Source organism: Vibrio sp. THAF190c, assembly GCF_009363355.1.
Lineage (GTDB): Bacteria > Pseudomonadota > Gammaproteobacteria > Enterobacterales > Vibrionaceae > Vibrio > Vibrio fortis_A.
On the sequence record NZ_CP045338.1, the window covers coordinates 3,225,794 to 3,313,709 of the forward strand.

Annotated in this window: 76 protein-coding genes, 6 tRNA genes, 3 rRNA genes, 2 pseudogenes and 1 riboswitch; of the genes and pseudogenes, 29 read left to right on the forward strand and 58 right to left on the reverse strand. The window is 45.9% G+C overall.

The window, feature by feature from the left end:
• Positions 1–49 precede the first annotated feature (49 nt).
• Together FIV04_RS14645 and FIV04_RS14650 are read right to left on the reverse strand one after the other, a co-directional pair.
• Entirely contained in the window at positions 50–331 is a 282-nt protein-coding gene (locus tag FIV04_RS14645) for a hypothetical protein (protein ID WP_032552254.1), read from the reverse strand.
• Between the two features lie 104 nt (positions 332–435).
• Positions 436–1,581, reverse strand: coding sequence for a multidrug effflux MFS transporter (locus tag FIV04_RS14650; RefSeq protein ID WP_253895418.1), 1,146 nt, complete (start codon positions 1,579–1,581; stop codon positions 436–438).
• A gap of 151 nt (positions 1,582–1,732) precedes the next feature.
• Between FIV04_RS14650 and FIV04_RS14655 the strand changes: the two genes are divergently transcribed.
• Both FIV04_RS14655 and FIV04_RS14660 read left to right on the forward strand, forming a co-directional pair.
• Positions 1,733–2,674: a LysR substrate-binding domain-containing protein gene (locus tag FIV04_RS14655; protein ID WP_032552252.1), complete on the forward strand. Its 942-nt coding sequence runs from the start codon at positions 1,733–1,735 to the stop codon at positions 2,672–2,674.
• A gap of 204 nt (positions 2,675–2,878) precedes the next feature.
• Entirely contained in the window at positions 2,879–4,669 is a 1,791-nt protein-coding gene (locus FIV04_RS14660) for an aminopeptidase P family protein (RefSeq protein WP_152469465.1), read from the forward strand.
• 125 nt (positions 4,670–4,794) lie between these two features.
• Here FIV04_RS14660 and thiH read toward each other — a convergent pair whose 3' ends face one another.
• The 18 genes from thiH to FIV04_RS14750 all read right to left on the reverse strand — a co-directional run bounded on the left by thiH (position 4,795) and on the right by FIV04_RS14750 (position 21,413).
• A complete protein-coding gene (gene thiH / locus FIV04_RS14665) occupies positions 4,795–5,907 on the reverse strand; it encodes a 2-iminoacetate synthase ThiH (protein WP_152469466.1) in 1,113 nt (370 codons plus the stop codon).
• A 20-nt stretch (positions 5,908–5,927) separates the two neighbouring features.
• Positions 5,928–6,695 (reverse strand): thiazole synthase, encoded by a 768-nt coding sequence (locus FIV04_RS14670; RefSeq protein ID WP_152469467.1) that lies wholly within the window; start codon positions 6,693–6,695, stop codon positions 5,928–5,930.
• Between the two features lie 4 nt (positions 6,696–6,699).
• Positions 6,700–6,954, reverse strand: coding sequence for a sulfur carrier protein ThiS (thiS, locus tag FIV04_RS14675; RefSeq protein WP_152469468.1), 255 nt, complete (start codon positions 6,952–6,954; stop codon positions 6,700–6,702).
• A 35-nt stretch (positions 6,955–6,989) separates the two neighbouring features.
• The gene (gene thiF / locus FIV04_RS14680) at positions 6,990–7,745 is read right to left on the reverse strand and encodes a thiazole biosynthesis adenylyltransferase ThiF (RefSeq protein WP_152469469.1); all 756 of its coding nucleotides are present in this window, start codon (positions 7,743–7,745) and stop codon (positions 6,990–6,992) included.
• Positions 7,732–9,117 carry a thiamine phosphate synthase gene (locus FIV04_RS14685; RefSeq protein ID WP_152469470.1) on the reverse strand — a complete coding sequence of 462 codons (1,386 nt, stop codon included), beginning with the start codon at positions 9,115–9,117 and terminating at the stop codon, positions 7,732–7,734. Before FIV04_RS14685 ends, thiF begins: the two co-directional genes overlap by 14 nt.
• A complete protein-coding gene (gene thiC, locus FIV04_RS14690) occupies positions 9,117–11,057 on the reverse strand; it encodes a phosphomethylpyrimidine synthase ThiC (RefSeq protein ID WP_152469471.1) in 1,941 nt (646 codons plus the stop codon). Before thiC ends, FIV04_RS14685 begins: the two co-directional genes overlap by 1 nt.
• 158 nt (positions 11,058–11,215) lie before the next feature.
• A riboswitch (TPP riboswitch) is annotated at positions 11,216–11,314 on the reverse strand.
• A gap of 66 nt (positions 11,315–11,380) precedes the next feature.
• Complete coding sequence (gene crcB / locus FIV04_RS14695; protein WP_032552243.1) at positions 11,381–11,764, reverse strand: fluoride efflux transporter CrcB; 384 nt, start codon at positions 11,762–11,764, stop codon at positions 11,381–11,383.
• A gap of 110 nt (positions 11,765–11,874) precedes the next feature.
• Complete coding sequence (locus tag FIV04_RS14700; protein WP_152469472.1) at positions 11,875–13,257, reverse strand: multicopper oxidase family protein; 1,383 nt, start codon at positions 13,255–13,257, stop codon at positions 11,875–11,877.
• A 174-nt stretch (positions 13,258–13,431) separates the two neighbouring features.
• A complete protein-coding gene (locus tag FIV04_RS14705) occupies positions 13,432–15,345 on the reverse strand; it encodes a methyl-accepting chemotaxis protein (protein ID WP_150870668.1) in 1,914 nt (637 codons plus the stop codon).
• Between the two features lie 403 nt (positions 15,346–15,748).
• Positions 15,749–15,825: transfer RNA gene (locus tag FIV04_RS14710), tRNA-Trp, on the reverse strand.
• 58 nt (positions 15,826–15,883) lie between these two features.
• Positions 15,884–15,960, reverse strand: a tRNA-Asp gene (locus FIV04_RS14715).
• Positions 15,961–16,001: 41 nt separating this feature from the next.
• Positions 16,002–16,117 (reverse strand): 5S ribosomal RNA (gene rrf, locus FIV04_RS14720).
• Between the two features lie 94 nt (positions 16,118–16,211).
• Positions 16,212–19,103: ribosomal RNA gene (locus FIV04_RS14725) — 23S ribosomal RNA — on the reverse strand.
• Positions 19,104–19,396: 293 nt separating this feature from the next.
• Positions 19,397–19,472: transfer RNA gene (locus tag FIV04_RS14730), tRNA-Val, on the reverse strand.
• Between the two features lie 41 nt (positions 19,473–19,513).
• Positions 19,514–19,589 (reverse strand) — tRNA-Ala (locus tag FIV04_RS14735).
• A 29-nt stretch (positions 19,590–19,618) separates the two neighbouring features.
• A tRNA-Lys gene (locus FIV04_RS14740) sits at positions 19,619–19,694 on the reverse strand.
• 2 nt (positions 19,695–19,696) lie between these two features.
• A tRNA-Glu gene (locus FIV04_RS14745) sits at positions 19,697–19,772 on the reverse strand.
• An 88-nt stretch (positions 19,773–19,860) separates the two neighbouring features.
• Positions 19,861–21,413, reverse strand: a 16S ribosomal RNA gene (locus tag FIV04_RS14750).
• The 16S, 23S and 5S rRNA genes sit together here with 6 tRNA genes alongside, the layout of an rRNA operon.
• A 504-nt stretch (positions 21,414–21,917) precedes the next feature.
• On the opposite strand from FIV04_RS14750, the gene FIV04_RS14755 reads away from it, so the two are divergent.
• Positions 21,918–22,463: a gamma carbonic anhydrase family protein gene (locus FIV04_RS14755; protein WP_152469473.1), complete on the forward strand. Its 546-nt coding sequence runs from the start codon at positions 21,918–21,920 to the stop codon at positions 22,461–22,463.
• On the opposite strand, the gene FIV04_RS14760 is transcribed toward FIV04_RS14755, so the two are convergent.
• From FIV04_RS14760 to FIV04_RS14775, 4 genes are all read right to left on the reverse strand, one after another.
• On the reverse strand, positions 22,460–22,726 hold the full coding sequence (locus FIV04_RS14760; RefSeq protein ID WP_152469474.1) for a DUF1488 domain-containing protein: 267 nt from the start codon (positions 22,724–22,726) through the stop codon (positions 22,460–22,462). The genes FIV04_RS14755 and FIV04_RS14760 overlap by 4 nt on opposite strands.
• A 2-nt stretch (positions 22,727–22,728) precedes the next feature.
• Entirely contained in the window at positions 22,729–23,559 is an 831-nt protein-coding gene (gene aroE, locus FIV04_RS14765) for a shikimate dehydrogenase (RefSeq protein WP_152469475.1), read from the reverse strand.
• A gap of 76 nt (positions 23,560–23,635) precedes the next feature.
• A complete protein-coding gene (gene hemF / locus FIV04_RS14770; protein ID WP_152469476.1) occupies positions 23,636–24,553 on the reverse strand; it encodes an oxygen-dependent coproporphyrinogen oxidase in 918 nt (305 codons plus the stop codon).
• A 21-nt stretch (positions 24,554–24,574) separates the two neighbouring features.
• Positions 24,575–25,132, reverse strand: coding sequence for an L-threonylcarbamoyladenylate synthase (locus tag FIV04_RS14775; RefSeq protein WP_152469477.1), 558 nt, complete (start codon positions 25,130–25,132; stop codon positions 24,575–24,577).
• 197 nt (positions 25,133–25,329) lie between these two features.
• Here FIV04_RS14775 and purE point away from each other — a divergent pair, with 197 nt between their 5' ends.
• The gene (gene purE / locus FIV04_RS14780) at positions 25,330–25,815 is read left to right on the forward strand and encodes a 5-(carboxyamino)imidazole ribonucleotide mutase (protein ID WP_032548673.1); all 486 of its coding nucleotides are present in this window, start codon (positions 25,330–25,332) and stop codon (positions 25,813–25,815) included.
• 5 nt (positions 25,816–25,820) lie between these two features.
• A complete protein-coding gene (locus FIV04_RS14785; protein WP_152469478.1) occupies positions 25,821–26,951 on the forward strand; it encodes a 5-(carboxyamino)imidazole ribonucleotide synthase in 1,131 nt (376 codons plus the stop codon).
• A 42-nt stretch (positions 26,952–26,993) separates the two neighbouring features.
• On the opposite strand, the gene FIV04_RS14790 is transcribed toward FIV04_RS14785, so the two are convergent.
• Genes FIV04_RS14790 through FIV04_RS14805 form a run of 4 tightly spaced genes read right to left on the reverse strand, consistent with a single transcriptional unit; the run spans position 26,994 to position 30,274 of the window.
• Entirely contained in the window at positions 26,994–27,566 is a 573-nt protein-coding gene (locus tag FIV04_RS14790) for a type I DNA topoisomerase (RefSeq protein WP_152469479.1), read from the reverse strand.
• Between the two features lie 12 nt (positions 27,567–27,578).
• Positions 27,579–28,055: a DUF494 family protein gene (locus tag FIV04_RS14795; protein ID WP_032548670.1), complete on the reverse strand. Its 477-nt coding sequence runs from the start codon at positions 28,053–28,055 to the stop codon at positions 27,579–27,581.
• A 2-nt stretch (positions 28,056–28,057) separates the two neighbouring features.
• Positions 28,058–29,170: a DNA-processing protein DprA gene (gene dprA, locus FIV04_RS14800; protein WP_152469480.1), complete on the reverse strand. Its 1,113-nt coding sequence runs from the start codon at positions 29,168–29,170 to the stop codon at positions 28,058–28,060.
• 9 nt (positions 29,171–29,179) lie between these two features.
• Positions 29,180–30,274 carry a LysM peptidoglycan-binding domain-containing protein gene (locus tag FIV04_RS14805; RefSeq protein ID WP_152469481.1) on the reverse strand — a complete coding sequence of 365 codons (1,095 nt, stop codon included), beginning with the start codon at positions 30,272–30,274 and terminating at the stop codon, positions 29,180–29,182.
• A 140-nt stretch (positions 30,275–30,414) separates the two neighbouring features.
• Between FIV04_RS14805 and def the strand changes: the two genes are divergently transcribed.
• From def to FIV04_RS14835, 6 genes are all read left to right on the forward strand, one after another.
• A complete protein-coding gene (def, locus tag FIV04_RS14810) occupies positions 30,415–30,930 on the forward strand; it encodes a peptide deformylase (RefSeq protein ID WP_032548665.1) in 516 nt (171 codons plus the stop codon).
• A 34-nt stretch (positions 30,931–30,964) separates the two neighbouring features.
• Positions 30,965–31,912 (forward strand): methionyl-tRNA formyltransferase, encoded by a 948-nt coding sequence (fmt, locus tag FIV04_RS14815; protein ID WP_150870647.1) that lies wholly within the window; start codon positions 30,965–30,967, stop codon positions 31,910–31,912.
• Positions 31,913–32,000: 88 nt separating this feature from the next.
• Entirely contained in the window at positions 32,001–33,281 is a 1,281-nt protein-coding gene (gene rsmB, locus FIV04_RS14820; RefSeq protein WP_152469482.1) for a 16S rRNA (cytosine(967)-C(5))-methyltransferase RsmB, read from the forward strand.
• A gap of 92 nt (positions 33,282–33,373) precedes the next feature.
• Positions 33,374–34,750 carry a Trk system potassium transporter TrkA gene (trkA, locus tag FIV04_RS14825; RefSeq protein WP_032548662.1) on the forward strand — a complete coding sequence of 459 codons (1,377 nt, stop codon included), beginning with the start codon at positions 33,374–33,376 and terminating at the stop codon, positions 34,748–34,750.
• 20 nt (positions 34,751–34,770) lie between these two features.
• Positions 34,771–36,216, forward strand: a complete 1,446-nt coding sequence (locus FIV04_RS14830) for a TrkH family potassium uptake protein (protein ID WP_152469483.1) — start codon at positions 34,771–34,773, stop codon at positions 36,214–36,216.
• A gap of 24 nt (positions 36,217–36,240) precedes the next feature.
• Positions 36,241–36,804, forward strand: coding sequence for a DUF3157 family protein (locus tag FIV04_RS14835; protein ID WP_152469484.1), 564 nt, complete (start codon positions 36,241–36,243; stop codon positions 36,802–36,804).
• Here the strand turns inward: FIV04_RS14835 and FIV04_RS14840 are convergent.
• Together FIV04_RS14840 and FIV04_RS14845 are read right to left on the reverse strand one after the other, a co-directional pair.
• Complete coding sequence (locus FIV04_RS14840) at positions 36,801–37,454, reverse strand: hemolysin III family protein (protein WP_152469485.1); 654 nt, start codon at positions 37,452–37,454, stop codon at positions 36,801–36,803. The two genes, FIV04_RS14835 and FIV04_RS14840, sit on opposite strands and share 4 nt — an antisense overlap.
• A 104-nt stretch (positions 37,455–37,558) precedes the next feature.
• Positions 37,559–38,350: a sporulation protein gene (locus FIV04_RS14845; RefSeq protein ID WP_152469486.1), complete on the reverse strand. Its 792-nt coding sequence runs from the start codon at positions 38,348–38,350 to the stop codon at positions 37,559–37,561.
• A gap of 282 nt (positions 38,351–38,632) precedes the next feature.
• Between FIV04_RS14845 and FIV04_RS26950 the strand changes: the two genes are divergently transcribed.
• The 6 genes from FIV04_RS26950 (at position 38,633) to FIV04_RS14870 (ending at position 43,715) form a co-directional block, all read left to right on the forward strand.
• On the forward strand, positions 38,633–38,800 hold the full coding sequence (locus FIV04_RS26950; RefSeq protein WP_167332336.1) for a hypothetical protein: 168 nt from the start codon (positions 38,633–38,635) through the stop codon (positions 38,798–38,800).
• Positions 38,801–38,908: 108 nt separating this feature from the next.
• A complete protein-coding gene (locus tag FIV04_RS14850) occupies positions 38,909–39,172 on the forward strand; it encodes a YihD family protein (RefSeq protein ID WP_032548658.1) in 264 nt (87 codons plus the stop codon).
• Between the two features lie 309 nt (positions 39,173–39,481).
• Entirely contained in the window at positions 39,482–40,900 is a 1,419-nt protein-coding gene (gene ccoG / locus FIV04_RS14855; RefSeq protein WP_032548657.1) for a cytochrome c oxidase accessory protein CcoG, read from the forward strand.
• Between the two features lie 73 nt (positions 40,901–40,973).
• Positions 40,974–41,960, forward strand: coding sequence for a serine/threonine protein kinase (locus tag FIV04_RS14860; protein ID WP_152469487.1), 987 nt, complete (start codon positions 40,974–40,976; stop codon positions 41,958–41,960).
• A gap of 50 nt (positions 41,961–42,010) precedes the next feature.
• Positions 42,011–42,610: a thiol:disulfide interchange protein DsbA/DsbL gene (locus tag FIV04_RS14865; protein ID WP_032548655.1), complete on the forward strand. Its 600-nt coding sequence runs from the start codon at positions 42,011–42,013 to the stop codon at positions 42,608–42,610.
• Between the two features lie 148 nt (positions 42,611–42,758).
• A complete protein-coding gene (locus FIV04_RS14870) occupies positions 42,759–43,715 on the forward strand; it encodes a DUF2860 domain-containing protein (RefSeq protein ID WP_152469488.1) in 957 nt (318 codons plus the stop codon).
• A 31-nt stretch (positions 43,716–43,746) separates the two neighbouring features.
• Here the strand turns inward: FIV04_RS14870 and FIV04_RS14875 are convergent.
• Positions 43,747–44,427: pseudogene (locus FIV04_RS14875) on the reverse strand (ATP-binding protein); the annotation flags it as partial.
• A gap of 62 nt (positions 44,428–44,489) precedes the next feature.
• Here FIV04_RS14875 and FIV04_RS14880 point away from each other — a divergent pair.
• The 6 genes from FIV04_RS14880 to FIV04_RS14905 all read left to right on the forward strand — a co-directional run bounded on the left by FIV04_RS14880 (position 44,490) and on the right by FIV04_RS14905 (position 53,746).
• Positions 44,490–45,143: a TnsA endonuclease N-terminal domain-containing protein gene (locus FIV04_RS14880; RefSeq protein WP_216651664.1), complete on the forward strand. Its 654-nt coding sequence runs from the start codon at positions 44,490–44,492 to the stop codon at positions 45,141–45,143.
• Positions 45,140–47,014, forward strand: a complete 1,875-nt coding sequence (locus FIV04_RS14885) for a Mu transposase C-terminal domain-containing protein (protein ID WP_152469489.1) — start codon at positions 45,140–45,142, stop codon at positions 47,012–47,014. The genes FIV04_RS14880 and FIV04_RS14885 overlap by 4 nt, the downstream gene beginning before the upstream one ends.
• Before the next feature lie 9 nt (positions 47,015–47,023).
• Complete coding sequence (locus tag FIV04_RS14890) at positions 47,024–47,920, forward strand: TniB family NTP-binding protein (RefSeq protein ID WP_152469490.1); 897 nt, start codon at positions 47,024–47,026, stop codon at positions 47,918–47,920.
• Between the two features lie 4 nt (positions 47,921–47,924).
• Positions 47,925–49,079 carry a TniQ family protein gene (locus FIV04_RS14895; RefSeq protein WP_172974255.1) on the forward strand — a complete coding sequence of 385 codons (1,155 nt, stop codon included), beginning with the start codon at positions 47,925–47,927 and terminating at the stop codon, positions 49,077–49,079.
• 180 nt (positions 49,080–49,259) lie between these two features.
• On the forward strand, positions 49,260–51,083 hold the full coding sequence (locus FIV04_RS14900; protein ID WP_152469492.1) for a hypothetical protein: 1,824 nt from the start codon (positions 49,260–49,262) through the stop codon (positions 51,081–51,083).
• A 35-nt stretch (positions 51,084–51,118) separates the two neighbouring features.
• On the forward strand, positions 51,119–53,746 hold the full coding sequence (locus tag FIV04_RS14905; protein ID WP_152469493.1) for a hypothetical protein: 2,628 nt from the start codon (positions 51,119–51,121) through the stop codon (positions 53,744–53,746).
• A gap of 62 nt (positions 53,747–53,808) precedes the next feature.
• On the opposite strand, the gene FIV04_RS14910 is transcribed toward FIV04_RS14905, so the two are convergent.
• Together FIV04_RS14910 and FIV04_RS14915 are read right to left on the reverse strand one after the other, a co-directional pair.
• Positions 53,809–55,269 carry an alpha/beta hydrolase gene (locus tag FIV04_RS14910; protein WP_253895353.1) on the reverse strand — a complete coding sequence of 487 codons (1,461 nt, stop codon included), beginning with the start codon at positions 55,267–55,269 and terminating at the stop codon, positions 53,809–53,811.
• Between the two features lie 250 nt (positions 55,270–55,519).
• Positions 55,520–56,365, reverse strand: a pseudogene (locus FIV04_RS14915) (YifB family Mg chelatase-like AAA ATPase); the annotation flags it as partial.
• A 471-nt stretch (positions 56,366–56,836) separates the two neighbouring features.
• Here FIV04_RS14915 and ilvG point away from each other — a divergent pair.
• The 5 genes from ilvG to ilvA are packed head-to-tail and all read left to right on the forward strand — an operon-like array spanning position 56,837 to position 63,155.
• Positions 56,837–58,483, forward strand: a complete 1,647-nt coding sequence (gene ilvG / locus FIV04_RS14920; RefSeq protein ID WP_032548652.1) for an acetolactate synthase 2 catalytic subunit — start codon at positions 56,837–56,839, stop codon at positions 58,481–58,483.
• A 1-nt stretch (position 58,484) separates the two neighbouring features.
• On the forward strand, positions 58,485–58,769 hold the full coding sequence (ilvM, locus tag FIV04_RS14925) for an acetolactate synthase 2 small subunit (RefSeq protein ID WP_032548651.1): 285 nt from the start codon (positions 58,485–58,487) through the stop codon (positions 58,767–58,769).
• A 12-nt stretch (positions 58,770–58,781) separates the two neighbouring features.
• Positions 58,782–59,732: a branched-chain amino acid transaminase gene (locus FIV04_RS14930; RefSeq protein WP_152469495.1), complete on the forward strand. Its 951-nt coding sequence runs from the start codon at positions 58,782–58,784 to the stop codon at positions 59,730–59,732.
• Positions 59,733–59,750: 18 nt separating this feature from the next.
• Positions 59,751–61,607, forward strand: a complete 1,857-nt coding sequence (ilvD, locus tag FIV04_RS14935; protein WP_152469496.1) for a dihydroxy-acid dehydratase — start codon at positions 59,751–59,753, stop codon at positions 61,605–61,607.
• Between the two features lie 3 nt (positions 61,608–61,610).
• Complete coding sequence (ilvA, locus tag FIV04_RS14940) at positions 61,611–63,155, forward strand: threonine ammonia-lyase, biosynthetic (RefSeq protein ID WP_150870628.1); 1,545 nt, start codon at positions 61,611–61,613, stop codon at positions 63,153–63,155.
• A 71-nt stretch (positions 63,156–63,226) separates the two neighbouring features.
• Here the strand turns inward: ilvA and punR are convergent, their stop codons facing one another.
• Entirely contained in the window at positions 63,227–64,141 is a 915-nt protein-coding gene (gene punR / locus FIV04_RS14945) for a DNA-binding transcriptional activator PunR (RefSeq protein WP_032548647.1), read from the reverse strand.
• Positions 64,142–64,303: 162 nt separating this feature from the next.
• On the opposite strand from punR, the gene punC reads away from it, so the two are divergent.
• On the forward strand, positions 64,304–65,515 hold the full coding sequence (gene punC, locus FIV04_RS14950) for a purine nucleoside transporter PunC (protein WP_152469497.1): 1,212 nt from the start codon (positions 64,304–64,306) through the stop codon (positions 65,513–65,515).
• Positions 65,516–65,585: 70 nt separating this feature from the next.
• On the opposite strand, the gene FIV04_RS14955 is transcribed toward punC, so the two are convergent.
• The 24 genes from FIV04_RS14955 to FIV04_RS15070 form a co-directional block, all read right to left on the reverse strand.
• The gene (locus FIV04_RS14955; protein WP_152469575.1) at positions 65,586–67,196 is read right to left on the reverse strand and encodes a diguanylate cyclase; all 1,611 of its coding nucleotides are present in this window, start codon (positions 67,194–67,196) and stop codon (positions 65,586–65,588) included.
• A 224-nt stretch (positions 67,197–67,420) separates the two neighbouring features.
• Entirely contained in the window at positions 67,421–68,782 is a 1,362-nt protein-coding gene (gene glmU, locus FIV04_RS14960; protein WP_152469498.1) for a bifunctional UDP-N-acetylglucosamine diphosphorylase/glucosamine-1-phosphate N-acetyltransferase GlmU, read from the reverse strand.
• 161 nt (positions 68,783–68,943) lie between these two features.
• Positions 68,944–69,366: a F0F1 ATP synthase subunit epsilon gene (locus FIV04_RS14965; protein WP_032548643.1), complete on the reverse strand. Its 423-nt coding sequence runs from the start codon at positions 69,364–69,366 to the stop codon at positions 68,944–68,946.
• 18 nt (positions 69,367–69,384) lie between these two features.
• Complete coding sequence (gene atpD, locus FIV04_RS14970; protein ID WP_150870625.1) at positions 69,385–70,788, reverse strand: F0F1 ATP synthase subunit beta; 1,404 nt, start codon at positions 70,786–70,788, stop codon at positions 69,385–69,387.
• 51 nt (positions 70,789–70,839) lie between these two features.
• Positions 70,840–71,706: a F0F1 ATP synthase subunit gamma gene (atpG, locus tag FIV04_RS14975; protein ID WP_032548641.1), complete on the reverse strand. Its 867-nt coding sequence runs from the start codon at positions 71,704–71,706 to the stop codon at positions 70,840–70,842.
• A 48-nt stretch (positions 71,707–71,754) separates the two neighbouring features.
• Positions 71,755–73,296, reverse strand: a complete 1,542-nt coding sequence (atpA, locus tag FIV04_RS14980) for a F0F1 ATP synthase subunit alpha (protein ID WP_150896022.1) — start codon at positions 73,294–73,296, stop codon at positions 71,755–71,757.
• Between the two features lie 13 nt (positions 73,297–73,309).
• Positions 73,310–73,843, reverse strand: a complete 534-nt coding sequence (atpH, locus tag FIV04_RS14985; RefSeq protein WP_032548639.1) for a F0F1 ATP synthase subunit delta — start codon at positions 73,841–73,843, stop codon at positions 73,310–73,312.
• 15 nt (positions 73,844–73,858) lie between these two features.
• A complete protein-coding gene (atpF, locus tag FIV04_RS14990; RefSeq protein WP_032548638.1) occupies positions 73,859–74,329 on the reverse strand; it encodes a F0F1 ATP synthase subunit B in 471 nt (156 codons plus the stop codon).
• A gap of 71 nt (positions 74,330–74,400) precedes the next feature.
• Positions 74,401–74,655 carry a F0F1 ATP synthase subunit C gene (gene atpE, locus FIV04_RS14995; protein WP_010319963.1) on the reverse strand — a complete coding sequence of 85 codons (255 nt, stop codon included), beginning with the start codon at positions 74,653–74,655 and terminating at the stop codon, positions 74,401–74,403.
• A gap of 51 nt (positions 74,656–74,706) precedes the next feature.
• Positions 74,707–75,504, reverse strand: coding sequence for a F0F1 ATP synthase subunit A (gene atpB / locus FIV04_RS15000; RefSeq protein ID WP_032548636.1), 798 nt, complete (start codon positions 75,502–75,504; stop codon positions 74,707–74,709).
• A gap of 8 nt (positions 75,505–75,512) precedes the next feature.
• On the reverse strand, positions 75,513–75,902 hold the full coding sequence (locus FIV04_RS15005; protein ID WP_032548635.1) for a F0F1 ATP synthase subunit I: 390 nt from the start codon (positions 75,900–75,902) through the stop codon (positions 75,513–75,515).
• A gap of 190 nt (positions 75,903–76,092) precedes the next feature.
• Positions 76,093–76,974, reverse strand: coding sequence for a ParB/RepB/Spo0J family partition protein (locus tag FIV04_RS15010; protein ID WP_032548634.1), 882 nt, complete (start codon positions 76,972–76,974; stop codon positions 76,093–76,095).
• Positions 76,975–76,997: 23 nt separating this feature from the next.
• Positions 76,998–77,771 (reverse strand): ParA family protein, encoded by a 774-nt coding sequence (locus FIV04_RS15015; RefSeq protein ID WP_032548633.1) that lies wholly within the window; start codon positions 77,769–77,771, stop codon positions 76,998–77,000.
• Between the two features lie 14 nt (positions 77,772–77,785).
• A complete protein-coding gene (rsmG, locus tag FIV04_RS15020; RefSeq protein ID WP_150870618.1) occupies positions 77,786–78,418 on the reverse strand; it encodes a 16S rRNA (guanine(527)-N(7))-methyltransferase RsmG in 633 nt (210 codons plus the stop codon).
• On the reverse strand, positions 78,418–80,313 hold the full coding sequence (mnmG, locus tag FIV04_RS15025) for a tRNA uridine-5-carboxymethylaminomethyl(34) synthesis enzyme MnmG (protein WP_152469499.1): 1,896 nt from the start codon (positions 80,311–80,313) through the stop codon (positions 78,418–78,420). Before mnmG ends, rsmG begins: the two co-directional genes overlap by 1 nt.
• 483 nt (positions 80,314–80,796) lie before the next feature.
• Complete coding sequence (gene mioC, locus FIV04_RS15030; RefSeq protein ID WP_152469500.1) at positions 80,797–81,231, reverse strand: FMN-binding protein MioC; 435 nt, start codon at positions 81,229–81,231, stop codon at positions 80,797–80,799.
• A gap of 45 nt (positions 81,232–81,276) precedes the next feature.
• Positions 81,277–82,638, reverse strand: a complete 1,362-nt coding sequence (gene mnmE / locus FIV04_RS15035) for a tRNA uridine-5-carboxymethylaminomethyl(34) synthesis GTPase MnmE (RefSeq protein ID WP_152469501.1) — start codon at positions 82,636–82,638, stop codon at positions 81,277–81,279.
• Positions 82,639–82,776: 138 nt separating this feature from the next.
• A complete protein-coding gene (gene yidC, locus FIV04_RS15040; RefSeq protein WP_032548628.1) occupies positions 82,777–84,396 on the reverse strand; it encodes a membrane protein insertase YidC in 1,620 nt (539 codons plus the stop codon).
• A 2-nt stretch (positions 84,397–84,398) separates the two neighbouring features.
• Positions 84,399–84,656: a membrane protein insertion efficiency factor YidD gene (yidD, locus tag FIV04_RS15045; protein ID WP_084181753.1), complete on the reverse strand. Its 258-nt coding sequence runs from the start codon at positions 84,654–84,656 to the stop codon at positions 84,399–84,401.
• Complete coding sequence (rnpA, locus tag FIV04_RS15050; RefSeq protein WP_032548627.1) at positions 84,623–84,946, reverse strand: ribonuclease P protein component; 324 nt, start codon at positions 84,944–84,946, stop codon at positions 84,623–84,625. Before rnpA ends, yidD begins: the two co-directional genes overlap by 34 nt.
• A gap of 45 nt (positions 84,947–84,991) precedes the next feature.
• Positions 84,992–85,126: a 50S ribosomal protein L34 gene (gene rpmH, locus FIV04_RS15055; protein WP_004735800.1), complete on the reverse strand. Its 135-nt coding sequence runs from the start codon at positions 85,124–85,126 to the stop codon at positions 84,992–84,994.
• A 206-nt stretch (positions 85,127–85,332) separates the two neighbouring features.
• Complete coding sequence (locus FIV04_RS15060; RefSeq protein WP_032548626.1) at positions 85,333–86,070, reverse strand: amino acid ABC transporter ATP-binding protein; 738 nt, start codon at positions 86,068–86,070, stop codon at positions 85,333–85,335.
• The gene (locus FIV04_RS15065; protein WP_032548625.1) at positions 86,067–86,738 is read right to left on the reverse strand and encodes an amino acid ABC transporter permease; all 672 of its coding nucleotides are present in this window, start codon (positions 86,736–86,738) and stop codon (positions 86,067–86,069) included. The genes FIV04_RS15060 and FIV04_RS15065 overlap by 4 nt, the downstream gene beginning before the upstream one ends.
• Before the next feature lie 118 nt (positions 86,739–86,856).
• Entirely contained in the window at positions 86,857–87,606 is a 750-nt protein-coding gene (locus tag FIV04_RS15070) for an amino acid ABC transporter substrate-binding protein (protein WP_032548624.1), read from the reverse strand.
• Positions 87,607–87,916: the final 310 nt, after the last annotated feature.

The window sequence follows — 87,916 nt, forward strand, 5'->3', positions numbered from 1 at the left end:
AAAACCACTCATTCGAGTGGTTTTTTATTTACCAAGTAACATCACATCATTACTTGTTCAGAAATGCCTGTAGATCTTCTGCAGAAATGCCTTGCTCTACCATCTCTTTTGCTAACAGTTGAACTTGTTCACCTTTACGGTCTTCAATCACACTCTGAAATTGGAACACAATATCGCGTAGTGTGTTAATTGGAACCTGCTTTGCAGCGCTGCGAATACGCTCACCACTTTGGTTACCAAGCTCGTTCAGCAATTTTCCAAACATGACCTTTTCAGGAGCGTCTTCCATTTGTTCTAAGACGCGTGCCATTTCGTAGGTTGTTAATGACATTACAGTATTATCCGTTGTGATACTCACATTTTAATGAGCGATAAATATACCATGTTTTAACGATGGAAAAACTGTCCATCTGTATAATTTGTCATCCAATTGACTTACGCCTGCTTAAGGACGCCATGCCACGATTTTCCAGCCTTACCAAACAGTACAAATAGTGCTGGAACAATCAGGAACATCTGCAATGCAATCATCACTTGTGGTTCCAATTGCAGTCGCTGCATAGTACCCACCAACAACCCGGAACCACTCATCTGGAACAGGCCTAATAGCGCAGCAGCCGTACCCGCTCGGTCACCAAATGGCTCTAGTGCTTTACCAGCAGATGCGCCAAGAATCCATGCAAAACCAACTGAAGATAAGAAAATTGGGAACATAAACGCTAATGCTGTTGCCTGGTTCGCCAGTACCAACATCAGTGCGCCTGCTAAGCCCAACAGAAGAACACCAACTACCAATGTCTTGTAGGTACCAAAGCGATCCATGAACTTAGGAGCTGTGAATGCCGCAATGATATTGAATACTGCATTAATACCAAACCAGAAAGTAAACTCGTTCATGCTCAAGCCTAGGTTTTCCATCAACACCACTGGCGCAGATGTTACGTAAGCTAAGATTACAGCCATTGCCATCAAGCACAACGAAGCATGGAAGATAAACGATGGCGTCTTAAGTACTGACCAGTAACGCTCAAACTTAAATACCGCAACCTTCTCTGTCGCTGGATTGGTCTCTTTCATCTGGAAGAACAGAATAGCGCCGACAATCACAGCAAAGCCAGCCATAAAGCTGAAATTGGATCGCCAGCCAAACTCTTGAGTTAGCCAGCTACCTAAAATAGGCGCTAACGCTGGAATAAAACAGATAGCACCGTTTAGGTAGCTGATCATCTTGCCACTTTTTTCAGGACCAAATAGATCGCGAACTGTTGCGAACGCAGCAACGGATGTTGCACACGCTCCTAATCCTTGAAGCAGTCGAGCCATCAACATCATATCAATAGATTGAGCGGCCCACGCCAAGCAAGCGCTCACTGCATAGATGCTGATACCACCAAGGGCAACAGTTCGGCGACCTAATTTGTCCGCAAGGGGGCCGGCAAACAACTGGCCAACACCCATCGCGAATAGGAACCAGGTAATGGTGTCTTGAGCTAATGCATGTTCCACGTGGAACGTCTCTGAGATTTGAGGTAAAGCTGGTAAGTAGATATCGATAGCCAACGGGCTAAATAGAACAAGCATTGCCAATAATGCTACTTGCAACTTACTCGGGGATGAATGCACAGACACGCGATTTTCCTGGTTGATAAATGATGATGGGAATCATAACCAACTAAAGATATGAACAAAAATGGCTTATACTCATTACCATTATTCCCATATGGAAAATCTCATGAATCTTGAAAAATTGTCTCGAATTGACCTCAATTTGCTAGTTTGTTTGCAGGTTCTCCTTGAAGAGCTCAGTGTCACCCGCACCGCTCATCGGCTGTGTTTAAGCCAATCAGCCGTCAGTAAATCACTGGCAAAGTTAAGAGAGCAATTCGACGATCCGCTCTTTACACGTAGTGCTCATGGTTTGCGTCCAACGCCCAAAGCAGTGTTCTTAAAGCCGCGCTTGGAAAACCTTATTAACCAACTTGAAGTGCTGACACAACCGGAAACTTTCACGCCTTACAATAGCGATCACAGCTTCCATATTGCCGCCGTTGAGAGTGTCTACCCGCTTATCCTGCCGCACTTTCTGCCAGCGATTTTCCAGCAAGCGCCACACGTCAACATCAATACTCACGCCTGGTCAGAGCAAACCTTTAAAAAGCTTCAGCTTGGTGAACTCGATATCGGCTTAACCGGTAAAGACATCGATATTAATGACGCGCGGCTCACCATGCTGCCACCCGATGATATCTGTGAGCAAGAGATCTACCGAGATGCTCAGATGTGTGTTTTAAGGCGCAACCACCCAGCCCTTGAACACAATTGGGACTTGGAGACCTACTTGGCCCAAAGACACGTTCAAGTAAGGTGTGATGGTAACGACCGCTGGTTGCTTGACTATAAACTTGCGGACATTGGTCGACAGCGCGATATCGCTATCTCAGTTCCCGATTTCAACAGTGCAGCTAGCTTGTGTACTTACACCGATTTTGTATTCACTGCTCCAAGCCATTTTACTTATCTTGTTGCAAAACAGATGGATCTCGTCGTGGTCCCCCTGCCCCTAGAGTTTCCCCCGATGGCATACACTCTGTTCTGGCATAGAGACAGAGAGAATGACCCAGCACTAACTTGGTTGCGAGATATCATCAAAGAAAAAACCCTACACCTTAGATAAAAATGACGTACGCCGTTTGCTCTCTTGCGATAAAATGAGTAGCTTAACTGTCGATAGTCCTTTTTGGCTCATCTATGGCCAGTTGTATTCCAGCTCAATTGAAATATCGACCTTGTTCAGTTGACCCATGTCTTACTGTAAGCAGATGGATACAGCGTCCACACCTGAGCATCAAGGAGCGGTAATTTGAAGGAATAAACACAGATGCATAACGATACTCAAAGCCGCGTGAATGCAATTCGCGAATGGCTAGCACAACACAATATTGATGCCCTACTTGTCCCACACGAAGACGAGTACTTGGGTGAATACGTACCGGCTCACAATGAGCGCCTACATTGGCTAACAGGCTTTACTGGTTCAGCGGGCGCTGCTGTTATCACCAAAGACAAAGCTGCAATGTTTGTCGATGGTCGCTACACGGTACAAGTGACAAAACAGGTACCTGCCGAACTTTTCGAATATCGTCACCTGATTGAAGAGCCTGCTCTTGACTGGATCAAAGAACAGCTTGCTCAAGGTGCATCTGTTGCTATCGACCCTCGAATGCACAACTCAGCATGGCTAGATGTTGCACAAGCTAAACTAGCTGGTGACATCGAACTTAAGATCTTAGAAAGCAACCCTATCGATGAATTGTGGAGCGACCGCCCTGCACCTGTTGTTTCTGACATACGCTTAATGCCAACAGACGCTGTTGGTCAATCAAGTGAAAGCAAGCGTAAAGAGATCGCAGAGCTTATGAAAAAAGGGGGAGCTGATAGCGCAGTTATTACAGCTCTAGATTCTATCTGTTGGTTGCTCAATGTTCGTGGCTTAGATGTATCACGCTTGCCTGTTCTGCTTTCTCACGCAATTCTGCATGCTGATTCTAGCGTTGAGTTCTTCTTAGACCCAGCACGCATCCCAGCTGAATTCGCTGCGCATGTTGGAGCGGATGTTACTGTTCACCACCCAGAAGCACTTCAATCTCGTTTAGAAGTTCTAACAGGCAAAAACGTTCTTGTGGACCCAGCAACCAGCAATGCTTGGTTTAAGCTAGTGTTACAAAACTCAGGCGCGAATGTAGTCAGCAAAGCTGATCCATGTCTAATGCCAAAAGCAGCAAAAAATGCTGTAGAAATCGCGGGTATGAAAGCATGTCATGTTCGCGACGGTGTTGCTATGACTCAGTTCTTATGTTGGTTGGATGCAGAAGTTGCTGCAGGTAACCTACACGATGAAGCAACGCTATCTGACAAGTTAGAGGCTTTCCGTCAGCAAGATCCAACACTGATGGACCTAAGCTTTGATACTATTTCTGCAGCCGGTGGTAACGCAGCAATGTGTCACTACAACCATGAGAATCAACCAGAGCCAGGTAAGCTTGAGCTTAATACCCTTTACCTTGTCGATTCGGGCGGTCAGTACCTAGATGGTACAACAGATATCACTCGTACCATTGCGATCGGCCAACCATCACAAGAGATGATCAAGCAGTTCACCTTGGCACTGAAGGGTCATATTGGTGTTGCTCGTGCTCGTTTCCCGAAAGGCACTCGTGGTTATCAGATCGATACCCTAGCTCGTCAGCACCTTTGGGCTGAAGGCTACGACTACGATCACGGCACAGGTCACGGCGTAGGTCACTTCCTAAGTGTTCATGAAGGCCCAGCGAGCATTTCTAAGAAGCAAATTGATGTACCGCTAACCGAAGGTATGGTGCTATCTAATGAGCCTGGTTACTACCGAGCGGATGCCTTTGGTATCCGTATCGAGAACCTAGAGCTTGTGGTTGAAACACCAACTCAAGGTGACTTCCCTGTTCTGTCATTTGAATCACTAACACGTTGTCCAATCGACAAGCGCAACATCAATGTCGATATGCTAACGCGTCCGGAACTAGCATGGCTAAACGACTACCATCAGAAAGTGTGGGATGACATCAGTCCGTTAGTTGATGGTGATGTGAAAGAGTGGCTACGTGCAGCGACTCTGCCAGTAGCACACTCATAAACAGCTAACACCACTGTTGCTAAATATATAAAAAGGCTCTCCATCCGAGAGCCTTTTGTTTTGGGTAACCTAGCAAATTTTGTTTGTTCTGATTTATGTTTCACGTGAAACACTATCTGCATTGATTAACCAGAATAAGCTGAATGCCAATCTCGCCACACAGGGTCAAAACCCTTCGCACGGATCATATCCTCTACCGATGCCGCACTGCGCTCATCACTGATCTCAAACTGTTCCAGCTCAACATCGTCCATCGCGTAGCCCCCAGGTTGAGTTTTCGATGCGGCAGACATTGAAGTAATACCAAGAGGCAATACGTTATCTCTAAACACTGGCGACTCTCGTGTCGATAACGATAGTTCAACTTCCGGGTTCAACAAACGATAAGCGCAAATCAACTGAACTAGCTGCTTATCCGTCATCACTGACTTAGGCTGTAAGGCCCCTTCACAAGGACGCAAGCGCGGGAATGAGATCGAATAACGCGTTTGCCAATACGTTCGCTCAAGGTAATCCAAATGTGCCGCAACATAAAAACAGTCAGTGCGCCACTCCTCCAACCCTATCAAAGCTCCGATGCCAATTTTATCGATACCCGCTTTGGCCAGACGATCAGGTGTATCAAGGCGATATTCAAAGTCGGTTTTGTTACCACGCAAATGGTGTTCGCCATAGGTAGATGGATGATAGGTTTCTTGGTAAACCATCACAGCATCGAGACCTAGAGTTTTAAGCTCTGCATATTGGTCTTGGTCGAGAGGCTGCACTTCCATCGCAAGGTAGTTAAACTGCTCCTTAATCATCGGAACCATTTCACGGAAGTATTTCATCCCTACTTTGGTTTCATGCTCTCCGGTTACCAATAACACACTATCAAACTTCATCGCCTTGATAGCATCGATTTCAGCAGACACCTCATCACGGTCTAGTGTCTTGCGCTTTATGCGGTTCTCCATCGAAAAGCCACAATAAGTGCATGCATTCGCACATAAGTTCGACAGGTACAATGGTATGTACAAAGACATGGTATTACCAAAGCGCTTGCGCGTAAGTGAATACGACAGCTGAGCCATCTGCTCGAGATAAGGCTCCGCAGCAGGAGAAATCAAAGACTTAAAATCCTCTAAGTCACGCTTGGGTTTATTCAAAGCACGTTCAACATCACTCGCTGTTTTGGAATAAATCGACATCGAAATATCATCCCAGTTAAGCTTGTTAAACTGGTCCACGAAACTCATGGTTAATCCTCGTCAATTTGTTAAAGCTCATCTAAGAATGAAGTTAGCGGACTCGAAGCCACTGCGTGCGATACCTTGCCAGCCAAACCGGCCTCATACGCCATTCGACCAGATTCAACAGCTAGCTTAAATGCTTTTGCCATAGCAACCGGATTTCTCGATGCTGCGATAGCCGTATTGACGAGTACCGCATCTGCGCCCATCTCCATCGCGCGAGCAGCATGCGAAGGAGCTCCGATACCAGCATCAACAACAACCGGTACCTTTGCTTGGTCGATTATAATCTCCAAGAAGTCATGAGATACAATCCCCTTGTTTGAGCCGATTGGCGCTCCTAGTGGCATCACCGCTGCACAACCCACCTCTTCGAGTCGCTTACACAACACAGGATCGGCATGACAGTAAGGCAGAACAATAAACCCTTCGCGAACCAATTGCTCAGCAGCAGCGAGTGTTTCGATAGGATCTGGCATTAAGTATTTTGGGTCAGGGTGAATCTCTAGCTTCAACCAATTGGTTCCCAATGCCTCTCGCGCAAGCTGCGCAGCAAACACCGCGTCTTTGGCATTTTTGGCACCTGAAGTGTTTGGCAGTAAACTAACTCCAGCTTCAACCAAGGGTTTTAAGATGTCGTCTTGCTGGTCGTTTACATCTACACGCTTAAGGGCCATAGTCGCGAGTTGAGAACCTGACGCTTGTATCGCTTCAGCCATTAAGTGACTATTGGAGAACTTTCCAGTTCCGGTAAATAGTCTTGATTCAAACTTCTTATCTCCGATATGCAGCATCTCATTACCCCCCTGCTATTGCTTGAAACAGAGAGATACTATCTCCCTCACTAAGTAACGTGCTACCCCATTCACCACGAGGTATCACCGTATTATTGATAGCGAAAACACACCCCATTTCGGGTAACTCAAATTGATGAATGATTTTCTGTAGATCGCTCTGATTAATTATTTGCTGAGGCTGTTCGTTAATGACGATTGTTATCATCTCACTGCTTTCACTTTCGCCTTCAAGGTTTGCTCGTTCTAATATTGTCATTGCTCTTAATTCTCTTTATAACCTGTAACCCAGTGCTAACTGCAAACCTGACAGCTGCTATCTTTTGTTATTGCTAGCTTCTGCCATTGCATTTTCAAACCATCAAATAGGTGCAGTTCGTTTGCTTTGACGTGAAATTTGCCTGTCGCAAGTTTTTGAATAGCGGCCAGTGCTTGGTAGTTACCCATAGTCCCAACCACCGGACCTACAACACCAGATTCGCTGCACTTCTGTGTCTGTTTGAGTTCATCAAATGGATACAAGCATCGATAACAAGCGGCTGATTGTTGTGACTCTTGGTGGTCAAATACAGCGAACTGTCCCTGCCATCCAATAGCAGCAGCAGAAACAAGCGGGGTGCTTTGCTCAAAGCAGGTTTGGTTTATCAATTGCCTTGTCGGCATGTTGTCACTACAGTCCAAGACCACATCAGCCAACATAACCTCAAGTGAAAGCTGACTGGGTTCTAAACGCTTATTGATAGTACGTACTTGCACCATAGGATTGAGTTCCGCTAATTGCTTTGCTGTTGCACTGGTCTTAGGCGTGCCTAGGTCTTGTTCACGATATATGACTTGCCTTTGTAAGTTACTGCTCTCAACAATGTCATCATCCACAATCACGAGTTTTCCGACACCTGCGGCAGCCAAATACAAACAAACGGCACTGCCTAGCCCTCCACAACCAATTACCAAAACATGAGATTGGCCTAGCTGTGCCTGCCCATTCTCACCCACTTCAGGTAATGACACCTGACGCTGATAACGCAGGAACTGTTTATCGTTCAGCACAGGCTATCCTCGGTTCACTCTGATTGTGTTTGGAAATCACTTCTTGCTGCGCGCCCATTAGGCTGGCAAAGAAGTTAATCACCGACTGTGGGTCGCTCGCTAAGGTAATTGCACGAACGACAGCAAGGCTCGATACCCCACACGCCCAAACTTGGTCAGCATTGCTTTGGTCAATACCGCCGATTGCAACGGTTGGAAAGCCTAATTGTTGCTTGGTGCTCTCTCCAGTGATGCCATATGGAATGGTATCGATAAGCTTCTGATACAGAGCTAAGCGAACTAACCCTTGTGGCTTAGAAGGCATCTCTTTGGTGGTCGTTGGGAAGATATGGCCTAAGGCGATGTAGCTTGGATGAATCTGCACGATTCGTAGCAATTCATAATAACCATGCGTAGACAAACCAAGGCGTACTCCAGCTTTACTTAACTGCGCTAGGTTTGATTCCTCGATATCTTCTTGGCCAAGGTGAACACCATAAGCACCATGCTTAATTGCCAGTTTCCAGTAATCATTAATGAAGACTTGCGCATCGTATTGACGCCCCAATTCGATCGCTTTCTTCACTTGTTGCTCGAGGTCTGCTTGTTGTGGGTTCTTAATCCGAAGCTGAATTGTATTGATACCCATAGGTAAGAGACGTTGAATCCACGATACATCATCAACAACCGGATACAGACCTAGGCTAGGTTTGGTCAGTGTGGCAAAACTAACGCTTTCACCTTGAGCAGACCAGCCAACTTGAATACCTAAACGCTCATCTTCAAGAACAGGGGTTGGAAAAGCACTAAACTCAAATGCCCATGCCTTAGCAACATGATTTGAAGATATTGTACGAGTATTAAAAGCCGATGTTTCACGTGAAACATCCCCTGCCGGAGACATCATCGCGCGTGCTAGAGTTAACGCATCCTCGATCGGAAAATCGAGTATCGATAGAGTCACGAACCAAGCCAAATGCAATTCTGGATACAAATGCTTGGCTAGGTGTGGATCAACCGAAAGTGCTCTAACTTCATTATTTATAGGGTGACGCCAGATATCTAATTGACTGGAATTCTGAGCATCTCTCGAGTCTCTATCTGGAATACCAATGAATATGTCGGTTGACTCCTGATGACGACACTCTCCAACACTCAGCCTAGAATGATAGTAGAGCGTGTAATCTAAGGCGCTAGAAGCCTCAACATCAGAGACAATGTCAGTTGAAAAGCTAGTAGTGTGTTGGTCATGAATGAGCTGTATCGATTGAGTTGGGCTCACACCCAACTCAACGTTTTCGATAGTAAAACCCTGCTCTTTCGCCAACAACAAACATTGCTGAACTAAGCCAGTTAGCTCAATCAATGATGACGGAATAAGGATTTTGTTCATTAATCGGCAACCTCTGCACTAGCGGCTGGATGATAGAGCTCAGACCCTGTTTCACGGAACTCTTGCGATTTTTGACGCATCCCCTCTAATGGGTCATCCAGCATCTTGATCGATATCGCTTGGTCAGCAGCAACCTGCTCTGTATCTTTGGCATATTCGCGTACCTCTTGCGAGATCTTCATCGAACAGAATTTAGGTCCACACATAGAGCAGAAATGGGCAACCTTACCTGACTCTTGTGGCAAGGTCTCATCATGGAAAGCTCGCGCCGTTTCAGGATCGAGAGAAAGGTTGAATTGGTCTTCCCAACGGAACTCAAAGCGCGCTTTTGACAAAGCGTTATCACGTACTTGTGCACCTGGGTGGCCTTTAGCGAGATCACCAGCATGAGCAGCAAGCTTATAGGTAATCAGACCGGTTTTAACGTCTTCTTTATTTGGTAAACCAAGATGCTCTTTTGGTGTCACATAACAGAGCATGGCACAGCCGTACCAACCAATCATGGCGGCACCAATACCCGAGGTAATATGGTCATATCCTGGTGCAATATCTGTCGTCAATGGACCTAGAGTATAAAACGGCGCTTCATGGCAGTGCTCTAACTGCTCGTCCATGTTCTCTTTGATCATATGCATTGGTACATGGCCCGGCCCTTCAATGATTACCTGAACATCATATTCCCAAGCGATCTTGGTCAGCTCACCCAACGTGCGAAGTTCAGCAAATTGAGCTTCATCATTAGCATCAGCAACTGAACCCGGACGCAAGCCATCACCTAGCGATAGAGCAACATCGTACTTAGCACAGATCTCACAGATCTCTCTGAAGTTGGTGTATAGGAAGCTTTCTTTATGATGAGCCAAGCACCATTTAGCGATGATTGAACCGCCTCGCGAGACGATACCCGTTACGCGCTTGGCAGTCATAGGTACGTAACGAAGTAATAAACCAGCATGAATCGTAAAGTAGTCAACACCCTGCTCAGCTTGTTCAATCAGAGTATCTCGCATCACTTCCCAGTTTAGATTCTCAGCAACACCATTAACCTTCTCTAGTGCTTGATACATAGGAACCGTACCGATCGGCACTGGGCTATTACGCAGTATCCATTCGCGCGTCTCATGAATATTTCGTCCAGTAGAGAGATCCATTACGGTATCGCCACCCCAGCGAGTTGCCCATACTAGCTTCTCAACCTCTTCCTCAATAGAAGATGACACGGAAGAGTTACCGATGTTTGCATTGACCTTTATCAGGAAGTTTCGACCAATAATCATTGGCTCAGATTCTGGGTGATTAATATTGGAAGGGATAATTGCGCGGCCTTCAGCGACCTCTTTACGAACGAATTCAGGAGTGATGTCTTTAGGCAGATTAGCCCCAAAGCTCTGTCCTGGATGTTGCTGAGTTAATACTTCATCACGGTACTGAGCTCTGCCCATGTTCTCACGCAGAGCAATGTATTCCATTTCTGGAGTAATGATGCCCTGACGAGCATAATGCATTTGAGTTACACACTGACCATCTTTAGCACGTCGAATACGTGGTAGATTGCCGTAGCGAAGCTCATCTAAGGTCTCATCTTCTAGGCGTTCTTTGGTGTAAACCGAACTCACATCATCAAGTAGTTCAGTATCAGCTCGTTCTTCAATCCAACCCTCTCGGAGCTTCGGTAAGCCATTGTAAAGATCGATTTCGTGTTCTGGGTCAGTGTACACACCCGAAGTGTCATAAACGCGAATAGGCTCATTAGGCTCAAAGATTGGCGCCTCTTTGGTGCCACCTATTAGGCTATCGGCTAAAGAGATCTCGCGCATAGGGACACGAATATCGGCACGAGAGCCTTCTACGTAAACCTTGGTTGAATTTGGGTACGGCTGTACCGAGAGAGTTTCTATAAACTGTTTTGCTTCCAGTCTCGCTTGCTTGCGATTCGACATAGCATTTTTCCTTGCTTCGTTATTCTAGATAATAAATTCGGATAAAAATGCTTGGCGGAAAGATGCGACAAGAGGAGCTGAGCATAGACATACCTAAGGCAGGTAAAAACGGTCTATTGCTTAGCTTATTGATAGGTCTGCTAGAGAGAATTCCAGCAAGGATATCTTCTCTTGTTCCCTTCGCAGGTATTAACCTGATCAGGTTCAACGGATCCCGAATGAACGGTCTCAGCCTTATGGCACTCCGACAAGTGAATTCAGTATATAAAATCGGCTTGGTTAAACCAAGCCGACCTGTGTGATTTAAATACGAATCTGGAAAACTAACTCTTAATTAGCAACTGAAAGCCAATCCAAGCTGCCGAAATACTCAATACCACATTCAAAAGAACATTGAGTCCCATCTTAAAAAAAGCGCCCTGCTGCATCAATAACACGTTATCCATAGAGAAAGTGGAGAACGTTGTTAATGCACCTAGAAAGCCTAACCCAATGATCTGACGCCACGGTTCAGTTGCTAGCATCTCATTTTCGAATGCAGCGATCAGCAGACCCATAATAAATGAACCGACGACATTTACCGTCAGGGTGCCGTATGGAAAACCACGCCCTAGTAGCACGACACACAACTCAGATATTAGGTAACGAGAACACGCACCAAATGCACCGCCAATGGCAATAAACCCCAAAATTGAAAACTGACCCATAATTCCCCCACATAAGACTTAAGGATATTCTAGCCTCACTCGATTTTTTTTCGAGATAATTTAGTGAATAAATTACTTGGATAAACTTTAAGATTAAAAAGTTACAGGAGTCACTTTACCTCAATGTAACCCATTAAACCTGTCTTCATATGTTCAATGACATGGCAGTGATACATCCAACGGCCTGGGTTATCAGCAACAAACGCTGCCTTAGCGCTGCCATTCTTACCAAGCAGAACAGTATCTGTATGGAATGGCTCTTCGACTTTTTTCCCATCCAATTCAAGTACGGTAAAGGTATGACCATGAATATGGATCGGGTGGTGATACTGAGTCACGTTCTTGAGATCGAAAATGTATGTCTTTCCTAACTCTAACGTCGCAAGTGGCTCAGGAATATTATCCTTACTCATCCCTTCCCATGCGCGCTTGTTCGTCAGCCAGAATTTAGGCATCGACTTGCCATCTTTTCCTGTCGGACTGATCGCTCCTTCCCACTCAAACAGAAAATCGATTTCAGTGGCATTCTCGAGGTCTAGATTAGGAACCGGGTTGAGTGGTAAAGAAGGTAATGTCTGCTCAGATGGTAAGTTCGAGTCCACGACTTCTAATGAACATAATGAAAATGGAAAACGTCCTTTCATCTGCAAGACATTTATAGTGGTACCTTTAGTCGGAGCCACAAATCCAATATCCACTCGCATTCCCGGACCAATCTTATGTTGTGTCAATCGATAAGGCGTTTTGACAGGGTTGCCATCGATAGCAATAACCCAAGCCTCCACACCCTCTACCGCAATAGGATAGGTAATCGTATTGTCGACATTAGCGATTCGCAGGCGTGTTGTGGCATGTTGCTTAATTTGGTAGTTCGGCTCATGAACACCATTCACACTACTCCACTCCCCAGGGGTGCCCATACGAGCACTCATTCGTGGGATCATCAGGTCCTTCCACTGCCCTTGCTTATCAAGATGCCAATGTTTAAGCATCAGTGGTAACTCTTCATCAAAAGCAACGGGCTGAGACTCTTCAACAATGATCAGCCCTACTAACCCCATTCCTAACTGTTTAACGCTATTCATATGTGGGTGATACCAGAAGGTGCCCGCATCTGGTGGAATAAACTCATAAACAAAGGTCTCTCCAGGCATGATTGGAGGCTGACTTAGGAACGGCACGCCATCCATTTCGATCGGGATTCGTAAGCCGTGCCAGTGGATTGTGGTTGGCTCTGCGAGCTTATTGGTAAAACGGATAACAACCTTCTCACCTTGACGGCAGCGAATGGTAGGTGCTGGTATTTGCCCATCAAAGCCGAGTACTTTAGTCGTATACCCTGGAACGAGCTCAGCTGTTGCAGGCTCTGCCGTCAGGTCGTATACGTATCGTCCTTTTTCATCGACAGATTGAGTAACACTACAAGCAGGCAAGATTGATAGCGCTGATATAGCAATAGAAGACTTAATAAACTGACGACGAGAAATATCCATACTGTTTTACTCTTAAATTAACCTGCGCAAAATGTAACAGATTATTAATAACAATTCTCATTACGACGCTAATTTTGAGTCTTAGGTAGCCTTGTCTGTTTGTTTCTTCACTGAATGGTACAAATAAAAAAGGAGACGTCTCCGTCTCCTTATAAGTAGCATTTTCAGTCCAATCTATTGAAGCTTAAAGCGATCAACAATCGCCAACAACTGCTTATTGCTATTGGTCAGTTGAACTGTGCCTGCGGTGGCTTGAGCGCCGTTGTCAGTCAGTTCATTCACCATCCCCTGAATCGTTGTCATGTTACGACTAACCTCATCAGTTACAGCACTTTGTTGGCTCGCTGCCGTAGCGATCTCAAGGCCGAGATCATTAATACGCACGATCGAGTTAACCATCACGTCTAAGCTCTGATTAACATTCTCTGTAGTATGCGCGGTCTCTTCACAGCGTACTTTGGTGTCGTCCATAGCTTTGACAACCGTCTTGGTGCCTTCATTTAAGTTCGCCAGCATGCTGTTGATCTCTGAAGTACTTTGTTGAGTTCTCGCAGCAAGTGCACGAACTTCATCCGCAACCACGGCAAAGCCTCGCCCTTGTTCTCCAGCTCGTGCTGCTTCGATCGCAGCATTGAGTGCAAGCAAGTTCGTTTGATCGGCAATCTCACCAATAACAGTTAAGACAGAGCCGATCTTTTGAGAGTCTTCGTTCATCGATTGAATGCTTTGAGCCATAGCTTCAACTTCACCAACTAATTCAGCCACACTGCGAACAGCACTTGCGACAACCTCTTTGGATTGACTAGCCTCATCATTCGTCATCTTAGTAAATTCAGCTGTCTTAGAGGCGCTCTCAGCAACACTATCAGCCGTTGAACTCATCTCTGTCATAGCAGTGACTACCTGTGTAGTCTCCATTGCATGAGAGGTCAGCACAGCCTCATTATTATGGGTTTGCTCTTCCAGTAAATGAATGTTTTGCGAAATTTGGTTCGAAGCACTGGTCACCTCAAGCATCATTGCTTGTAGGTTACTAATAAACGTATTCACGGCCTGTGCTATCTGACCAAGGTCGTCCTGAGAATGGACTTCTAGTCGACGAGTTAAGTCACCATGACCTTGCGATAAGTCTAATATCGTACTCTTCAGCGCCAAGATTGGTCGGTATGCATAATTAAGGATGACTAGGAAAATTGCACACGAGATCGAAAGTAAGATAATGGCAGAATAGAGAGCAGCTTCTAATGCGTCGTCCATCTCAGCGTAAGCGATCGATTTATCTACACCCACGAGTAAATGCCAAGTCACTGCATCATCAATTCGGATAGTTTGGAAGAAAGCCACCTTGTCGACTCCACCTAGACTGTAGTCTTGCATACCAGATGGAAGAGAAAGGAGAGAGTCGGTCAGTGGCTTGAGATCTCCAAAGTCATAGAGCTTGGTTTCACCAGGAACATCAACTTCTCCATTAGAGGCAATCGTCAGGCTGGTTTGGTCATACAGACCCATCATAGCCCCAGGGAAAGGCGCTTTTCTTACCAGCTCATCAAGCAACGTAAGCTCGATATCCGCAAGTAATACACCTTGTAGCTGACCTTGTGCATAAAACGGCTCAGCAATGCTAACCATTAAACTCTTAGTCAAGGCATCACTGTAGATATCGGTAACGATCGTTCCACGCTTAGCAACGGCCTGTTTATACCAATCTCGAGTTCTTGGGTCATACTGTGATAAGTCACGTTTACCACTATTGTTTCCGTAAGAGCGCCCATCTTCATAGCCAACCAAAATATCAGAAGCCGGAGAGGTGTTGGCGATCTGCCTGATCATCAATAAAATTTGCTGGTCATTATCAACAGAAACGAAGTCAGGAGCGTTCGATACTAAGCCCGACTTAATGGTATCTAACCAAGTTGTAATGGTGTCGCTCGTGGTCTCAATCTTCAGCATCGAATATTCATTAATCCGTTCTTCAATTGACGCTGAAAGTTGTTTATAGGATAGGTAACTAGATACCGTTAATGACATTGTAATTAAGAGAATGACAACGGTAACCACTCTTCCCTTAAAGCTACTTAATACATTCATTTTTAAGCTCTATTTTATAAATTTGAACAAATGTATCATTATTGAGACTTAACTTAATTACATTGCAATAAAGTTAATATGTTGATCACACTTTTATTGCACAAAATACATTCACCCAGTAAATATAATCAGTGTTAAGCCTATGATTAAGTTAATTAAATAGCGGAAAGAGTTTAGTAGCGTACATGAGAGTAGTAAGTATCAGTTAATCAATGATTGAGGTTTCAGAGAACAATAGAGCTGGCAATCAAGTTCGCAATACGTATGGGCTTATTTAGAGTGAAATAAGCTACAGGACAGCAGCATTGCAGTATAGAGCAAAGAATCACGTCGAAGGGTATCAGTAAAAAGGGATGCGGTAGAAAGCAAAAAGGCTCTAGTCTTTCGACTAGAGCCTTAGATATGGCAGGGGTGGAGAGATTCGAACTCCCAACACGCGGATTTGGAATCCGCTGCTCTGCCAATTGGAGCTACACCCCTAAAATTTCAATACTGTAGATTCGAAAAAACCTCGCACTAGGCGAGGCTCTCGAATAAGTGGCGGAGTGGACGGGACTCGAACCCGCGACCCCCGGCGTGACAGGCCGGTATTCTAACCAACTGAACTACCACTCCGCAGTGGTAAACACGTCTTTAGACGTGGTTCCAAAATTAAAGCCTGGCGATGTCCTACTCTCACATGGGGAAGCCCCACACTACCATCGGCGCTATTGCGTTTCACTTCTGAGTTCGGCATGGAATCAGGTGGGTCCACAACGCTATGGTCGCCAAGCAAATTCTTAAAATCTGGAAAGCTGTTTCTTGTTCTCTTCAAACTCATTCAAGCGTTTGTATCTTTGAGTCCATCAAAACCCCTTGGGTGTTGTATGGTTAAGCCTCACGGGCAATTAGTACAGGTTAGCTCAACGCCTCACAGCGCTTACACACCCTGCCTATCAACGTTCTAGTCTTGAACAACCCTTTAGGACGCTTAAAGCGCCAGGGAAGACTCATCTCAGGGCTCGCTTCCCGCTTAGATGCTTTCAGCGGTTATCGATTCCGAACTTAGCTACCGGGCAATGCCATTGGCATGACAACCCGAACACCAGAGGTTCGTCCACTCCGGTCCTCTCGTACTAGGAGCAGCCCCCTTCAATCTTCCAACGCCCACGGCAGATAGGGACCGAACTGTCTCACGACGTTCTAAACCCAGCTCGCGTACCACTTTAAATGGCGAACAGCCATACCCTTGGGACCGACTTCAGCCCCAGGATGTGATGAGCCGACATCGAGGTGCCAAACACCGCCGTCGATATGAACTCTTGGGCGGTATCAGCCTGTTATCCCCGGAGTACCTTTTATCCGTTGAGCGATGGCCCTTCCATTCAGAACCACCGGATCACTATGACCTGCTTTCGCACCTGCTCGAATTGTCATTCTCGCAGTCAAGCGGGCTTATGCCATTGCACTAACCTCACGATGTCCAACCGTGATTAGCCCACCTTCGTGCTCCTCCGTTACTCTTTGGGAGGAGACCGCCCCAGTCAAACTACCCACCAGGCACTGTCCGTAATCCCGATTCAGGGACCAACGTTAGAACATCAACACTACAAGGGTGGTATTTCAAGGACGACTCCACCACATCTAGCGACGCGGTTTCAAAGTCTCCCACCTATCCTACACATGTAGGGTCAATGTTCAGTGCCAAGCTGTAGTAAAGGTTCACGGGGTCTTTCCGTCTAGCCGCGGGTACACTGCATCTTCACAGCGATTTCAATTTCACTGAGTCTCGGGTGGAGACAGCGTGGCCATCATTACGCCATTCGTGCAGGTCGGAACTTACCCGACAAGGAATTTCGCTACCTTAGGACCGTTATAGTTACGGCCGCCGTTTACCGGGGCTTCGATCAAGAGCTTCGACCGAAGTCTAACCCCATCAATTAACCTTCCGGCACCGGGCAGGCGTCACACCGTATACGTCATCTTACGATTTTGCACAGTGCTGTGTTTTTAATAAACAGTTGCAGCCACCTGGTATCTGCGACTCTCGTCAGCTCCATCCGCGAGGGACTTCACCGATAAGAGCGTACCTTCTCCCGAAGTTACGGTACCATTTTGCCTAGTTCCTTCACCCGAGTTCTCTCAAGCGCCTTGGTATTCTCTACCCGACCACCTGTGTCGGTTTGGGGTACGATTCCTTACAATCTGAAGCTTAGAGGCTTTTCCTGGAAGCATGGCATCAATGACTTCACCACCGTAGTGGCTCGACATCGTATCTCAGCGTTAATGAAGAGCCGGATTTACCTAACTCTTCCGCCTACGTACTTGAACCTGGACAACCGTCGCCAGGCCCACCTAGCCTTCTCCGTCCCCCCATCGCAATTGTAAGAAGTACGGGAATATTAACCCGTTTCCCATCGACTACGCCTTTCGGCCTCGCCTTAGGGGTCGACTTACCCTGCCCCGATTAACGTTGGACAGGAACCCTTGGTCTTCCGGCGAGGGAGTTTTTCACTCCCTTTATCGTTACTCATGTCAGCATTCGCACTTCTGATACCTCCAGCAGCCCTTACAGACCACCTTCAACGGCTTACAGAACGCTCCCCTACCCCGCATACTAAAGTATGCAGCCGCAGCTTCGGTGTATAGCTTAGCCCCGTTACATCTTCCGCGCAGGCCGACTCGACCAGTGAGCTATTACGCTTTCTTTAAATGATGGCTGCTTCTAAGCCAACATCCTGGCTGTCTGAGCCTTCCCACATCGTTTCCCACTTAGCTATACTTTGGGACCTTAGCTGGCGGTCTGGGTTGTTTCCCTCTCCACGACGGACGTTAGCACCCGCCGTGTGTCTCCCGGATAGTACTTACTGGTATTCGGAGTTTGCAAAGGGTTGGTAAGTCGGGATGACCCCCTAGCCTTAACAGTGCTCTACCCCCAGTAGTATTCGTCCGAGGCGCTACCTAAATAGCTTTCGGGGAGAACCAGCTATCTCCAGGTTTGATTGGCCTTTCACCCCTAGCCACAAGTCATCCGCTAATTTTTCAACATTAGTCGGTTCGGTCCTCCAGTTGATGTTACTCAACCTTCAACCTGCCCATGGCTAGATCACCTGGTTTCGGGTCTATATCCAGAGACTGAACGCCCAGTTAAGACTCGGTTTCCCTACGGCTCCCCTAAACGGTTAACCTTGCCACTGAATATAAGTCGCTGACCCATTATACAAAAGGTACGCAGTCACACCACGAAGGTGCTCCTACTGCTTGTACGTACACGGTTTCAGGTTCTATTTCACTCCCCTCACAGGGGTTCTTTTCGCCTTTCCCTCACGGTACTGGTTCACTATCGGTCAGTCAGTAGTATTTAGCCTTGGAGGATGGTCCCCCCATATTCAGACAGGATATCACGTGTCCCGCCCTACTCGATTTCACTGATTATGATGTGTCGGTTACGGGGCTATCACCCTTTATTGCGAGACTTTCCAGACTCTTCACCTGCATCATTAAAAGCTTAAGGGCTAATCCAATTTCGCTCGCCGCTACTTTCGGAATCTCGGTTGATTTCTCTTCCTCGGGGTACTTAGATGTTTCAGTTCCCCCGGTTTGCCTCTTGTTGCTATGTATTCACAACAAGATACTTACTTATGTAAGTGGGTTTCCCCATTCGGAAATCCCAGACTCAAAAGGTTTTTACTACCTAATCTGGGCTTATCGCAAGTTAATACGTCCTTCATCGCCTCTGACTGCCAAGGCATCCACCGTGTACGCTTAGTCACTTAACCATACAACCCGAAGAAGTTTCGAGTTGATGATAAATCACCAAGGTTTTTGGTTGTAACAAGAAGGGTTAGTTCTTATTACGTGTTTGCCGGACTCAATTTTGAATACAAGACACTTGAATGTGTTTGTGTTGTGTTTATCTAAAAGATAAACATTGAGAACTTTTAATTTGATTTAAATAACTGTGTTATTTAAATCAGTCAGCTTTCCAAATTGTTAAAGAGCAAGTTTCTTTCGCTAATGACTAGCTAATGAAAACCATTTTTAAAAGCACTATCGCTAATGCACTTAAAGATGGTGGGCGATACCGGGCTCGAACCAGTGACCCCCTGCTTGTAAGGCAGGTGCTCTCCCAACTGAGCTAATCGCCCACATTAGTTTTAATTCCTCGTGGAGAAGAATTCCTCAAGAATGGTGGAGCTAAGCAGGATCGAACTGCTGACCTCCTGCGTGCAAGGCAGGCGCTCTCCCAGCTGAGCTATAGCCCCATCTTGAGAGTCATTTCTAAAAGAAGAAATGGTGGGTCGTGCAGGATTCGAACCTGCGACCAATTGATTAAAAGTCAACTGCTCTACCAACTGAGCTAACGACCCAATGGTATCCCGTAGGGGAGTCGAACCCCTGTTACCGCCGTGAAAGGGCGGTGTCCTAGGCCTCTAGACGAACGGGACACTGCGTGAAGATATTGGGATATCTTCGTCTCTTTTACTTTCTAAACCGTATCAATCTGTGTGGACACTTATCGTGAACATCTTCGTATAAGGAGGTGATCCAGCCCCAGGTTCCCCTAGGGCTACCTTGTTACGACTTCACCCCAGTCATGAACCACAAAGTGGTGAGCGTCCTCCCGAAGGTTAAACTACCCACTTCTTTTGCAGCCCACTCCCATGGTGTGACGGGCGGTGTGTACAAGGCCCGGGAACGTATTCACCGTAGCATTCTGATCTACGATTACTAGCGATTCCGACTTCATGGAGTCGAGTTGCAGACTCCAATCCGGACTACGACGCACTTTTTGGGATTCGCTCACTCTCGCGAGTTGGCTGCCCTCTGTATGCGCCATTGTAGCACGTGTGTAGCCCTACTCGTAAGGGCCATGATGACTTGACGTCGTCCCCACCTTCCTCCGGTTTATCACCGGCAGTCTCCCTGGAGTTCCCGACATTACTCGCTGGCAAACAAGGATAAGGGTTGCGCTCGTTGCGGGACTTAACCCAACATTTCACAACACGAGCTGACGACAGCCATGCAGCACCTGTCTCAGAGTTCCCGAAGGCACCAATCCATCTCTGGAAAGTTCTCTGGATGTCAAGAGTAGGTAAGGTTCTTCGCGTTGCATCGAATTAAACCACATGCTCCACCGCTTGTGCGGGCCCCCGTCAATTCATTTGAGTTTTAATCTTGCGACCGTACTCCCCAGGCGGTCTACTTAACGCGTTAGCTCCGAAAGCCACGGCTCAAGGCCACAACCTCCAAGTAGACATCGTTTACGGCGTGGACTACCAGGGTATCTAATCCTGTTTGCTCCCCACGCTTTCGCATCTGAGTGTCAGTATCTGTCCAGGGGGCCGCCTTCGCCACTGGTATTCCTTCAGATCTCTACGCATTTCACCGCTACACCTGAAATTCTACCCCCCTCTACAGTACTCTAGTTTGCCAGTTTCAAATGCAGTTCCGAGGTTGAGCCCCGGGCTTTCACATCTGACTTAACAAACCACCTGCATGCGCTTTACGCCCAGTAATTCCGATTAACGCTCGCACCCTCCGTATTACCGCGGCTGCTGGCACGGAGTTAGCCGGTGCTTCTTCTGCAGCTAACGTCAAGAGATGCCGCTATTAACGACACCCCCTTCCTCACTGCTGAAAGTACTTTACAACCCGAAGGCCTTCTTCATACACGCGGCATGGCTGCATCAGGCTTGCGCCCATTGTGCAATATTCCCCACTGCTGCCTCCCGTAGGAGTCTGGACCGTGTCTCAGTTCCAGTGTGGCTGATCATCCTCTCAGACCAGCTAGGGATCGTCGCCTTGGTGAGCCATTACCTCACCAACTAGCTAATCCCACCTAGGCATATCTTGACGCGAGAGGCCCGAAGGTCCCCCTCTTTGGCCCGTAGGCATCATGCGGTATTAGCCATCGTTTCCAATGGTTATCCCCCACATCAAGGCAATTTCCTAGGCATTACTCACCCGTCCGCCGCTCGACGCCGTTATCGTTCCCCGAAGGTTCAGATAACTCGTTTCCGCTCGACTTGCATGTGTTAGGCCTGCCGCCAGCGTTCAATCTGAGCCATGATCAAACTCTTCAATTTAATATTTTGTGACTCAATGAATACTGATTACATTCCCTATTCTTACGAATAGTGACTGTGAATTGACTGTGCCGAATCTTACGATTCGAATTGGTCACTCAGTTCATTGAAATCAAATTGAAACCGAAGTTTCTATTTTGATATTCATCAACGAGTGCCCACACAGATTGATAGGTTTAAATTGTTAAAGAGCTTTTCCTTTTTGAGCTTCGCTCAAATCGGACGGCCATTTTAGCGATTTAAGTTTTAGTGTCAACCACTTTTTTCAAAACTTTTTTCAAGCGCTTAGCTTGGCTAATTTGGCTTGCTGATTCGTTGTGGTTTCTTTCGAAGCCATCCCGTGTCAGCGAGGTGGCATTATAGAGATTGCGATCACATTGGCAAGCCCTTTTTTACGTTTTTTTTAGTTTTTTGATTGTTCGGATAAAAAACACTCAAAAACGGCCATTTATCCTAGTCAGAGACCCAATAATGCTCTTAAGCTAGCTATATAAAGGAGGATTTATGAGTTCTATACGCAGTTATAAAGGTATCGCACCGAAAATAGGCCAAGATGTCTATATAGATGAAACCGCAGTATTAGTTGGTGACATCAAGATTGGTGACGACTCTAGTGTTTGGCCTTTGGTTGCAGCAAGAGGCGATGTTAATCATATCCATATTGGTCAACGTACAAATATCCAAGATGGTTCAGTTCTTCATGTCACCCATAAAAACAAGGAGAATCCTGACGGCTACCCTTTGATTATCGGTAATGATGTCACAATTGGCCATAAGGTGATGTTGCATGGTTGCACCATTCAAGATCGGGTATTGGTAGGAATGGGAGCGATCATTTTAGACAATGTTGTCGTAGAGCAAGAAGTAATGATTGGTGCTGGCAGTTTAGTTCCGCCAAACAAAGTTTTAGAGAGCGGTTATTTATATGTGGGAAGCCCAGTAAAACAAGCACGTCCTTTAATAGATAAAGAACGTGCTTTTCTCCAGAAGTCTGCCGACAACTATGTTCAGAACAAAAATGACTATCGAGATTCAGTTCGCCCTGTTTAAGACGCTTGAATCTCGATTTGACCAGAGGAGTTAAACTCCTCTTCTTCTATTAATTCTTCTGCTAGTTCTTCTAAGTCAAAACGCAACTCACTGAACACCTCAATGGCTTGCTCATTTGTTACTTCACGTCCTGCCAATTTTCCTAGCTCTTCTAGGGTAATAGTACACTCAATAAGTGCGCCACTTTGTTGAGCAGGGAAAACGACGCGTTGATTCTCTGCATCCCAGGTTTGGATATCAGGAAACAAAATTGACTGATTCATTATTAAGCCTCTAGGTTCTTTCTTAATTCTCTGAGGATTTGCTTTGTACCCGGTCTTAGACCGCGCCACAACATAAAGCTTTCAGCCGCCTGGCCCACTAGCATACCTAGGCCATCATAAGCAGCGTGGACACCATTATCCAATGCCCAGCGATTAAAGACCGTATGTCCCGAACCATAGACCATGTCATAAACGGTACTTGTTGGTGTAAATATCTCGGCGGACACTTGTGGCAGTTCACCGCTCAACCCAGAAGAAGTAGAGTTAATGATCACATCAAAGCCTTCATTCACCTCATCAAGTCCAACGCCTGAGACATTGCCAAAGGAAGTAAACATTTCTGCGAGTAGTTGTGCTTTAGAAGCAGTGCGGTTGGCAATCACTAATTGACGAGGACTGTGGTCAAGCAATGGCTTAATCACCCCCCTTGCTGCACCTCCAGCTCCAAGCAACAGAATACGAGCGTCTTTTAATACTACTTGATGTTGCAATAAATCTTGGACTAGCCCTTCACCATCGGTGTTGTCACCAATGATCTCGCCATCATCAAGCTTTTTAAGGGTATTCACGGCACCAGCTAGTTGAGCTCGCTCAGTTAAGCGATCCGCAAATTGGTATGCGTCTTCTTTAAATGGTGCTGTAACGTTACAGCCTTTACCACCATTACCAAAGAAATCTTTCGCTGCAATGAGAAAATCACCGGGCTCAGGCTGTTGAGATGTATAGGTAAGTTGCTGGTTCGTTTGGCGAGCAAATAGCGTATGAATAAATGGTGATTTACTTTGACTAATTGGGTTTCCAAAAACGGCATAGCGATCTATGTACTGTGTCATATCCTTACCTAACAGAGCTTATGAAAAAGGGTCATCGAATGATGACCCTATCACTATACCTATAAGGAAGGAAGTCTTACCAAACTCTAGGTTTTAAATAGTCTGTGTACAGTAGCGCCTCTGGTGAACCCTCTTGAGGTTCGTATCGATACTCCCATCGTGCCAATGGTGGCATCGACATCAGAATCGACTCGGTACGCCCACCACTTTGTAGACCAAATAAGGTGCCACGGTCATAAACTAGATTAAATTCAACATAGCGGCCACGACGATAGAGTTGGAAATCGCGTTCACGTTCGCCGTAAGGCGTCTCTTTTCTTCGTTCAACAATTGGCAGATAAGCTTGAGTATAACCCTCGCCAACCGCTTGCATGTAAGCAAAGCTCTTCTCAAAGCCCCACTCATTCAAATCATCAAAGAACAAGCCGCCTACACCACGCGTCTCATCACGATGAGGCAAGTAGAAATACTTATCACACCACTCTTTATGCTGCTGATACACATCATCGCCAAATGGCGCACATAGATCTTTCGCTGTTTGGTGCCAAGATTGGCAATCTTCAGCAAATGGGTAGAACGGGGTCAGGTCGAAACCACCGCCAAACCACCAGATAGGCGCTTCACCCTCTTTTTCTGCAATGAAAAATCGTACATTGGCATGAGAGGTTGGGATATATGGGTTCCTAGGATGGATCACCAACGAAACACCCATTGCCTCAAACTTTCGGCCAGCAAGCTCTGGTCGATGTGCGGTCGCTGATGCTGGCATCTCTTTACCCGCGACGTGAGAGAAGTTCACACCACCCTGCTCAAATACGGCACCATTAGTCATAACGCGCGTACGACCACCACCGCCAAGACGCTCACCAGGTTCACGTTGCCATGCGTCTTCTTCAAACGCCGCAACACCATCGGCTTGTTCTAGTTGTTGGCAAATCGAATCTTGTAAGTTGAGCAAGAACTGCTTTACCGCATCTTTATCAATTGCTGACATGTTTCTTCCTTTATGCAGGGTTTAGCCCTGTCTTAATATTTGAGAAGTCTTTGCATCACGGATTTCACTCGGCTTATCACGGCCTCCCGTTTCACCCTCAAGAATGGCCACCAGCTTATGACCAAGCTGCTGCTTCACTTCTTCAGTGGTCATACACGGCGGCTCACCCGATAGGTTTGCGCTGGTAGAGGTTAACGGCTTTCCAAGCGCATTACACATCTTCTGTACCAAAGGGTGATCGGTTACACGTACTGCAATTGAATCGAATTGACCACTTACCCAACCCGTCACTTGTGCACTGGCTGGCATGATCCACGTAACAGGGCCTGGCCATGTCGATTTTACCGTTGCCAATTGCTCAGGGGTCAGCTGACTTTCATCGATATAGGGAAGCAACTGTTCATAACTAGCAGCAATTAGGATGAGGCCCTTTTCCATCGGACGCTGTTTGAGTTCAAGTAATTTCTGGATGGCTTGCGGGTTATCAGGGTCGCAACCAACACCAAATACACCTTCAGTTGGATAGGCGATCACCTCACCTTGTTGTAATGCCTGTAAAGTATGCTGAAAGTTGTCCACGATTTGCCTCATCTATATCTGCTATTAAACTCGTTAAGTGTACAAATAATCACTAAATGTTACTAAAGCTATTTGTTTATAAAATGTATCAATTAGCAACTTTGACTGACGCAAACGTTTTCCTTGAGCAATTTTCCCCGTATAATGCGCGCAAATTATCTAATCACTTAATCAAATCGTACCTGAAGGAGTTTGAGATGACTGTCGGTATTATCATGGGTTCTAAATCTGATTGGCCAACAATGAAGCTAGCAGCGGACATGTTGGATCAATTTGGCGTAGCGTACGAAACAAAAGTGGTTTCTGCTCACCGTACTCCTCAACTACTGGCGGATTACGCAACGAGTGCAAAAGAGCGTGGAATTAAGGTGATCATTGCAGGTGCAGGCGGTGCAGCTCACCTACCAGGCATGGCTGCAGCGTTTACTAGCGTTCCTGTTCTTGGTGTACCTGTACAGTCTAAAGCTCTTAAAGGCATGGACTCACTTCTTTCTATCGTTCAAATGCCTAAAGGTATTGCTGTAGGTACATTGGCAATCGGTGAAGCAGGTGCAGCTAACGCAGGTATTCTAGCAGCACAAATCATTGGTACGCACAATGAAGATGTGATGGCAAAAGTAGAAGCGTTCCGCTCTGAGCAAACAGAAACGGTACTAGCTAATCCAAACCCTGCAGAGGACTAATTCCCATGCATGTTCTTGTGTTAGGCGCGGGCCAACTTGCTCGCATGATGTCCCTAGCTGGGGCACCGCTGAATATTGAAATTTCTGCTTTTGATGTTGGCAGCAAAAACATTGTTCACCCATTAACGCAAGCGATTCTAGGCAATGGCTTAGAGAATGCGATTGAGCGTGCGGATGTGATTACGGCTGAATTCGAACACATCCCTCATGATGTGCTCGAAGTGTGTGAGCGCAGTGGTAAGTTCCTACCGACTACCGAAGCAATCAAAGCTGGCGGCGACCGTCGTCTTGAGAAAGCTCTGCTCGACCAAGCGGGCGTGAAGAACGCCAAATACGCAGTGATCAACTCTCGCGAAGACTTTGACCACGCTATCTCGCATGTTGGCCTACCAATGGTGCTTAAGAGCACACTAGGTGGCTATGATGGCAAGGGCCAATGGCGCCTTAAGTCTTTAGACGCAGTAGAAACCGTTTGGACTGAGATGGCAGAATGCATCGCGGCGACCGACAACCAAGCGATTGTTGCTGAAGAGTTTGTTCCATTTGATCGTGAGGTATCTTTAATTGGTGCTCGTGGTAAAAATGGTGAGATTCAGGTGTACCCTCTGGCTGAAAACGTTCATACCGACGGTGTGCTGAGCCTATCAACAGCGATTGATGATGTTGAGTTACAGGAACAAGCTAAGACTATGTTCACTGCGGTTGCTGAGCGCTTGGATTACGTAGGTGTACTTGCTCTTGAGTTCTTTGATGTTCAAGGTGCACTGCTCGTTAATGAGATTGCCCCACGCGTTCATAACTCTGGCCACTGGACACAGCAAGGTGCTGAAACTTGTCAGTTTGAAAATCATCTTCGCGCCGTATGTGGCATGCCTCTAGGAAGCACAAAGCTGATTCGCCCGACTGCGATGATCAATATCCTGGGTGAGGACACTCTGCCTAACGCGATCTTGGCGCAGGCCGGTTGTCATGTTCACTGGTATGGCAAAGAAAAACGTGCAGGTCGTAAGATGGGGCACATTAATGTTAGTGCTGACTACAATGCCGAACTGCAACGCACGCTTTGCGGTCTAGCTAAGATCTTAGATAAAAGGGCTTACCCAGCGATACACGATTTTGCTGAGCAAATGCAGTAAATGGAAATCCAATAAAAAACGGCGCTCATTGAGCGCCGTTTTTTATGCTTGTTCTTGAATGTGGTGACATTTTCGGTCAGCACACTGCTTTTTGGTGCCTTTGGCGGTTTTCTTCTCCACCAGCAGTGGATACTGACACACTTCACAGCGACCAATAATCGGCGGCTGATTGACAGCAAACTTACACTTAGGGTAGTTATCACACGCAAAGAATTGTTTGCCATAGCGAGACTTGCGCTCAACAAGATGACCTTTGCCACACTCAGGGCAGGCGACTTGCGGTGCTGATTGCTGCTCTTGTTTCGGTTGGTCAAGCGACTCAATGTGATGACACTCAGGGTAGCTACTACAACCAATAAACATGCCATAGCGCCCTTGCCTTAATACCAATTCATTTTGGCACTTTGGACAAGGCACACCGAGTTCTTTCACGATATGCCCATCATTCTGATGCAACGGCTTAATATAGTCGCATTCAGGATAATGGGTACACCCCATAAACGGGCCGTGTTTACCGTGGCGCAGCTGCAACTCTCCGTCACACTGCGGGCACGCTTCATGTTCTAACGCGTGCTCGTGAGCCGAGAAAAGTTGATGATCAATCTTACTACTCATGACAAGCCTGTATTAATGCAAGATACCTTGCTCTTTGGTGTACAACAGCTCTTCCATTTGCGTGTAAGCACTCTCATTACCCGGTACGTTAAACAGCACCATTAAGATAATCCATTTGAGATCATCCAACTCAAACTCATTGGTCTCAAGGCCCATCACTCGATCAATGACCATCTCACGAATTTCAGTGGTCAGCACATTGATCTGCTCAAGGAATAGAAGAAAACCACGACACTCGAGGTTAATACGCGCCATCTCTCGCTTAGTATAAATACGCATAGAGGTATTCGAAGAGACCGAGATCGCCGCTTGGCTATCGGTTTCTTGCAGTGCTGCGAGATCTTCTAACCAGTGAAGAGCCTTATAAATATCGTCTTGGTGAAACCCTGCTCGAAGCAACTCTTCTTCAAGCTCATCTTGATCCACCTGCAATTCAGAATCGCTATGGATGTAGGTTTCAAAAAGGTACATCAGAATGTCCATCATCATAGCTAGCCTCTCCCCTTTCGAATATAGCCACCAGAAACTGCAACAACATGCCCTAAAAGTTCTAACTCTAAGAGCTGCATCATGACTTCATGCACAGGTATATGGGTTCTCTGTGCCAAAATATCAACGGGTGTCGCCTCTAACCCTACGTTAGCTAACAGATGTGGAAATGGCAATTGTTCATTTTCATTGTCGGTTGTCGGCGCTTCAAACAGACTGGGTTGTACATCAATAGACCAATCTAGCAGGCTTTTTATTTCAACAAGCACATCTTGAGCGCTCTGAACTAAGCAAGCACCCGACTTAATTAAACTGTTCCCTCCACGGCTAGTTGGGCTGTGTATTGAGCCTGGCAAGGCAAAAACTTCTCGTCCTTGTTCCAATGCGTAGCGCGCCGTAATCAATGAACCACTCTTTTCTGCCGCCTCTACCACCAATGTACCTAGCGACAAGCCACTGATAATACGATTGCGACGCGGGAAGTTTTCAGGACGAGGTTTAGCTGAGGGACGAAATTCAGAGATTAGCGCGCCTTGCTCTTCAATCCGTTGTGCCAGTTTACGATGGCGGGCTGGATAGATAGCATCTAGCCCAGAACCAAGCACGGCGAAAGTTTCACCACCTCCTTCTAGAGCACCATCATGAGCATATCCATCAATACCCAACGCTAAACCACTAGTGACAATCAAACCGCTTTGCGCGAACTCTCGAGCAAATGCTTTGGCTGTTTGTAATCCTTGTAGACTGGCATTGCGACTGCCAACCATCGCGATTTGAGGATCACTGAGTGTAGTGATATTACCGCGCACAAACAATGTACTAGGTGCGCTAGCTATCTGGCGCAGGCTTGGTGGATACGCGGCACACTGGTGAGTAACAAGATGATGGTTGGCACTTTTCGCCTGCCACGATAAACACTCTTCAACCAGTGGCTCTGTTTTGAGTTTAAGGTAAGTTATTTGAGAATCGGAGAAACCAAGCGACTGCAGCTGTTCATGTGAGTAGTTAACAATATTAAGTGGAGAGTCGATAGCCAGTAAGCGCTTAAGGCGCTTCATTCCTAGCTTAGGGATAAAGCTCAACCTCAACCACGCCACCAACTCTTGCTCAGTCATCTGGTAATCCTATGGTTCGATATCGTGTGCAGAATGATTTAAGACCATAGATAGCGGCGACACCGCCAAGGTATCACTACTGATCGGTTGGCTGCTTTGGGTCACCAGCGCCAAACTAAAATGTTGATAAGGTCTTATCACCATTAGGTTGCCGATCTCGGTATTCGGCAACTGGACTTTATTGCCCATAGCATTACTGTCATAGCTATACTCGCCCTGCTGACCATAGACCACTGCACCTAACTCTCGAAGCGAGAACATAGATCCCTGACGCAGGTCATCATCAGTCCCCCTGTCTATCACCACAACCTGATTTTTGGCACTAAATTTGGCTCCCTCTAAAGAACCAACAATATTGGCAGATTGCCCCACCTTCGTAGGAGAAGGATAGAATGTAGTAGTTAACGTACTCTTATCTATGGCTAATTCAGGGAGAACAACATCATTAATCAGGATTTCTTGCAGCTGCGACTCAACCTTTAAGCTGCTGAACGACTCATCAACCGCGCTAAGCTTCGCGGTTGCGACTAAGCGCAAAGACACAATTGAGGTGGCAGGCTGGGTTCGTTGATAAGTTGCTACCGCACGATAGATTCCCCACTTTGGATGCTGTTGTTGACCAGAGATAAACAAGCGGTCTTGAGCCGTGAGAAACTTACGCCCATCACTTGTCCCCAACACACGTTGCGCTGACTCTATATCCGCTTGGGTCACCAATCGATCAGACTGAAGATAAGGCAATACCAGCCCTTCATTAACCGTAGGTACCGCTTTTTTATTCCTAACTCGAATCTTAGGGCTTAGCTTTACTATCGGTTTCACACTCAATACAGGCTGACCGTTACGCCATACCAATGAGAGCTTGTCTCCCGGATAGATAAGGTGAGGATTATCTATATCCGGATTCACTTGCCATAAACGCGGCCACAGCCAAGGGCTATCGAGGTACATACCTGAGATATCCCATAAGGTGTCGCCTTTCTCAACAATGTAGCTTTTGGGAGCATCCTGCTTAATGTTGAGTTGTGTTAGAGATTCTTGAGCCAAAGCGGCACCTGACAGTGACAAGAAAACTAGCGATAACCTCGTTAAAAAATGGCGCATGACCTCGGTTCCTTGGTCTGGGTATATGACATCTAATCGTAGAATTACCTTCAGGATGCTGTCATTTGGCCTATAAAATGTCTAGAATTGAGCCAACAAGGTTTAAGCTGTTTCGGCACAGTTCAATATTTCGAGTGTATATGTCTGTATTACAAGTATTAACATTACCAGATGATCGTCTACGTACCGTGGCGAAACCGGTAAAAGAAGTTACCCCAGAGATCCAAAAGTTCGTTGATGACATGATTGAAACCATGTACGACGAAGAGGGCATCGGCCTTGCGGCAACGCAGGTTGATTTCCACCAACGTATTGTTGTTATCGATATTTCAGAGACACGTGATGAGCCGATGGTGCTGATCAACCCTGAAATCATCGAGAAACGCGGTGAAGATGGCATTGAAGAAGGCTGTCTATCTGTACCTGGTGCTCGTGCACTAGTGCCTCGTGCTGCAGAAGTTACCGTGAAAGCGCTAGACCGCGATGGTAAAGAGTACACCTTCGACGCTGATGATCTATTAGCTATCTGTGTTCAACATGAGCTTGACCACCTAGAAGGCAAACTATTCGTTGATTACCTATCGCCACTAAAGCGTAAACGTATTCAAGATAAACTAGCGAAGATTAAGCGTTTCAACGAGAAACAAGCAAAATAAGCGCTAGCAAAACCTAATAAGAAGGAAGCCTACCTTGAGTCAGTCTTTAAGAATTGTCTTCGCAGGTACTCCGGATTTCGCCGCCCGTCACTTGGCGGCGTTGTTGTCTTCGGAGCATGAAGTTATCGCGGTATACACGCAACCAGATCGCCCTGCAGGTCGCGGTAAAAAACTCACTGCGAGTCCAGTAAAAAACATTGCCCTTGAAAATGATATCCCTGTTTACCAGCCGGAAAACTTCAAGTCGGATGAAGCTAAACAAGAGTTAGCTGACCTCAATGCCGATATCATGGTAGTAGTCGCTTATGGTTTATTGCTACCTCAAGCAGTCCTCGATACCCCTCGTTTAGGTTGTATCAACGTCCATGGCTCTATCTTGCCACGCTGGCGTGGCGCAGCTCCAATTCAACGCTCTATCTGGGCGGGTGATGCAGAGACAGGCGTGACCATCATGCAGATGGATATTGGTCTAGATACTGGCGACATGCTTAAAATCGCGACTCTGCCAATCGAAGCAACAGACACCAGCGCATCTATGTATGAGAAGCTAGCTGGTCTAGGTCCAGATGCGTTAGTTGACTGCCTAGCGGATATCGCAGCCGGAACGGCTGTCGCTGAAAAACAAGACGACGAACTAGCAAACTACGCGAAGAAGCTAAGTAAAGAAGAAGCGCGTATCAACTGGAGCGACGATGCGGCTCATATTGAGCGTTGTGTACGTGCCTTCAACCCATGGCCAATGAGCCACTTTGAAGCGGCAGAAAACAGCATCAAAGTATGGCAAAGCCGAGTGGCTGAACAAACTTCAGACAAGCCAGCAGGTACGATTCTACAAGCTGACAAAACCGGTATTTACGTAGCGACTGGACAAGGTGTACTTGTTCTCGAACAGCTACAAGTACCGGGCAAGAAAGCAATGTCAGTTCAAGATATCTTGAACTCAAGAGCAAGCTGGTTTGAAGTGGGCACACAGCTCGTCTAACCCTTGCACGACTGTAAGTAACACAGTCTACAACCTTTACGAGGGCAGAGATGCCCTCATGTATTCAATAAAATAGTCGGTATTCCCTATGAATGTTCGCGCTGCTGCTGCCAATGTCCTATTCCAAGTTGTCGATAAAGGCCACTCTCTTTCACACGCTCTACCTGCGGCTCAAAAAACGATCCGCCCACGAGACCATGCTCTGCTGCAAGAGATCTGTTACGGCGCTCTACGCTACCTACCTCGCCTAGAGTCTATCGCCAACCAATTGATGGATAATCCATTAAAGGGCAAGAAACGTGTTTTTCACCACCTTATTCTGGTTGGTATTTACCAGCTGAGCTTCATGCGTATTCCTTCGCACGCGGCGGTAGGTGAAACAGTTGAAGCAACCAAAACACTGCGTGGACAAAACCTTAGCGGCCTAATCAATGCGGTATTGCGTAACTACTTACGCGACCAAGAAGCACTGGATGAGGCGGCGACGAGCCACAATGCTGGCAAATACGGACACCCAAGCTGGATCCTAAAAATGTTGCAAGAGAGCTACCCAGGTCAGTGGGAGCAACTTGTAGAAGCGAACAACAGCAAGGCTCCAATGTGGCTACGTGTAAACCGTCAGCACCACACTCGTGATGAGTACGCCGAGCTACTTAAAAACGAAAACATTGAATACACCCTGCACTCACAAGCAGCAGATGCCATAAAATTATCTGCACCTTGCGATGTCACTCTGCTACCAGGCTTTGATAAGGGTTGGGTATCGGTACAAGATGCCGCTGCGCAATTGTCGGTTGATTACCTAACGCCAAAAGACGGTGAGCTAATCCTCGACTGCTGTGCTGCACCAGGTGGTAAAACCGCGCACATCCTTGAGCACACTAACGATACTGAAGTGGTTGCGATCGATGCTGATGCTAAACGCCTAGACCGCGTTTACGACAACCTAGAGCGCCTTCAATTGCGTGCTGACGTAATCTGTGGTGATGCACGCTACCCACAAGAGTGGTGGAGTGGTGCTCAGTTTGACCGTATCCTACTTGATGCACCATGTTCAGCTACTGGCGTTATTCGTCGCCACCCTGATATCAAGTGGCTGCGCCGAGCTTCTGACATTGAGGCTCTAGCGGAACTGCAAAGTGAAATTATGGACGCGATGTGGGGACAACTGAAGCCAGGCGGCACTATGGTGTATGCGACTTGCTCAATCACACCACAAGAAAACGTGCTGCAAGTGAAAGCGTTCCTTGAACGCACGACCGACGCAACTCTTGTCGGCTCCGATATTGAACAACCAGGTCGTCAAATTTTACCTGGTGAAGAAGATATGGATGGTTTCTACTACGCAGTGTTAGTAAAACAAGCGTAATTATGCAGCGGCTAAGAAGAGGTTCTTAGCCGCTGTTTCGTTGTGGTGTATAACCACCAAGGCGTTAGATAACAAATAATAAGAGAAAGGCTATGAAGATCATTATCCTAGGTGCAGGACAAGTAGGCGGCACCCTTGCTGAGAACTTAGTAGGTGAGAACAATGACATAACGATTGTCGACCGCGATGGTGACCGACTGCGTGAACTTCAAGACAAGTACGACCTTAGGGTAGTCAATGGCTACGCCAGCCACCCTAACACCCTGCGCGAAGCGGGTGCTCAAGATGCAGACATGTTGGTTGCAGTAACCAATATGGATGAGACCAACATGGCCGCGTGTCAGGTCGCCTTTTCTCTATTTAATACACCTAACCGAATTGCGCGAATTCGCTCTCCTGAATATCTGGAAGAGAAAGAAGCCCTATTTAAATCTGGTGCGATTCCGGTTGATCACCTGATCGCGCCAGAAGAGCTGGTAACGAGCTATATTGAACGTTTAATTCAGTATCCAGGTGCACTTCAAGTAGTCAGCTTTGCCGAGCAAAAGGTAAGCCTAGTGGCGGTAAAAGCCTACTACGGTGGTCCTCTTGTGGGCAATGCGCTATCGGCTCTACGTGAGCACATGCCTCACATCGATACTCGTGTAGCCGCTATTTTCCGTCAAGGGCGTCCAATTCGACCTCAGGGTACCACCATTATCGAAGCCGATGATGAAGTGTTCTTCGTCGCGGCAAGTAACCACATCCGCTCGGTCATGAGTGAACTGCAGCGCCTTGAGAAGCCTTACCGTCGCGTGATGATTGTCGGTGGTGGTAACATAGGAGCCAGCTTAGCTAAACGCCTTGAGCAGAGCTACAGCATCAAACTGATTGAGCGCAGCTACACTCGTGCTGAGAAACTCTCTGAAGAGCTTGAGAACACCATCGTATTCTGTGGTGACGCTGCTGACCAAGAGCTGCTGACCGAAGAGAACATCGACCAAGTAGACGTGTTCATCGCACTGACCAATGAAGATGAAACCAACATCATGTCAGCGATGCTGGCCAAGCGCATGGGTGCTAAGAAGGTAATGGTGCTGATTCAGCGTGGTGCCTATGTCGACCTCGTACAAGGCGGTGTGATTGATATTGCGATATCGCCACAACAAGCGACCATTTCTGCGCTGCTTACTCACGTTCGTCGTGCTGATATTGTTAACGTATCCTCTCTACGTCGCGGGGCTGCAGAGGCTATCGAAGCCATTGCTCACGGTGACGAAACCACCTCTAAGGTTGTTGGCCGAGCAATTGGTGACATCAAGCTACCACCGGGCACCACCATTGGTGCGATTGTTCGTGGTGAAGAAGTACTGATTGCCCATGATAGAACTGTGATTGAGCAGGATGACCACGTGGTGATGTTCTTGGTTGATAAAAAATACGTTCCAGACGTCGAATCGCTATTCCAACCGAGTCCGTTCTTCTTGTAAGCGCGCACCTGTAAAACATCATGGTTAATTTACGCCCCATTCTGTTGGTTATTGGGCTAGTGCTGTCAAAGCTTGCCCTGTTTATGTATGTACCGACTCTGGTTGCTTTTTTTACAGGAACAGGTGGTTTTCTAGAGTTTGGCCAATCGGTCGTGATCACCCACGTGATCGCCTTTATCTGCCTGAGTCTTGGTCGCACTGCTCACTTCAGACTTGGCGTGCGGGACATGTTCCTCATCACCTCATTGGTGTGGACAATCGCCAGTGCATTTGCCGCGCTGCCGTTTGTGTTCATCAACCATATTAGCTTTACCGATGCCTACTTTGAGACCATGTCGGGGATTACCACTACCGGCTCAACGGTACTGAGTGGGCTGGATAATATGGCACCAAGTATCTTGCTGTGGCGATCTATATTGCAATGGCTTGGTGGAGTAGGCTTCATCGTAATGGCAGTAGCAGTACTACCAATGCTCAACGTCGGTGGTATGCGTCTGTTCCAGACTGAATCTTCAGATTGGTCAGATAAGAGTAGCCCACGAGCGAAAACCGTGGCCAAGAACATTGTGGCGGTCTATTTGGTTCTTACAGGACTGTGCTTTATCAGCTACCTCTTCGCTGGCATGGGCATGTTTGACGCCATTAACCACGCATTTACCACACTCTCGACTGGTGGTTACTCGACCTCTGACGGCTCGATGAACCACTTCTCAAACAGTGCGCACTGGGTTGGTACCCTATTCATGTTCCTAGGCGGCTTGCCTTTCCTGCTGTTTGTCAGCGCTCTACGCGGACGCAAGCTAGCTCCACTCTACAAAGATGCTCAGGTTCGAGGTTTTACTTACCTGTTTCTTGCTTCGAGTGTTGTGATTTCAATGTGGTTAGTTATTCGTGATGGATACACCATGATGGATGCACTACGCGTGTCGATGTTCAATATCGTCTCAGTGGTTACGACTACAGGTTTTGGTTTGGAAGACTTCACAGCTTGGGGCGCTCTACCAACGACTCTGTTTGCCTTCTTGATGATGGCTGGGGCTTGTTCCGGGTCGACCTCTGGCGGCATCAAAATCTTCCGCTTCCAGATCGCGATGACACTACTACACAAGCAGATGATGAAGCTGATCCACCCTTCAGGTGTGTTTGTTCAACGTTACAACCAACGCCCAGTTAACGACGATATCGTACGTTCTCTAGTCGCTTTTGGTTTGATGTTCTTTATTACTATTATCTTAATTGCCGGCGGATTGAGTGCGATGGGGCTCGATCCCATCACCAGCATTTCTGGCGCGATAACTGCAGTTGCCAACGTTGGCCCAGGCATGGGTAGCGTGATTGGTCCAACTGGAAACTTTGCACCTCTGCCTGATGCCGCTAAGTGGCTGCTAAGCTTTGGCATGCTGATGGGAAGATTGGAAATTCTAACCCTGTTGGTACTGTTCTTCCCAGCTTTCTGGCGTCGTTAATTAAGCATTAAAAAGGAAAACACTATGCGATCTTACCTATTAATGGCTAGCGCACTACTCAGCGGCACTGCATTTGCCGATCAACTGATCACCCTACCCGATGGTAAACAGGTAAATATTAAAGATGACTTTACATGGGAGTATGTGACGACCAAAGTTGAATCTAAAGTCACGACTTCGGGTAAACCTGCGAAGCCAAGCATCGCGGCGATTCCTGTTGCGACCGCCGTTACTGGTACTACGATTAAGCTCAACGATACTAAGCCAAGCCTGCAACTGTCTAAATCTGGGGTCGATATCCTATTGGGCACAGCAAGCTATCAAGGTGGTGAACTCGTCATTCCAACAGCGATCACTAACCAAGGTACCCAGCCAATCATATTTGTTTCACTGAAGGTGAAAGTGTTCTCGACAGAGGGAGAACTGTTGGCAGAGCAACAAGTAGATACTTGGAAGTCGATCAAGCGTATGGCTGAAACTTACCTTCGTCCACAAAGCAGTGCCGAAGGCAAATCGATTAAGCTAGCAGTAGATAAACTGGACCAATACCAACTCCAAGCAGAAGTGATTGAGGTTCTGGCTCGCTAAACTGGCGTAACGTATAGATAGATCGCAAAGAAATGACAGGCGCATCCTGCCAGTACAAATAGATGCCAAATGGCATGGTTGTATGGGATGCGTTTAGCGACATAGAAAATCACCCCTAAAGAGTAGATGATTCCGCCAACAGCCAGCAGGATCAAACCTCCCAACTCCACACTCTTTGCTAGTTGATAAATCACTATCAGCGACAACCATCCCATTGCCAGGTACGTGACTAACGACAAGCGCTTAAAGCGATACACAAAGGCAATCTTCATCACGATTCCGACTAAGGCTATCGCCCATATTACGCCCATTAAGCCAAAGGCCAGCGGAGTTCTTAAACTGACCAGTAAGAAGGGAGTATAGCTGCCTGCTATCAGCAAATAGATCGCGCAGTGATCGAGGGTTTTTAGCAAGCGCTTAGTTTTCGCGGTGGTGATTGAATGATATAGGGTTGAAGCAAGAAACAGTAAGATAATACTACTGCCGTAGGCTGCCATGCTCGCTACGGTTAGTGAGTCAGCGTCGAACTGATTGGCTTTAATGAGCAATAAAATTAAACCAACAATACCCAACACCACCCCAAGGCCGTGTGTTATCGCATTGGCTCTCTCTTCTATTTCACTGTATTCACTAACTTTGGCTTCAGACATGGGAACCCTACTAGAGTAATCGAACATTTACTCTAGTATTGCACATTAAGCTTACACGTGTAAGCTTAAATTTTTATCGACCGTATTATCGTCGGATTGAGAGACTAAGAGACGCTCTCCAAATACTCAATCACCATCTCACCCGCCTGTTGTGGCGAGGTATCAAGTGGGATGCTTAGCTGGCGTTTGAGCTTACCGACACCAAGCAGGCTCGCTAACATGCCTTTAGCACCATCGCGATTGCGGTCGATCTCAAACCACATTTTCAACTCTTGTTCATCGCGGTGAGCGACCACTTCCAGCTCACGCCAACGGCCATGGTAAGGCCCTGTCGTTGGCACAAACTCGAACTCTTGAACAAACGGTAACTCAAAGCCATCCACCGCCTCACACTCGACTTGTCGAATGCGTAACCCCTGTGCCTCAAGCTCGTTAAAGATGCCATCAAGCAACTCGTCAGGGCGTACCGTGAGTACATCTTTATCAGATGGGTCGATAGCCATCGCGATGTCTAAGCCGGTTTCCAGCCATACTTTCGCATCACCAATTGTCACCGGCGTGTTGAGTGGTACATCAAACTCACATTCAAAGTCGCGAGTTTCACCTGGCTCAATAGTGAAGGCATAAGGCAGGCTCCACTTCGCCAATGAATACGTTTGATGGACGCGACGCGTCTGACCTCGATCTTGTTTATCGGGGTTAATTGGAACTTCCTTGATGTAACGGCAGCACAGATTGAGGTCGATATTATCGATCTCTTGAGGTTGGGAGCCACCGTAAACGTGCACAATAATGTTGGCTTTACGGCCAGGGTAAAGCACTTCTTGTTGGAGTACCGAATCTACCTTCGCCGATCCAATACCAAAACTTGCTAGCGTTTTCTTTAAGAACGACATATGCACCTCCTTTAAAGCACCATCTTAAGCCTGAAAGAGGTTCAAACTCAAATATACTGCTCACACAATTTTAGCCGTTATTGGCGGCAATTTTTCCAACAAGCATCGATCGTTCAACCAGATGATGATAATCTGTTATTGATATGCACGCATATCATTATCCTGATTCATGATTGGATTGGCGAAAGCCAGACGAGCCTAACTTTAAGCAATTAAAGCGCAGCTCATTTTGGGTCAGGCCATTAAATTGGCAATGGATATGCCTGACCGTTAGGTAACTCAATGCGACCAACAGCTGTCAGGTTTTCGCACACCAACCGTAGTGCGATGCGTCGTCGTAGTGGCTTTGTTGCTGCTCCAACGGCAAAGAACGTGGCTCCAACAATGACTCTTGTCGAGAAGACTGCTCTGCTTACGTCTAGCTCTGCAAAAGTAATTAAAGCCGCATAACAAAAAGCGCAGTTTTTACTGCGCTTTTTTCTTGCCTGTTGGATTGGTATTCCGTATCCGATTTGATACCTTTACTGCAAATCATTATAAAATTTGTGGAGAATAGAAATGAAATGCCATCGCATTGAAGAGCTGATCGAGCTAATGGAGCCTGAGTGGCAAAAAGACCAAGAGCTAAACCTGCTTGAATTCATCATTAAGCTATCTAAAGAGGCAGGCTACGAAGGTAAATTGGAAGATCTGACCGATGACGTCCTGATCTACCACCTGAAGATGCGTAACAGTCAGAAAGACGAGATGATCCCAGGTCTAAAAAAAGACCAAGAAGACGATTTCAAGACCGCTATTCTAAAAGCACGTGGCATCATCTAATCCAACTCAGTTTCAGCTCAACTATTTTAAAGGCGACCATTCGGTCGCTTTTTTGTTTCTGTTCGCTATTTTTTCGTCACAACTGTTATGAGTTTTGTTGCTAAAGGTTGATAGCGTTAAAGAAATGAGAACAGTATTGTCGCTATAATCGCCTCCCATAAGAATCTTCTAAAATAAGAGTAGCGTGTATAGGGTCCAGTGATATACCAAAGCTACGGTATGCAAGATTCTCCCGCAGAGTTACTTAAAAGCAATGTCATAAAGTGCCCACACCAAGAAAGGGTACCTATACCATCAAAAGGATAGTCCATGAGTCAGGATAAAATCGATATCAAAGATGTGACTCCTAAAACCTTTAATCCCAAGACACATAAAGGTAATGGAGATCGATTTAACCCCAATAACCGCATCTACGTGCGTGAAAGCAAGGGTAAGTTCCAACAGCTGCGCCGCTACGGTGGCTGGTTCCTACTGCTGCTGTTCGCGTTAATCCCGTGGATACCGTTTGGAGAGCGACAAGCAATATTGCTCGATATTGGTAATCAGCAGTTTAATTTCTTTGGCACCACGCTTTACCCTCAGGATCTGACCCTGTTGGCGATCTTGTTCATGATCGCAGCCTTTGGCCTGTTCTTTATTACCACCTTTTTAGGCCGTGTTTGGTGTGGTTACCTATGTCCACAAACCGTTTGGACCTTTATGTACATCTGGTTTGAAGAGAAACTAGAAGGTTCAGCCAACAAGCGTAAAAAGCAAGATTCGGGCAAACTGACACCGAACCTGATGCTACGTAAAACCATTAAGCACATTGCATGGTGGGCAATCGCCTTAGCAACAGGTCTCACCTTCGTTGGCTACTTTATTCCAGTAAAAGAGCTGGTGGTTGGTTTCTTTACCTTCGACGCCTCGTTCTGGCCGGTATTTTGGGTTCTGTTCTTCGCTGGCTGTACCTACGCTAATGCGGGTTGGATGCGTTCAATCGTGTGTCTACACATGTGTCCATATGCGCGTTTCCAATCTGCGATGTTTGATAAAGACACCTTTATTGTTGGCTACGACACAGAGCGTGGTGAAAGCCGTGGCCCTCGTTCGCGCAAAGCCGATCCTAAAGCTCTGGGCTTGGGTGACTGTATCGACTGTAATTTATGTGTGCAGGTATGTCCGACAGGTATCGATATCCGTGATGGCCTGCAATATGAGTGTATTAACTGTGGCGCTTGTATCGATGCCTGTGACCAAACCATGGATCGCATGGGCTACGAGAAAGGCCTGATCAACTACACCACTGAACACCGTCTAGAAGGTCACAACACTAAGGTCATGCGACCTAAGCTACTGGGGTATGGTGGCGTGCTACTACTGATGATTGGCTTGTTCTTTGTGCAGGTGGCGAGTGTCGACCCAGCAGGTTTAACCGTGCTTCGAGACCGAAACCAACTGTTCAGAATCAACACTCAAGGCTTTGTTGAGAACACCTACACACTCAAAATCATCAACAAAACCCAGCAGGTTCAAGAGTATGATTTAAGCGTTAGCGGACTACCAGAAGCGATCTGGTACGGTAAGCAGACCGTTGCTGTAGATCCAGGTGAAGTACTTAACCTGCCGATCAGCTTGGGGGCAGATCCAGAAAAACTCAGCTCACCAGTTTCGACAATTCAGTTTATACTCTCGGATAATGAAGAGTTTACGATGGAAGTTGAAAGCCGCTTTATCAAAAAGCTCTAATACCGAGTGGATTACCACTCGGTATTTCAACCAATCAATGGAAAAAGGCTCAGTAATGAGCCTTTTTTATTTTATGACCGAACAAGCTTTTAACTTTGACAACCTGACGCCCGATTTCATGTGGTACGCCCTAGAAAGCATTGGGGTTCGTGCCGAGTCAGGCCTATTGGCGCTCAATAGCTACGAGAACCGCGTCTATCAATTTAGTGATGAAGACCGCAAGCGCTACGTTGTGAAGTTCTATCGCCCACAACGCTGGACTAAAGAGCAGATCCAAGAAGAGCATGATTTCGCGCTCGACTTGATTGAGCAAGAGATCCCGGTTGCACCACCGATAAAAATCAACGGTCAAACCCTGCATGAGTATCAAGGCTATCTATTTGCGCTATTTGATAGTGTTGGGGGGCGTCAGTACGAAGTGGATAACCTCGATCAACTGGAAGGCGTCGGTCGTTTTCTCGGACGCATTCATAAAGCAAGCTCGGAAAAGCTATTTCAGCACCGTCCGACTATTAGTCTCGACGAGTACCTGCATCAACCACGCAAAATCCTTGAGAATTCACGATTTATCCCTGCACATATCGAATCAGCATTCTTCAATGATCTTGATATGTTGATCACAGCACTAGAAGAGCAGTGGTCTGACTCAAGTAAAATTATTCGCCTGCATGGCGATTGCCACCCTGGTAATATTTTGTGGCGTGACGGGCCGATGTTTGTCGACCTTGATGATGCGCGTAATGGTCCTGCCATCCAAGACCTGTGGATGCTACTCAATGGCGAACGCCAAGATAAACTGATGCAGCTCGATATTTTATTGGAGGCTTATCAAGAGTTTTGTGACTTTAACAGCGCAGAATTGAAACTAATTGAGCCACTGCGCGGTCTACGTATGGTGCATTACATGGCATGGTTAGCAAAGCGATGGCAAGACCCAGCTTTCCCAATTGCATTTCCATGGTTTAATGACCCGAAATACTGGGAGCAACAAGTACTTGCTTGTAAAGAGCAGATTGCTACCCTACAGGAGCCACCACTTTCGTTAATGCCTCAGTGGTAAGGCAACACTGATAGCAAACAAAAAATTCAAACATAATGGAGATTGAATAAATGAAAAAGCTATTCGCATTTTTCTCATTGGTTATGCTGAGCTTATCGGCTCACGCAGCGCAATTTAACGAAGGTGAGCACTACAAGGTTCTAGACCTAGAGCCTTCTAAAAAGCCAGTTGTTACTGAGTTTTTCTCATTCTACTGCCCACACTGTAATAGCTTTGAACCAATCATTCAGCAGCTAAAAAAACAGCTTCCTGAAGGCGTTAAACTGCAGAAGAACCATGTATCTTTCATGGGTGGTGCTATGGGTAAGCCTATGAGCAAAGCTTACGCGACCATGATCGCGCTAAAAGTAGAAGATAAGATGGTGCCTGTAATGTTTAACCGCATTCACAACATGAACAAAGCGCCTCGCGACGAAGAAGAGCTACGTCAAATCTTCCTAGACGAAGGTGTTGATGCGAAGAAGTTCGATGCTGCATACAAAGGCTTCGCGGTTGACTCTATGGTTCGTCGCTTCGATAAAGCATTCAAAGACAGCGGCCTTTCAGGCGTTCCAGCGGTTGTGGTTAATAACCGTTACCTAGTCGATGCACAAGGTATCAACTCTCTTGATGAATATTTTGCACTGGTTAATTTCTTATTGAAGAAATAACTCATTGAAAAAAGGGAGCTTCGGCTTCCTTTTTCTTTGCTATGCTCAAAAAGCATCATTGATAAAAAATTAATCAGGAACCTTTTAGTATTTGGACTATCTATAGTTTTTCACTAATCACTAACAGGTTGGGCAAGGAGCCCCGCGAATGAAATTAAAAATCACGTTTTTAGCTTTGAGCATTGCAGCTACACCTGCCTTTGCCAAGCTTGCCGATGAGCAAGGCATCAGCGGTGAAATCTCCCTAAATGCAGGGGTCACCTCGTCTACTTCAAACTTCAATACCGACGGCGATAGCACCATCACGTCGACTGACCAAAAAGCGTCTTCAGAAAGTTCTTTCTTAGTCGCTCCACTGGGCAGCATTGCTTACACCTTTGGTGAGCGCTTAAATCACCAGGTTTATACAGGTACCGCTCGTGACGATATCGCAACAGGTACTGTAGTACTTGAAGTTGGCTACAAGTATCAGCTGCAATCAGGAATGGTGATTGATGCTTCAATCTTACCAACCATCATGTCCGGCGAAACTTGGGCTAACCCATACGATGTTAATACCTCTCGCTCTAAAACTGACGAGAAGGGTAACGCCTTTCGTTTAAAACTGAGCAGTATCGCAGGTTCACCATTCTCACTGGATATGGCCTACGCCACCAAAGATGTTGAACAAGATAATGTGCCTGACGAGCTAAAGCGTGATGCGGATACTTTCTACTTGAAAGGCCAATATCGACAACCTCTGAGCCGCAGCATGATGCTGGTACCATCGATAATCTATCAATCTCGCGATGCTGATGGCAGTGCTGAGTCTTATGACCAAATCGGTGCTGAGGTTAGTTTGTTTGGTGCTGCGGGCCGTCACCAATACGCACTAACCGCAGGTTATAGTCAGCGAGATTACGATGCTGGCAACTCTTTGTTCAACAACACGGTTCGCAGTGATGACAACATCAACCTGTTTGCCGCGTATGAATATGAAAAGTTCATGAACTGGGATAACTGGTCATTCATTTCATTGGCAGGCTACGGCACTAGCGATTCCAACATCACCTTCTACGATGAGTCTCAATACATCGTTTCAGTCGGTATGAACTACAAGTTCTAATCCAAACACATCGGTATAGCCGCTTTGTTGGCTATACCGCTTGTGCCGTCAACTGCTTCAACAACCTATCCATAGCTCGATACCCCAACGCCTCCGAAAGATGCTTCTTGTGAATCTGTTCGCTACCCTCAAGATCAGCAATGGTGCGCGCAACCTTGATGATGCGATGATAAGCACGAATTGATAAGCCAAGCCGATGCAAAGCCGTCTCTAAGAATTGGGCATCTTGCTTATCGAGCGGGCAGTGCTTTTCAATTTCACGGCTGGTTAGCAGCGCATTGGGCTTTCCCCCTCTTTCGACCATCGTCAACCTTGCATCGATCACACGCTGCTTAACGACCTGTGTCCCCTCACCCCGATCGCCACCCTCAGCGAGCATACCTTTGGGAAGTAACGGGATCTCCAATGACATATCGAAGCGATCTAACAGCGGTCCAGACAGCCGATTTAAATAACGCAAAATAATCTGTGGATTCGCACGCGCTTGATTGCCCTCATAGTAGCCCGTTGGGCTTGGGTTTAGCGCACCGACCAATTGGAAACGAGCAGGAAAACGGGTTTTGCCCGCAGCCCGTGAGATGATGATCTCTCCAGATTCCAGCGGTTCTCGCAATGAATCGAGCACTTTCCTTTCAAACTCAGGCATTTCATCAAGAAACAACAGTCCATTGTGCGCCAATGATATTTCTCCTGGCCTTGGCACAGAGCCTCCCTGTAATGTCCATAACTAAATGATAGGGTACTATGGATTTACACCAATAATTGGAGGGGTAAATGAATTTTTTTTCATCAAAAGTTAGAAGTATTGGAGTAACTACACGCAGTGTCTCTGGAGTGGTCCCAAGCATTGGTTCTTATGAATCAACTTTAGAAAGAGACTTCATGGAACTGGTTCGATTTGATGATACATACAAGGAGCTAGTCCCACAGCCTATAACCATTGGATATATCAATTCGCAAGGTAAGCCAGCGAAATATACACCAGATGGATTACTGACATTTAATGACGAACTCGAAATTGCTCCAATTCTGTATGAAATCAAATATCGAGAAGATTTCAGAGGAAGCTGGAGAACTCTCTTACCAAAGTTCAGGGCTGCGAAGCAGTACGCTTTTAATCGAGGGTGGGTATTCAAAGTTTACACAGAGCGAGAAATACGAACTCAGCAATTAATGAACATTAAGTTCCTATGGCCATTCAAACATCGTCAGTTTGAAGAGCCAATGCTCAACTACATATTAAACATAATGAGTGATTTGCAAGAAGCTGACCCAGCACTCTTAGCCTCTGCTTTATTTAGCTCGCAAAAGCAACAAGCTCAAGCTATACCTGCCATTTGGTATTTGATTGCTATGTCAAGAATCGGCTGTAACCTAGATAAACCATTAACAATGCATAGTCGCATTTGGACGAAGGAGGACATATGAGTTCGATTACCCCAGGAAAACTAGTTTATTGGGACAACAAAGCTGCAATCGTTCTAGAGCTCAAAGGTTTCTCAGAAGCAATAATCAGGATTATTGAAACGGGTATCACTGAAGTTGTAAGAGCATCCAACCTTTCACTTCGTATAAGCACTCCTCGTTCAGAACAAGGTAAGCATTTATTAGCAAAAGATAAAGAGTGGGAAGTAGCTCTAAGTCGCTTTGAAACAATCAAACCACTACTAGAAAAAAGCACGCGGACTGAGAGTGATGTTGAGCGAGTAGCTTTCGAATGTGGCAAAGGAGTCACGACCATTTATCGATGGCTCAAACGGTTTGAAGAAACTGGTCTTGTATCTTCTTTACTTCGACAACAACGAACAGACAAAGGTCATCACAAGCTCAATGCAGAAGTTGAAGAATTAATCGCAACACAAATTACAAAAATCTATTTACAAAAAGAAAGACCATCCGTACTAAAGCTATACCGAATTATCAAAAGCGAGTGCATTGATGCTGATCTTCCAGTGCCCCACAAGAACACAATCTATGCACGAGTTAGAACAATCGAGGATAGAGAACTAGTAAAAAAGCGGGTAAGTCCAAAAGCTTCCAAACAGAATTATGAGCCAGTTACCGGAAAGTTCCCAGGAGCGGACTACCCTAATTCTGTAGTTCAAATAGACCACACCAAAGTCGACTTAATCATTGTCGATGAAGAGCATAGGTTACCAATAGGGCGCCCATACTTAACGATAGCAATTGATGTCGCAACAAAAATGATTTCAGGGTTTAAAGTGACACTTGACCCACCAAGCAGCTCTTCTGTTGGTCTATGTATTGCTCACGCCATAACGCCAAAAGAAAACTGGTTAGCAAAACGTGATATCGATGTAGAGTGGCCGATTTACGGCAAGATGGAAAAGATCCATGTAGATAATGGAAAAGACTTCAGAAGCAATATGCTAAAAAGAGCATGTCAGCAACACAACATCATTCTGGAGTTCAGACCAAAAGGTCAACCTAATTATGGACCACATGTAGAAAGAGCATTCAGGACATTCATGCAGGAAGTTCAAGGCATACCTGGAACTACATTTTCGTCAGTCAAAGACCGATTGGACTATGACTCTGAAGGAAATGCATGCATGACGCTCTCCGAGCTAGAGTTATGGTTTACTACCTTTATTGTCTATTGTTATCACCATCGCCCACACAAAGGAATAAACAAAGTTCCTCCGATACAAGTCTACACCGAAGCTATCCTCGGTAATAAAGACAAACCCGGAATTGGCTTACCTCAGCCAGTGGAAGACGAGGAGTCATTGCGTTTAGACTTCACTCCTTATGTTGAAAGAACCGTCCAAAGAACGGGAGTTGTAATAGACAATATCCACTACTATTCCGATGTTCTTCGCAAGTGGATTGGTGCTGTTGATGAGAGTGATCGAAACAAGAAAAGGAAATTTATATTTGCTAGAGATCCTCGGGATATTAGCTCCGTTTACTTTTTAGACCCTGATACTCAAAGATACATTTCAGTCCCTTACCTAAACAGTCAACGGCCAACTATCAGTTTATGGGAACTCAATGCTGTTTCAAGTTCACTAAGCGAAGAAAAAAGTCCAGTTGATGAAGATGCGATTTTTAGAGGCATCAGAAAAATGCGCCAGATCGAGTCTGATGCCATTGAAAAAACACGCCTTGCTAAACAGCACCGTGCAAATGAAAAGAGAAAGCGTCGTATGGCAGAAAGAAGAAACCACTGGCAATCATCTACTCAAAAAATCGCTACAGTTGATGATACTCATACAGAGATCTTAGAAGAGTTTGACGATGATATCCAACCATTTACCGACGTAGAAATAAGCTAAGGCAAAAATATGAAAGAGTTTTCTCACCTACAAAATAGTTGCACACACAAGCTACAGTGGAGCGTAGAGGAACGAGTCACAGATATCTTAAGACCACGCTGGATTGGGTATGACTCAGCCCAAACAATACTCAGAAGATTTGACGATATCTATAGACACCCTCGTGTATCTCGCATGCCTAACGTCATGCTTATAGGCAGAACAAACAATGGAAAAACGGAGCTTATTAAAAAATTTTGCCGCAAATATCAATCTGACCCGGACGATCTCCCAGCAGAGGGGTTCTCTATACCCATTATGTATATGCAAGCCCCACCAACCCCAAACGAAGGCGACTTGTATTCCGAGATTTTGTCCAGCCTCTATGAAAGAGTCCCATCATCTTCAGTCGCAGCAAAAAGAAAAAGAGTCGTTGATGTACTTAGGATGATCGACCTCAAAGTGATTTGTATTGATGAGCTTCACAATTCACTTGCAGGCTCATCGATAAAGCGACAATCACTATTGAACGCTCTTAAGTACCTAGGCAATGAACTACAAATTTCATTCATTGCATCAGGTACAGAGGACCTACTGAGAACTGTAAGTATTGACAATCAAATTCAAAACCGCTTCGAGCCAATTTTGCTACCTAAATGGAAAATGGGGAAAGAGTTCCGTCAATTGTTAAAAACCTTTGAATCGATTATTCCTCTTCGAGAGCCCTCAAATTTACATACACAGGCACTTAGCCAAAAAATTCTCTCTTTATCAGAAGGTGCGATTGGAGAAGTGTCGACACTTCTAAACAAGGCTGCGATCTATTCTCTTAGACATGGTGAAGAAATTATTAGTAGCTCCACTTTATCTAAATGTGGCTACATTCCTCCATCTGATCGTATCCGCGATACAGCCTCTGGAATCTAAGGAGGTGTTATTACCTATACGCCCAAGACTTCAGGAAGGAGAGCTCCTCTCATCGTGGGTTACAAGATTAGCATTAGGAAATCGTGTATATACACACACATTATTTTCTGAATTACTTGATTTCAAAGGGGATGCGTATTATAGAGATATTGATCGCTTAAGTTCTTTGGAGCTTTTAGAACTACTCACTAAGGCTACAGGCTTTAGCACCGCAAGCCTACGTAAAGCACAGCTTCACACCTATGAAGGGGAACTATTTGAGGCTATTAATCCCACTGGTAACACCAAGTGGATATTACCGCTCGGCATCTATCACAGAACAAAGTTAAGATTTGGAGTTGTATATTGCCCCAAGTGCTTAGCAGAAGACCAAGTTAAGTTCTTCCGTAAAATTTGGAGGCTTTCCTTCATCACTATTTGCCCAAAGCATAAGTGCCTCTTGCGAGATAGCTGTAGTAATTGTGGAGCAAATATTGACTTCCAACGCCTCTCTATTGGGTACAATCATTATGAACTCCCTCCAGCTAATATCGCTTTGTGTCACAACTGCTTTAAACCTCTTTGGTTAAATAAAACGGAACAATTACCCCCTAACTTGAAACTCATCTCTAATGAGTATATTTCCTTTGTCGAAAGATTTGCTCACAGAACAGGAGTTCTCCCAGAGCTTCATCAACCGCTAGAATTGCAACTATTCAATGGGGTTTGGGCACTTTCCGGTAGGATGCTATCAAAGAGGGCAAATGAAGTTCGAGAGCGTATATTCGAAGAGCTAGGTGTTGATATTAGAAGTAGTGCCAATAGCCAAACGGATTCAGTAGGCTTTAATTTTCTAGGTATTGAGCAAAGAAGAAAAGTACTAACTTCATTGTTCTACTATTTTCCCGAATGGCCATATCGTTGGCTAAACTTAACTAAGAACACTAAATTTAGCTTATCCGCATTCTCAGATGTGAATGATGAATTGCCTTACTGGTTAAGTTCCACCGCTTACTTCAATATGAATGCAAAACAATATGTTGTTACTGACAAAGAAATAGTTAGTGCAATCAACTACCTATCTAAAAGATCACCCAAAGTCACTAAGCGAGCTATTGCATCGCTTCTGAATATCAATGTAAGCACGCTAAACCACCGACTAAAAAAAATGACACTTTGATCTTTCGGTTCAATAATGAAAGAAATTACACGCCTCATCAAAACCCAACCTCCATTCCAATTTTTTAGTTAAATTAACAATATAAATATCAACACCTTAAAAGATAACCTATGCCAATTGACTAAATTATACCCACAGTTGTACATTGATATTTGATAGTGTTCATTTAGGAGTATTTCTTTGGCTAAAATTGACCCAGTAAAAGAACTAACAAAACACCCAGGTCTGTGGCGAGTCAATGGCTACAGTCATTTAGAGCTCTCACACAAAGTACCTAAAATCCACGTGTGGCTTTCTCAAATAAATGAGCAGTATTTACATTCACCACTTGATCCCAGAGCAACAATAGGTATTCCATTTGGTATTACCGTAAATCTTAATAAAACGTCAGACTTACTTGTTGGCTCTTGTTGGAGAGGTGGTATAAAAGGTGGTGGAAGGAGAGTATCAACCTTACCTTTAATAGAAAAGCACTTCACTGTTGATACTACAAAAATACAATTTTTTAAGCTTGGTAACGAAGTTAGTTTGTCTGGTGAAGAGTTTAGTACCATTCTGCCTACAACCGTAATCGACTTTGAGCAGCTATATGATAGCAAAAATCAAATAGGTCACTCTTTATACGCAGTAGTACCTGTTCTCAATGATCCTAGAGCACAGTACTTAGTCATTTCTTGCAATGAACTTTATCGGGCGTACCTAGGCGTCAGTAGCCGGTTTATGAATGCAATCATCATTGGTGATATAGGGCGCTATTTTGAATGGCGTCCCCCTTTTCTAAAAGTTAATCAGAAGCTCTCGAAAGTAGAACAGTTTGTCATTCATAGAGGGTATACTTCTAAAGAGGTGTGCAAATCACTTTACCTTCCATCAAACTATATAAAATCCACCACTCGTTACAACGCCAATAATACCGAAGCTCTTAAACTCCCCTACGTAGTCAAATCTGGCTTTCCTTTTGACGGTAGAACAAACCTAACGGTATCTGGAAAACTATTTACTAATGTAAGTAGAGGCGCAAAACGAGTGCCATTTGTCTTTGCCGCAAATTTATTACGTTGTACTAAAGAGTATGACCAAAAGGTACAAATTCTCTCCGATACTTACTCAAAATCTCAAGCGCCTTGGAAGAGAGATGTTGGTAGTGACTTCCAATCAAGTGATGTATTGCTTGATGAACATTCTGAAGAAGTTGATACTCCGCCGACAGCGAGTGGAAGAAAAATATCTATGCTTAGACCTACTAACACTTTCGATGCCATGAATCATCTAGATATAGAACATACACATACAGGTGATTCAATAAATCCTGTTTATGAAAATGATATCGGTAGTGAAATAGGTAGTTACTCATATCAAGACATTACCCCTGATCCTGAAAACGACGAGCACGTATTACAAGGTGGTCAATTTGATTCACACGTCTATGAGGTCGATAGAACTCTAGCAAACTTTATTTCGATGATTATTGCTCTGAGAGCATTAGTATTGGCCCGTAAATGGGAAGTCACCACTCGGAGTTGTTCTGGTGCACTAATTGTAGAACAAGACGAAATCATTACTGCTTTTTCTAAAGACAAAAATGCTAGACGTACGTGGCACATCATCGAAAATGAAGGTCGTGAGCGAATGCGCCAAATCGTTTGGGTCGAAATAGCACTCAATGAGGAACAATTTATTTACTTAGCAGAAATGGAACTAAAAGGTTCAGAAAAAAGCCGAAGCACTCTGCTCATGATCAAGCAAGAATTTGCCTATATGGAAGAGGGTGACTTTTCCACTTTCCTAGAACTCACAAAAATCCGAAATGGCTGGCCAAGAGTTAGTCAAGACTGGAAATCTAAGGGGATAAAAGAAGCTGCGAGGGATTATTTTGACAGCTTCGAGCATGCTGGCATATCGCATACTGGAGTAAATAAAAAGCAGCCTGAAGCTTGGGCAAAAGAGATCGAAATAAAGATTTCAGAACTGCTTGGATTACCTCCGCTAGAAGAGGTAAATTAGTTAAACATGAACTATTACGTAGTTAGGAAATTACATTGAAGAGAGATGGCGATTTTACCAATAAAACAAAGCGAATTCTTTCTGAAAGAGTAAATGGGCTCTGTTCCAACTGCTTTAGACCAACGACAGGGCCTCATGACAGTCCATCTAAATCAACAATCAGTGGTCAAGCTGCGCACATCCATTCAGCAAGCCAAAATGGACCTCGGTTCGATAAAAAGCTCTCACTAGACGAAGTCCGATCACCGGAAAATGGCATATGGCTCTGTGGTTCATGCCATACAATCATTGACCGTAATGAAAGTAGCCACACAGCCGAGGAACTGCGCATCCTCAAAGCTCAAGCCGAAACTAAAGCCGCACAAGCTCAATTACTAAGAGGAAACCCTAACAAGGTAAGTACTCGAACAATTAAGGAGCGCTGGGTTCACGAAACAACTGATGATTCTCGCTATGTACGTCGCGAAGGTCACTTATCTACTCTAAACTCCTGGATGGCTGACATTGATACAAAAATTATCGCAATTACAGGCATTGGAGGGCAAGGAAAGACATCTTTGGTCGGTAACTGGTTAAAATATAAGGACTGTTTACAGAAGAGAGAAATCGAGGGGCTATTCTACTGGAGCTTTTACAACGAGATTGATGTAAATGTCTTCTTTCAAGAATTACTTGCATTTTGTAAAGATAGTTTTATAACTCTGCCGCCAACGTTATTCGAAAACCAAAGTGACGTCCAAGAGTCAATTCGTCAAGTGCTTTCAATAGTTCCGATCTGTGTCATTTTAGATGGGTTAGAAGTAATTCAATCAGATAAATCAGAGTATGATAAAGGGCAATTCCTATCAGCCGACCTAAGGCATTTTCTATTAGACTTTAGCCTTTCACCAACAAACTCTATTGCCGTTCTGACTTCGCGATTCGACATTGTTGATCTAAGACCTCGAGATGAAGTGGTGAAATACTTACGTTTAACGAAGTTGAATGAATTCGAAGCTTGCTCACTACTGAAAAGTTTGTATGTAGGTGGGGCAAGAGTTGACTTGCAACGTATTTCGACTGCCCTAGAGGGGCACCCTTTGGCCCTAAAGGTTTTCGCCGCTGGATTACCTAATGCTCAGCAGATGAGTCCTATCAGTCATCTCAATAGAATCCTATCGGTCGAATCACAAATTCAGATCTCCTTAGATGACAAAATAGTCCGCTTACTAAGCTACTACGAGAAAACACTTACCAATGAACAAGTCTCCATCCTAAGTAGTGTATCAACGCTCAGTTCAACCATTGATGAGAAAACATTAATAAGCCTCAGTGAAACGATGAGCAATAATGTACTATCATCAAAAGAGCTTCAGGTCGCTCTTTCATCATTAATTAACACCGGCCTCATAATTCAAGATATTGTAAAAAGAAAGGTAAAATATTCATGCCACCCAATAATTAGAGACTACTTTAGACATAAAATCACCTCCGATAGCAGCCGTGGAAACTTAGTCGGTTCATTTCTAGCCAACAAGCCCGGTAGAGGGGATGTCGTTAGTAGCGAAATGTTGGAATATATTGTTTCAGCAATTGAAATATTGGCATCCAGTGGCTCATGGTTCGAGGCTAGTGACTTATACGATTCAAAGCTCAAAGGGGGAATGACAATTAGAAAGTTGTCTAGCCCAGAAGCTGGATGGCGATGTTGTAGAGCCCTTACTAAATCAGCCCCAAATAACCCAGCCTTATATTCCAGCATCTGGAATGACCATGATAAGTTCAACACATTAGTGGTATACCACAACTCATCAGGTCAATTTAGTAAGGATATGGGAGACATCGCTAATGCCATCTCTTGCTACAAAGAGGCAATTGATATCCTTTCGAAAAAAAGCCAAAAAAGAAACGAAGTAACAACTTTAATGGGTTTAGCGCAGGTTTATATTGAGTGTGGGAATATATCCAAATCAACTCACTACCTATCTCTATCAATGAACGCAGCAAATGAACGAGTGATATCCGAAGAGTTAAAATTCGAACTTTACACCACAAGAGCAAAAATTCATCTTTTGTGTGGCGAATATAGAAAAGCAGAGCATCGACTAGCTTATGTTATGAATAGAACCAAGCCACACCCACGATCAAAACATAAGACAGTTAGTAACCCAGACGCCAGAGCGCTCGCGTTTATGGGTTTGGTCGAAAGTGCACTTTTGCAGGGGGATATTGTCACAGCTGAGGGATTACAGAAAAGCTCAATCCCTTATGTACGACAATCTGAGCGACTAGATATCATGCTCATGAGCATGTACTGGCAAGGGTATGTCTCATTCCAAAGTGGCGACTTTGAGCTAGCAGAGTCAACATTATTACTCGCAGAGCGATTAGCTAGGAAAGCAAATATGGAATACTGGCTAATACAAACCAATATCCTACAGTCTGAACTTTATTACTGCCAAAATGAGAAACCGAAGGCGTTACTCACAATAGATAACTGCATAAATGTAACAAGCTCAAGGCAGTTTGATTCGCTGTATGTCGATGCTTTAATAACTAAAGCGCGCATAATCGGCCAATCTGATGCTAATGAAGCTTCTCAGCTATTAACAAAAGCAGAGCAAATGGCAATAACTATTCAATATCAGCGCGCAATTTCAATGCTGAGTATTACTGGCGAGTGATTTACATTCGAGACAACTGAATAGAGTATCTCTCCACCAAACATGACCCAAAACAAATATAACTAGGCGTGAAGAGTCCAGTACTTTTTCAACAATTTGTTAGTCAATGACTTTAATCGCCGCTCTCCTACTTTATGACCGCACACTAAGTAATGAAATAGGTCATCTAATGCCCTATTATTCTCAGATACATACGAGTGACCCAAAGTGAAAAAACCTTCATCAAGATTAGTCATATCTATAGAATCCATGTTGTCTATGACTAAGACATCATTTTTTGCAAAACCAACCCTATCTGAGTCATTTGCCAAGCTGGATGCTAACAAAGCAACGTCACTATCTGACATATAAAGCGTCGTAGAACTAAAAACATCCTTAATTCTGTCTGCATATTGGTTGATGAACGCCTGTTTATCTATATCTGCCGCCGCAAGAGCGAGTCTTTGGAACGCTGTTTCTTCACGAACTTGGGACAAGGCTTCTGCCAAGCAGAATGTCCCCATACTATGTGCTACGACAATAACTTCTTCAACATTCAATGTTGAAATAATATCAAGTAGCTTAGCTAGATTTTTAGATGAGTAAAGAGCGTTTTCTTTATCCGAAGAATAATATCTTTTTTTATTTTTAGATGGCCAACTAAAAAGTAATATTGGCCATTCATAGGATAAATCATATTTCATTTGTGCAGACTTAAATATTGCATCCTTGAATCCAACATTATAACCATGAACAAAAATCATAATACTTTTTCTTTCTGAATCATTAATTAGAGATTGTTCAAATTCATCTTGCGTAAAAGATTGTCCGGACTCAATTGTAAAGTGCTTACTTTTGTTCTCCTTTAGTTTTATTTTTACTATGGGTAAGGTAATAGGCCTCTCGATATTACCTGACATATGAGCATTCTTAGGTATTGATACTCGAGCTACACCGTAGTTGAGGTCTTTCTGCCTGTCTCCTGAAAAAAGGCTTCCATCATGTACAATTTTTCTGTTAGTTGCATAATGAACATCAACAATAACATTTTCGGGTTCGCCAACGTCTCGAGCTAAATGGGAAACATACTCACCATCTTGAACAAGACGGGTAATACGCTCATCGCCTACCAATGCTCTAGAAGAAGATTTAAAGACTTTGTCTTCCTTGATATCAACTTTCTCTAAAGGAGATATGGGGTTAGAGATAGTGCTTTTTCTTGTGTAGTACGGATTCTTGGGTTCTCTGTAACCTTCAGTATCTAGCTTCAACTTATCAAATAGGAACTCTACAATAGGCAACAAGTAGCAAACATGCTTATACTCATTTCTGTAGTCAGCCGATATAAAACTTTTTCTTGAGAGTACGCTAACCACCAAACCTAAAAAATCATCAACGTCTACATAAAAAACTCTTCGGTATGTTTTTATTTCTATATAATTATCGTCAGCCGTTACGCTATATAAACTGAGGCTTGATTGTGTAAGGAACTCTTTTGGAGGTTTATTGCTAATTGTTTCTAATATTAAGTTATAGGTTATCATTACCAAAGCCTACTGAAATTTATTGATACTATGACACTACATCATTATAAATCAAAAATAGACATGCTTTTTCTATTAAGTGATCTAAATCAAGCCCACTAGTATTTTAAAACAATGTTAACATTTAACTAAATTAAAATTACATACAAAACACTAGAACAACGAAGCACAGCCATAGACTCACTTCTCGTTTATCCGTGTTCATTATCATTTATCAATGTTCACCTCCAATTAGTCATGGAACTTACACTCCCCCCACCAATGCCGCCATCGAGCTTGAATGATGCGGGGAACGAAATGGACGCTGCTTCCAGTTGTATTGATTGATCTCTTGCTGGGTGAGTGACGCGACGGAAGCCGTCTCCATCGCTTCGTCATCACTCATCTCAGGCAGTAAATCACAAAGGCGTGAGGCAAGCATGGTCTTGCCCGTACCGGGTGGACCTAAAAACAGTAAGTTATGATTGCCAGCCGCCGCGATCTCTAACGCTCGTTTGCCTTGTTGCTGACCAATAATATCTTGCAGGTCTCGAGTCATGTGCTCTTGAGAGAGAGGCTCAGAGACATCGTTTAAGTTCAGCGTACTTTGACCACAAAGGTAGCCGCACACCTCGAGCAGTGTTTGGGCGGACTTATGCTCCCCTTGTCCAACCAAAGCAGCTTGCTCACCGTTATCATGCGGGACCACCAGAGCGCGATTCGCCTTATCACACGCCAAGGTTGCGGGTAATACGCCTTTGACTGTACGCAATTCACCAGACAGAGCGAGCTCACCAATGAACTCATGACTCAAGACTTTACTTTCAGGCAACTGCTCAGAGGCGACCAAAATCCCCAGAGCGATCGGCAGATCGAAGCGCCCTCCCTCTTTCGGAAGGTCGGCAGGAGCGAGATTGACTGTTATGCGCTTGGCTGGAAATTCAAATCGTGAATTGATGATTGCACTGCGCACGCGATCTTTAGACTCTTTGACCGTTGTCTCTGGTAACCCGACTAAAGAGAACCCTGGCATTCCGTTGCTGATATGCACCTCGACGGTGACCGCAGGTGCTTCCACACCGACGCTGGCGCGACTATGAATAATTGCGAGTCCCATAGCTTTCCTTTGTTATTGATTTAAAAGTATTCAGCCTGGGTATTCGTTCCTCACCAAAGCCATAAGATTGTTATATAGCTTGGTGGAATTAGTTTTTAATGTGAAAAAAGAATGACATTTTGCTTGTCAGGAAACAGTTTTCTGTGATAACACTAGAGATAGATGGTTTTACATACGACAATCGACGAGAAAGCTCGGATTTTATGACACTAAACACACGCCTATACGCACTGATTAACCTGATTATCGTGGTCATTATTATGACGACGCGGGGGCGTGTGGATAAAAAATAGCCACAAATTTTTAAAACCCCCGCACTGACAAGTCCGGGGGTTTTTTCTAATTTATAGATTCGATTTTTATACTTTGAAGCATTTTCGGCTACGCCGATAGACAGGAAGAATGGGAGCACACGATGTGCAGCAACAAAAAAAATAGTTACCAAAATACCGGTAACCAGGGGGATTTACGATGAAAGGTGCAGAATTAGTCGTATCCGCTTTGAAGCAGCAGGGTATAGACACCGTATTTGGTTATCCAGGTGGTGCCATAATGCCAATCTACGATGCGTTATACGACGGTGGTGTGGAACACATACTATGTCGTCACGAGCAAGGTGCTGCAATGGCCGCCATAGGAATGGCGAGAGCCACTCAGGATGTTGCAGTATGTATGGCGACCTCTGGTCCAGGCGCCACTAACCTAGTCACCGGCCTTGCCGATGCATTTATGGACTCAATCCCCCTCGTCGCCATTACTGGCCAAGTCGCTAGCTCCCACATTGGTACTGATGCCTTCCAAGAAATGGATGTGATCGGTATGTCCCTCTCTTGTACTAAGCATAGTTACCTTGTTACTGACATTGAAGACCTTGCACCAACCTTAGCAGAGGCCTTTGAAGTAGCTAAAACGGGTCGTCCAGGCCCTGTTATCGTTGATATCGCCAAAGATGTGCAACTTGCAGAAGCTCCAGTAGAAGTTCTTCCTTCTTTCACGCCACCAGCAATACCTGTGGCACCACAAGAAGCGATCGAGACGGCACAACAAGTCCTCTCTCAAGCTACCCGCCCTGTTCTCTACGTTGGTGGTGGTGTTCAACTGGCAAAGGCAACCGACTCTGTTCGTGAGTTCCTACGTCTTAATCCAATGCCAGCGGTTAGCACATTAAAAGGCTTAGGTACCATCGAGCGCGATGACCCACATTACCTAGGTATGCTAGGTATGCACGGCACTAAAGCGGCTAACTTAGTCGTTCAAGAATCCGACCTACTGATCGTAGTCGGCGCGCGCTTTGATGACCGAGTAACGGGCAAGCTAGATACCTTTGCGCCACACGCAAAAGTCATTCACATCGATATTGATGCGGCAGAGATCCACAAGCTTCGTCATGCACACGCTCCACTGCGTGGTGACATCAACACCATTCTTCCTCAGTTAGAGCTGACTCAAGACATCAGCCCTTGGGTTCATCATTCTGAGAGCTTACGCAGCACGTTCAAGTGGCGCTATGACCACCCTGGTGACCCAATCTTCGCACCACTGCTGCTTAAGCAACTTTCTGACATGATGCCGGATAGCTCAATTGTCTCAACCGACGTTGGTCAACACCAGATGTGGGCAGCACAGCACATTCAGCCTCGTCAGCCGCAGAACTTCATCACCTCAGCTGGCTTAGGCACCATGGGCTTTGGTTTGCCTGCAGCGATGGGAGCAGCCGTTGCTCGCCCAGATGATCAATCAATCCTTATCTCAGGTGATGGTTCATTCATGATGAATGTTCAAGAGCTTGGGACACTTAAACGTCGCCAGATCCCAGTGAAAATGGTGCTACTTAACAACTCGCGCCTTGGTATGGTTCGTCAATGGCAATCGCTGTTCTTCGATGGTCGCCACAGTGAAACCATCCTAGATGACAACCCTGATTTCGTAATGCTCGCGAAAGCCTTCGATATTCCGGGCAAAACCATCACCAAGAAGGAAGAGGTTGAGCCAGCTATCAAAGAGATGCTTGAGAGCAAAACAGCTTACCTTCTGCATGTACTAATCGACGAAGAAGAGAACGTATGGCCACTTGTACCACCTGGTGCATCAAACAGTGATATGTTGGAGAACACGTAACATGGAAAGATATTTACTAGACATTAAAGCCGATGATAAGCCGGTACTGTTAGAGCGTGTTCTTCGTGTTATTCGTCACCGTGGTTTCATCGTTAAGCAGGTTGCCGGTACGCAGAACCATGAGAGCAAAATCGCGAGTGTTGAGATCATCGTTGATAGCGACCGCCCTATCTCTTTCTTGGTTAATCAGATTGAAAAGCTATGGGATGTACGCACTGTCGATGTGATTTCCATTAGCCGTAACGAACTACCAAACAATAACTTACAACAAAAGATTGGTGCATAAGGAAGCGCAAACATGACAGCAAAAACAGCAGACTACATTTGGTTTAATGGTGAGATGGTTCCTTGGGCTGAGGCGAACGTTCACGTCTTAACTCACGCTATGCACTACGGTACTTCAGTATTTGAAGGGGTTCGTTGCTACAACACTCCAAATGGCCCAATAATTTTCCGTCATCCAGAGCACGCGAAGCGCCTAAAAGACTCAGCCAAGATCTACCGCTTCCCTATTCCTTACACGGAAGAGGAGATCATGGACGCCACACGCGAAACACTGCGTCAAAATAAGCTTGAGTCTGCCTACATCCGCCCTCTTGGCTTTGTCGGTAATGTTGGCCTAGGTGTATGTCCTCCAGAAAATACTGAGATGGACCTAGTCATCGCCGCCTTCCCATGGGGTTCGTACCTAGGTGAAGAGGCTCTAGAAAACGGCGTAGATGCGATGATTTCAAGCTGGAATCGCGCAGCACCTAATACCATCCCAACCGCAGCAAAAGCGGGCGGTAACTACCTATCATCACTACTGGTTGGTGGTGAAGCTCGTCGTCACGGCTACGATGAAGGTATCGCACTGAGTGTCGATGGTTACCTTTCAGAAGGAGCTGGTGAGAACATCTTCGTCGTGAAAGACGGCGTGATCACAACGCCACCAACGACCAGCGCAATCTTGCCTGGTATTACACGCGACAGCATCATGACTCTAGCCCGTGATCGCGGCTATGAAGTACGTGAAGCCAATATTGCACGTGAAGCACTTTACCTAGCAGATGAAATATTCATGACAGGTACAGCAGCTGAAATCGTGCCAGTACGTACAGTTGATAAGATTGAAGTCGGTTGTGGTAAACGCGGCCCAATCACTAAAGTAATGCAAGACCTTTACTTTGGCCTATTCAACGGCACCACAGAAGATAAGTGGGGCTGGTTGGATTACGTTTACCCAGAACAAGCACCTTCAGCTCAATAATTTATAAGGAAGTAGCAAATGTCTTCGGCTCCAAAAATCAAATATCGCAGCGCAACTACAACTCACGGCCGCAACATGGCGGGTGCTCGTGCCCTTTGGCGTGCGACGGGTGTAAAAGATGATGACTTCGGTAAGCCAATCATCGCTGTTGTAAACTCATTCACTCAATTTGTTCCAGGCCACGTTCACCTTAAAGATATGGGTCAGCTGGTCGCAGGTGAAATCGAAAAAGCGGGCGGTATCGCTAAAGAATTCAATACCATTGCAGTTGATGATGGTATCGCGATGGGTCACGGCGGCATGCTTTACTCGCTGCCTTCACGTGAATTGATCGCTGACTCTGTAGAGTACATGGTCAATGCACACTGTGCCGACGCGATGGTGTGTATCTCTAACTGTGACAAAATCACTCCGGGAATGATGATGGCAGCGATGCGTCTCAACATCCCAGTGATCTTTGTTTCTGGTGGCCCAATGGAAGCAGGTAAAACCAAGCTTTCTGATCAGATCATCAAGCTAGACCTTGTTGATGCGATGATCCAAGGTGCCGATCCAACAGTTTCAGATGAACAGAGCGAGCAGATTGAGCGTTCAGCTTGTCCAACTTGTGGTTCTTGTTCAGGCATGTTCACAGCAAACTCAATGAACTGTCTAACGGAAGCTCTAGGCCTATCTCAGCCAGGTAACGGCTCTATGCTAGCGACCCACGCAGACCGTGAGCAGCTATTCATCAATGCTGGTAAGCGCGTTGTTGAACTGACTAAGCGCTACTACGACCAAGGCGATGAATCAGCACTACCACGCAACATCGCCAACCGTGCAGCCTTTGAGAACGCTATGGCGCTAGATATCGCGATGGGTGGTTCTAGTAACACGGTTCTTCACCTGCTAGCAGCAGCACAAGAAGGTGAGATCGACTTTGATATGAACGACATCGATGAGATGTCACGTCGCGTTCCTCACCTATGTAAAGTGGCACCATCTACTCAAAAATACCACATGGAAGACGTACACCGCGCCGGTGGTGTAATGGCGATTCTGGGTGAACTAGACCGCGCAGGCCTACTCAATGGCTCAACCAGTACTGTTCTTGGCATGACAATGCAGCAACAGCTTGCTGAATACGACATCATGCAAACTGAGAATGAAGACGTTCTTAAGTTCTTCCGTGCTGGCCCTGCAGGTATCCGTACAACCCAAGCCTTCTCTCAAGATTGCCGCTGGGACCGCCTAGATGACGACCGCACCGATGGTTGTATCCGTTCAAAAGAGAACGCATTTAGCCAAGAGGGTGGCCTAGCCGTTCTATCTGGTAATATCGCGGTTGACGGCTGTATCGTTAAAACAGCAGGTGTGGATGAAGAGAACCTTAAGTTCCAAGGTCCAGCTATCGTATTCGAAAGCCAAGATACAGCAGTAGAAGGTATCCTAGGTGGCAAAGTGAAAGCGGGTGAAGTGGTTGTTATCCGTTACGAAGGCCCTAAAGGTGGCCCTGGTATGCAAGAGATGCTATACCCAACGACTTACCTGAAGTCTATGGGCCTAGGCAAGTCTTGTGCACTGCTAACGGATGGCCGTTTCTCTGGTGGTACGTCTGGTCTATCTATTGGTCACGCCTCTCCAGAAGCAGCAAGTGGCGGTACTATTGGCCTTGTTCAAGATGGCGATATCATCACTATCGATATCCCTAGCCGTTCTATCTCGCTAGACGTTCCAGAAGAAGAGCTTGCTGCTCGTCGTACGAAACAGGATGAGCTTGGCTGGAAACCAGCTGATCGCCAACGCGAAGTGTCATTCGCACTTAAAGCTTACGCAAGCATGGCGACCAGTGCCGACAAAGGCGCAGTGCGCGATAAGTCGAAACTTGAGGGCTAATCTATGAGCGATGACACCTCAACGCCCCGTTTACAATCTGGTGCAGACTACCTGCGCCAGATACTAAGAGCTCCTGTTTATGAAGCGGCTATCGTTACGCCGCTGCAAGAGATGCCACGCCTGAGCGCACGTATCGGTAACCAGGTTCAGCTTAAACGTGAAGACCGTCAGCCGGTTCACTCGTTCAAGCTGCGTGGTGCCTATAACATGGTATCCAGTCTTTCTGAACAACAGAAAGCTGCAGGTGTAATTGCAGCATCGGCAGGTAACCATGCTCAAGGCATGGCTCTGTCTGGCTCTAAGCTAGGTATTCAGACCACGATTGTGATGCCAAAAACCACCCCAGACATCAAAGTAGATGCAGTACGTGGCTTCGGTGGCAACGTGGTTCTGCACGGCAGCAACTTTGATGAAGCGAAGGCTGAAGCAGAACGCCTTTCAGCTGAGCACGGCTATACCTTTGTACCTCCCTTCGATCACCCATTAGTAATTGCAGGTCAAGGCACCATGGGTATGGAGATGCTGCAGCAGAATGGTCATCTCGATTATATCTTTGTACCCGTTGGTGGTGGTGGTTTAGCCGCAGGTGTTGCTGTGCTGATTAAGCAGTTAATGCCAGAAATCAAAGTAATTGCAGTAGAGCCAGAGGATTCCTCTTGCCTCAAAGCGGCATTGGATGCCGGTGAACCCGTAGTACTGGATCAGGTCAGTATGTTTGCCGATGGAGTTGCAGTTAAGCGCATTGGTGAAGAGACCTTCCGCCTATGCCAGCAGTACATCGATGGCCATATTGCCGTTTCTAGCGATGAGATCTGCTCTGCAGTAAAAGACATCTTTGAGGATACTCGTGCGATTGCCGAACCTTCTGGTGCGCTTGCTCTGGCAGGTTTGAAGAAGTTTGCTGAGCAGAACCAACTGCAAGGCAAGCAACTGGCGACAGTATTGTCTGGTGCCAACACTAACTTCCATGGTCTGCGCTATGTGTCCGAACGTTGTGAACTGGGTGAGAAGCGCGAGGGTTTGCTTGCGGTGACAATTCCAGAACGCCAAGGCGCTTTCCTCGAGTTCTGCAATATCATCGGCGGCCGTGCTGTGACAGAGTTTAACTACCGCCATAACGACGACAGCCTAGCGAACATCTTCGTCGGTGTGCGTCTCAATGGTGGGCAGGAAGAGCTCGATAGCATCATCTCTGATCTTCGTGAGGGCGGCTATCCGGTAGTCGACCTCTCAGATGATGAGATGGCGAAACTGCATATCCGATATATGATTGGTGGTAAGCCATCTAAGCCATTGAAAGAACGTCTATACAGCTTTGAGTTCCCAGAATACCCAGGTGCTCTGATCAAGTTCCTCGATACGCTTGGCACCCACTGGAACATTAGCCTGTTCAACTACCGTAATCACGGTGCCGACTATGGTCGTGTTTTGTGTGGATTTGAATTGAGTGACGACGACCTTGCACAATTCTCAACTCACCTGCGTGAGCTTGGCTACCAATGCAAAGATGAAACCGATAACCCTTCGTACAAGTTCTTCTTGTCCTAACAGATTGTTATCTAATAAAAAGAGCGAGCATTGACTCGCTCTTTTGGATCTTAACTATAAAGATCGTTCAACTAGATCGCCTTGCGATGATCCAACCAATCTCGATGCAATTGATCACTGGATCCTAAGTAATTCACCATCCACTCGATCAACTTATGATTATCGTCTTTGCGCCACACAAGGCAGCACTGACTAAGAGGGCTCGGCTCCGGCAGTATTTTCTCCACCAGCAAGCCTTGCTCAATGATAGGGGCAGCAATATGACGTGGCATATAGCCAACCCCTACTCCATTCTTAAGGCATTCAATAGCACTGTACCAATTAGGCAGCAGCAAGCGCCTTTGATTAGCGTAGTGACCCGTATGACGCTTGGGCAATACGCTCGAGGTGTCATCTAAACAGATAGCTGGGAACTGACTGACAAAGGTCTCATCAAGGTTCTGCTCTCGCACACACGGATGACTTGGCGACATAACAAATGCCCAATCGAGCGGCCCCATCTCTTTAACCTCAAAGTCACCGCCCACCGGAATCGCAGAAGTGGCACCAATCACAATATCGGCACGCCCTTGAGCGATCGCCTCCCAAGAACCATTGAACACCTCCATATTGATCTGCAGTTCAGCAAAATCAAAGGTCTCATAAAACTCTTCAATCATCGGCTTCATCTTGTCGAGCTTAACCACGTTATCTAGGGTTAAGCGCAGAGTCTTTTTCCACCCTCGGGCTGCTCGCTTGGTCTGGGCACTGACCTCTTCCATCTGGCGCAATAAAGAGCGTGCCTCTTCGATAAACACCTCTCCGGCAGGTGTCAGTTCAACCTTTCTCGGCAGGCGCTTAAACAACAGCACACCAAGTTCTTGCTCTATCTGACGAACCCCGTAGCTGATCGCTGATGGCACCTTGTGCAGTTGTTCAGCCGCAGCCGTGAAACTTCCCAACCTCGCCACAGTGTCGAGCATTTCTAACGATGATTTAGAGAACATAAGCCTTCAAATTTTTTGATTGATAACCACATATTTTAGCGTTTTATTTTAACAAAGCAGAAAAATAGAATGTCAGCGTACATAAAACGGGCATGACGTCACCCAACAACAAACAATAATTTTGATGATAAATACATCACTACAACAGCTTAATGGCATTTTATGAATATTTCTAAGTTTCAGCTGACCTACCTTGCAGTTCTGTCCATGCTAGGTTTCATCGCGACCGATATGTATCTACCTGCATTTAAGGCAATGGAGATCGACTTTGCAACCGGCCCAGAGCAGATTGCCCTATCTCTAACGGTATTCCTTGGCGGCATGGCAATGGGTCAGCTTCTTTGGGGTCTTGCCAGCGATAAATATGGCCACCGCAACACACTGGCTGTCGGTCTAGTTCTGTTTACGGCAGCATCATTTGGTTTGGCTTTCAGCACTGAGGTTTGGCAACTGCTGACACTGCGCTTTATCCAAGCGATCGGTGTCTGTGCTCCTGCTGTGATCTGGCAAGCGATGGTAATCAAGCGCTATTCACAAAGCAGCAGCCAACAAATTTTTGCAACCATCATGCCTTTAGTGGCGCTATCTCCAGCACTGGCGCCTCAACTGGGTGTGCTTCTAGCGGATAACTTTGGTTGGCACAGCATCTTCATTACTCTAACTCTAATGGGTGCGCTATTGGTTGCAACTACGATGGCTCAACCAAAAGAACAACCAGAGGTAAAACAAACCTCTATTAAATCTGATATTAAGGCGCTAGTTAAATCTAAACCTTACTTGGGTAATGTACTGATGTTCGCTTCAGCATCGGCCGCTTTCTTTGCCTACCTAACGGGCATGCCAGAGATCATGGCTCAGCTAGGTTATGAAGCAAAAGACATTGGCCTAAGCTTTATCCCACAGACGATTGCGTTTATGGCGGGTGGCTACTTTGGTAAACAAGCGGTGAAGAAATACGGTGATGGTGTGGTGCTGCGCAACCTAGTGGGTCTATTCAGTGTGGCGGCAATGCTTATCTTCATCGCCTCACAGTGGGAACTGATGTCTATTTGGCCTCTATTAGCCCCATTCTGTCTGATTGCAGTAGCAAATGGCGCACTTTACCCAATCGTAGTAAACCGCGCGCTATCAAGTGCCAAACAGAGCCCAGCGACGGCTGCAGGTCTACAGAACAGCTTACAGATCTGTATTAGCAGCCTAGCAAGTGCACTGGTTGCAGCAATGGCAAGCCAAGCACTGAGCGTTACCGGTGTCGCTATCGTGATCTGTCTGGGTGGCTTATGGTTTGGTTACATCTTCTCAAATAAAGAGCTGTCTCAGCACTTCTCTGCGCCGGATAACTCGCGCGTAGTCGCTGAAGACAACCAGGACTAGCCTGCTCATTCATTCAAAACTAAAAAGAGCGAGTTTAATACTCGCTCTTTTCTTCTCTCATAGAACTCAATCAGCTCTCACTCTCCACCACTTCCAGCGCTGGCGCCTTATGACGACTGTACTCATCGTAGTTAATTACACGGCTACGCCCCATATCCTTGGCCATGTACAACGCACTGTCTGCCATCTTAACCAGAGATTCTGTATCAGAAGCTGGCTTAGGGTAAGTCGCGACACCAATAGAAACGCCCAGCTGCCCTAGAGATAAGCCTTTGTGTTCCAGGTGCATCGAGCGCACAGCATCACATAGACCTTGAGCAAACTCCGTCGCTTGTTGCATAGAATAGTGCGGCAGCAACACCGCCAACTCTTCCCCACCAAGGCGACAAGCAATCTCATCTTCACTAACACTCTGCTTGAGTAGTGCACTGATCTCTTTTAGTACAAAGTCGCCCGCGTCATGACCAAAGTTGTCATTGAAGCGTTTGAAGTGATCCAAATCGAGCATTAATAGCGATAGTGGCTGCTCGCTGGTGGCTGAATTCATCGAGTGTTCTTCCAGTTTTTGCTCGAAGAAGCGACGGTTGAATAGACCCGTGAGCGGATCGCTTAGGGCCTGAGAGCGCAGTTTCTCTTGCAGGCTCAGATTAGCCAGTGCCAAGCCTAGGTGCTCAGACACACTAAAAGCCAGTTGCTCGGTAATAGGGTCAATCATGATGTGACCTTGGCCAAAATAGAGATGCATAATGCCAATGGTGTTGCCATGCGCGGTCAATGGAATGCACAGGGTTTGGTTGTTTTCCATCTCGTGCATGTGTCCGCAAGTCAACGAGTGAAAATCATCATTCGATTGATGTGGGCGCCCCTTACGCAGAGACCAGCACTCTTCAGGCGCAAAACTTGAGCTACCTGGCCAAGTTTCGCCCCAGTCTAGCTGGGTAATTAATTGGTTACGTGAGGCACGCATCAGTGAAACACTACCGTTAATGTTGCCAAGGATTCTCGGCAAGATATCAGAGACGATTTGCTGCGCTTCAACCATGTTGTTACACGCCGCCAGCATGTTGGCTAAGCGGTGCATCAACTCAATCTCATGAGTACGCTGACGGATGCGCTCATCTTGCTTCTTCTGCTCTTCTTCAACGCGGTGAGTGATCTGGCGGTTGCTGACGTAAGAGGTACCGATCAAGAAGCTCAAACTCAGTAACACCATACCAATCAGAATGCCCATCAGCTGGAAGTTCATCTGCTTAAGCTGATGCATTGGCGAGGAGATCACCACCACAAAGTCTTTGCCCTGCACACTCTCTTTTTGTGAGTAGTAGATACGGTCAATAGAGGTGACGGTACTAAAACGCACATCACTACCGTTACCATGCTTCAGCGCCTGCTGAAATTCAGGGCGATCACTATGATTTTCAACCCGAGCAAGCGCATGGTCAGAGAGATCGGTATCTCCGATCACAACCCCTTGTGGGTCGATGACTTGAATTCTTAATCGCGTATTGGCTTGGGTAAGGTCGCCAATGTAGTCATCAATATCGGTATCAGCCGTAAACGAGCCGCTGTCCTCACGAATCTCATAGATCACATCCGACATTAACGAGACCAAATGCTCACGCTCGTTCTCAACCACCAGCTTTTCCAACGTCACGTAAAAGCCGTACAGCCCAATCAGCATTGAAAAAGATAAGATGATGATCGGCATGGTCTGCCATTTTTTCTCAACCAATCTCATTATCTCTATTTCACCTTAACTTTACAGAACCCCAACCCGAATAATAACAATACAACAACAAAATACAATTGGAGCGTTGATGAATTTATTAGCAGCGCACAATAAAAAGAGCCAGTTACTCGCGTAACTGGCTCTTTCATATATCTATTGTTCAATAATGGATGCGATTATTTTTTCTTCACTGGACGCTGCCAATTTGCAATCTTGCGCTCTTTAGCGCGACTGATCACTAGCTCGCTCTCAGCAACATCACGAGTAACTGTTGAGCCAGCACCAACCGTTGCACCATTGGCAATCGTCACAGGAGCAATCAACTGGCTATCAGAGCCAACAAACACGTCATCGCCAATGATGGTCTTGAACTTGTTCGCGCCATCGTAGTTACACGTAATAGCACCTGCACCAACGTTAACGCGTTGACCAATCTCTGCATCGCCAAGGTAAGTCAGGTGGTTTGCCTTAGAGCCTTCACCTAGACGCGTATTCTTCACTTCGACGAAGTTACCCACGTGTGAGTCATTACGCATGTCTGCACCAGGACGCAGGCGAGTAAATGGACCAACCGTACAGTCTTCACCAACAGTCGCGCCTTCAATTACGCTGTATGGGCGAATCACAGTGTTGTCGTCGATCTCACAATCTTTCAGCACACAACCAGCACCGATCGTCACGTTATCGCCAATGCTTACGCTACCTTCGATGATCACGTTAACATCAATCTCAACGTCCATACCGCACTGCAGTTCACCACGTAAATCAAAACGGCTTGGGTCACGCAGCATAACGCCCTGCTTCAGCAGTTTGTCTGCTTGCTCTGCTTGGTAAGCACGCTCTAGACGAGCAAGTTGAGAGCGATCGTTAACGCCCTCAACTTCGATAGGGCTGTTTGGATGTACCGCTTCTACCGCACGACCTTCATCGTGAGCTGCTGCGATAACGTCTGTTAGGTAGTACTCGCCTTGTGCGTTGTCATTGCTTAGACCAGACAACCAGCGTTTAAGATCGCCACCCGTAGCAACCATAACGCCCGTGTTGATCTCTTTGATAAGCTTCTGCTCATCTGTCGCATCTTTTTGCTCAACTATCGCAACCACTGGACCATTCTTACGAATAATACGGCCGTAACCTGTTGGGTTATCTAATACAACAGTCAGCAGCGCAATGCCGCCAGTTGGTTGTGCATCTAATAGGTTTTCAATGGTTTCAGCTGAGATCAGTGGAACATCACCGTACAGAACCAGCACTTTCTCATCATCAGCAAAGTGCGCTGACGCTTGATCGACTGCGTGACCTGTACCTAGTTGCTCCGCTTGTAGCGCCCAGTTAACTTGCTCTTCAGCAAGAGTCGCTTTCATCTGGTCGCCACCGTGGCCGTAAACAAGGTGGATGTTTTGTGCACCCAAGCCGTTACAAGTATCGATAACGTGTTTAACCATTGGCTTACCCGCAAGGGTATGTAGCACCTTTGGTGTGTTTGAGTACATGCGAGTGCCTTTACCCGCCGCGAGGATAACCGCGCTGAAATTCATTGGAACAACCTATCTGACGTTATTTTAGTTAAGACGATATTGTAACCGTTTTTAGCTAACAAATTAAATAATCTGATGATTTAACACATATGGCTTATCCAAAAATGCAAAAAGGCGACCCTTAGGTCGCCTTTATCTCAGTATCGATAATTTCTATAAAATTAACGACGCTGTTTTGTCAGTTCGATAACTCGTAACTGAGCAATGGCTTTAGCCAGTTCACCGGCCGCTTGTGCGAAGTCCATGTCGCCATGCTGATTTTGGATATTCTCCACAGCCTTGCGCTTAGCTTCTTCCGCCTTTGCTGCGTCTAGCTCTTCACCACGGATAGCTGTATCAGCCAGTACAGTCGCTGTACCAGGCTGAACTTCTACCATACCACCAGAAACATAAATGATTTCTTCGTGGCCGTGCTGCTTAACAATACGCACCATACCAGGCTTGATAGCGGTCAGCAGCGGTGTGTGACCATGGAAAATACCAAGTTCACCTTCGCTACCGGTCACCTGAAACGTCTCAACAAGACCAGAGAAAAGCTTTTTCTCTGCACTTACTACGTCTAGGTGAAAGGTTATTGCTGCCATATCGCCTCCTAGTTAGCCTTATAGCTTCTTAGCATTCTCAATAGCTTCGTCGATAGTACCGCAGTACATGAACGCTTGCTCTGGAATGTCATCGTATTCACCGTCTAGTAGACCTTTGAAGCCACGTAGAGTCTCTTTAAGAGGTACGTAAACGCCTGGGTCACCTGTAAATACTTCCGCTACGTGGTAAGGCTGAGTTAGGAACTTCTCAATCTTACGAGCACGAGATACAACTTGCTTATCTTCTTCAGATAGCTCGTCCATACCTAGAATAGCAATGATGTCTTTAAGCTCTTTGTAGCGCTGAAGTGTACGTTGTACACCTTGAGCGATATCGTAGTGCTCTTGACCAACTACTAATGGATCTAGTTGACGTGAAGTTGAATCTAGCGGGTCGATCGCTGGGTATAGACCCATAGCTGCGATGTTACGGTTAAGTACAACCGTTGCATCCAAGTGCGCGAACGTTGTTGCTGGAGATGGGTCAGTCAAGTCATCCGCAGGTACGTATACCGCCTGTACAGACGTGATAGAGCCTTGCTTAGTTGACGTGATACGCTCTTGTAGAACACCCATTTCTTCAGCTAGTGTAGGTTGGTAACCTACCGCAGAAGGCATACGGCCTAGAAGTGCTGATACCTCAGTACCTGCAAGTGTGTAACGGTAGATGTTATCTACGAATAGTAGAACGTCACGACCTTCGTCACGGAAACGCTCTGCCATTGTTAGACCAGTCAGTGCAACACGCAGACGGTTACCTGGTGGCTCGTTCATCTGACCGTAAACCATCGCTACTTTAGATTCTTCAGGTTTTTCAACGTTTACAACGCCTGCTTCCTGCATCTCAAAGTAGAAATCGTTACCTTCACGAGTACGCTCACCTACACCTGCAAATACAGATAGGCCAGAGTGCTGAAGTGCGATGTTGTTGATAAGTTCCATCATGTTAACGGTCTTACCTACACCTGCACCACCGAATAGACCGATTTTACCACCCTTAGCGAATGGACAAACCAAGTCGATTACTTTAACACCTGTTTCTAGAAGTGCTGTCTCGTTAGACTGCTCTTCGTAGCTAGGCGCTTCGCGGTGAATTGCGTAGTGCTCTTCTGCACCGATTTCACCACACTCATCAATCGCGTCACCTAGAACGTTCATGATACGACCTAGGGTCTTAGTACCTACTGGTACTGAGATTGGCGCGCCAGTATTTTCTACTGTCAAACCACGACGTAAACCATCAGAGCTACCCATTACGATTGCGCGAACTACGCCACCGCCAAGTTGTTGCTGAACTTCAAGAACTAGACGTTCTTTAGCTTCAGTAACGTTCAGAGCGTCGTATACACGTGGTACTTCACCCTGTGGGAACTCTACGTCGACTACTGCACCGATGATCTGTACGATCTTACCTGTAGCCATCGTTAATCCTCTAACTATTTAGTTTTACCTAAGCTTTAACCGAAAAAGCGATTAAACCGCTGATGCGCCTGAAACGATCTCAGAAAGTTCTTGTGTGATTGCCGCTTGACGGGCTTTGTTGTACACAAGTTCTAAGTCATCAATTAGGTCGCTAGCGTTGTCTGTTGCAGCTTTCATAGCAATCATTCGAGCCGCTTGCTCACAAGCAAGGTTCTCTACCACACCTTGGTACACTTGAGATTCGACGTAACGAACCAATAGTGCATCTAGTAGTGGTTTTGGCTCAGGCTCATAAATGTAGTCCCAAGCATGATTGCGCTGCATGTCTTCGCTATCCGATTTAGGCAAAGGAAGTAATTGATCGATCGTTGGTTCTTGTACCATAGTGTTTTCAAACTTGTTGAACACTACGAACAGGCGATCCAATTCACCTTCATCATATTTCTTCAGCATTACGCTTACAGAACCGATCAAGTCTTCAAGGCTTGGGCTATCGCCTAGGCCAGAAACTTGAGCCGCTACTTTCGCGCCGCTGTTGTTGAAAAATGCTGTTGCTTTTGAACCGATAATTGCCAGTTCAACGTCAGCACCTTTCTCAGACCAGTCTTTCATGTCTAACATAGCTTTCTTGAACAAGTTGATGTTCAAGCCGCCACATAGACCACGGTCTGTAGAAACGATGATGTAACCAACACGTTTGGCTTCACGTTCCTCAAGATAAGGATGCTTATACTCAAGGCTACCGTTAGCCAAATGACCGATCACTTTACGCATTGTTTCTGCATATGGACGAGTAGCTTCCATTGCGTCTTGAGAACGACGCATTTTTGAAGCTGCTACCATTTCCATTGCTTTCGTAATCTTCTGTGTGCTTTTAACACTACCGATTTTATTACGTATCTCTTTTGCGCCGGCCATCGTTACTCTCCGTTAATGGTATGAGGTGACCCTAAGGCCACCCACCAATTACCAGGTCTGGGTTGCTTTGAAATCGTCAGCAAGCTTCTTCAGCTCAGCTTCGATATCATTGTTGTAAACACCCGTTTTGTCGATCTGCGTTGCAAGATCGGCATAGTGACTGCGAGCATACGATAGTAAAGCAGCTTCAAAATCTAGCAGCTTATCAAGCGCTACATCTTGAAGGTAACCACGCTCTGCAGCGAAGATTACTAGTGCTTGGTCAAATACAGACATTGGAGCGTACTGCTTCTGCTTCATTAGTTCTGTAACTTTTTGACCGTGGTCTAGCTGCTTCTTAGTCGCTTCATCAAGGTCAGACGAGAACTGTGCGAATGCCGCAAGTTCACGGTACTGTGCTAGAGCTGTACGGATACCGCCAGATAGCTTCTTGATGATTTTAGTCTGCGCTGAACCACCTACACGAGATACTGAGATACCTGGGTCAACAGCTGGACGTACGCCCGCGTTGAATAGCTCAGTTTGTAGGAAGATCTGACCATCGGTAATCGAGATTACGTTCGTCGGTACGAATGCAGATACGTCACCAGCTTGTGTTTCGATGATAGGAAGAGCAGTTAGAGAACCTGTCTTACCTTTCACTTCACCGTTAGTGAACTTTTCTACGTACTCTTCGCTTACACGAGCTGCACGCTCTAGTAGACGAGAGTGAAGGTAGAATACATCACCTGGGAATGCTTCACGGCCTGGTGGACGCTTAAGTAGTAGCGAGATCTGACGGTAAGCTACCGCTTGCTTAGATAGATCATCATAAACAATCAGTGCGTCTTCACCGCGATCACGGAAGTATTCACCCATCGCACAACCTGCGTATGGCGCTAGGTATTGTAGCGCTGCAGATTCAGAAGCAGATGCAACAACAACGATAGTGTTTTCTAGCGCGCCGTGCTCTTCTAGTTTGCGAACTACGTTAGCGATAGTCGATGCTTTCTGACCGATTGCTACGTAGATAGAGAAAATACCAGAATCTTTTTGGTTGATAATCGCATCGATCGCCATCGCTGTTTTACCAGTCTGACGGTCACCGATTACTAGCTCACGCTGACCACGACCGATTGGGATCATTGAGTCAACAGACTTGTAACCAGTTTGTACAGGTTGGTCTACCGATTTACGGTCGATTACACCTGGTGCAATTACTTCTACAGGCGAAGTCAGTTTCGCTTCGATAGGACCTTTACCATCAATTGGCTCACCCAGTGTGTTTACAACACGACCAAGTAGTTCTGGACCTACTGGCACTTCAAGAATGCGGCCAGTACCTGTAACTTTCATGCCTTCCTGAAGGTCAGCATATGGGCCCATTACAACAGCACCAACCGAATCACGGTTCAAGTTAAGTGCTAGTGCGTAGCGGCCACCCGGTAGTTCAATCATTTCACCTTGCATCACGTCCGTTAGGCCGTGAATGCTAAGAATACCATCGCTTACCGATACGATAGTACCCTCGTTGCGAGCTTCACTAACAACGTCGAAAGATTCGATACGTTGTTTAATTAGATCGCTAATTTCCGTGGAATTAAGTTGCATGCTCCAATCCCCATTAAGACTGCAATGCATCGCTCAGGCGGTCTAGACGACCACGAGCTGAGTTATCGATGACTAGGTCTCCGGCTCGAATAATAACTCCACTAAGTAGAGTCTCATCTATACTGCAATTCAGCTGAACTTTGCGCTCTAGGCGCTGTTCCAATTTGCTGCTGATGTCTGCCAGTTGTTCTTTAGAAAGTTCTACTGCTGAAGTTACTTCAACGTCGATCTCTTTCTCGTGCTCTTTTTTCAGAGCGAAGAACTCGTGACATACATCTGGAAGAGCCTTAAGTCGGCCATTCTCTGCCATCACTTTGATAAAGTTTTGGCCATGTGCATCAAATTGTTCGCCGCAGATTACAATGAAAATTTCAGCTAGCTTGCTGGCAGTTGTTGAACTGTTCAGTAGGCTAACAATATCATCGTTTTGTGCGACCTCGGCTGCGAAAGTAAGCATTTGACCCCATTGGTCTAGCTCGCCCTTCTCAACCGCAAAGTCAAAGGCTGCTTTAGCATAGGGGCGTGCGATTGTAGTCAAATCAGACATATTCAGCCCCTTGCATTAAAGTTTTGCAGTAATGTTGTCAAGAACATCTTTGTGTACTTCTTGGTCGATAGTACGTTCAAGGATTTTCTCAGCACCAGCAATTGCCAGAGTTGCGACTTGTTTGCGCAGGTCATCACGTGCACGTTTACGTTCAGCTTCAAGTTCAGCTTCTGCTTGAGCAAGAATCTTCTGGCGTTCTGCCTGAGCTTCTTCACGAGCTTCGTCTAGAATTTGTGCTTTACGCTTATTTGCCTGATCAATAACCTCAGTTGCAGTGCGCTTCGCTTCTTTCAGTTGTTCAGAAGCGTTGGCTTGTGCCAGGTTCAAATCTTTAGCAGCACGTTCAGCTGCTTGTAGACCGTCAGCAATTTTCTTCTGACGCTCTTCAATTGCTTGCATGATTGGTGGCCATACATATTTCATGCAGAACCAAACAAACATAGAAAAAGCAATCGCTTGACCTAGCAGAGTTGCGTTCATATTCACAACAGCTACCCCTCTATTCGGACTTAGTGTTAATCAATGACAAACCTGAGTTTGTCTGAAGTTAAAAGTGATTAACCTAGTTGACCAACGAATGGGTTTGCGAAAGTGAATAGAAGTGCGATTACGATACCGATCATTGGAACCGCATCCAGTAGACCTGCGATGATGAACATCTTAACTTGAAGCATAGGAGCCATTTCAGGTTGACGTGCAGCACCTTCTAGGAATTTACCACCAAGAATTGCAAAACCAATTGCAGTACCTACGGCACAAAGACCAACAATAATAGCAACAGCAATTGCTGAAAAACTTAGTACAGTTTCCATTTACGTTCTCCGATTAACATTAATAGTTAGAATAAAGCTTAAAAATTTTTTTTAGTGATCACTATCTTCGTGGGCCATTGATAGGTAAACAATTGTCAACATCATGAAAACAAATGCTTGAATCAAAATAACCAAGATGTGGAAGATAGCCCAAGGTAGAGCACCTACCCATTGTAAGTACCACGGTAGCATCGCTGCGATAAGAATGAATACAACCTCACCCGCAAACATGTTACCAAACAAACGCATACCTAGAGATAGTGGCTTCGCTAGTAACGAAATTACCTCAAGTACCAAGTTGAATGGAATCATAATTGGGTGATTGAATGGGTGTAATGCCAATTCTTTAGCAAACCCGCCAAGCCCTTTCACTTTGATGCTGTAGTAGATCATCAGAGCGAAAACGCCCAAAGCCATTGCCATGGTGATATTAACATCAGCTGTAGGAACCACTTTCAGGTAAGGGATACCTAGCCAATGCTCTGCAGGATATGGTAAGAAATCAATAGGCACTAGGTCCATCAAGTTCATTAAGATAATCCAGCAGAATATAGTCAGTGCTAGTGGAGCGATCAGCGGGTTGCGACCATGGAAAGTTTCTTTAACGTTGTCACCAACGAATTCCACTACCATTTCGACAAAACACTGAAGCTTACCAGGTACACCTGCTGTTGCTTGCTTTGCTACTGAGCGAAATACCCAAAGGAATAACGCACCAGTTAGTACAGAGAAGAACAGACTGTCTATATGTACGTTCCAGAAACTTGTCTCCTCTACAAAACCTAGCTTGGCTAAAGACAGGTTCTGTAAGTGGTGTTCAATGTATCCGGATGCTGTTGCCGCAGCCATAACTCGTCCTATTTCTTATTGTTAATGAAAAGCACTGGCGCAAAGATATTAATACCGAGAGCCAGTAAATAGGTCAGTTTGAGGGGAATTAATTCCACCTGCATATACATGTAGACAATAGAGAATAGTAAAACTGTGATTAAGATTTTTAATGCTTCGCCTGCATAGAACGACGCTGCAACCAGTTTTGTCGCACGCGCCCCACAAAAGAGAAAAGCACACACACAAAACACCACATTGGCAATGACAAAAATACCGCCACCCACCAGTGAAGCAAAACCCCAATCAGGATTAACAGCTAAACCTAACCCCACCGCCACTAATATAACCGCGCTAAGCTCGATCAATAACATTTGCTTTGCAAGCACTCGTCCTGGTCTTGCTAACGCCGCTACCATGTATTCGTTCCTCTTTTAAGCCCACTTACCACCGCTTAAAAGCGTGCTGAGAAATTGGCGAAAATTATACGTTCAGCCAAACTGATTGCAATAAAAACGCAGCAATCATTTACATTTTTGTATACAAACCGACAACTTTCGTACGAAAATTATTGTTTATTACATTATTGACCTAAGTCAATTATCTCATTTAGTCCTCTAGCTTGGCAATAAGTTGCTCTAATTTGTGAGGCTCATCAAGTGTAATCGTCACTTTTGACTTTCCTGTACCAGTTCGGACAATTGTAACGTTTGCTTGCAATTTTTCCGTCAGTCTTCGTGAAAGTTCGATGGCTTCTTGGTCTTGCGGCTGAGTTTCCGCTTCAACCTCTGGTTTTAGGCACTTTTTGACAAGTTGCTCGGTCTGGCGAACCGTCAATTGCTTGCGTGCAGCGGTGTTCGCTGCCTCTACTTGTTGCTCACCTTCTAGCGCCAACAATGCGCGAGCATGACCCATTTCAAGCTGCTTAGTCACCACCAACTCTTTCACTGGCGCTGCTAGCTGATTGAGGCGTAGAAGGTTACTCACTGTAGTACGTGATTTACCAATCACTTCAGCGACCTTCTGATGCGTTAGCTCAAACTCGTTCTGTAGACGCTCTAGCGCTTGCGCCTCTTCGATGACATTCAAGTCTTCACGCTGAATGTTCTCAATCAGAGCCATCGCAATTGCCGCGCGATCTTCAACCTTTTTCACCAAACATGGCACCTGCTTTAGGCCTGCTTGGCGAGCCGCACGCCAACGACGCTCACCGGCAATGATCTCATAATGATCTTGCGACAGTGGACGCACAACGATCGGCTGGATGATGCCTTGAGATTGAATCGATGCCGCTAACTCTTCAAGCGCGTCTGGCGCCATGTCTTTACGTGGCTGATAGACACCTGGCTTCAAGCTGCCAATCGCAAGCTCGGTTAACTCACCATCGGCAGAGAGAGCCTGACTATGAGAAGCGACTTGCTGTTTTTCACGAGCCATTGAGCTAGTTGCAAGTAATGCATCTAGCCCTTTTCCTAAACCACGTTTAGACATTGAGCGAATTCCTTTGGTTTGATTTAAACTGGGACTTCTTCACGACGTAACATCTCGCCAGCGAGTGCCAAGTAGGCCTTTGCTCCGGCGGAGTATTTGTCGTAGTACATCGCTGGTTTGCCATGGCTTGGAGCCTCAGCAAGACGTACATTTCTAGGGATCACAGTTCGGTAGACCTTGCTACCAAAATGCTTCTTGAGTTGATCAGACACTTCATTCGACAAGCGGTTGCGAGGATCATACATAGTACGAAGTAAGCCTTCGATCTTCAGATTCTCATTCACAACAGCTGCCAGTTTACTGATGGTATCCATCAAGGCAGTTAAACCCTCTAACGCAAAGTATTCACACTGCATCGGAACCAAAACAGAGTCCGCCGCAGCCATCGCATTAATTGTAAGAAGGTTTAGAGAAGGGGGGCAATCAATAAAGATGAAATCATAGTTATCGCGAACTGACGCGAGGGCATTCTTAAGCCTCACTTCACGCGCAAACACTTCCATCAGCTTGATTTCAGCCGCGGTAACATCACCGTTGGCTGCGATGAGATCGTAGTTTCCCGACGTACTGCGGCAAACTACCTCATCAAAAGGTGTGTCTTCAACCAGTAAATCGTAAGCAGTTGCTTCAACCTGATACTTGTCGACACCGCTTGCCATAGTGGCATTACCCTGTGGATCGAGATCGACAACCAAAACTTTGCGCTTAGTGGCGGCCATAGAGGCTGCCAAATTAATGCAAGTTGTTGTTTTTCCTACACCACCTTTCTGGTTGGCAATTGCTACAATTCTACCCACTATGGCCTCGCTGATTATCCCTGACGCGATAACGTTACTAGATGACGCTCTCCATCAAGCTCTGGAACTTGCAAAGCTTTGATGTCAGTTACTGAACACCAGTCCGGTAACTGATCCATTTCGTCTCTAGGATGTTGTCCTTTAAGAGCCAAAAATACACCGGATTGCTCTTTAGGTAAATGATGACACCACTCAACCATGTCTGTCATTGATGCAAACGCACGACTGAGCACAGCGTCAAACTTTTCTTCTGGCTGGAACTCTTCAACGCGACTTTGAACAGGTGTCACGTTGTCGATACCCAGCTCATGTACGACTTGCTTGATAAAACGAATACGCTTTCCAAGGCTATCCAACAAGAAAAACTCACAATCAGGATTCATAATTGAGAGCGGGATACCAGGAAGGCCTGGGCCCGTACCGACATCAATAAAGCGCTTACCCTGTAAGTGAGTGCTGACAATGATGCTATCTAAGATATGTTTCACCATCATGTCCATCGGGTCGCGAACCGAAGTTAGGTTATACGCCTTATTCCATTTATTGAGCAGTTCAACGTAACCAACCAGTTGGCCACGTTGTTTATCTGATACTTCTAGGTCGGTCTGGCTGATCAGGTGATCCAGTTTTTCGCGTAGTGCACTCATTATGCTTCCTCACCTTTCTTCAGTAGGCCATGTTTCTTCAAGTAAACCAGTAGGATAGAGATTGCAGCCGGCGTAATACCTGAAATTCGAGAAGCAATACCAATCGACTCTGGCTTCGCCGTCGACAATTTAAGTACGACTTCGTTAGATAGACCTTTTACTTGGCTGTAATCAAGATCAACAGGCAGTTTGGTGTTTTCGTGACGCAGCGACTTTTCGATCTCATCTTGCTGACGCTGAATGTAACCCTCGTATTTTACTTGGATTTCAACCTGTTCTGCAGCTTGTTGATCGTCTAAAGCTGGAGAAAAACGATCCAGAGCCGTCAGTTGTGAATAAGTCATTTCTGGACGACGCAGAAGATCCTCACCGCTCGCTTCACGCGACATTGGCGTTTTTAGGATCTGGTTAAGTGCATCGATGTCTTCAGATTTCGGGTTAATCCACGTCTCTTTCAGACGCTGACGCTCTTTCTCCATGTTTTCGATCTTCTCGTTGAAGCGTGCCCAGCGCGCATCATCAATCAGACCCAGCTCACGAGATTTTTCCGTTAGACGGATATCAGCGTTGTCTTCACGAAGCAGCAAACGGTATTCCGCACGAGAGGTAAACATGCGGTACGGTTCTTTGGTACCCATGGTTGATAGGTCGTCAATCAGAACCCCCATGTACGCTTGGTCACGACGTGGGCTCCAACCCTCTTTGCCTTGAGTAAACAAGCTTGCGTTCAAGCCCGCCATCAAGCCTTGCGCCGCCGCTTCTTCATAGCCAGTAGTACCATTTATCTGGCCAGCAAAGAACAGACCCTTGATAAACTTAGTCTCGTAAGTCTGTTTTAAATCACGTGGATCAAAGAAATCGTACTCAATTGCATAGCCTGGACGCACGATGTGTGCATTCTCGAAGCCTTTCATTGAGCGAACAATCTGCACCTGAACATCGAATGGCAAGCTGGTCGAGATACCATTTGGGTATAGCTCGTGCGTGGTTAGGCCTTCCGGCTCGATGAAAATCTGGTGGCTGTTCTTATCTGCAAAACGCATCACCTTATCTTCGATTGAAGGACAGTAACGCGGACCGATACCCTCAATCACGCCCGCATACATTGGGCTGCGGTCTAGGTTGTTGCGAATCACTTCATGAGTAGATTCGTTAGTGTGCGTGATATAACACGGGATTTGACGTGGCTGCTGCGCACGGTTACCCACGAATGAGAAAACAGGTGTTGGATTATCACCGTGCTGAACCTCAAGTTCAGAGAAATCGACACTACGAGCATCAATACGCGGTGGAGTACCCGTTTTTAGGCGATCAACACGGAAAGGAAGATCACGCAGACGCTGAGCCAATGCGATCGATGGTGGATCACCTGCGCGACCACCTGATGAACTTTCCATACCGATATGGATCTTACCGCCTAGGAATGTACCAACCGTTAATACCACAGCCTTAGCATGGAATTTCAGTCCCATTTGCGTCACAACACCGACGACTTGATCCTGTTCTACGATCAAATCATCCACTGACTGTTGGAACAGAGTCAGGTTTGGTGTGTTTTCTAAGGTGCTGCGAACGTACGCTTTGTACAGGGCACGGTCAGCTTGAGCGCGTGTAGCACGAACAGCTGGTCCCTTAGAGGCATTAAGAGTACGGAATTGAATACCTGCATGATCAATGGCTTGAGCCATCAATCCACCCATTGCATCGACTTCTTTTACTAAGTGTCCCTTACCAATACCACCAATCGCTGGGTTACAAGACATTTGTCCCAGGGTATCGATATTGTGAGTAAGGAGTAACGTACTTTGACCAGTACGCGCAGATGCGAGTGCGGCTTCCGTTCCTGCATGGCCGCCACCGACTACGATGACGTCAAATTTTTCGTGATAAAGCATGAACCGACCTCAGGTATTCAAACGATTTCTAGACAGATAAAAAGGAGCGATATTCTACCTGTTTTCATAGCGTGAGAAAACGTTTTTGGAATTTTTCAGGAACGCTATTTTTAAATAATATAGATAAGATCTTTAAAGAGATCTTTTATTGGATCTATTATTAGGATCGAGAGGTTCTGTGGATAACTCAAAAATGATCAACAAGATCATGGATCTTTTTTGGATCAAATGATGTGATCTAATTTTGATCAGGATGAGGATTAGCTGGGATCAAAAAGGCCACTTATACACACCACGAAAAGTGATCTTAAGTTGTTATTTGGATAACTATAGGTTAATCACTGTATTTCTATGATCTTATCCACAAGGAAAATGGCAATAAATGAGAAAAAAGTGCCATTTCATTGGTAAAAGTTATTCACAGCTGGTGGTTTTGGGTACAAAAAAAGCGGCTTTCGCCGCTTTTTTATCGATTATAGAGCTCTAAAACTGCTCACTATGATCGTTAAACCACTCTTCTGCAGCGTCTTCGGGTACCGGAGTCTCCAATACATCGATGGTAAAACAGTCAGAAATCGCTTGTGCGCCAAGATTTGTTAATAACTCGTAGGCGGCTTGGCCTGCGGCGCAGAAGGTGTCGTAGCTTGAGTCACCAATCGCAATTACAGCAAAACGAACCTTATCGAGTTGAGGTGCTTGCTCGGTCAGATCGGCAATGAATGGCTTAATATTGTCTGGGAATTCGCCTGCACCATGAGTTGATGTCACGATCAACCAAGTATCTTGCTGCGGGATCGATGCATACTCAGGTTGATTGTGGAGCGTGATTGCCTGACCTTGTTCTTCGAGGAGATCATTTAAGTGATCACCAACGTACTCAGCCCCACCGAGTGTGCTGCCCGTAATAATGTGGATCATGGATATTTCCTTATAAAAAGGGCGAGCCATGCTCACCCTAAGTTTTTATTTACCAATACAGAAAGAAGAGAAGATGCGACCGAGTAGGTCGTCTGAGCTGAACTCACCGGTAATCTCGTTAAGGTGCTGTTGAGCAATCCGCAGCTCCTCTGCCAAGATTTCACCTGCCATATAGCCTTCAAGCTGTTGCTGACCAATATCCAGGTGCTCTGATGCGCGTTCTAGTGCATCAAGGTGACGTCGGCGTGCCATGAAGCCGCCCTCGTGGCCACCAGCAAAGCCCATGCACTCTTTTAGATGATTACGAAGAGAATCAATACCTTGGCCTGTTTTCGCCGATAGACGAATGAGCGTTGGGTCATTCACATGACAGATCCCTAGCTCTTCACCCGTTTGATCGGCTTTATTACGGATCACCGTCATACCGATTTTAGCCGGTAGGCGATCAACAAAATCAGGCCAGATATCTTTCGGGTCAGTCGCGTCTGTGGTTGTACCATCCACCATAAATAACACTCGGTCTGCTTGTTCAATCTCTTCCCAAGCACGTTCAATGCCGATTTTCTCGACTTCGTCAGATGCGTCACGCAGGCCTGCAGTGTCGATGATATGCAGTGGCATGCCATCAATGTGGATATGTTCACGCAGTACGTCACGTGTAGTACCAGCAATATCAGTTACGATAGCGGACTCTTTACCAGATAGTGCGTTGAGTAGGCTCGATTTACCCGCATTAGGACGACCAGCAATCACCACCTTCATGCCTTCGCGCATGATGGCACCTTGGTTAGCCTCTTGGCGAACCGCTTCCAAGTTGTCGATGATAGCCTGTAAGTCAGCACTTACTTTTCCGTCGGCTAGGAAGTCGATCTCTTCTTCTGGGAAGTCGATTGCCGCCTCAACATAGATACGTAAGTGGATCAGTGACTCCACCAGCGTGTTGATGCGCTTCGAGAATTCACCCTGCAGTGACTGGAGTGCCGATTTTGCCGCTTCTTCAGAGCTTGCATCAATCAGGTCAGCAATCGCTTCTGCTTGGGTTAAATCCATTTTGTCATTGAGGAATGCGCGCTCTGAGAACTCGCCGGGACGTGCTGCACGTACGCCTGAGATGGTTAGGATACGCTTAATCAACATATCCATAACCACAGGGCCACCGTGACCTTGAAGCTCAAGAACATCTTCACCAGTGAAGGAGTGCGGGTTAGGGAAGTAAAGGGCAATACCTTGGTCTAGCTCAATACCATCATGAGATTTGAATGGCAGGTACTCAGCGTAGCGAGGTTTTAAAACCTTACCAGTTACCTCTAGAGCAACCTGAGCTGCCTGTGGGCCTGAAACGCGGATAATACCGACACCACCACGCCCGGGCGCGGTCGCTTGAGCAACAATCGTATCTGTAGTCATAGTTGTGCCTGCTAGCAAGTGAACGCCGACAGGGCGCTCACGATTAATCAATTAGCTGAATTGTAATCAGCCCAAAACAAAAAGGCGACCTTTTGGCCGCCTTTCTTTTAACTCTTAGTCTTACCGACTGCGTAACGCTTACTTAGAGTGTAAGCCTTTCTTCTCCAGCTGCTTGTAGATAAGCGTTTGCTGAATCAGAGTTACGATGTTCGATACTAGCCAGTAAAGAACCAGACCAGATGGGAAGAACAGGAAGAAGAATGTGAACATAACCGGCATGAAGGTCATGATCTTCTGCTGCATTGGATCCGTTACTGTTGTCGGGCTCATCTTCTGAATTAGGAACATTGAAGCACCCATTAGAAGTGGCAAGATGTAGTAAGGGTCTTGTGCTGAAAGGTCAGTAATCCAACCGAAGAACGGTGAGTGACGCAGTTCAACAGACTCCATTAGTGCCCAGTATAGAGAAATGAAGATAGGCATCTGTAGAAGGATAGGTAGACAGCCGCCTAGCGGGTTTACTTTCTCTTTCTTGTACAGTTCCATCATTTCTTGGCTCATGCGTTGACGGTCATCGCCAATACGCTCACGCATTGCAGTCAGCTTAGGCTGAAGCATACGCATTTTCGCCATAGACGTGTACTGAGCTTTCGTTAGTGGGTACATAGCACCACGAACGATGAATGTTAGGATGATGATTGCTACACCCCAGTTCGATACAAAGCCTTGAATGAACGAAAGCAGAGTATGAAGTGGTTTCGCAATAAACCATAGCCAGCCGTAGTCCACTACTAGGTCTAGGTTTGGTGCAACTTCAGCCATTTGGTCTTGAAGTTTTGGACCAACCCATAGTGTGGCTGTGAAGTTTGCTTGGTCGCCATTTGCAATCGTCTTGTTTGGCATGCGAACACCGATGTCGCCAAGGTTGCCAATCACACGAGTGTAAAGGTTGCTGCCTGCTTCGTCGCGTGGGATCCATGCACTTGCAAAGTAGTGTTGGATCATCGCTGCCCAACCTTGACCGTTTGCTAGGTTAAGAGACAGGTTGCGATCTTGCATGTCGTCGAAGCTGTATTTTTTGTAACGCGTATCTTCCGTAGAGTAAGCACCACCACGGTAAGTTGGCATTGTTAGGCTACCGCCGTCATCCATTACGTTTTGACGTAGGTGAGCGTACATACCAAATGTTGCGTTGTTGCCTGAGTTGTTCACGACATCGTATTCAACATCAATCGCGTAGCTGCCGCGCTTAAGGATGAATGTTTTGGTGTAATCAAGGCCGTTCGCTTGGTAGGTCATTGGGATGCGTAGTTCATCTTGACCATCCGCCAGTGTGAAGCTGTCAGCTGAAACTGTGTAGCTTGGGCGGTTCGTGCTGCTTAGGTCGATACCTTGTGGGCCAACAAGACCACTTTGAGCGATGAATTGGTGACCAGGTTCGTTCTTAAGTAGAACAAAGCTGTCTTCTGAATCGTATTCAGCAGAGTAGTCGTTAAGGCTTGCCGATACCACGTCGCCACCAACCGTATCAATTGACAGAGTCAGTACATCAGTGGTTACTGTGATCGCTTTTGCCGAAGCAACTTGACCCGGAGCTGGATCTAGGTCGTCTGCATAAGATGGCGCTGGTAGAGTGCTGCCAGATTGTGCCTGCTCAACCGCTTGTGGTGCTGGGTTCTTCGCTACGTTCCACTGTTGGAACAGTAAGAAAGATACCAGAGCCAGTGCGATTAACAGGATATTACGTTGAGAATCCATCGTTATTTATCTCTGTCTTGTTTTTGGACTGGTGGAACGGGGTCATAGCCCCCTTCGTTCAAAGGATGGCATTTTAATAGACGTTTGCCTGATAACCAACACCCTTTTACAAAACCGTGAGCTTTCAACGCTTCTATCGCATATAAAGAGCAGGTTGGAGTAAATCGGCAGCGAGGGCCAATGAGTGGACTAATGAACCATCTATAGAAATAGATAGGTATTAGCGCTAACCACGCGAAGGGCGAGACAGGCGAAGCCATAATTTGTCTAATAATTTGAACATTTCTTCATTGCTCAAATCTTGCGCGCTCTTTTTAGCAATAACAACAAAATCTTTGTTAGGAAGTTTGTGTTGATTGTTACGAAAGCTTTCACGGCATAGGCGCTTAAATTTATTGCGACCAACGGCGGTTTTAATCTGCTTTTTCGGAACGGCTAATCCAAGACGAGGATTTGAAAGAGAGTTTTTACGAGCAATGATGGTGAAATGAGGGGAGCCAGCTCGATGAGCTTGCTTGAAGACATTTTGATAATGTTCGGGAGTTAACAAGCGTAACTCCCGACCGAAGGCTAGCTTTTTCAAAATAATCAAAGATTACTTAGAAAGACGCTTACGGCCTTTTGCACGACGTGCATTGATTGTTGCGCGACCGTTCTTAGTAGCCATGCGAGCACGGAAACCGTGAGTACGCTTACGCTTTAGAACTGTAGGTTGAAAAGTGCGTTTCATTGTAATTACCTTACTGATCAGTAGTTTTAGGTTTTTGTTAAACCCGGCGTGGGCATTGTTTCCCTCTTTATATAAAGAAAGGAGAACCGACGCCTCTCAACAAAGAGGCGGAATTGTAATCACTGTCACAAAAAGTGTCAATGATTGGGTTAACTAAAATTCCGGTCGGGGGATTATACGTAGAATCTCTAAAATCTCAAGGATCCTTACTCGATCCCAACCTTATTTAGGAATTTTTTTAATTTAGGATCTTGTGGATTACCAAAAATATCCTGTGGAGATCCTTGCTCGACAATGTGGCCGTCAGCCATGAAGATCACTCGATCCGCGACTTCTCTCGCGAACTGCATTTCATGGGTAACCACCAGCATAGTTTGATGCTGATTTGCCAGTTTTTTCATTAGGTTAAGTACTTCACCGACCCACTCAGGATCGAGTGCAGAAGTCGGCTCATCGAACAGAAGTAGCTCTGGTTGAAGGGCCATGGCACGGCCAATACCAACACGCTGTTGTTGACCGCCTGAGAGCGCCGCAGGGTAGCTATCAGCTTTGTCGCCTAGACCAATATCATCAAGTATTTGTTGTGCTTTTTCATAGGCTTGCTGCTTCTTCCAACCACGTACCGTGATCAAACCTTCAGCGATGTTTTGCTTGGCAGTTTGATGCGCAAACAGTGCGTAGTTTTGGAAGACAAAGCCGGTCTTACGACGCAGCGCTAATACCTCTGCTTTGGTGTGATTTTCAACGTCCACCTTGATGTCATCAATCGCAATCGAACCTTGATCGGCGTGTTCTAGAAAGTTCACGCAACGCAATAGGGTCGACTTACCAGTACCACTCGAACCGATGATAACGATAATCTCACCTTGTTGGATTTCAAGGTCGATACCTTTAAGGACTTCCGTCTCTCCAAACTGCTTGTGGATATTTTCTAATTTGATCATCGTGCATACGCCTTATTCAGTTTCGCTTCGGCCCAAAGTTGAATACGAGTTAAAATCACCACCACACCCCAGTAGATAAGTGCTACGGCTAAGAACGCTTCGAAGAAACGGAAGCTTGAAGATGCCTCCATTTGCGCTTTTGCCATAATCTCAGCCACACCAAGGGTGAAGGCAAGCGAGGTCGACTTAATCATATCAATGAAGTAGTTCATCAGTGACGGTAGAGCGACACGTGTTGCCTGTGGCAGGATCACACGGCGCATCGCCTGACTGGTCGTCATACCTACCGAAAGACTCGCCTCCATTTGGCTGCGGTCGATACCAATAATCGCGGCACGAATACTCTCTGCCATGTAGGCGGCGAAGTGCAATGTTAAACCAATAACTGCGGCACTGAAGGCATCTAAGCCAACCATCCATGGGAACACTTGCGGTAAGCCGTAGTAAAGCAGGAATAGCTGTACCAGCAGTGGGGTACCACGGAAGAAGCTAATATAGAGTTGGCTGAGTTGATCCAGTACTGGGATTTTGAACACACGAATGTTTGCTAGTATCACAGACAGGATCAGGGCAAAGAATAGGCCCCATATTGCCATCTCCATGGTTGTGCCTAGATACTTAAACAGTATCGGTAGCAACTCCAGCATGTAATTAAAGTCAAATCCCATAATCTATCTCGTTTGGTTATGTCAGGCGTTGGGTAATGTGTTGTGGTTATTAGTGACTAGAAAAAGAAAAACCCACTGCAGAGAAAAGCAGTGGGTTATGGCTGTTTAGAGTGAGTAATTACTTCTTAGTAATGTCCGCACCAAACCACTTCTCAGAGATTTTCTCTAGCGTACCGTCAGCACGCATTGCTGCAAGTGCTTCGTTTACTTCGGCTTGAAGCTTCTTACCGTTTTCGTTATCAACAAATGGCCATGCGTTTTCGATAGTTTCGAAAGGTTGACCTGCTAGTTGCAACGGTAGACCTGTTTTCTTGATTAGCTCAAGAGCTGATAGGCGGTCCATAACAAAAGCATCTGCGCGACCTAGTGCTACATCGTGCTCAATACCTGTGTCGTAAGTTTTTACGTTGATTTTGCCGTCTTTGTCGTAGTTACGTAGCAGCTGTTCAAAGTTTGAGCCTAGGTTAACCGCAACGGTTTTACCATCTAGGTCTTCAATACCTTTAATGCTGTCGTTACCTTTACGTACAGTAATCTGTGCGCCATCAACCACGTACGGGTCAGCAAATAGGTATTTTGCCTTACGTGCGTCTGTCATTGTGATTTGGTTTGAGATCGTATCGATACGACCTGTTTCAAGAAGACCGAATAGACCAGAGAAGTTCGCTGTTACGTACTCCACTTTGTAGTCATTACGTTTACCAATTTCATCCCACAGATCCACTTCAAAGCCTTGTAGCTTATCTTGCTTCACAAACGTGAACGGGAAATAACGGCCAGACATGCCTACTTTTACTTCAGTGGCAGCTTGAACAGTAGCAGCAGATAGTGCGATAGCCGCAATTGCAGCTTTAACCCAGTTTTTCATTTGGTAACTCCTTATCATTATGGGGTGAGATGTTACTGGGAAAACAGTCAATAGAATAAATAACCAGATGTTATTAACCATAACCAGATTGAATTCTAATTTTGGGGATAACTAGACAGGATCCGGGCATAAGTGGATCATTATGTGAGTAAATTTGGGGCAATTTGTGTGGATCCAGACATTTTGGCTAAAATTATTGTGAATAACTTAGATCTTATTCACTGGATCCGCGATCAATTGCTGGCGATCTGATTTATCAACAGGTAAAATTGCCCGTCATTTCAAATAACTTAAATAGAGTGGGGGCACC

Excerpts from the sequence above, each read along its gene's own strand:
- FIV04_RS14880 (WP_216651664.1), top strand. The coding sequence starts at position 44,490 with ATGAATTTTTTTTCATCAAAAGTTAGAAGTATTGGAGTAACTACACGC.
- ilvD (WP_152469496.1), top strand. The coding sequence starts at position 59,751 with ATGTCTTCGGCTCCAAAAATCAAATATCGCAGCGCAACTACAACTCAC.
- rpmH (WP_004735800.1), bottom strand. The coding sequence starts at position 85,126 with ATGAAACGCACTTTTCAACCTACAGTTCTAAAGCGTAAGCGTACTCAC.
- FIV04_RS14700 (WP_152469472.1), bottom strand. The coding sequence starts at position 13,257 with ATGGATATTTCTCGTCGTCAGTTTATTAAGTCTTCTATTGCTATATCA.
- FIV04_RS14660 (WP_152469465.1), top strand. The coding sequence starts at position 2,879 with ATGCATAACGATACTCAAAGCCGCGTGAATGCAATTCGCGAATGGCTA.
- thiS (WP_152469468.1), bottom strand. The coding sequence starts at position 6,954 with ATGACAATATTAGAACGAGCAAACCTTGAAGGCGAAAGTGAAAGCAGT.
- FIV04_RS14865 (WP_032548655.1), top strand. The coding sequence starts at position 42,011 with ATGAAAAAGCTATTCGCATTTTTCTCATTGGTTATGCTGAGCTTATCG.
- thiH (WP_152469466.1), bottom strand. The coding sequence starts at position 5,907 with ATGAGTTTCGTGGACCAGTTTAACAAGCTTAACTGGGATGATATTTCG.
- atpG (WP_032548641.1), bottom strand. The coding sequence starts at position 71,706 with ATGGCCGGCGCAAAAGAGATACGTAATAAAATCGGTAGTGTTAAAAGC.
- FIV04_RS15065 (WP_032548625.1), bottom strand. The coding sequence starts at position 86,738 with ATGGGATTTGACTTTAATTACATGCTGGAGTTGCTACCGATACTGTTT.
- FIV04_RS14890 (WP_152469490.1), top strand. The coding sequence starts at position 47,024 with ATGAAAGAGTTTTCTCACCTACAAAATAGTTGCACACACAAGCTACAG.
- aroE (WP_152469475.1), bottom strand. The coding sequence starts at position 23,559 with ATGACACAGTACATAGATCGCTATGCCGTTTTTGGAAACCCAATTAGT.
- atpD (WP_150870625.1), bottom strand. The coding sequence starts at position 70,788 with ATGGCTACAGGTAAGATCGTACAGATCATCGGTGCAGTAGTCGACGTA.
- atpH (WP_032548639.1), bottom strand. The coding sequence starts at position 73,843 with ATGTCTGATTTGACTACAATCGCACGCCCCTATGCTAAAGCAGCCTTT.
- FIV04_RS15005 (WP_032548635.1), bottom strand. The coding sequence starts at position 75,902 with ATGGTAGCGGCGTTAGCAAGACCAGGACGAGTGCTTGCAAAGCAAATG.
- crcB (WP_032552243.1), bottom strand. The coding sequence starts at position 11,764 with ATGGGTCAGTTTTCAATTTTGGGGTTTATTGCCATTGGCGGTGCATTT.
- rsmG (WP_150870618.1), bottom strand. The coding sequence starts at position 78,418 with ATGAGTGCACTACGCGAAAAACTGGATCACCTGATCAGCCAGACCGAC.
- ccoG (WP_032548657.1), top strand. The coding sequence starts at position 39,482 with ATGAGTCAGGATAAAATCGATATCAAAGATGTGACTCCTAAAACCTTT.
- mnmG (WP_152469499.1), bottom strand. The coding sequence starts at position 80,313 with ATGCTTTATCACGAAAAATTTGACGTCATCGTAGTCGGTGGCGGCCAT.
- FIV04_RS14845 (WP_152469486.1), bottom strand. The coding sequence starts at position 38,350 with ATGTCGTTCTTAAAGAAAACGCTAGCAAGTTTTGGTATTGGATCGGCG.
- mioC (WP_152469500.1), bottom strand. The coding sequence starts at position 81,231 with ATGATCCACATTATTACGGGCAGCACACTCGGTGGGGCTGAGTACGTT.
- FIV04_RS14885 (WP_152469489.1), top strand. The coding sequence starts at position 45,140 with ATGAGTTCGATTACCCCAGGAAAACTAGTTTATTGGGACAACAAAGCT.
- rsmB (WP_152469482.1), top strand. The coding sequence starts at position 32,001 with ATGAATGTTCGCGCTGCTGCTGCCAATGTCCTATTCCAAGTTGTCGAT.
- atpB (WP_032548636.1), bottom strand. The coding sequence starts at position 75,504 with ATGGCTGCGGCAACAGCATCCGGATACATTGAACACCACTTACAGAAC.
- FIV04_RS14650 (WP_253895418.1), bottom strand. The coding sequence starts at position 1,581 with ATGCTTGTTCTATTTAGCCCGTTGGCTATCGATATCTACTTACCAGCT.
- FIV04_RS14840 (WP_152469485.1), bottom strand. The coding sequence starts at position 37,454 with ATGTCTGAAGCCAAAGTTAGTGAATACAGTGAAATAGAAGAGAGAGCC.
- FIV04_RS14760 (WP_152469474.1), bottom strand. The coding sequence starts at position 22,726 with ATGAATCAGTCAATTTTGTTTCCTGATATCCAAACCTGGGATGCAGAG.
- punC (WP_152469497.1), top strand. The coding sequence starts at position 64,304 with ATGAATATTTCTAAGTTTCAGCTGACCTACCTTGCAGTTCTGTCCATG.
- FIV04_RS14870 (WP_152469488.1), top strand. The coding sequence starts at position 42,759 with ATGAAATTAAAAATCACGTTTTTAGCTTTGAGCATTGCAGCTACACCT.
- dprA (WP_152469480.1), bottom strand. The coding sequence starts at position 29,170 with ATGACTGAGCAAGAGTTGGTGGCGTGGTTGAGGTTGAGCTTTATCCCT.
- ilvM (WP_032548651.1), top strand. The coding sequence starts at position 58,485 with ATGGAAAGATATTTACTAGACATTAAAGCCGATGATAAGCCGGTACTG.
- ilvG (WP_032548652.1), top strand. The coding sequence starts at position 56,837 with ATGAAAGGTGCAGAATTAGTCGTATCCGCTTTGAAGCAGCAGGGTATA.
- FIV04_RS14805 (WP_152469481.1), bottom strand. The coding sequence starts at position 30,274 with ATGCGCCATTTTTTAACGAGGTTATCGCTAGTTTTCTTGTCACTGTCA.
- atpE (WP_010319963.1), bottom strand. The coding sequence starts at position 74,655 with ATGGAAACTGTACTAAGTTTTTCAGCAATTGCTGTTGCTATTATTGTT.
- FIV04_RS15060 (WP_032548626.1), bottom strand. The coding sequence starts at position 86,070 with ATGATCAAATTAGAAAATATCCACAAGCAGTTTGGAGAGACGGAAGTC.
- FIV04_RS14830 (WP_152469483.1), top strand. The coding sequence starts at position 34,771 with ATGGTTAATTTACGCCCCATTCTGTTGGTTATTGGGCTAGTGCTGTCA.
- thiC (WP_152469471.1), bottom strand. The coding sequence starts at position 11,057 with ATGTCGAATCGCAAGCAAGCGAGACTGGAAGCAAAACAGTTTATAGAA.
- purE (WP_032548673.1), top strand. The coding sequence starts at position 25,330 with ATGACTGTCGGTATTATCATGGGTTCTAAATCTGATTGGCCAACAATG.
- FIV04_RS15010 (WP_032548634.1), bottom strand. The coding sequence starts at position 76,974 with ATGTCTAAACGTGGTTTAGGAAAAGGGCTAGATGCATTACTTGCAACT.
- FIV04_RS26950 (WP_167332336.1), top strand. The coding sequence starts at position 38,633 with ATGCGACCAACAGCTGTCAGGTTTTCGCACACCAACCGTAGTGCGATG.
- punR (WP_032548647.1), bottom strand. The coding sequence starts at position 64,141 with ATGTTCTCTAAATCATCGTTAGAAATGCTCGACACTGTGGCGAGGTTG.
- def (WP_032548665.1), top strand. The coding sequence starts at position 30,415 with ATGTCTGTATTACAAGTATTAACATTACCAGATGATCGTCTACGTACC.
- FIV04_RS14705 (WP_150870668.1), bottom strand. The coding sequence starts at position 15,345 with ATGAATGTATTAAGTAGCTTTAAGGGAAGAGTGGTTACCGTTGTCATT.
- glmU (WP_152469498.1), bottom strand. The coding sequence starts at position 68,782 with ATGAATTTCAGCGCGGTTATCCTCGCGGCGGGTAAAGGCACTCGCATG.
- FIV04_RS14835 (WP_152469484.1), top strand. The coding sequence starts at position 36,241 with ATGCGATCTTACCTATTAATGGCTAGCGCACTACTCAGCGGCACTGCA.
- FIV04_RS14930 (WP_152469495.1), top strand. The coding sequence starts at position 58,782 with ATGACAGCAAAAACAGCAGACTACATTTGGTTTAATGGTGAGATGGTT.
- FIV04_RS14965 (WP_032548643.1), bottom strand. The coding sequence starts at position 69,366 with ATGGCAGCAATAACCTTTCACCTAGACGTAGTAAGTGCAGAGAAAAAG.
- mnmE (WP_152469501.1), bottom strand. The coding sequence starts at position 82,638 with ATGACTACAGATACGATTGTTGCTCAAGCGACCGCGCCCGGGCGTGGT.
- hemF (WP_152469476.1), bottom strand. The coding sequence starts at position 24,553 with ATGTCAGCAATTGATAAAGATGCGGTAAAGCAGTTCTTGCTCAACTTA.
- atpA (WP_150896022.1), bottom strand. The coding sequence starts at position 73,296 with ATGCAACTTAATTCCACGGAAATTAGCGATCTAATTAAACAACGTATC.
- yidC (WP_032548628.1), bottom strand. The coding sequence starts at position 84,396 with ATGGATTCTCAACGTAATATCCTGTTAATCGCACTGGCTCTGGTATCT.
- FIV04_RS14645 (WP_032552254.1), bottom strand. The coding sequence starts at position 331 with ATGTCATTAACAACCTACGAAATGGCACGCGTCTTAGAACAAATGGAA.
- FIV04_RS15070 (WP_032548624.1), bottom strand. The coding sequence starts at position 87,606 with ATGAAAAACTGGGTTAAAGCTGCAATTGCGGCTATCGCACTATCTGCT.
- FIV04_RS14785 (WP_152469478.1), top strand. The coding sequence starts at position 25,821 with ATGCATGTTCTTGTGTTAGGCGCGGGCCAACTTGCTCGCATGATGTCC.
- FIV04_RS14655 (WP_032552252.1), top strand. The coding sequence starts at position 1,733 with ATGAATCTTGAAAAATTGTCTCGAATTGACCTCAATTTGCTAGTTTGT.
- FIV04_RS14955 (WP_152469575.1), bottom strand. The coding sequence starts at position 67,196 with ATGCTGATTGGGCTGTACGGCTTTTACGTGACGTTGGAAAAGCTGGTG.
- FIV04_RS14685 (WP_152469470.1), bottom strand. The coding sequence starts at position 9,117 with ATGAACAAAATCCTTATTCCGTCATCATTGATTGAGCTAACTGGCTTA.
- FIV04_RS14850 (WP_032548658.1), top strand. The coding sequence starts at position 38,909 with ATGAAATGCCATCGCATTGAAGAGCTGATCGAGCTAATGGAGCCTGAG.
- FIV04_RS14860 (WP_152469487.1), top strand. The coding sequence starts at position 40,974 with ATGACCGAACAAGCTTTTAACTTTGACAACCTGACGCCCGATTTCATG.
- FIV04_RS14795 (WP_032548670.1), bottom strand. The coding sequence starts at position 28,055 with ATGATGATGGACATTCTGATGTACCTTTTTGAAACCTACATCCATAGC.
- ilvA (WP_150870628.1), top strand. The coding sequence starts at position 61,611 with ATGAGCGATGACACCTCAACGCCCCGTTTACAATCTGGTGCAGACTAC.
- FIV04_RS14790 (WP_152469479.1), bottom strand. The coding sequence starts at position 27,566 with ATGAGTAGTAAGATTGATCATCAACTTTTCTCGGCTCACGAGCACGCG.
- yidD (WP_084181753.1), bottom strand. The coding sequence starts at position 84,656 with ATGGCTTCGCCTGTCTCGCCCTTCGCGTGGTTAGCGCTAATACCTATC.
- FIV04_RS14910 (WP_253895353.1), bottom strand. The coding sequence starts at position 55,269 with ATGATAACCTATAACTTAATATTAGAAACAATTAGCAATAAACCTCCA.
- trkA (WP_032548662.1), top strand. The coding sequence starts at position 33,374 with ATGAAGATCATTATCCTAGGTGCAGGACAAGTAGGCGGCACCCTTGCT.
- FIV04_RS14755 (WP_152469473.1), top strand. The coding sequence starts at position 21,918 with ATGAGTTCTATACGCAGTTATAAAGGTATCGCACCGAAAATAGGCCAA.
- FIV04_RS14670 (WP_152469467.1), bottom strand. The coding sequence starts at position 6,695 with ATGCTGCATATCGGAGATAAGAAGTTTGAATCAAGACTATTTACCGGA.